The organism is Microbispora oryzae, assembly GCF_017896165.1.
Classification (GTDB): Bacteria; Actinomycetota; Actinomycetes; order Streptosporangiales; family Streptosporangiaceae; genus Microbispora; species Microbispora oryzae.
The window spans coordinates 1-112658 of the sequence record NZ_JAFCNB010000008.1 but is presented as its reverse complement, the minus strand read 5'-3'; the positions used below and the strand labels follow the sequence as shown (position 1 = coordinate 112658).

Annotated in this window: 106 protein-coding genes, 3 tRNA genes and 4 pseudogenes; 49 read left to right on the top strand and 64 right to left on the bottom strand. The window is 68.8% G+C overall.

Annotated elements, in window-relative coordinates; all coding sequences use genetic code 11:
- Positions 1–326: 326 nt before the first annotated feature.
- The 4 genes from JOL79_RS16715 to JOL79_RS16700 form a co-directional block, all read right to left on the bottom strand.
- Positions 327–3992: a P-loop domain-containing protein gene (locus JOL79_RS16715; protein WP_210156740.1), complete on the bottom strand. Its 3666-nt coding sequence runs from the start codon at positions 3990–3992 to the stop codon at positions 327–329.
- A complete protein-coding gene (locus JOL79_RS16710; RefSeq protein WP_210156739.1) occupies positions 3989–4540 on the bottom strand; it encodes a hypothetical protein in 552 nt (183 codons plus the stop codon). Before JOL79_RS16710 ends, JOL79_RS16715 begins: the two co-directional genes overlap by 4 nt.
- A gap of 79 nt (positions 4541–4619) precedes the next feature.
- The gene (locus JOL79_RS16705; protein ID WP_210156738.1) at positions 4620–5138 is read right to left on the bottom strand and encodes a hypothetical protein; all 519 of its coding nucleotides are present in this window, start codon (positions 5136–5138) and stop codon (positions 4620–4622) included.
- A gap of 93 nt (positions 5139–5231) precedes the next feature.
- Positions 5232–6347 (bottom strand): winged helix DNA-binding domain-containing protein, encoded by a 1116-nt coding sequence (locus JOL79_RS16700; RefSeq protein WP_210156737.1) that lies wholly within the window; start codon positions 6345–6347, stop codon positions 5232–5234.
- 685 nt (positions 6348–7032) lie between these two features.
- Here JOL79_RS16700 and JOL79_RS16695 point away from each other — a divergent pair.
- Positions 7033–8454, top strand: a complete 1422-nt coding sequence (locus tag JOL79_RS16695; protein WP_210156736.1) for a non-reducing end alpha-L-arabinofuranosidase family hydrolase — start codon at positions 7033–7035, stop codon at positions 8452–8454.
- Between the two features lie 243 nt (positions 8455–8697).
- Here the strand turns inward: JOL79_RS16695 and JOL79_RS16690 are convergent, their stop codons facing one another.
- On the bottom strand, positions 8698–8997 hold the full coding sequence (locus tag JOL79_RS16690) for a YrdB family protein (protein ID WP_210156735.1): 300 nt from the start codon (positions 8995–8997) through the stop codon (positions 8698–8700).
- A 2-nt stretch (positions 8998–8999) separates the two neighbouring features.
- On the bottom strand, positions 9000–9350 hold the full coding sequence (locus JOL79_RS16685; protein WP_210156734.1) for a hypothetical protein: 351 nt from the start codon (positions 9348–9350) through the stop codon (positions 9000–9002).
- 61 nt (positions 9351–9411) lie between these two features.
- Between JOL79_RS16685 and JOL79_RS16680 the strand changes: the two genes are divergently transcribed.
- Positions 9412–9846 carry a MarR family winged helix-turn-helix transcriptional regulator gene (locus tag JOL79_RS16680; protein ID WP_210156733.1) on the top strand — a complete coding sequence of 145 codons (435 nt, stop codon included), beginning with the start codon at positions 9412–9414 and terminating at the stop codon, positions 9844–9846.
- A 144-nt stretch (positions 9847–9990) separates the two neighbouring features.
- On the opposite strand, the gene JOL79_RS16675 is transcribed toward JOL79_RS16680, so the two are convergent.
- Genes JOL79_RS16675 through JOL79_RS16655 form a run of 5 tightly spaced genes read right to left on the bottom strand, consistent with a single transcriptional unit; the run spans position 9991 to position 14172 of the window.
- A complete protein-coding gene (locus JOL79_RS16675) occupies positions 9991–10596 on the bottom strand; it encodes a response regulator transcription factor (protein ID WP_210156732.1) in 606 nt (201 codons plus the stop codon).
- The gene (locus JOL79_RS16670) at positions 10593–11729 is read right to left on the bottom strand and encodes a sensor histidine kinase (RefSeq protein WP_210156731.1); all 1137 of its coding nucleotides are present in this window, start codon (positions 11727–11729) and stop codon (positions 10593–10595) included. The genes JOL79_RS16675 and JOL79_RS16670 overlap by 4 nt, the downstream gene beginning before the upstream one ends.
- A 10-nt stretch (positions 11730–11739) precedes the next feature.
- Positions 11740–12498 (bottom strand): ABC transporter permease, encoded by a 759-nt coding sequence (locus JOL79_RS16665; RefSeq protein ID WP_210156730.1) that lies wholly within the window; start codon positions 12496–12498, stop codon positions 11740–11742.
- Entirely contained in the window at positions 12495–13247 is a 753-nt protein-coding gene (locus JOL79_RS16660; protein WP_210156729.1) for an ABC transporter permease, read from the bottom strand. Before JOL79_RS16660 ends, JOL79_RS16665 begins: the two co-directional genes overlap by 4 nt.
- Positions 13240–14172: an ABC transporter ATP-binding protein gene (locus JOL79_RS16655; RefSeq protein ID WP_307848560.1), complete on the bottom strand. Its 933-nt coding sequence runs from the start codon at positions 14170–14172 to the stop codon at positions 13240–13242. Before JOL79_RS16655 ends, JOL79_RS16660 begins: the two co-directional genes overlap by 8 nt.
- A gap of 1122 nt (positions 14173–15294) precedes the next feature.
- Between JOL79_RS16655 and JOL79_RS35435 the strand changes: the two genes are divergently transcribed.
- The gene (locus JOL79_RS35435; RefSeq protein ID WP_307848559.1) at positions 15295–17991 is read left to right on the top strand and encodes an RICIN domain-containing protein; all 2697 of its coding nucleotides are present in this window, start codon (positions 15295–15297) and stop codon (positions 17989–17991) included.
- A gap of 64 nt (positions 17992–18055) precedes the next feature.
- Here the strand turns inward: JOL79_RS35435 and JOL79_RS16645 are convergent, their stop codons facing one another.
- Complete coding sequence (locus tag JOL79_RS16645; RefSeq protein WP_210156727.1) at positions 18056–19051, bottom strand: helix-turn-helix transcriptional regulator; 996 nt, start codon at positions 19049–19051, stop codon at positions 18056–18058.
- 86 nt (positions 19052–19137) lie between these two features.
- On the opposite strand from JOL79_RS16645, the gene JOL79_RS16640 reads away from it, so the two are divergent.
- Positions 19138–20256: an epoxide hydrolase family protein gene (locus JOL79_RS16640; RefSeq protein WP_210156726.1), complete on the top strand. Its 1119-nt coding sequence runs from the start codon at positions 19138–19140 to the stop codon at positions 20254–20256.
- A 145-nt stretch (positions 20257–20401) separates the two neighbouring features.
- Here JOL79_RS16640 and JOL79_RS16635 read toward each other — a convergent pair whose 3' ends face one another.
- Together JOL79_RS16635 and JOL79_RS16630 are read right to left on the bottom strand one after the other, a co-directional pair.
- A complete protein-coding gene (locus JOL79_RS16635) occupies positions 20402–21544 on the bottom strand; it encodes a CU044_5270 family protein (RefSeq protein WP_210156725.1) in 1143 nt (380 codons plus the stop codon).
- A gap of 38 nt (positions 21545–21582) precedes the next feature.
- Entirely contained in the window at positions 21583–22128 is a 546-nt protein-coding gene (locus JOL79_RS16630; RefSeq protein ID WP_210156724.1) for an RNA polymerase sigma factor, read from the bottom strand.
- A gap of 436 nt (positions 22129–22564) precedes the next feature.
- Here JOL79_RS16630 and JOL79_RS16625 point away from each other — a divergent pair, with 436 nt between their 5' ends.
- Positions 22565–23794, top strand: a complete 1230-nt coding sequence (locus JOL79_RS16625) for a serine hydrolase domain-containing protein (RefSeq protein ID WP_210156723.1) — start codon at positions 22565–22567, stop codon at positions 23792–23794.
- Positions 23795–24005: 211 nt separating this feature from the next.
- Here the strand turns inward: JOL79_RS16625 and JOL79_RS16620 are convergent, their stop codons facing one another.
- The 3 genes from JOL79_RS16620 to JOL79_RS34050 form a co-directional block, all read right to left on the bottom strand.
- Positions 24006–24521 (bottom strand): PKD domain-containing protein, encoded by a 516-nt coding sequence (locus JOL79_RS16620; protein ID WP_230984912.1) that lies wholly within the window; start codon positions 24519–24521, stop codon positions 24006–24008.
- A gap of 132 nt (positions 24522–24653) precedes the next feature.
- The gene (locus JOL79_RS34055) at positions 24654–26723 is read right to left on the bottom strand and encodes a cellulose binding domain-containing protein (RefSeq protein ID WP_307848558.1); all 2070 of its coding nucleotides are present in this window, start codon (positions 26721–26723) and stop codon (positions 24654–24656) included.
- A gap of 163 nt (positions 26724–26886) precedes the next feature.
- Positions 26887–27414, bottom strand: coding sequence for a substrate-binding domain-containing protein (locus tag JOL79_RS34050; protein ID WP_230984911.1), 528 nt, complete (start codon positions 27412–27414; stop codon positions 26887–26889).
- A 676-nt stretch (positions 27415–28090) separates the two neighbouring features.
- Here JOL79_RS34050 and JOL79_RS16605 point away from each other — a divergent pair.
- Positions 28091–28291 carry a hypothetical protein gene (locus tag JOL79_RS16605; RefSeq protein ID WP_210156722.1) on the top strand — a complete coding sequence of 67 codons (201 nt, stop codon included), beginning with the start codon at positions 28091–28093 and terminating at the stop codon, positions 28289–28291.
- Between the two features lie 150 nt (positions 28292–28441).
- On the opposite strand, the gene JOL79_RS16600 is transcribed toward JOL79_RS16605, so the two are convergent.
- Entirely contained in the window at positions 28442–28687 is a 246-nt protein-coding gene (locus JOL79_RS16600; RefSeq protein ID WP_210156721.1) for a hypothetical protein, read from the bottom strand.
- A 31-nt stretch (positions 28688–28718) separates the two neighbouring features.
- Here JOL79_RS16600 and JOL79_RS35780 point away from each other — a divergent pair.
- Positions 28719–28796, top strand: a pseudogene (locus tag JOL79_RS35780) (hypothetical protein); the annotation flags it as partial.
- Positions 28797–28913: 117 nt separating this feature from the next.
- On the opposite strand, the gene JOL79_RS16590 reads toward JOL79_RS35780, so the two are convergent.
- The 5 genes and pseudogenes from JOL79_RS16590 to JOL79_RS16570 form a co-directional block, all read right to left on the bottom strand.
- On the bottom strand, positions 28914–29393 hold the full coding sequence (locus JOL79_RS16590) for a MarR family winged helix-turn-helix transcriptional regulator (protein WP_210156720.1): 480 nt from the start codon (positions 29391–29393) through the stop codon (positions 28914–28916).
- Positions 29394–29657: 264 nt separating this feature from the next.
- The gene (locus tag JOL79_RS16585) at positions 29658–29975 is read right to left on the bottom strand and encodes a hypothetical protein (protein ID WP_210156922.1); all 318 of its coding nucleotides are present in this window, start codon (positions 29973–29975) and stop codon (positions 29658–29660) included.
- A gap of 221 nt (positions 29976–30196) precedes the next feature.
- A complete protein-coding gene (locus JOL79_RS16580; RefSeq protein ID WP_210156719.1) occupies positions 30197–30766 on the bottom strand; it encodes a TIGR03086 family metal-binding protein in 570 nt (189 codons plus the stop codon).
- Between the two features lie 59 nt (positions 30767–30825).
- Positions 30826–31371, bottom strand: a complete 546-nt coding sequence (locus JOL79_RS16575; protein WP_210156718.1) for a YceI family protein — start codon at positions 31369–31371, stop codon at positions 30826–30828.
- 176 nt (positions 31372–31547) lie between these two features.
- Positions 31548–31832 (bottom strand): annotated as a pseudogene (locus tag JOL79_RS16570) (bifunctional 3-(3-hydroxy-phenyl)propionate/3-hydroxycinnamic acid hydroxylase MhpA); the annotation flags it as partial.
- 154 nt (positions 31833–31986) lie between these two features.
- Here JOL79_RS16570 and JOL79_RS16565 point away from each other — a divergent pair.
- Genes JOL79_RS16565 through JOL79_RS34035 form a run of 4 tightly spaced genes read left to right on the top strand, consistent with a single transcriptional unit; the run spans position 31987 to position 33558 of the window.
- On the top strand, positions 31987–32202 hold the full coding sequence (locus tag JOL79_RS16565) for a helix-turn-helix transcriptional regulator (RefSeq protein ID WP_307848581.1): 216 nt from the start codon (positions 31987–31989) through the stop codon (positions 32200–32202).
- The gene (locus JOL79_RS34045; protein WP_230984910.1) at positions 32199–32510 is read left to right on the top strand and encodes a hypothetical protein; all 312 of its coding nucleotides are present in this window, start codon (positions 32199–32201) and stop codon (positions 32508–32510) included. Before JOL79_RS16565 ends, JOL79_RS34045 begins: the two co-directional genes overlap by 4 nt.
- Complete coding sequence (locus JOL79_RS34040; protein WP_230984909.1) at positions 32507–32698, top strand: hypothetical protein; 192 nt, start codon at positions 32507–32509, stop codon at positions 32696–32698. Before JOL79_RS34045 ends, JOL79_RS34040 begins: the two co-directional genes overlap by 4 nt.
- Before the next feature lie 11 nt (positions 32699–32709).
- Entirely contained in the window at positions 32710–33558 is an 849-nt protein-coding gene (locus JOL79_RS34035; protein ID WP_307848557.1) for a tyrosine-type recombinase/integrase, read from the top strand.
- Positions 33559–33579: 21 nt separating this feature from the next.
- Here the strand turns inward: JOL79_RS34035 and JOL79_RS16555 are convergent, their stop codons facing one another.
- The gene (locus JOL79_RS16555; RefSeq protein ID WP_210156715.1) at positions 33580–34449 is read right to left on the bottom strand and encodes a hypothetical protein; all 870 of its coding nucleotides are present in this window, start codon (positions 34447–34449) and stop codon (positions 33580–33582) included.
- Positions 34450–34735: 286 nt separating this feature from the next.
- Positions 34736–34808: transfer RNA gene (locus JOL79_RS16550), tRNA-Arg, on the bottom strand.
- Positions 34809–34968: 160 nt separating this feature from the next.
- Between JOL79_RS16550 and JOL79_RS16545 the strand changes: the two genes are divergently transcribed.
- Together JOL79_RS16545 and JOL79_RS16540 are read left to right on the top strand one after the other, a co-directional pair.
- A complete protein-coding gene (locus tag JOL79_RS16545) occupies positions 34969–35859 on the top strand; it encodes a hypothetical protein (RefSeq protein WP_210156714.1) in 891 nt (296 codons plus the stop codon).
- A gap of 197 nt (positions 35860–36056) precedes the next feature.
- Positions 36057–37172 (top strand): D-alanyl-D-alanine carboxypeptidase family protein, encoded by a 1116-nt coding sequence (locus JOL79_RS16540; RefSeq protein ID WP_230984908.1) that lies wholly within the window; start codon positions 36057–36059, stop codon positions 37170–37172.
- Between the two features lie 27 nt (positions 37173–37199).
- Here the strand turns inward: JOL79_RS16540 and JOL79_RS16535 are convergent, their stop codons facing one another.
- Both JOL79_RS16535 and JOL79_RS16530 read right to left on the bottom strand, forming a co-directional pair.
- On the bottom strand, positions 37200–37805 hold the full coding sequence (locus JOL79_RS16535) for an SAF domain-containing protein (protein ID WP_210156713.1): 606 nt from the start codon (positions 37803–37805) through the stop codon (positions 37200–37202).
- A gap of 6 nt (positions 37806–37811) precedes the next feature.
- Positions 37812–38618: an S-methyl-5'-thioadenosine phosphorylase gene (locus tag JOL79_RS16530; RefSeq protein WP_210156712.1), complete on the bottom strand. Its 807-nt coding sequence runs from the start codon at positions 38616–38618 to the stop codon at positions 37812–37814.
- Positions 38619–38680: 62 nt separating this feature from the next.
- Between JOL79_RS16530 and JOL79_RS35775 the strand changes: the two genes are divergently transcribed.
- Complete coding sequence (locus JOL79_RS35775; protein WP_372446788.1) at positions 38681–38884, top strand: hypothetical protein; 204 nt, start codon at positions 38681–38683, stop codon at positions 38882–38884.
- 14 nt (positions 38885–38898) lie between these two features.
- Here JOL79_RS35775 and JOL79_RS35770 read toward each other — a convergent pair.
- The 3 genes and pseudogenes from JOL79_RS35770 to JOL79_RS16515 form a co-directional block, all read right to left on the bottom strand.
- Positions 38899–39039: pseudogene (locus JOL79_RS35770) on the bottom strand (FmdB family zinc ribbon protein); the annotation flags it as partial.
- Positions 39040–39179: 140 nt separating this feature from the next.
- Positions 39180–40685, bottom strand: coding sequence for a potassium/proton antiporter (locus JOL79_RS16520; protein WP_210156710.1), 1506 nt, complete (start codon positions 40683–40685; stop codon positions 39180–39182).
- Positions 40686–40717: 32 nt separating this feature from the next.
- A complete protein-coding gene (locus tag JOL79_RS16515; RefSeq protein ID WP_210156709.1) occupies positions 40718–41293 on the bottom strand; it encodes a 5-formyltetrahydrofolate cyclo-ligase in 576 nt (191 codons plus the stop codon).
- A gap of 24 nt (positions 41294–41317) precedes the next feature.
- On the opposite strand from JOL79_RS16515, the gene galU reads away from it, so the two are divergent.
- The 7 genes from galU (at position 41318) to JOL79_RS16480 (ending at position 46168) form a co-directional block, all read left to right on the top strand.
- Positions 41318–42223, top strand: a complete 906-nt coding sequence (gene galU / locus JOL79_RS16510; protein WP_210156708.1) for a UTP--glucose-1-phosphate uridylyltransferase GalU — start codon at positions 41318–41320, stop codon at positions 42221–42223.
- Positions 42224–42227: 4 nt separating this feature from the next.
- Entirely contained in the window at positions 42228–43412 is a 1185-nt protein-coding gene (glp, locus tag JOL79_RS16505; RefSeq protein ID WP_210156707.1) for a molybdotransferase-like divisome protein Glp, read from the top strand.
- Entirely contained in the window at positions 43409–43885 is a 477-nt protein-coding gene (gene moaC / locus JOL79_RS16500; protein WP_210156706.1) for a cyclic pyranopterin monophosphate synthase MoaC, read from the top strand. Before glp ends, moaC begins: the two co-directional genes overlap by 4 nt.
- Before the next feature lie 75 nt (positions 43886–43960).
- Positions 43961–44425: a MogA/MoaB family molybdenum cofactor biosynthesis protein gene (locus tag JOL79_RS16495; protein ID WP_307848556.1), complete on the top strand. Its 465-nt coding sequence runs from the start codon at positions 43961–43963 to the stop codon at positions 44423–44425.
- Between the two features lie 75 nt (positions 44426–44500).
- On the top strand, positions 44501–45145 hold the full coding sequence (locus JOL79_RS16490) for a GNAT family N-acetyltransferase (protein WP_210156704.1): 645 nt from the start codon (positions 44501–44503) through the stop codon (positions 45143–45145).
- 192 nt (positions 45146–45337) lie between these two features.
- Positions 45338–46042 carry a divisome protein SepX/GlpR gene (gene sepX / locus JOL79_RS16485; protein ID WP_210156703.1) on the top strand — a complete coding sequence of 235 codons (705 nt, stop codon included), beginning with the start codon at positions 45338–45340 and terminating at the stop codon, positions 46040–46042.
- A gap of 49 nt (positions 46043–46091) precedes the next feature.
- Positions 46092–46168, top strand: a tRNA-Ala gene (locus JOL79_RS16480).
- Between the two features lie 89 nt (positions 46169–46257).
- Here JOL79_RS16480 and JOL79_RS34030 read toward each other — a convergent pair.
- The 12 genes from JOL79_RS34030 to JOL79_RS16420 all read right to left on the bottom strand — a co-directional run bounded on the left by JOL79_RS34030 (position 46258) and on the right by JOL79_RS16420 (position 52830).
- On the bottom strand, positions 46258–47523 hold the full coding sequence (locus JOL79_RS34030) for a site-specific integrase (protein ID WP_230984907.1): 1266 nt from the start codon (positions 47521–47523) through the stop codon (positions 46258–46260).
- Positions 47495–47677, bottom strand: a complete 183-nt coding sequence (locus JOL79_RS16470) for a CopG family ribbon-helix-helix protein (protein WP_210156702.1) — start codon at positions 47675–47677, stop codon at positions 47495–47497. The genes JOL79_RS34030 and JOL79_RS16470 overlap by 29 nt, the downstream gene beginning before the upstream one ends.
- A 139-nt stretch (positions 47678–47816) precedes the next feature.
- Complete coding sequence (locus tag JOL79_RS16465; protein ID WP_210156701.1) at positions 47817–48005, bottom strand: helix-turn-helix domain-containing protein; 189 nt, start codon at positions 48003–48005, stop codon at positions 47817–47819.
- A gap of 172 nt (positions 48006–48177) precedes the next feature.
- Positions 48178–49971 (bottom strand): helix-turn-helix domain-containing protein, encoded by a 1794-nt coding sequence (locus JOL79_RS16460; RefSeq protein WP_230984906.1) that lies wholly within the window; start codon positions 49969–49971, stop codon positions 48178–48180.
- A gap of 29 nt (positions 49972–50000) precedes the next feature.
- Positions 50001–50363, bottom strand: coding sequence for a hypothetical protein (locus JOL79_RS16455; protein WP_210156700.1), 363 nt, complete (start codon positions 50361–50363; stop codon positions 50001–50003).
- Positions 50364–50547: 184 nt separating this feature from the next.
- On the bottom strand, positions 50548–50727 hold the full coding sequence (locus JOL79_RS16450; protein ID WP_210156699.1) for a hypothetical protein: 180 nt from the start codon (positions 50725–50727) through the stop codon (positions 50548–50550).
- 5 nt (positions 50728–50732) lie between these two features.
- Positions 50733–51023 (bottom strand): hypothetical protein, encoded by a 291-nt coding sequence (locus JOL79_RS16445; protein WP_210156698.1) that lies wholly within the window; start codon positions 51021–51023, stop codon positions 50733–50735.
- A complete protein-coding gene (locus tag JOL79_RS16440) occupies positions 51014–51184 on the bottom strand; it encodes a hypothetical protein (RefSeq protein WP_210156697.1) in 171 nt (56 codons plus the stop codon). The genes JOL79_RS16445 and JOL79_RS16440 overlap by 10 nt, the downstream gene beginning before the upstream one ends.
- Positions 51181–51534, bottom strand: a complete 354-nt coding sequence (locus JOL79_RS16435) for a hypothetical protein (RefSeq protein WP_210156696.1) — start codon at positions 51532–51534, stop codon at positions 51181–51183. Before JOL79_RS16435 ends, JOL79_RS16440 begins: the two co-directional genes overlap by 4 nt.
- Positions 51535–51767: 233 nt before the next feature.
- Positions 51768–52166 carry a hypothetical protein gene (locus JOL79_RS16430; protein WP_210156695.1) on the bottom strand — a complete coding sequence of 133 codons (399 nt, stop codon included), beginning with the start codon at positions 52164–52166 and terminating at the stop codon, positions 51768–51770.
- Entirely contained in the window at positions 52166–52549 is a 384-nt protein-coding gene (locus JOL79_RS16425; protein WP_210156694.1) for a hypothetical protein, read from the bottom strand. Before JOL79_RS16425 ends, JOL79_RS16430 begins: the two co-directional genes overlap by 1 nt.
- Entirely contained in the window at positions 52546–52830 is a 285-nt protein-coding gene (locus tag JOL79_RS16420) for a hypothetical protein (protein ID WP_210156693.1), read from the bottom strand. The genes JOL79_RS16425 and JOL79_RS16420 overlap by 4 nt, the downstream gene beginning before the upstream one ends.
- Positions 52831–53043: 213 nt before the next feature.
- Here JOL79_RS16420 and JOL79_RS16415 point away from each other — a divergent pair, with 213 nt between their 5' ends.
- Positions 53044–54453, top strand: a complete 1410-nt coding sequence (locus JOL79_RS16415) for a helix-turn-helix domain-containing protein (protein ID WP_210156692.1) — start codon at positions 53044–53046, stop codon at positions 54451–54453.
- On the opposite strand, the gene cutA is transcribed toward JOL79_RS16415, so the two are convergent.
- The 5 genes from cutA to JOL79_RS16390 form a co-directional block, all read right to left on the bottom strand.
- Positions 54428–54763: a divalent-cation tolerance protein CutA gene (gene cutA / locus JOL79_RS16410; protein ID WP_230984905.1), complete on the bottom strand. Its 336-nt coding sequence runs from the start codon at positions 54761–54763 to the stop codon at positions 54428–54430. The two genes, JOL79_RS16415 and cutA, sit on opposite strands and share 26 nt — an antisense overlap.
- A gap of 43 nt (positions 54764–54806) precedes the next feature.
- Positions 54807–57206 (bottom strand): P-loop NTPase fold protein, encoded by a 2400-nt coding sequence (locus tag JOL79_RS16405; protein WP_210156691.1) that lies wholly within the window; start codon positions 57204–57206, stop codon positions 54807–54809.
- A gap of 229 nt (positions 57207–57435) precedes the next feature.
- On the bottom strand, positions 57436–59079 hold the full coding sequence (locus JOL79_RS16400; RefSeq protein ID WP_210156690.1) for a HEPN domain-containing protein: 1644 nt from the start codon (positions 59077–59079) through the stop codon (positions 57436–57438).
- A 779-nt stretch (positions 59080–59858) separates the two neighbouring features.
- Positions 59859–60428 carry a ferritin-like domain-containing protein gene (locus JOL79_RS16395; RefSeq protein ID WP_210156689.1) on the bottom strand — a complete coding sequence of 190 codons (570 nt, stop codon included), beginning with the start codon at positions 60426–60428 and terminating at the stop codon, positions 59859–59861.
- A gap of 15 nt (positions 60429–60443) precedes the next feature.
- Entirely contained in the window at positions 60444–61097 is a 654-nt protein-coding gene (locus JOL79_RS16390; protein ID WP_210156688.1) for an MIP/aquaporin family protein, read from the bottom strand.
- Positions 61098–61640: 543 nt separating this feature from the next.
- Here JOL79_RS16390 and JOL79_RS16385 point away from each other — a divergent pair.
- On the top strand, positions 61641–62102 hold the full coding sequence (locus tag JOL79_RS16385) for a DinB family protein (protein ID WP_372446784.1): 462 nt from the start codon (positions 61641–61643) through the stop codon (positions 62100–62102).
- A gap of 124 nt (positions 62103–62226) precedes the next feature.
- Here JOL79_RS16385 and JOL79_RS16380 read toward each other — a convergent pair whose 3' ends face one another.
- Positions 62227–62847 (bottom strand): TetR/AcrR family transcriptional regulator, encoded by a 621-nt coding sequence (locus JOL79_RS16380; protein WP_230984904.1) that lies wholly within the window; start codon positions 62845–62847, stop codon positions 62227–62229.
- 107 nt (positions 62848–62954) lie between these two features.
- Between JOL79_RS16380 and JOL79_RS16375 the strand changes: the two genes are divergently transcribed.
- Positions 62955–64007: a glycoside hydrolase family 113 protein gene (locus JOL79_RS16375; protein WP_230984903.1), complete on the top strand. Its 1053-nt coding sequence runs from the start codon at positions 62955–62957 to the stop codon at positions 64005–64007.
- A gap of 102 nt (positions 64008–64109) precedes the next feature.
- On the top strand, positions 64110–66362 hold the full coding sequence (locus JOL79_RS16370; protein WP_210156686.1) for a hypothetical protein: 2253 nt from the start codon (positions 64110–64112) through the stop codon (positions 66360–66362).
- 32 nt (positions 66363–66394) lie between these two features.
- On the opposite strand, the gene JOL79_RS16365 is transcribed toward JOL79_RS16370, so the two are convergent.
- The 3 genes from JOL79_RS16365 to JOL79_RS16355 form a co-directional block, all read right to left on the bottom strand.
- Entirely contained in the window at positions 66395–66934 is a 540-nt protein-coding gene (locus JOL79_RS16365) for a hypothetical protein (RefSeq protein ID WP_210156685.1), read from the bottom strand.
- A 96-nt stretch (positions 66935–67030) separates the two neighbouring features.
- Positions 67031–67768: a hypothetical protein gene (locus JOL79_RS16360; protein ID WP_210156684.1), complete on the bottom strand. Its 738-nt coding sequence runs from the start codon at positions 67766–67768 to the stop codon at positions 67031–67033.
- A 71-nt stretch (positions 67769–67839) separates the two neighbouring features.
- A complete protein-coding gene (locus tag JOL79_RS16355) occupies positions 67840–68295 on the bottom strand; it encodes a DUF4188 domain-containing protein (RefSeq protein ID WP_210156683.1) in 456 nt (151 codons plus the stop codon).
- An 86-nt stretch (positions 68296–68381) separates the two neighbouring features.
- Between JOL79_RS16355 and JOL79_RS16350 the strand changes: the two genes are divergently transcribed.
- Complete coding sequence (locus JOL79_RS16350) at positions 68382–69050, top strand: MerR family transcriptional regulator (protein ID WP_210156682.1); 669 nt, start codon at positions 68382–68384, stop codon at positions 69048–69050.
- Between the two features lie 15 nt (positions 69051–69065).
- On the opposite strand, the gene JOL79_RS16345 is transcribed toward JOL79_RS16350, so the two are convergent.
- Positions 69066–70277: an RNA polymerase sigma factor gene (locus JOL79_RS16345; RefSeq protein WP_210156681.1), complete on the bottom strand. Its 1212-nt coding sequence runs from the start codon at positions 70275–70277 to the stop codon at positions 69066–69068.
- 23 nt (positions 70278–70300) lie between these two features.
- Positions 70301–70657 (bottom strand): YciI family protein, encoded by a 357-nt coding sequence (locus tag JOL79_RS16340; protein WP_210156680.1) that lies wholly within the window; start codon positions 70655–70657, stop codon positions 70301–70303.
- A 208-nt stretch (positions 70658–70865) separates the two neighbouring features.
- Between JOL79_RS16340 and JOL79_RS16335 the strand changes: the two genes are divergently transcribed.
- The 3 genes from JOL79_RS16335 to JOL79_RS16325 are packed head-to-tail and all read left to right on the top strand — an operon-like array spanning position 70866 to position 74370.
- Positions 70866–71390, top strand: a complete 525-nt coding sequence (locus JOL79_RS16335) for a PadR family transcriptional regulator (protein WP_210156679.1) — start codon at positions 70866–70868, stop codon at positions 71388–71390.
- Entirely contained in the window at positions 71387–72070 is a 684-nt protein-coding gene (locus JOL79_RS16330; protein WP_210156678.1) for an ABC transporter ATP-binding protein, read from the top strand. Before JOL79_RS16335 ends, JOL79_RS16330 begins: the two co-directional genes overlap by 4 nt.
- A complete protein-coding gene (locus JOL79_RS16325) occupies positions 72067–74370 on the top strand; it encodes an ABC transporter permease (RefSeq protein WP_210156677.1) in 2304 nt (767 codons plus the stop codon). Before JOL79_RS16330 ends, JOL79_RS16325 begins: the two co-directional genes overlap by 4 nt.
- A gap of 6 nt (positions 74371–74376) precedes the next feature.
- Here JOL79_RS16325 and JOL79_RS16320 read toward each other — a convergent pair whose 3' ends face one another.
- Positions 74377–75684: a hypothetical protein gene (locus JOL79_RS16320; protein ID WP_210156676.1), complete on the bottom strand. Its 1308-nt coding sequence runs from the start codon at positions 75682–75684 to the stop codon at positions 74377–74379.
- 88 nt (positions 75685–75772) lie between these two features.
- Positions 75773–77380 (bottom strand): dolichyl-phosphate-mannose--protein mannosyltransferase, encoded by a 1608-nt coding sequence (locus tag JOL79_RS16315; RefSeq protein WP_307848555.1) that lies wholly within the window; start codon positions 77378–77380, stop codon positions 75773–75775.
- Positions 77381–77486: 106 nt separating this feature from the next.
- On the opposite strand from JOL79_RS16315, the gene rsmI reads away from it, so the two are divergent.
- Positions 77487–78308 carry a 16S rRNA (cytidine(1402)-2'-O)-methyltransferase gene (gene rsmI, locus JOL79_RS16310; RefSeq protein WP_210156674.1) on the top strand — a complete coding sequence of 274 codons (822 nt, stop codon included), beginning with the start codon at positions 77487–77489 and terminating at the stop codon, positions 78306–78308.
- 40 nt (positions 78309–78348) lie between these two features.
- On the opposite strand, the gene JOL79_RS16305 is transcribed toward rsmI, so the two are convergent.
- Positions 78349–79824 carry a hypothetical protein gene (locus tag JOL79_RS16305; protein WP_307848554.1) on the bottom strand — a complete coding sequence of 492 codons (1476 nt, stop codon included), beginning with the start codon at positions 79822–79824 and terminating at the stop codon, positions 78349–78351.
- 123 nt (positions 79825–79947) lie between these two features.
- On the opposite strand from JOL79_RS16305, the gene JOL79_RS16300 reads away from it, so the two are divergent.
- The 4 genes from JOL79_RS16300 to rsmA all read left to right on the top strand — a co-directional run bounded on the left by JOL79_RS16300 (position 79948) and on the right by rsmA (position 84682).
- The gene (locus JOL79_RS16300) at positions 79948–81171 is read left to right on the top strand and encodes a glycosyltransferase family 2 protein (RefSeq protein ID WP_210156672.1); all 1224 of its coding nucleotides are present in this window, start codon (positions 79948–79950) and stop codon (positions 81169–81171) included.
- 99 nt (positions 81172–81270) lie between these two features.
- Positions 81271–82863: a methionine--tRNA ligase gene (gene metG / locus JOL79_RS16295; RefSeq protein ID WP_210156671.1), complete on the top strand. Its 1593-nt coding sequence runs from the start codon at positions 81271–81273 to the stop codon at positions 82861–82863.
- Between the two features lie 4 nt (positions 82864–82867).
- A complete protein-coding gene (locus JOL79_RS16290) occupies positions 82868–83737 on the top strand; it encodes a TatD family hydrolase (RefSeq protein ID WP_210156670.1) in 870 nt (289 codons plus the stop codon).
- Between the two features lie 81 nt (positions 83738–83818).
- On the top strand, positions 83819–84682 hold the full coding sequence (gene rsmA, locus JOL79_RS16285; RefSeq protein WP_230984902.1) for a 16S rRNA (adenine(1518)-N(6)/adenine(1519)-N(6))-dimethyltransferase RsmA: 864 nt from the start codon (positions 83819–83821) through the stop codon (positions 84680–84682).
- A gap of 43 nt (positions 84683–84725) precedes the next feature.
- Here rsmA and JOL79_RS16280 read toward each other — a convergent pair whose 3' ends face one another.
- A complete protein-coding gene (locus JOL79_RS16280; protein WP_210156668.1) occupies positions 84726–85331 on the bottom strand; it encodes a TIGR03086 family metal-binding protein in 606 nt (201 codons plus the stop codon).
- Positions 85332–85446: 115 nt separating this feature from the next.
- Here JOL79_RS16280 and JOL79_RS16275 point away from each other — a divergent pair, with 115 nt between their 5' ends.
- From JOL79_RS16275 to JOL79_RS34025, 5 genes are all read left to right on the top strand, one after another.
- On the top strand, positions 85447–86106 hold the full coding sequence (locus tag JOL79_RS16275; protein ID WP_210156667.1) for a TetR/AcrR family transcriptional regulator: 660 nt from the start codon (positions 85447–85449) through the stop codon (positions 86104–86106).
- Positions 86107–86166: 60 nt separating this feature from the next.
- On the top strand, positions 86167–87144 hold the full coding sequence (locus JOL79_RS16270; protein ID WP_230984901.1) for a 4-(cytidine 5'-diphospho)-2-C-methyl-D-erythritol kinase: 978 nt from the start codon (positions 86167–86169) through the stop codon (positions 87142–87144).
- Between the two features lie 12 nt (positions 87145–87156).
- On the top strand, positions 87157–88995 hold the full coding sequence (locus JOL79_RS16265; protein WP_210156666.1) for an ABC-F family ATP-binding cassette domain-containing protein: 1839 nt from the start codon (positions 87157–87159) through the stop codon (positions 88993–88995).
- Positions 88996–90320: 1325 nt separating this feature from the next.
- Positions 90321–91688 carry an HNH endonuclease signature motif containing protein gene (locus JOL79_RS16260; protein ID WP_210156665.1) on the top strand — a complete coding sequence of 456 codons (1368 nt, stop codon included), beginning with the start codon at positions 90321–90323 and terminating at the stop codon, positions 91686–91688.
- A gap of 803 nt (positions 91689–92491) precedes the next feature.
- Complete coding sequence (locus JOL79_RS34025; protein ID WP_230984900.1) at positions 92492–93961, top strand: trypsin-like serine peptidase; 1470 nt, start codon at positions 92492–92494, stop codon at positions 93959–93961.
- Between the two features lie 677 nt (positions 93962–94638).
- On the opposite strand, the gene JOL79_RS16250 is transcribed toward JOL79_RS34025, so the two are convergent.
- Together JOL79_RS16250 and JOL79_RS16245 are read right to left on the bottom strand one after the other, a co-directional pair.
- Positions 94639–96228, bottom strand: coding sequence for a trypsin-like serine peptidase (locus JOL79_RS16250; RefSeq protein WP_210156664.1), 1590 nt, complete (start codon positions 96226–96228; stop codon positions 94639–94641).
- A gap of 347 nt (positions 96229–96575) precedes the next feature.
- Positions 96576–97100 carry a MarR family winged helix-turn-helix transcriptional regulator gene (locus JOL79_RS16245; RefSeq protein ID WP_210156663.1) on the bottom strand — a complete coding sequence of 175 codons (525 nt, stop codon included), beginning with the start codon at positions 97098–97100 and terminating at the stop codon, positions 96576–96578.
- A gap of 80 nt (positions 97101–97180) precedes the next feature.
- On the opposite strand from JOL79_RS16245, the gene JOL79_RS16240 reads away from it, so the two are divergent.
- Positions 97181–97945 carry a trans-aconitate 2-methyltransferase gene (locus tag JOL79_RS16240; protein ID WP_210156662.1) on the top strand — a complete coding sequence of 255 codons (765 nt, stop codon included), beginning with the start codon at positions 97181–97183 and terminating at the stop codon, positions 97943–97945.
- A gap of 146 nt (positions 97946–98091) precedes the next feature.
- Positions 98092–99540, top strand: coding sequence for a CYTH and CHAD domain-containing protein (locus JOL79_RS35430; RefSeq protein ID WP_210156661.1), 1449 nt, complete (start codon positions 98092–98094; stop codon positions 99538–99540).
- Here JOL79_RS35430 and JOL79_RS16230 read toward each other — a convergent pair.
- The 4 genes from JOL79_RS16230 to JOL79_RS16215 all read right to left on the bottom strand — a co-directional run bounded on the left by JOL79_RS16230 (position 99533) and on the right by JOL79_RS16215 (position 104845).
- Entirely contained in the window at positions 99533–100453 is a 921-nt protein-coding gene (locus tag JOL79_RS16230; RefSeq protein WP_307848553.1) for an NUDIX hydrolase, read from the bottom strand. The genes JOL79_RS35430 and JOL79_RS16230 overlap by 8 nt on opposite strands.
- A 3-nt stretch (positions 100454–100456) precedes the next feature.
- Positions 100457–102544 carry an RNA degradosome polyphosphate kinase gene (locus JOL79_RS16225; RefSeq protein WP_210156660.1) on the bottom strand — a complete coding sequence of 696 codons (2088 nt, stop codon included), beginning with the start codon at positions 102542–102544 and terminating at the stop codon, positions 100457–100459.
- A 68-nt stretch (positions 102545–102612) separates the two neighbouring features.
- Positions 102613–103743 (bottom strand): TetR/AcrR family transcriptional regulator, encoded by a 1131-nt coding sequence (locus JOL79_RS34020; protein ID WP_307848552.1) that lies wholly within the window; start codon positions 103741–103743, stop codon positions 102613–102615.
- A 163-nt stretch (positions 103744–103906) separates the two neighbouring features.
- Complete coding sequence (locus JOL79_RS16215) at positions 103907–104845, bottom strand: acyl-CoA desaturase (RefSeq protein ID WP_210156659.1); 939 nt, start codon at positions 104843–104845, stop codon at positions 103907–103909.
- Between the two features lie 341 nt (positions 104846–105186).
- On the opposite strand from JOL79_RS16215, the gene JOL79_RS16210 reads away from it, so the two are divergent.
- The 5 genes from JOL79_RS16210 (at position 105187) to pth (ending at position 109526) form a co-directional block, all read left to right on the top strand.
- A tRNA-Gln gene (locus JOL79_RS16210) sits at positions 105187–105258 on the top strand.
- Between the two features lie 174 nt (positions 105259–105432).
- Positions 105433–106935, top strand: coding sequence for a bifunctional UDP-N-acetylglucosamine diphosphorylase/glucosamine-1-phosphate N-acetyltransferase GlmU (glmU, locus tag JOL79_RS16205; RefSeq protein WP_210156658.1), 1503 nt, complete (start codon positions 105433–105435; stop codon positions 106933–106935).
- 174 nt (positions 106936–107109) lie between these two features.
- Positions 107110–108087, top strand: a complete 978-nt coding sequence (locus JOL79_RS16200; RefSeq protein ID WP_210156657.1) for a ribose-phosphate diphosphokinase — start codon at positions 107110–107112, stop codon at positions 108085–108087.
- 146 nt (positions 108088–108233) lie between these two features.
- Complete coding sequence (locus tag JOL79_RS16195; protein ID WP_210156656.1) at positions 108234–108827, top strand: 50S ribosomal protein L25/general stress protein Ctc; 594 nt, start codon at positions 108234–108236, stop codon at positions 108825–108827.
- An 81-nt stretch (positions 108828–108908) separates the two neighbouring features.
- On the top strand, positions 108909–109526 hold the full coding sequence (pth, locus tag JOL79_RS16190; protein WP_210156655.1) for an aminoacyl-tRNA hydrolase: 618 nt from the start codon (positions 108909–108911) through the stop codon (positions 109524–109526).
- On the opposite strand, the gene JOL79_RS16185 is transcribed toward pth, so the two are convergent.
- Positions 109501–110139: a 3'-5' exonuclease gene (locus tag JOL79_RS16185; RefSeq protein WP_210156654.1), complete on the bottom strand. Its 639-nt coding sequence runs from the start codon at positions 110137–110139 to the stop codon at positions 109501–109503. The two genes, pth and JOL79_RS16185, sit on opposite strands and share 26 nt — an antisense overlap.
- 130 nt (positions 110140–110269) lie before the next feature.
- Between JOL79_RS16185 and JOL79_RS16180 the strand changes: the two genes are divergently transcribed.
- The 3 genes and pseudogenes from JOL79_RS16180 to JOL79_RS16170 form a co-directional block, all read left to right on the top strand.
- Positions 110270–111715, top strand: coding sequence for a sugar transferase (locus tag JOL79_RS16180; protein ID WP_210156896.1), 1446 nt, complete (start codon positions 110270–110272; stop codon positions 111713–111715).
- A 2-nt stretch (positions 111716–111717) separates the two neighbouring features.
- Positions 111718–112518: a 3'(2'),5'-bisphosphate nucleotidase CysQ gene (locus JOL79_RS16175; RefSeq protein ID WP_210156653.1), complete on the top strand. Its 801-nt coding sequence runs from the start codon at positions 111718–111720 to the stop codon at positions 112516–112518.
- Positions 112505–112658, top strand: a pseudogene (locus tag JOL79_RS16170) (sulfate adenylyltransferase subunit CysD); the annotation flags it as partial. The gene JOL79_RS16175 and the pseudogene JOL79_RS16170, both read left to right, overlap by 14 nt.

Sequence of the window (112658 nt, the reverse complement as noted above, 5' to 3'; positions counted from 1 at the left end):
ATGTGTCAAGACGTTTAAGAAAAGTTTCGGATCGCCCTCGTGGGGCGTCGGCTCGCACGTGCTCCGACAGCTCGAAATATTGCGATGCGCGGCCGGTGGGGCATACGCGCATAGGCGATGTAACTTTCATCACGGCGCGGTATGCGCCTCGGTGAGGCGACCTCGACGGTCCAGATGGACGGCGGTTCGCCTGACACGCGCCCGTGGTGCTGGGTTTCTGACGCGTTGACAGTGCGTCCCGCCTCGTGTTTGCTCCGGCCCAACCACCACCTCCGTCCGTCCGATGGAGAGGAGAAGGCGATTCACATGCTCGTTGCGGTGTCGCGTCAGGCGTTGAGCCGGAGGGCCTGGATCCCCAGGTCGGTGCGCACGATCAGGCTGCCGGGGGCGGGTACGGCGATCTGACGGATCGGTGAGCCGAGCTGAACGACATGGTCGGGGTGGCCGGGGTGGTCCGGCCCGCACCACACCAGCAACCGGCCGTCGCCGGTGCCCGCGGCCAGAAGTGAGCCGTCCTCCAGCGCTCCGACCGCCAGGACCTCGCTGTCGGGAGGGGCGTCGAGATCCGTCGAGGCATCGGAGTCGTCCAGGTTCTCCACCCGCGCCGAGGACCCGCCTCCGAAGAACAGTGCTCGCCCGCCCTCGTGAGGGATCGAGACCGCGTTCGTCTGGGGAAGGAGCAGGTGTGCGCGGATCCGATGCCCCTGGGAGGTGAGGTGGTGCACGATCGCCTGACCACCGATGAAGACCTCGCGGCCCTGCGAACCGGCCACCGGCGTCATCCACCGCACGACATTGCTCATACCGGCCGCGAGGGGATGCACGTCGGGAACCGGCAACGGGCCGGCCTCCCACCGGTCGTCGTCCGCGGCCAGCGTCCAGAGAACGGGCTCCTCCCAGTCGCCCGCGGCGAGCAACCGGCCGCCGTCCCCCACCACCGTGACCTCGTGGACGGTGCCGGGACGGCCGAGGCGGACGTCGGTCACGACCGTCTCGCCGGAGGAGCCGGGGGTCCACAACCGCAGGGCCGCCTCCGATCCGTGCCGCCCGAAGGCGGCCACACAGACCGACCGCCCCCAGCGCCACAGGCGGACGCCCACCGGCTCCAGTCCGCCCGCTTCCAGGGGCCGCCTGCCGTCCTCCTCACGCAGCTCGACGGAGCCGTCGGCGAGCGCGACCGCGACGACCTGCCGGCCCGACTCGTCGACCATTCCGTCGAAGCCGATCACCGGGGCCGCCAGCTCGCCGACCGGAGGCGGCAGCGGATCCGCCCCCGATCGCAGCGGCCACTGACGGATGGTGCCGCCCACCGCGGACTCCCCGGACAACAACACGAGCCGTCCGTCCAGCTCGGTGAACCTGACCGTGGAGACCGGTTCCCCCCACGGCACCAACGACTCCGCCACGGACCCGTCCTCGTCGGGGTGGTGGATCAGCGTGACCTTGCCGTCCTGCCCGCCCGTGACCATGTGAAGGCGACCTTCCACCTCCGCGAGGTCGACGGAGGTCACTCCGCCGGACATCAGAATGATCTCGCGTGACTCGGGCGGACCGTCTCCGGGGTCCAAGTCGCCGAGGTGCGAATCGCGCACCTCCCGCAGGACATCCCCATAACCGTTCACGCCCTGCTCGTGCATCCTCGTATGCCAGACCAGACCCGAGGAGGCGAAGTCGGCCTCGAGCCGCCAGGCCGCCGGCTCGTGGCCGCCGAAGCCGATCGTCCTGTCCGGCGCGTCGTGTCCGCCGACTATCACGTCCGTCACGCCGTCGCTGTAACCGGCCGCGATCACGAAGCGTTCGTCGTCGATCAGTAACCGGCTCGCCGCGCACCAGGTGGGTGGATCCGGCGGACGGATCACGGGCTGGCAGGTGGCCTCTCCGTCCAGGCCCCAGAGGGCCACCGCGCCGTCGGCCCCGCAGGACAGCACGCCGTCGTCGAAGCCTCCCGTCAACGACAGCACCGGGCCCTCGTGGGCGGGCACCGCCTCCGTGAGCGGCTCGCCGGCACCCGGATCGACCGCCTGGAGGACACCGTCGGCGTACCCGAGCACGATGGCGTCCCGATCCCGCAGCACGATCGGGGTCATCGAGGTCACCGGCGACTCGGCCCGCGCGGGCACAGAACCGGTCACCTCCATCCGTACCGGGTCGATCAGCCACACCAGATCAAGCGCCGTAACCAGCAGGACGGTCTCGTCTACGGCGCCGAGGAGCGCGAGCCGGGCGGCCGGAGTGGCCGACGGCAGTGAAACGACGCCGTTCACCGTGCCGGTGCGCAGGTCTCTGAACCGCACCGTGCCGTCCCCGCTCACGGTCACGACCGTCGTACCGTCCGGACGCGTGAGCGGCAGCAGGTCGAGCACACCGCCCGGGTGCGTGCCGAGGACACGTCCCGGACGGTGGCGGAGCATCGAGGCCCACAACGGCTGCCACCGGCGTTCCAGCGGCAGCCCGGCGAACGCCGTCGCGGCCTCCGCCTCACCCAGCTCGTAGGCCGCCGTCTGCAGGTAGGACGCCCGTTCGCTCCGGTCGCGGTCCGCGAGCAGCCAGCCGGCCCGCCGGTAAGTCTCGGCGTACCCGCCGACGATCCGCTGCTGGGAGAGTCCGCGCAGCACGCCGACGGGCTCCGCGACGACGAGGAACTCCGGACGGTTCACCAGGCCCGCGAGCTCGCCGATCGCGGCGGCGTGGGTGGCGAGGTGGTCGCACGCGTACGCGGGTGCGTCGAGCCAGCCGTCGCCCTGACGGCGGGCGAAGTACTCGACCACGGCGCGGTGCGCCTCCTCGACCTGCACCTCCTCCTGCGCGAGGTAGTCGCGGAAGGAGTCGTGGTACAGCCGGACGGGCCCCGACCGCGGCGCGCCGAGCAGAAACTGCGCGCACTCCTCCAGCACGCGGCGCACGCGGGAGCGCGGCAAGCCGGTGATGCCGCACAACTGATCGTGGGTGAGTCCGGCGCCGCGAGCCACGGTGAGGGCGGCCAGCACCGGCTCATAGAGCTTCCACCACAGATCGCGCGAACGCGCGATGTCCGTCCTGAACCAGGTCCGGTAGAGATCGATCAGCCCTTCGGGCAGGTCGGCCGGCGCCTCCGGCAGGACCTCGTCCCGGGCCAGCAGGAGCTCGACCACATGCCGGGCGTAGAGGAAGTTGCCGTCGGCCGCCGCCGCGATGCGATCGGCCCACAGCCGCCATGCGGCTCCGGCGGCAGGCAACCGGCGTCGTACGTATCGGAGGATGTCCTCCTCCTCGGCAGGCCGGTCCGACCGCAGGTCCAGAGCCGGCGGCGGCAGGTCGCGCAGCACCCACGGATCCGGCCTGCTGGTCACGACGAAGCGCAGCACCTCGGGCAGCTCCGCCGGATTGTCGGTCGCCACCCCTATCAGGTGGGCGATCGTGTCCTCGGCGTCGTAGCGGTACCCGGCGGACAGGTCGTCCACGACCACCAGCAGTCGCTGGTCCCACCCGTCCGCCACGGCGGCCTCAAGCGGGCGCCGAACCAGGTGCGCGAAGGCCTGCCGGGTGGGAACGTCCCTCGGCAGGCGGATCTGCACATTGGCGACCCGCGCCCCGGCCTCCACCGTGCCGATGGTCTGCGTGCTGTTGATCGTGATGACCGCGGACGCGCTCGCGGCCGAGGCCGCCAGCGCGTCCGCGAACCGAGGTATGCGGCGGGCGAGCGCTCCCGACAGCGCCCGGACGAAGTCCAGCGCGTCCAGCGTGCGCTCGTCGCTCGCGTCGCAGAAGTGGGCCAGCACCACCTCCGGCCGGCCCTCGTGGCCGCCCTGCGCCTCGCGCTCGTCCTCGGGCGGTACGAGCTGCGCGGCGAACCAGGTCTTCCCCGTCCCGGGCGGCCCCGTCATCAGGAAGATCCGGCCGTCCTCTTCCCGCAGCCACCGATCCAGCCGGGCCAGGATCCACGGCCGGGGCACGAGCTCGGCGATATCCGGAACGACGGAGCGTCCGGGCACCGCGGCCGGCACGGCGCTCAACCGCTCCGGCCGTCCAGGTCGACCCCGACCGCCTCGCCTCCCGCGGACACCCGCCCGACCCTCATCCGGGAGTGGACCTCCGTGCCGGGGCCGAGCCCGCCGCGCGCCCGGAGACCGGCCAGATACCCCTCGACCACGTCGGCCTCGACGGTCACGTCGATCCCCGTGCCCGTCGGTTCCCGCTGCTCACCCCTGAACGTGATCCGCTGGCCGTAGGCGACTTCAAGCACCCGCCGTAAAGCGTCGACCGTCTCCAGCAGGCCGCGGTCGCCCGGGTCGGGCACGCGCCCCTCCTCGGCGTACTCGATCAGCTCGCGGCGGAGCGACGTCAACGACTCGGAGTTCTCCGCGACAACGGAGTCCGCGACCTCCGCCGCGGCCAGCGGGGCGTCCAGCACCTCGGCAGCGGAGCCCGGCACCTCGACCACGTCGCGGTCCCGTCTCTCCCGCCACCGTTTCAGCAGTTCCCGCGCCTCGTCGTAGAGGAACTTGATCCCCTCGCTGAGCGCCACCGCCCCCAGCGCTCCGAGAGTCAACGAATCCGGCATCCCATCGCCCTCCCGTCCCTTGTCTGTCGGCGCCCGGAAAGAGCGCGTTACGCTCCGGCCGCGATGCCTGGGTCCTTGCCTACGACGCGAGCAGGTCGAAATGGAATCCGGCGATCAGGAGGAGAAGACTCAGCCCGCGCCACCATTCGAGAGATCTCGGATGCTCCAGGATCCAGGCGATTCCGTTCAACGCGCTCTCGAAAAGCTTCGCTCGGGCGGCGGCCAGCGCTATCCAGACGACGGCAAGGATCACCAGGAGCACAAGACCCACCAGGGCGACCCGTCCGCCGAAAGGACCGGTGGCGATGTCGGCCGCCATCCCCACAAGGCTGGTGAGGAGCGCGACGCCCGCGGTCGCCGCCGCGGCGAGCACTCCCTTCGCCGGAGAACGGGGCAGCCGCCGGATACGGCCGCCGTACTCCCGGATCCGTTCAGGGCCGAGAATGTCGAGGACCACCGTCATTCCGCCGAGGAAGGCTCCGATCTTGCCAAGGCGGCCCCACCACTCCATGCTCAGGCCGATGAGGTGGGCGTCCCGCAGCGCGGGATCTCTCGACAGCCACATCGCCCAGGCGTCGAGATAGCCGATGTCCGCCATGCCGGCGAGCGTACGGCTGCGTTTGGCCGGCGACTACCCGTTTCGCGACTCGGCTGGGTGGCGGGTTCACCGGCTTGGCGGGGCGTCGACGGCTTACGGCAGGCGCACCTCCGGCGTAAGGCCCACAAAACGCCCGTACTCGTCAAACGCCTGCTCGATCCTGAGCCGCTCCGCCCTGCCCAGCGGCACGAGCGGATCGACGACGATCCGCACCGTGGTCTTGGCGAGTGACCGCTTCCAGGTCCCGACGACGCGTCCGTCACACACCACGGTCGCCTGGAATATGCCGTTGTTGCCGGGGATGATGGCCGCCTTGTGCTCATCGGCGAGCATGAGCGAACGGTCCTTGTAGCCCAGCAGATACTCGTCGAACCCCGGCAGCACGAGGACCTCGCAGCCGTCCATCGCGGCCGGCGCGGTGTCGAGCAGCGCCGGATCCAGGTACATCTCGACGCCGTCGACGGTCACGCCGGCCAGCCGGTCGCCGGCCGCGGCGATGCCACGCTTGACGTCTGCCATGGTCAGCCCGGTCCAGCCGGCGAAATCCTGTCTCGTGGTCGGCCCGTGGCCGCGGAAATACCGCACCGCGATGGTGGCCAGCGCCTCGTCGCGGTCGGGCCGGTGCGGCTCGGGAACCCACTCGTCGAGCAGCACGAAGCTCTGCTCGTTGCCGATGTTCGGGGCGATGCACAGCACACCGCGCTGGCTGGCGTACCACAGCAGGTGGTAACCGAACTGACCGGCGGATTCGATGCCCTTGCCGGCGAGCACGGCCATGCACTGCGACCGGGTCAGGCGGCCGCCGCCGGCCAGCGCCGCGCCCAGCACCTCCACCGCCCGGTCGGCGACCTCGTCACTCAAGCCGAGGAACTGGCGACGCCTCGCCGCGCCGGCCAGGGCCCGCGAACCCATCAGGTCGAGCATCCAGTGGGCGTCCCGCGCCGGGACGAAGTGGACGGTGCCGCGCATGGGCCAGGTGCGCAGCGCCTCACGCCGCTCCAGCGCGGAGGTCACGTCGCCGACGGTGTGGCCAGGCAGACGCACGCCGAACGACCACAGGCCGCTGGCCAGGTCCTGCGCCTGCATCGCGCCGAGCCAGGTCACCACGTCGGCCACGTCAGCCGGCCGGTCCGTGCCGTCATGCCGGTCCCGCAACAGCAGGCCGGCCATCCGCAGGGTGAGCGCCCGCGCCGGGGTGATCTGATCCATTACCGCCTCCTCGCGGGCAGCGTAACGACGGCCTACGACAACTTCGGGCCGTGTGCGGGCCACGATGGGCCGACGGCACGCGCTCGTTGAAAGTTTCATAACGGGCCGTCTCCCGCACGGTGAGGGCCAGGCCGGTAAACGCAGATGGGCGCGCTCCAGAAGGTCGGGGCGTCGCCGGAGCCCCCGATCCTCCTCTTGACGCACCCTGCCGGGTCCTAGTTTGCTCCGCCATTACCACCGGCATCGGCACCCGCGGACGCGAACTTCGTGCTGCGGACATGTGTTAGCGATAACACGCCCCGGCCCCGTGAAGGAGGGTCTCCGTGATTGGAGGCGGTCCGCGGTTGCGCACCACCGCAAACGCGTCCCGGGCGTGGCCGACACCGGGAGGGGGCGCCCTGAACGCCCCGGGCCCGGGACCGTTGCCGGCAGTAGGACACCGGAGCCTCCGGACCGGCGTGTCATCGGTCACCCAGACCGACGATCTCCAGGTGACGACAGGTGGTTCGCCCGCTGCCTCGACCACCGCCGAAGGTTAGGGAGCGACTCAGCGAAACGTACCAGCTCCTGCCGCCTCCTGCCGGATGAACACAGAACCACTCCGCCTCGTACCCACCCCCCAGGAGTAACCATGGATTCACCCCCCCTTCGTTCCGCTACCGGCCGATGGCGTTCGCCGGTCGCCATGTCGGTGCGTTTGACCGCCGTGCTGGCGACCCTCCTCGCTACCGCTCTCACGTGGTCGGCACCGGCCTCGGCGGCGACCACGCCGCTGGTGGGGGTGGGATCGGGGCGGTGCCTGGACGTCACCGGTGTCTCGCAGAGCAACGGCGCGCAGGCGCAGATCTGGGACTGCAACGGCCAGGCCAACCAGCAGTGGACCACCACCAGTGCCAGTGAGCTGCGGGTCTACGGCAGCAAGTGCCTCGACGTCAACGGCGGCAGCACCGCGGACGGCGCCAGCGTGATCATCTGGGACTGCAACGGGCAGAACAACCAGAAGTGGCGCCTCAACTCCGACGGCACCATCACCGCGGTGGGCGCGAACAAGTGCCTCGACGTCGCCGCCGCCGGCACCGCCAACGGCACCAAGGTGCAGATCTGGACCTGCCACGGCGGCACCAACCAGAAGTGGAACACCGGAACCCCGGTCAGCCCCTCGGCGTCCCCGTCCTCGTCGCCGCCGCCGACCGGCACGTGTGATCTTCCGTCGACGTACCGCTGGACCTCGACGGGCGCGCTGGCGACTCCGAAGTCGGGCTGGGTTTCGCTCAAGGACTTCACCAACGTCGTCTACAACGGCAAGCACCTCGTCTACGCGACGACGCACGACAACGGGTCGAGCTGGGGCTCGATGGCCTTCAGCACGTTCACGAACTGGTCCGACATGGCCTCGGCCACCCAGACCGGGATGAACTCCGGCACCGTCGCGCCGACCCTGTTCTACTTCGCCCCCAAGAACATCTGGGTGCTCGCCTACCAGTGGGGCGGGACGGCCTTCTCCTACCGGACGTCGAGCGACCCCACCAACCCCAACGGCTGGTCGTCGGCGCAGACCCTGTCCACCGCGAGCATCTCCGGCTCGGGCACCGGCCCCATCGACCAGACGCTCATCGGCGACGACCAGAACATGTACCTGTTCTTCGCCGGCGACAACGGCAAGATCTACCGGCAGAGCATGCCCATCGGGAACTTCCCCGGCAGCTTCGGCTCCAACTACACCCAGATCATGAGCGACTCGACGAACAACCTGTTCGAAGCGGTCGAGGTCTACAAGCTCCAGGGCCAGACCAAGTACCTCATGATCGTCGAGGCGATCGGCTCGCAGGGCCGCTACTTCCGCTCGTTCACGGCCACCAGCCTGAGCGGCTCGTGGACCCCGCAGGCCACGTCCGAGAGCAACCCGTTCGCCGGCAAGGCCAACAGCGGCGCCACCTGGACCAACGACATCAGCCACGGCGACCTGGTCCGCAACAACCCCGACCAGACCAAGACGGTTGACCCCTGCAACCTGCAGCTGCTCTACCAGGGCCGTGCCACCAACTCCAACGGCGTCGACTACGGCCTCCTGCCGTACCGGCCGGGTCTGCTGACCCTGCAGCGCTAATGGCCTGACCCGGACCGGACCCCGATCGGGCGTTCCTGATCAGGACCCGGTGAGGTCGAAGCGGCGGGCTCGGTGTGAACACCGAGCCCGCCGTTGTCACGTAAAAGGCCCGGTCGCCGAACGCTCGGTCGACGTGGACGCGAGACGGTGGAAAACGACTTCGAACCGGACTCCCCGCGTGACATTTTCCGGACAGAGCTGTTCACGCTGCGCTTCTGGCGGTTCCACGGCCGCTGAGGGTGCTTACCGCCCTGGTGCGCCAGGCGGCCGGACCGTCGGCCGCCGCCCTCGCGTTCGGGTGCGGCGGGCGGCGACGAGGGCCGCCGCTCCGGCGGCGAACCAGGCGGCCTCGACCGCGACCTTGGCGGCTCCGTCCAGCGGAAAGGTGGCCAGGGGCGCGCAGTAGAGGCCCCAGACTGTGGCGAACAGGACGATGCCGCCGATCGCCATGCCCAGGCGGCGTGGCCAGGTGGTGCGGGCGAAGCCCCAGTAGCCGACGGAGACGTAGACGGCCATCTCCGCGACGAACCAGATCAGATCCACGGTCAGCTCCACAGGATGGCGGCGAGCAGGTGGATGACGGCGAAGGCTCCCGCGCCGAGAGCCATGCCGGGGTCACGGCGCATGATGCCGAGCACGGAGTCGCCCACCTGGGCGAGCCCGGAGACGACGAGCAGGGGGACCACCGCGGCCGAGGGCCCCCAGACGAGGACGAACGCGGTGACCAGTCCCAGCGGGAGGGCCCGCGCGGCGTACGCCCGGGTGTAGAAGTGCACACCGGCGGTGGTCTCCTCGTCAGACCTGAGCCCGAGGGCCGGCTTGATGACGCCCGCCACGCTGGACCCCGCTGCTCCGAGGGAGGCGAGGACGTTGAGTACGACGAGCACGATATCCATTAATTCTCCTCAAGAATCGTTCATGCCCTGAATCAATTGGCCTGACTGTATCATTCAGGCCATGAACGATGTCAAGCAGACGATCGCCTTCCGGCTGGGCACGCTCGGCGCGGTCATGCAGGAGCGCTTCGCTTCCAAGATCGAGGCCTACGACCTGAAGCCGAAACACGTGGGCCTCATGGCCGCGCTGAAGAGCGGCACGGTCGCCGCCTCCCAGCAGGACCTGGCCGCCCGCCTCGGCGTCGCGCCCAGCCTGGTGGTCGCCCTCGCGGATCACCTGGAGCGCCTGGGCGCCGTCGAGCGCGTGCGCGACCCCGGCGACCGCCGCCGCCAGACGCTGACCCTGACCGAGCACGGTGCCGCACTCCTGACCAGGTGCGCCGCTGCCGCCGGCGAGCTCGACGACGAGATCACCGCGTCGCTGGCGGCATCCGAGCGGGCGGCCCTGCACGACACCCTCGGCCGCCTCGCCGCCGGTGTTGGGCTCCCCTCCTGAGTGATGTCGTGTGACATCGCACAGGTGACCCGGCGGGATTCCAGAGTGCGCCTGCGGCCTGCACTGGAGTTTTGTGTGGAGGGGGGTGCGGTTGCGGGGGCGCGGTCGGTGTGGCTGGTCTTTGTGTGGTGTCGTGACCGAGGATCACAGCCAGCCCGCGTCCTCGGCGACGCGGATGGCGTCGATCTTGTTGCGGGCGCCGGTCTTGGTGATCGCGCCGGTGAGGTAGTTGCGTACGGTGCCCGCCGACAGGTGCAGCCGGGCGGCGATCTCCTCGGCGGAGGCCCCTCGGGCGGCTTCGCGGAGGACTGTGGTTTCGCGCGGAGTGAGAGGGCTCTCTCCGTGCTCCATCGCCGAGGCCACCAGTTCCGCGTCAAGCACCCGCAGCCCGGCTGCCGTGCGCCTGATCGCGTCGGCCAGGCGGTCGCCGGGGGCGTCCTTGACCAGGAACGCCTCGATGCCCGCCGACAATGCCCGCCGTACCTGACCCGGCTGGCCCATCGCGGTCAGCACCAGGATGCGGCAGGAGGGGAGCACCTCCCGCAGTTGCGCGGCGGCGCTGATGCCGTCCAGCACGGGCAGGTCGATGTCGACGATCGCCACGTCCGGCCGCACCCGCAGCGCGGCGGGCACGATCTCGTCCCCGCGCGTCACCTCGGCCACCACCTCCAGGTCGGACTCCAGGCGCAGCAGGGCGGTGAGCGCGGCCCGGATCATGAGCATGTCCTCGGCCAGGAGGACGCGGATCACGTCGGCACCTCCATCGTCAACCGGAATCCGCCTTCGGACGTGCGCCCGGCCTCAACCGTGCCCCCCACATGCGCAGCCCGCTCCACCAGCCCGACCAGCCCACCACCATGAGGCTGGGCACCGACAGGCCCATCACCGACCGGGTCCGTAGCGGTTTGCGCGTCATCAGGTGGGAGGCCGTTGTTGACGATCTCCAGGTGGGTGCGTCCCGCAAGGTTCGAGGTGGTGATCGAACAGGTGGTGGCGCGGCTGTGCCGCAGGATGTTCGTGACACCCTCGCGCACGGCCCAGGCGAGAGCCTCGTCCGGCTCGCGGGAAGGGGTGGTCTCGGCGAGATCGATCTGGCAGCCGATTCCGGCCGATTCCAGCATCGCCGCGGCCCGGTGCACCTCACCGGCGAGCGACAACCGCCGGTAGCCGCGAGCCACCTGACGCACCTCCTGCGCGGCCTCCCTCGCTACCTGGACCAGCATGCCGACCTCGGTCTTCGCGGAGGGGAGATCGCGGTCCATGAGCCGGGAGGCCAGGTCGCCCTTCAACGCGATCGCGGTGAGGCTGTGGCCCAGCCCGTCGTGCAGGTCGCGGGAGATCCGCAACCGCTCCTTAAGCACCGCCGCCTCCGCCAGGTCGGCCCGCGCTTGCTCCAATTCGGCGGTGACCCGGACCAGTCGCACGACGACGTAGATCATGGCGCCGGTGATAAGGATGGTGAGGGCGTAGAAGAACGAGCCGGTCACGTTGTGGAAGATGCCCTGAAGCCACCAGAACTCCACCGCCGCCATCATCATCACCAGGACGCCGCCCCAGCGCAGCGGGAGCAGCAGGAGCACCGGCCCGGCCAGGAGCGGCGCGGTTCCGGCGGACCAACTGGTGAACCCGAGGGCCTCCGGCAGGTAGGTGGCGACCACCTGCACTGCCAGTGTCGCGAGGAGCCGGCGGGATCGGGTACCCGCGAACGCCTGCCGTACATGAAGAAAGTGCGGCCAGTAGAAAGCGGTCAGCACTATGAGCAGTCGGGCGTTGAGCGACGCGGAGGTGGTCGCGAGGGAGACCACGAGGGGGATGATCGTGTAGCCGACGGAGATCAGAACGATCAGCGCGATTCCGAGCCGCCGCGCGGACGTGGAGTTCATGATCGGCCCATTATGACTTCCTGGGCTCCCAGCGGAACCACCTCCTGATCGATAACAGCGCGACCCCAGCCCACACCGCCAGAACCAGAGTCGGTACGGCTGCCGCCGCCAGGTCGGAGCCGAGTGTTCCCGGCCCGTAGGAGGCGCGGACCGCGTCCACCACCGCGCTGGTGGGCAGGGCGGCGAGGAGTGGGTGCAGCCAGGAGGGCAGCAGGTTCATGATCGGGCCCATTGCCCCGGACGCGAGACCGGCCAGGAAGAAGAACGGCATCGTCATGGCCGCCGCGAGCTCCCCGCGCGGGATCGCGGCCGTCCAGGCCACCCCCAGCGTCGCCAGCACCGCCGAACCCGCGACCGCGAACGCCGCGAACAGCACCGGATTCCTCGGCAGCGGCACATCGGCAAGGAGGCGTACGGCCACGGCTGACACGATCATGAGGGCGACCGTCTGCGTGACGGTGTTAGCGATCTCGCCGAGGAGAATCTGCCGGTCGGTGAGCCGGGTGGTGCGCAGCCGTTTGAGCAGGAGTTGGTCGCGGCGCATGGCCAGGGCGACGGTGATGTTCAGAAACGCGGTCCCCGACAGGATGAGCGCGAGCGCCCCCACGAACGTCTGCGCCGCGGCCGTGACGCCGTCGGCCTGAACGTTGCGCATCAGCGCCGGCATCCCGATCGCCAGCCCCAGCGGGGTGATCACGGAGACGAGCAGCATGCCCTTGTCGCCCCAGAACAGCCGGGCGCTCAGCTTGTAAGTGGCCGTGAGGCTCATCGGCGTGGGTCCCACCGGAAGAGAAAGCGGACGGTGACCAGGCCGAGGAGGGCCCAGACGGTCAGGTTCAGGACGGGTCCGGTCAGTGTCGTGAGCTCGCCGCCCCGGTAGGCGAGTCTGGCGATCTCGACCATTGCTCCGGTCGGCAGCAGGTCGAGTGTCCACTGGAGCCAGCCGGGGAGGAGGTCGGTGACGAACGGCCCAAATGCTCCGGCCCCGACCGCGCCGGCCAGCATGAACGGGATCGTGATGGGGGCGTTCAGGTCGGGGCGGCGGGTCACGATCGAGAAGACGACGCCGATCAGCGCCAGCACCCCGGCCACCGCGACGACGCACGCCGCGAACAGCAGCGGCAGTGCCGGTGGCGGTAGGTAGGTGAAGGTGTAGAGAATCACCGAGACGAGGGCCGACAGGAGAGCGGCCTGCGTCACGATGTTGACCAGCTCGCCGCCGATGATGGCCCGCCCGCGCAGGCCCGAGGCGCGTAGCCGCTTGAGAACCAGCAGCTCCCGCCTGCTCGACAGCGTCACGGCCGTCTGGGTGGTCGCGACGATGGTCAGGACCACGGCGAGCGTGCCGAGATGCATGCCGAGCACCACCTCCACGTCGCGGCTCCTGAGGGAGGCGGCGATCAGCGACGGTAGGCCCGCGCCCAGGCAGACGCTGAGCACCGCGATGCCACCGACGGCCCGCCCGTCGCCCCAGAACAGCCGCCCGCCCAGCCGCGCCACGGCCAGCACCTCACGCACGGGTGCCACCACCCTGGGCAGGGCGGTCGCTTTCGGGTGTTTTGTCGTTTTGGGCCAGTTCCAGGAACAGGTCTTCCAGTGAGGCCGTCCGGACCTCCAGGCCGCGCAGGCGCAGGCCGCGTTCGCTCGCCCAGCCCAGCAGTGTCTGGGCGACCAGGTCGGGATCGGCGGCCTGGACCATGGCGAGCCTGCCCCGCACGGTCGCGGGCAGCGGAAGTTCCCCGGGATAGATCATGGACGGCAGCTCGAACGAGACCCGCCCCACCCGCGCGGCGAGCGTTTCCGCCATCTCGCCGCCGACGACGATCTCACCCCTGTCCATGATGGCCAGGTTCGTCGCCAGTTGCTGGGCCTCCTCCAGGTAGTGGGTGGTCAGCAGCACGGTCGTGCCCCGGGCGGCGAGGTCGCGGACGACCTCCCAGGTGTTGTGGCGGGCCTCGGGGTCCATGCCGGTTGTCGGCTCGTCCAGGAACAGCACGTCGGGCCGGCCCAGCAGGGCCAGCGCCAGGTCCAGACGGCGTTTCTCACCGCCGGACAACTGCCGCACCTTCGTCTTCGTCTTCGCGGTCAGGCCCGCCAACTCCAGCGCCTCGCTCGCGGGGCGCGCGGCGGGGGTGAAGTCACGCCAGATCTCCACCGTCTGGCCGGCCGTCAGGTCGGGGAAGAACCCGGCCTCCTGCAGCATGATGCCGACGTTGCCGCGCACCTGGGCGCGGTCCCTGATCGGGTCGAGGCCCAGCACACTGACCGAACCGGTGTCCGGCTTCTGGAACCCGGTGAGCAACTCGATCGTCGTGGTCTTGCCCGCGCCGTTGCGGCCGAGCAAGGCGAAGACCGTTCCCGCCTCGACCTCGAACGATATGTCGTTGACCGCCTGGAATCTGCCGTAGCTCTTGCTGATGTGGTGCACCTGAATCGCTGTCACGCCTTGATCCTTCGCCAGAGGCGGCGGCGGAAACAGTGAGCAATTCACAACTTCCCGAGCAGGCTGAGTAGGCGGTCGGTCACAGGCTCTTGGATGGCCCTGAGCCCTCCCGGACTCGCCCCTCATCGGCCCAAGAGCGTTCCTGAGATCGTCGGGAAGCCGTTCGCGTGATCATCCCGCGCGTGTCCCGCATCATCCATCATCCGCCGAGACGGCTATGCGAAGGCTGGGTGGCGACCTCACTATCCAGATGGAGATGCCGCGCGCCTCGCCGCCTCCTGCTCGTGCCGATGAAAGTTTCATCGGCACATGTGTTTCACCGCTGCTGACGCAGGCGGTTTCCTCCCTCAACCCACCGGAAGACGGGCTGGTCCGGCGGGCCGCGGGCACCGCATGGAGGATGGCGCCAGGCTGCCGGGCGCCGGCGGGGCGACGGTGACACCGGCCCTGAGCTGGCACATCGGACCCACGAGTGGCCAGGTTGCTCGTCCGTATGGACGGCGGGGTCCCACCGCGACCCACGGGTAGTCCGCCATGTCGCGGAAGATCGCCCGGCGTCGCGGCGCTGGGGCGGGCGAAGGTGCGCCTCTCCCGCTTCATCGACTCTTGCACGACACCCCTGTTAATGCGACATTACCCCCAGGCATCATTCGGCATACGTTATACGTTACGAGGTCGCAAAATGGTAGCCACGTCTGCCACGGATTCTTGGGGCGTGCGGTGAGGAGACCTCTCGCCCCCGGGCGGCGGTGACCCTCGTCAGCGTGGCGCCGGGGCAGACCACCAGGGCTACTCCAGCACCGGCGAGCTCGTCCTTCGCGTACTGGAGGGCCCATGACCCGCCTTTGGCGAATGCTCGGTGCGCACGACCGGCCGGCATCGCTCATCCCGCGGCACGGACATTCGGCATCGCCGACGATAAGCCTGCCAAAGCCCACGCTCTACCGGCGATCGCCGCGCATGGCGTGAGGGTGGCCGGTCCCTCGGCCTCGGAAAAAGGCGCACGGCCCTCCGCTCGATGTCCTCTACTGCAAGACAGGCGCCACACCCCGATGAGTTCTGCTGCGGCGGGGTGATCGCGTGGTGAACACATTTGCTCGGAACCAGCGAAAGGAACAGAGCGTGAAGTCAGCCCTGTCCACTACTGGGAAGGCGTTAGCAGCGCTCGCGGTGTTCGTCGCCGCTGTGTTGCTGCCGGCCTTCGCAGGTAGTACCGCGGCCTCGGCGGCGGTACAGGCGACCTACTACGTCGCCCCCGACGGCAACGACGCCAACCCTGGCACGATCGCGTCACCGTTCAGAACCCTGGAGCACGCCAGGGACGTCGTTCGCACGGTGAACGGCAACATGTCAGGCGACATCTATGTGTATCTCCGCGGGGGCGACTATTCGGTCAGCAGCACCATCGACTTCACGCCGGCCGACTCCGGCACGAATGGTTACCGGGTCATCTACGCCGCGTACCAGAACGAGACGCCGATCCTCAACGGTGGCGTCCAGGTAACCGGATGGACCCAGCACAGCGGCAACATCTGGAAGGCCCCGCTGAATCGCAGCAACAAGCTCCGTGCGCTCTACGTCAACGACAAGCGAGCGTACATGGCTTCGAAGACAATAAACTCGGGCGGGTGCTACGGAACCTACACCATCACGGCGGGGCAGGCGCCCTGGGCGTGGGAATCGGGTTCGCAGTGCGCGGGAGCGAAGTACAGCCAGAGCGATTTTCCCGCTATCGCCGCCAATCAGGACGACATCGAAATAGAGACGGCGACGACCTGGACCACGGCCATCGTGGGAGTCCGGCAGGTCACCACTGACGGCTCGAACCGTGTCGCCCTGTTCCAGCAGCCGGGAGCGGCTATCGCGCAAGGCGCCTTCAACGGGAACGCCCAGGTCGGCGGCACCCACAAGGTCATGAACGCCTACGAGTTCCTCGACACGCCGGGCGAATTCTACTTCGACAAGACGAGCCACACGCTGTACTACTACAAAGCGGCCTCCGAGAACATGTCGACCGCGACGGTCTTCGCACCGAACAACGTGTCCACCCTTCTCAGGGTCGCCGGAACCTCCACGAGCAGTCGCGTCCGGAACATCACCTTCTCCGGCCTCACGGTCGAGCACTCCGACTGGAACCTGTTCAACGTGGCCGGGTCGTCGTTCAAACAGGCCCAGCAGGGCAACCTCGGCGCGCTCGTATACGCCAAGCAGAACTTCCACGCCTACTACTACCGTAATGTCGACGTGGCGCCCGGCATCATCCAGATCGAGAACGCCGACGGGCTCGTCCTGCAGAACAACCGGATACAGCACACCGGCGTCGACGGAATCAACATGGTCAACGACGTGGTGAACACGCAGTTGATCGGAAACTTCACGAACGACATCGCCGGATCCGCCATCACCGTGGGCCATCCCCAGAATGTCTACATCGGGGACTACACCTCGACCAACCACGAGAAGTATCCCGCCCAGGTCGAAGGCGCGCCCAAGAACATCGAGATCAAGAACAACTACATTTACGACAGCGCCGTGCTGTTCAACGGGCACAGCCCCATCTCGGCGTACTTCGCCGACGGCCTGACCATCCAGCACAACCGCATCGAGAAAACCCCGTGGTCCGGCATAACGCTCGGCTGGGGGTGGTGGAACTTCGACGGATCGTCAGGCTCGATCGCGCCCAACCGGCCGACCACCACGGCGAAGAACAACAACATCAGCTACAACCAGATCATTGACACCGTGCAACGCCTGGGCGACACGGCTCCCATCTACACACTGGGCAGCCAGCCGGGAACCACAATCACCAACAATTATCTGCAGGGCGTCCCGTCCGGTCACAAGTACGGACTCCACCCGGACGAAGGCTCGGCGTACATCACCTTCCGCGACAACATCCTGAGCGTGGACAAGAATCTCACCGCGCTCATCAACTCCGATGACTTCGGGCGTAAGCATGACCTGAGCATCACTCAGACGTACGGTCCTATCAACAAGGTCTCCAACAAGAACCTGCCGAACAGCACGATCCAGGATATTCTCGTGTATTCCGACTATGTCTGGCCGTCGCAGGCCTATGGCATCGCCGTGAACTCCGGACTCGAGGATGCGTACAGGAACATCATCCCCCAGAGCAATCTTTCTCTGCCGGATTACGTCCTGCCTGCCAGCACGTTCGTCGCCGCCGGTGTGACATCGATTCCCATCCGGAGCGCCGGCGATGCGAACAAGACGGTCTGGCTCGCTCCCTCGGGTACGACTTCCTTCGCCGTCGGCAACACGATGACCAAGGCAGGCGGAACCGCGACCTCCATCGCCGTTCCGACGTCGGCCGGTGATTATCGGCTCTACGTCGTGGACGCACAGGGCAACCGTTCGGCTGAGTCGAAATCGCTCGTGAGGCAAGGAAACGGCGGCGGGAACAGCCAGCAGAACGTCACGATCGTGGGCGGCCAGTCGGGTCGATGCATGGACGTCACCGGCGGCACGGCGACCAACGGCGCTCAGGCGCAGCTGTGGGACTGCGGCGGCGGCACCAGCCAGCGGTGGACGTACACGTCGGGCAAGCAGTTGCAGGTGTTCGGCAACAAGTGCCTGGACGCGAACAACCAGGGAACCTCGAACGGCACCCAGGTGATCATCTGGGACTGCAACGGACAGACCAACCAGCAGTGGAACCTCAACTCCAACGGCACCATCACCGGTGTGCAGTCAGGGTTGTGCGTGGACGCCAACGGCGCCGGCACGGCCAACGGCACGAAGCTCATTCTGTGGTCGTGCAACGGCGGCACGAACCAGCAGTGGAGCCTGCGCAGCTGACGTGAGGTCCTACCGGGCCGCAGGCGGTCATACGCGTACCGCCTGCGGCCCGCCCCGGCAAGACTCATGACGCGCTACGTGCGACCTGCACGGTGGCATCGGTGAGTTCGGCTGCACGGGATGCGCGGGCGGCCAGGTCGCGCAGGTGGGCGCGGAGTTCGGGCGGGTCGTGGACCTCGAACTCGCATCCCAGCATGAGCAGCCTCGCCGCCAGCCATTCCAGAGTGTCGGCGTGGCCGCGGAGCGAGCAGGTGCGGTCGTCGATCGGGCTGACGTCGGCGGGGTCGGCGCCGAGGCGGGCGACCACCTGGTCGGCCGGCAGGTGGAGGATGGCGCGCACTTCGTAAGTGGGGACGCCGGAGTACAGCACCCGGGTGACGAAGGCGGCGGGGCCCTCGCCGGGTGGTTCGCGGCCAGTCACCCGTGCGCCGGTCGGCAGGGGGTCGCCGATCCGGTCGACGCGGAAGACCCGCCAGTCGTCTCGGTCGAGGTCCCAGGCCATGAGGTACCACCGCCGGCCGGAGGCCACCAGCCGGTACGGCTCGGCCAGCCGCCTGGTCTCGGCGCCGTCCGCCGCACGGTAGCGGAACCGCAGCCGTTCTCCGGCGGAGACCGCCCCGGCGAGCGTCACGAGCGACTGCGCGTCCACGGTCGGACCGGTCACGCCGAGCATGGTGATCGCGGCTGAGCCGAGCGCGCTCACCCGGTGCCGCAGCCGCGCCGGGAGCACCTGGATCACCTTGGCCAGCGCCCGCACGGACGCCTCCTCGATGCCCTCGACCGGGTTGCCCGCCGCGATGCGCAGACCGACCGCGATGGCCACCGCCTCCTCGTCGTCGAGCAGCAGCGGCGGCATGGCCCTGCCTGCGGCGAGCCGGTAGCCGCCCGCCGCGCCCATGCCCGCCTCCACGGGATAGCCCATCTGGCGCAGCCGCTCGATGTCGCGCCGGATCGTACGAGCGCTGACCGCCAGGCGCTCGGCGAGTTCGCTGCCCGGCCACTCACGTGGGGTCTGCAGGAGGGACAGCAGGGTGAGCAGTCGCGCCGCAGTGTCGGTCATGCCGTCCAGGATGCCGGGCATCTAGGACAAGAACCGGCCTACATGATGCCTAGCGTGTGCGGCGCACCACCGACACGAGGAGAGTCATGAACCCGTTCCGTATCGAGATCTCCCAGGCCGGCCTGGACGACCTGCGCGACCGGCTCGACCGCGCCCGCTGGCCCCGTCAGCTCCCCGGCGAGGGCTGGAGCCGCGGCGTGCCCGCCGACGTGCTCAGGGAACTGGCCGACTACTGGCGCACCGGCTACGACTGGCGGCTGCACGAGGCCAGGCTGAACGAGTTCCCGCAGTTCGTCACCGAGATCGACGGCCACGACGTGCACTTCCTGCATGTGCGCTCGGCCGAGCCGGACGCGCTGCCGCTGGTCCTGACCCACGGCTGGCCGAACTCGTTCGTGGAGTTCGCCGGCCTCATCGGTCCGCTCACCGATCCGGCGGCGCACGGCGGTGACCCGCGGCAGGCGTTCCACGTGGTCGTGCCGTCGGTACCCGGCTTCGGGTTCTCCGCCGCGCCGAGCGGCCCCGGCTGGGACACCGTGCGCGTGGCCCGCATGTGGGCCGAGCTGATGCGCCGCCTCGGCTACGACAGGTACGGCACGCAGGGCGGCGACCTCGGCGCCTACGTCGCGCCGGAGATCGCCAGGCTCGCCCCCGAGCACGTGGCCGGCGTCTACGTGATCAGCGGGCTCGGCTTCCCGACGGAGGCCGACGTGCCGGAGATGGACGAGGACGAGCGGGCGGCCTTCGCCGCGCTGATGTCCGCCGACTGGATGCACGGCGTGGACCATCACGCGCTGCTGCGGTCCGTGCCGCAGACCTTCACGTACGGCTGGCACGACTCCCCGCTGGCCGCGCTGGCCTGGATGACGCAGAAGTTCCACGACTTCTCGGCGGCGGGGCCGCTGGAGAAGGCGATCGACCGTGACCTGCTGCTCACCAACGTGACCCTGTACTGGCTGACCGGCACGTTCGGCTCGTCGTCCTGGCCGTACTACGACAGTTCGGCGTCGGCCTGGCCGGCGGGCCAGAAAGCGGTGCCGACCGGCGTGTACAGCGGCCCGCCCGGCATCAGGCGGCTGGCCGAGCGGCGCAACACCATCGTGCACTGGCCGGTGGACAACCCCTCGGGGCACCACTTCATCGCGATGGACCGGCCCGATGCCCTCGCAGCCGACATGCGCGCGTTCTTCGCGAAGGTCAGCTGATCAGCGAGGTCTGGACCATCGCGCTGCCGGCACACGCCAATGGTGTCCGTCAAAGCGGGACAAGCTCAGTAAGTGAAGGGACGAGACCCGCCGCGGATACATCGATCCTTTCCGGCCAGCCGAGGGGCGGGTCTCGTGCCCGGAATCAGCCCCGCGGCCGCTCACCCAAGCGGTCCGTCCAGCCGGCCTGCTCGATGACCACGCGCAGCGTTGGCGCCGTCTTGCCTGCCAGGACGACGTCGTACTGCAGCAACTCGGCCGTCCTGGGGTCGATGATCAGGTCGTAACGGACGTCGTCCGCGCCGGTCGTGGACAGGGCGGTCCCTGTGCGTCCTGTCACGTCAGCGGCTTCGCCCTTCTCGTCGATGCCCGGCTGGTCGGCGAGCATCTGATAGAGGGCGGCACGCGTGCCGGGCGTGGTGGGAGCGGTCAGGAGGTCGACGGCGCTCTGCCAAAGATGGGTGGCCAGGCCGCCCCCGCCCGCGGGCGCACTGTCGTAGGAGGCGGTCAAGCGGCGCTTGAGAGCCTCCTTGTCCGTGGGCAGGTCCGCGATGTTCTCGAGGGTGATCCCGGGATTGCCGATCGACAGGACGGGCTCGATGTCGTCTTTGCGCATGCCGGGCCTGTCCCTGCTCAGAATCGGCGACCCCGAGGCCTTCCAGGCCGCCTCATCGGCGGGCGAACCAAAGGTGATCTTCGCTGCCCGCCGCACCGACCCACCGGTGTCCCCCTTGCGCACCGCGCGCCAGGTGTCGGTGGTACTCGTCGTGTAGGCGTCGTAGGGCAGTTCGAGCTCCTTCAGGAGCGCCTCCTTGTCGAGGGTGGTGGAATCCGCCTTCTGGGAACGCCGATCCAGCTCCATCTTCAGCGACGTAATTCTCTTTATGTACTCGTCCGGCGCCACGTTCACCCGCTGGGCGGTGGTCTGCCGGGTGTACCAGTACCGTCCGGAGCCGGCCGGCTCGCCCGCCGCGGTCTCCGCCGCGGCCAGCAGGAACGACCGGGCGTCCAGGGCCGGGGACGTCGAGGGCTGCGCGACGGCGACCCCGGGCTTGGGCGCGGCGGGCTGGACGCCGCCGGACACAACCAGCGCGGCGGCGATGCCGAGCCCCGCCGCGACCGTGCCCGTGATCAGGAACAGCGGCATGCGGGGGACCCGCCAGGCGACCCGCGATACCGGCGTCGCGAAGGCTTGAGCGAGGTCCCCGTCGCGCCGGCGCTGGTACGCCTCGGCAGTCATCTCGTCCAGGGCTTTGGGCTTGAGCTGGGAGAAGAGCTGGTCGGACATGTCATCCTCCAGGTGAGGGGTAGAGGGGCGGTACGACATCACGCCTTCTCCAGACGGCCGAACAGGCCTTTCTCCGGAGAACGGGCGGCGGTTTCCTGGCGCAGCGCCGCCTCCAGGCGCTGGCGGGCACGGTGCAGCCTGACGTTGTACGTCCGGGTCGAGCAGCCCATGACAACGGCCGCCTGCTCGGGCGGCATGCCGTACCAGGTGGCCAGAACCATCGCCTCGGCGTCCATGTCGGACAGGGAGGCCAGCGCGGCGAGCGCGTTCTCCCTGTTCACTACCTGCTCGGCGATGTCCCGGCCGACGTGGTCCAAGGTCCCGCCGAGCGCCAGGATGCGATCGACGAGCGCCTGCCGCCTGTCGCGTGAGGTGCGCTGCTTGGCCAGCAGGTTGCGCGCCACGCCCAGCAGCCAGGGCAACGGCGGATCCGGCACCTTGTCCAGACGCCGCCATGCGACCAGGAACGTCTCGCTGGTCACGTCCTCAGCAGTGCCACCGTCGGCACGGAGTAGGGCGTAGCCCAGCACGTTCCGGTAATGCCGGTCGTACAGACCGGTGAATCGTTGTCGGGGATCGTCCACACCCAGTAGTCCCTCCGCGGGCTCCCGGATTACCCCGTGACACGAAATATCTGGATGTCACCGGCGCAGGAGCACCCCAGCGCCGTTCATCGTACGACCGGCCTCCACATGACACCGGCGACGGTCGCACGGCCTCGCACACGTGTCGCGGTGTCGAGCATGGTGATCTTCTTGCCCGGCCGGTGACCCCCGAGCTCGTGAGGAGAGCCCGTTTCGGCTGCGGTCCCTCAGAAGCGACCCTCACTGACGTCGTCGACGTCAGCGGCCGTGTCAGGACGGCGACGGCCCGGTATCAGAGCAGTCGGCGATGGTGGATCCCATGAACGGTCCAGCGATCGCGGCCTCGGGTCGCGAACCGGGCCACGCCGAGATAACCCCGGCCCTCGTGCGGGACGGGGTTTCGCAAGATCGAACAGTGTGGGTAGGGAGATTTCCGATGGGAACTGGCAACGGTGGCTTCTCCACAGCGGGGCTGCGCAGAGTGCGCGAGGTGCTGGCGCGGCATGTCGAGTCCGGGAAGATCCCCGGAGCCGTGGCCCTGGTCAGCCGGGGCGGTCAGACGCATGTCGAGGCGCTCGGCACGATGCGGCATGACGGTGGCGCGCCGATGCGGCGGGACACGATCTTCCGGATGGCCTCCACGTCCAAGCCGGTCTCGATCGCGGCGGCGATGGTGTTGCTGGATGAGTGTCGGCTGCGGCTGGATGACGTGGTGGATGCGTGGCTGCCGGAGCTTGCCGACCGGCAGGTGCTGACGCGGCCCGACGGCCCGCTGGACGACACTGTGCCGGCGCGGCGGCCGATCACCGTACGGGACGTGCTGACCTCCACCTTCGGGCTCGGCATGGACTTCACGGCGCTGGGCCGGCCGATCATGAACGCGGTCTTCGAGCAGGGGCTCACGCCCAACCTGCCGGTGGAGGTGCCCGAGCCGGATGAGTGGATGCGCCGCCTGGGCGAGCTGCCGCTGATGTACCAGCCCGGCGAGCAGTGGCAGTACCACATCAGCAGCGACCTGGTCGGTGTGCTGGTGGCCCGGGTCAGTGGCCAGTCGTTCGAGGAATTCCTGCGCGAGCGCATCTTCGAGCCGCTGGGCATGAAGGACACCGGCTTCCACGTGCCCGCCGACAAGATCGACCGGCTGCCCACCCTGTACGCCCCCGACCCGGCCACCGGCGAGTTCCTCGCCTGGGACGAGCCCAAGGGTGGACGGTGGAGCCGGCCGCCGGCGTTCCAGGGCGGCGGCGGCGGGCTGGTCTCCACCGCCGACGACTACCACGCCTACTTCCAGATGCTGCTCAACGGTGGCACCCACCAGGGCAGGCGGATCCTGTCCCGGGCCGCGGTCGAACTGATGACCACCAACCGGCTCACGCCCGAGCAGAACGCCGCCCGCACCGCCCTGGCCACCCGCAACGTGCACATCTCGTTCGGTCAGGGACAGCAGGGCGGCTGGGGCATGGGAATGGCGGTGCGCACCTACCGCGGCGACTACGCGCCGATCGGCCAGTTCGGCTGGGACGGCGGCAGCGGCACCTCGGCCTACGCCGACCCGGCCAACCAGCTCACCGGCATCCTGCTCTGCCAGCTCGGCTACACCGTGCCGAGCCCGGCGCACCTGATGAACGACTTCTGGACCACGCTCTACCAGGCGCTCGACGACTGACACCAAGCCCACGCCGGTGGCCCCCAGCCGGCCGTCCGAGGGCGAAATTCCCTCGGCGGACGCCAGCCACCGACGGGCTGGTTGGGCACGTGCTCGCCACGTACCCCAAGGACATGAAGCTGGACGGCAAGGCGGTAGCCGCGATCGCCGACCAGGTGCTGCCGGCCCTGATGGCGGTGACGCGGCTGCAGCGTCCGGACGACGGTGGTGGTCAGGCCGCCCTTGTCGGTGTAGGTCGCCTGCAGCACCCCGTAGATGTTGGCCGCAGAGTCGTGCTCACCGTCGACCGGCGCCGCGATCGACCCAGAACACCCGGACTTCGAGGTGATCTGGTGGCGTGGCCATCGTGCCCGAGGAAGTAGGTGACCGTCACCCCCGAGCAGCCGATCGTCCCGTCCTCGGGGTCGGACACGGTGACCTGGAAGGGCACCGTCTCGCCGAAGGAGAACAACCGCCCCGCCACCGGCGAGTTGAGCGTGACCGACGGCGCGGTGTTGCCCACGTTCACGGTCACGCTCGCCGTGCCGGTCAGCCCCTGCGGGTCACGGACGGTCAGCGTCGCGGTGTAGGTGCCGTTGGTGGTGTAGGTCTTGCTCGGGTTGGCCGACGTGGAGATGGTCCCGTCTCCGAACGCCCAGGAGTAGCTCAGCGAGCCGCCCTCGGGGTCGGAGCTGCCCGCGGAGGAGAAGTTGACCGTCAGCGGCGCCGGGCCGAAGGCCGTGTCCATCACCTGCGTCCCCGGCCAGACGTGCTCGGACTCCCCCGGGAGAGTTCTCCCGCACGTTTATCGGCATTCTGCCGGGGGACCTCGGCCTGCCTCAGGGCAGGCCGAGGTCCCGCCGGTTACCCGACGTTCTCGTTAGGAAATGGCGCAGCTGACGCCGTTGAGGGCGAACTGGTCAGGCTTGCCGGTATTGCCGGTATGGGTGGCCTGGAAGCCGATGTCGGTGGATCCGCCTGCTGCCAGCGTCCCGTTGTACGAGACGTTGCTCGCGGAGATCTGACCGCTGGAGCCGGAGTAGGTGGCGTTCCAGCCGTTGGTGATGGTCTGCCCGCCAGGAAGGGTAAACGCCAAAGTCCAACCGTTGATCGTTGATGTGCCACGGTTGGTGATGTGGATGCTGGCGGTGAACCCGTCGTTCCAGGAGTTCATCGTGTAGCCCACCTCGCAGGCGCCGGCCTGGCTCGGAGACGGTGTGGGGCTCGGAGACGGCGTGGAGGTCGGTGACGGTGACGGCGTGGGGCTCGGTGAGGGCGTGGGGGTCGGTGACGGTGACGGCGTGGGGGTCGGCGACGGCGTGGGGCTCGGGGCCGTGGAGAAGGTGATGTTGGAGACGTAGGAGTTGATGTTCCAGCTCGCGTCCGCGTCGGTCGAACTGGTAACGGGTTTGCCCTGGACGGTGAAGTTGGTGAAATGTACGCCGTTGATGTTCACGGTCGACGAACGACCGTGCAGGTTGACGACCTTCTTCACGTCGGAGGAGACGTTGGTGAAGTAGGCGTCGCGGATCGTCGCGGTGTTCTGCACGGTTCGCCAGGACGGCGGCCGGTCCTCCTCCAGGTCGATCAGGCTGTCGGTGTTCTCCACCCTGATGTTCTCCCACCGGGTGTTCGAGACAACGGCCGTGTCGACCGCGTCGATCACCATTGAGCGTCCCGCCTTCACCACGTCGATGTCACGGAACGTGACCCCGTCCATCGACCGCCCTTCCGTCTTGGTGCCGATCTTCGCGCAGCCGGAATTGCTGTAGCAGACGATATGCTCGTGGACGACGTTCTTGGTGTCGATCGCACCGGCGGTGGTGTCCTCGTTCTTGGTCGCCATGTTGTCGTCACCGGTGTAGAGGAAGGCGTTGGACAACAGGCCGTTGGTCGACTCGTCGAAATCCACACCGTCGGTGTTGTTGTAACCCGACGTGGGCCGACAGTTGATCAGCTTGTAGTTCTTGATGGTGACCTTGTCGCTGCGGTAGATGAGCGTGTTCCAGTAGCTGGAGTCACGGACGATCGGGCCGTCGATCTGGATGTTCGAGCTCTGCTCGATCTTCAGCAACGCCAGATTCATGCCCTGCGCCCGCAGCGACTTTCCGTTACCGTCGATGACACCGCGGCCCAGCACCTTCGCGTTGCTGACCTGGTACACCCGCAGGGAGGCGTGCTGCATGCCCTCGATGTTCACCCCGCCGCTGCCGGTGTTGAAGTCCGCCTTGTTGTTCGAGCCGTAGAGGACCGCACCGGCAGCCAGATACAACGTCATGTTGCTTTTCAGCCAGAGCTCGCCGACCAGGTACTTGCCCGCCGGCACATACAGGATATTGCGGGTCGCTCCCGACGCGGCGTTGATGGCACTTTGGATCTTGGCCGTGACGAGAGTCCCCCCAGTGTTGTCGACCCCGTAGTCAGCCAGGCTCTTGACGTTGGCGTCCCCCAGGTGCGGCGTATCGGTCTCGGGTGCGTCAATGAGGATGAACAGCAGCTCTGCGGAGTCGAACTGGACGACCAAGTAGTTCGGGCCGCTGTCGAAGGTGATGGTGTTGCCGCTTCTGGTGACCGCCAGCTTCCGGCTCTTGGGGCTGACGGTGTAGGAGTTGAAGCTTTGGGCGACGGTGACGGAGAACCTGGCGGTGCCCGCTGCCGCCATCGAGCAGTGCGCGTAGTGCACCTGCATCTCGGGAGCGAACTTAGTCATCTTCTCGACGAACAGCGGGGAGCCGTCCGCCGTGACGGTGTAGAGGGAACTCTTCGTGGCACCTGGCAGTGTGGGATCGGCGACGCAGCCGCCGGCTGCCAGGGCGGCCGCGTCGTTGCCGGCAGGGCTGGTCGCCGCAATCGCGCCGTACTCCGGCGTCACCAGGGCGGTCGTCCCGACGCCAACGCCAACGGCAAGCAGTGTGCTGATTAATAGCTTCGCCAGAGGTTTGATCTTCACGGGGATTCCTTGTTGTGGGGGGGCATGAAGTGCTGAGCGACTGGCATCACGACCGGTAGTCGATCACTTCCTCTCGAAAGGGGCTGATCCCAGCGGATCAGCGGTGTGAATACGTGCGTTTCCTGCCCATCAGGCCGGACCGGACCGGGAGCGGTTGGTTTCCTCACGACGAGTTGCATGGGCACGATCCGGCGCGAGTTGCCGGGCCGTTCGCTTCGTTGAGCAGGTCGACCAGAAGATCGACGGCCGTTCGGCCACATTGCTGTTTCGGCTGGCAGACGGTGGTCAGTGGAGGAGTCACGAGGTCGGCCGTGGGAATGTTGTCGAACCCCACCACGCTGACGTCTTGCGGCACGCGGACGCCGCGCGCGGTCATGTGGCTGATCATGCCGAGCTGGCCAGACATGACGGACGAGTGGCCGCGCTCCGCCTGCTGCGCGGCCCGGAACGACCCACGGCGATCTTCGAAGCCGGTGCCGTGTCGCCCACGTTCGTGGGTGGCGTCGCCGTCGCCGATGTCCTCCTCGCTGCCTCCGTCACCGCGGTGATCGCCTACAACGACATGATGGCCCTCGGCCGGTGTGTCGCCGATCGGATGTCCGACCGGATCGTGCCGCGGCCCGAACTCCGTCAGCATGACTCCGACGCGTTGCTCACGGGCCACCCGTTCGACACCGTGGATGATCTCCATGCCCCACATGTCCTCTAACTCGCTGAAGACGAGCTCATCCCCGTCGGCACAAGCGGGGTCAGCGTGGCGAGGACCGCGCCGATCCGCAGGCGGATTTTCGTAAGCTGGGCGGTTTCACGATCGATCTCCCTCGATGTCGACCTTGACGGCGCCGATCAGTACTTCCTTGCTGAACCGGCATCGGACGACCAGGTATGTGGACAGGTATATGGAGACGATCGGCGCGTACTGGGCCTCGTGCGCACCATGGACTCTCCGTTGATGAGGAGCGGTCCGCCCGACCCGTCGAACCATCTCAGAACAGAAACTTTCCACCTGAGCAGCACGAAACATAACCTAGAGATGAGGCGTGTCTCGGTCCACTCGCCCTCGGCACCGTCACCGCTACGCGGGCAGCCTCGCACTCTCACCGACTGGTCCGCCGCCCCTATGGCCAGCGCCTTTGTCATCGACGCCGATCTGAAACGCCCGTAAGCAGAGAAACTTTCTAGGCGGGCTTTCCTGAATATTTCAGAGCGGATTCGGCGTGCGGCGACAGCCACGCGTCCCAGCACATCCCAGGCCGGTCCGGCCGCTGACGGATCCTTGATGAGGAGGTACAAATGCCGTCGCGGGCGGACGGTTATCCTTGCGCCGTGAACGGACCTCCGCGCGGTCCGGCCGGGCGGAGTAAGTGATGAAGGGGGCCAGGTCGCCCTACGCCGAGTCAGGGGCGCCTGTCGCCGACCCGGAGCACCCGAAAGGCGACCCGACCCGGCCGGTGAATATCGCCGACTCCGGCCTCGGTTACGCAAACCTGCTCTTCATCGCCACCGTGCTCGCCGAGTTGCGTGCCGCCCGCGACCAGGACCTGACCGTTTTTCGGCTCTGGTACTAATTCTGTGATCTTCCAGCGCTCGGCTGCGGGTGTCGCTGATCATGCTGGGTGACCGATCCTGGCGAACATCTACCTGCACAGGCTGGGCGACTTCGTCAAAGTTCTGATTCCGGACTACGCCCGAGGGCGGATCCACAGGCAGGACACCGCCTATGCCAGGGTGCGCGCCGCCAGAGACCGGGCGACAAGCGCGGAGACCACGCCGCGGCGCGGGAGTTGCGCAGGCAGTTGCGGAGCATGCCCAGCGGGGATCACCGAGATCCCGGCTTCCGGCGGGCTGCGCACGTCCGGTACTGCGACGACACCCTGCTCGGGTTCACCGGACCCAAGGCTGAAGCCGAGGAGATCAAACAGCGCCTGACAGCGTTCCTGCGCGACGAACTCGCGCTGGACCACCGTCAACACCTACGGGGCCGAGTGGCGGGGCATCGTCCAGTACTACCTGCTGGCCGGGAACGTCCATCGTCTCCACCGACTTGGCTGGGTCATGGAGACCTCGCTGCTGAAGACTCTGGCCAACAAGCACCGCTCGTCGGTGGCGAAGATGGCCCGCAGATATGGCTTTGTAGGCATTCACCGGACAGGGCGGGTATATGCGAGTGGTACTCGGCGGGGGAAAGGGTCACGAAGGACCGGGCGTCCGCCCGGCCTTATCCAGGCCCTCGAAGATGGCCTGGCTGATCTCGCGCAGGGCTTCGAGCTGTCCAGGCGAGAGCACGTCGAACAGATGCTCCCGGACGGCGGTCACGTGACCGGGGGCGGCGTTCTCCAGGGCGGCGAAGCCGGCGTCGGTGAGCTGGGCGACCCAGCCGCGCCGGTCGGTCTCGGACAGGCAGCGGCTCACCCAGCCGGCCTTCTCCAGCGCCGCGACCGCGTGCGACAGCCGGCTCGGCGACGACCGGCACAGCTCGGCCAGCCGGCTCATTCTCATCGACCGGCCGGGCGCCTCGGAGAGGCAGACGAGGATCTCGTAGTAGGCGACGGGCATGCCCGAGTCGCGCCGGAGCTGCCGGTCGAGGTGGGCGGACAGCTCATTGCAGGCCGTCATGTAGATGCGCCATATTTCCTGCTCTTCGGCGTTCAACCAACGGACCTCGCTCATGACCTCAGCATACTGATTGTTTGAGCTCTCAACAGCTTGCCCTTCGGCGGCTTCGCGCATCGCTCACCCGCGCCGCCAGGAGTTCGCCGGCCGGTACAGGACGCGGTGGTCCCGTCCTCACCCGGCCCGCGCGACCGGGGCGGGAGACCCGCCGGAGGTGGCCCGCGGCGCGTCTTCCACCGCCGAGCAGCGCGGCGACGAGCACCGCCGGTTCCTCGCCGGTCGGGTTGCCGCGCACGATCCGCAACCGGCCCTCCCCCGCCGTCATGCCGGGGGATTCCCGTGCTTGCGGGAAGGCAGGTCGGCGTGCTTGGTGCGCAGCATCGCCGGCGAGCGGATCAGCGCCGACCGGGTGCGCCGGGGGCGTGGCCGGTGCCGGTAGGTCTCGATGGCACGGTAGTCGTTGCGGATGACCGGCAGGGAGATGCGCCGGGTCTCCTCGTCGGCGAGCACCTCGAACAGGCGGTCGGCGAGCTCGCCGATGAGGGGTTCGTCGCGCCGATCCTGCCTGCCGGGGCACTGGACCGAGCATCTCGACGTGTCCGGGCAGCACTTTGGACAGCGGGAAGTAGAAGGACGCATAGCCGCAGGCGTGCGGGAGGCACACCAGCCGGACGGCGGGGTCCGGCGAGGGCCGGAACCTGCGTATCCAGGGGTCGGCGATGGTGTCGTTTCCGTTCAACTGTTGCGCGGTCCTTTCGCTGTGGGCGGCCGCGACCGGGACGGAGAAAGCGCGAAAGAGCAGCCACGCCCTCCGGGGGGAGGTCGTGCCTGCTCGTTCGCGGTCACGACGCGGGAGCCGGTCATGCCTTCCAGTGGGGGTCGCGTCCGGTGAACCCGAGCAGGCGGTCCAGCGCGGAGGCGTCCGGCAGGACCGGGATCTCCGGCCCGAAGGACCCGTGCTGACGCCCTCCCATGCCGTCGACCTGCTTGGCGGTGTCGAGCACGTGCGCGACGAGCTCGTCGTCGACGGCGAACTCGGTCCCGACGGCGCGGGCGAGGTCCCAGCCGTGGATCACGATCTCCATCAGCATCACGTCGCCCGCGAACTGCGCGGGGTGGGTGCCCCGGAAGATCTGGGTGGTGCCGGTCCACACCTGCGGGTCGGCCCAGACCTTGGTGAAGCCGGGCGCGAGCGCGGAGATCCGCTCCCAGGGTTCCCGGCCGGCGTCGCCGGCCTTGTCCGGGCTCCACGGCTCCCGGCAGGCGGCGGACTCGCCCATGGACATCATGAGGAGCACGTGCTCGCAGAGGCCGTGGACGTCGTAGGCGTCGCAGGGTGTGGGTAGCTTGCCCTTGCCGGCGAGCGTCTCGTCGTTCGCCAGGCCGAGCAGGGTGTCGACGGCGCGGGACAGCAGTGGTCCGGTTGCCATGGTCGCTCCTTCTGTCGTGCCGCCGGGGCGGTGCGCCCGCCCCCGGGCGGCCGGATCGGTCAGTCCTGCTTGTTGGCCTCGACCTCGAGGGTGATCTTGACCTTCTCGCCGACGATCGCCCCGGCCGGGCCGGCGGTGATCTCGAAGTCGCTGCGGTTGACCTCGGTGGTGGCGGAGAAGCCGACGACGGGCTTGCCGTCGAAGCCCGTGCCGAACCCGTTGATCTCGAGGTTCAGCGTGACGGGCTTGGTGATGCCGCGGATGGTGAGCTCGCCGTCCAGCAGATAGGCCTCGCCGTCGCTGCGGACGCCGGTGGACACGAACGTGAGGGTGGGGTGGTTCTCGACGTCCAGGAAGTCCGCGGTGCGGATGTGGTCGTCACGCTGGCCGCTGCCGGTGCTGATGGACGAGGACTGGATCGTGGCCTGGACCGAGGACTCCAGCGGGTTCTCGGCGGTGACGATCTGCCCCTCGAACGCATCGAACCGGCCCCGCACCTTCGCGACACCCAGGTGACGGACGGTGAACGCCACATCCGAGTGCACGTGGTCGATCGACCAGGTGCCCGTGACGTAGTCGGGGATCAGGGCGACCGGTGTGTTCATGGGGGGACTCCTTCAGTGGGTCCAAGTTGTTGAGCGCTCATATATTGAGCACTCATGAACTTAGCGCAAAGCTATTGAGGTCTCAATAACTCTCCGGGGCTCGTTGCGATCCCGTCTTGACGCGGCGGTGCAGAGGCGCGGTGGTGCGGGGGCCGGCGTGGCGTTCCCCGGCCGGGTCAGCGCGGCCGGGTCAGCGCGGCCGGGTCAGCCGGTGGCCGCCGGGGCGCGAGCCGGCGGCGCAGGTCGTGCACGAGGGCGTTCGCCTCGGCGGCGTCACGGAAGCCGCCGAACACGTAGAAATCCGGACGTACCAGGATGCCGAGCACGTCCGCCTCGGCCAGGTACGGCAGATAGACGTCCTCGGCGTCCACCACCGCGCCGCCGTGCGCCGGTCGCGTCCCTGCCGGGACCACGTGCAGCACGTGCGTGCCGAGGCTGCCGAGGAACGCGAGCGCGTCGGCGTCGAGGAAGGGAGCATGCCCGCGACGAGCAGATCACGTCCGGATGGCTACACCTGTTCGATGAGGGCGCCGTCCTCGTGATCAGCGAATGGGAGTACGCCGGAAAGGGCTACTCCCCGGGTGACGCCCTCGTGGCCTCCCTCACCGCCTCGTCATCCATCGTCGGAGGTGGCAGCTGATGGCGCGCAACGATCAGCTCCTCACGGTTCCCGAGGTGCTCGCCGAGCTGGGTGGCGTGTCCCGCCGTACCTTCTACCGCTGGCGTGAACTCGGCCACGCGCCCAAGTGCGTCAAGCTGCCCAATGGAGAGATCCGCGTCTGGCGGAGCGACCTCGCGGTCTGGCTGGACTCCCTCAGGGAGGCCGCGTGAACACCAGCTATGACGTGAAGTTCTGGGACATCCGCCGTAACCCCTCCAGCAAGACGCCTTCCTACGTGACGCGATGGAAGGTCGGCCCCAAGGAGAGATCCAAGACCTTCCGCACGAAGGCACTCGCCGAGAACTTCGTGTCCGACCTACGGCAGGCGGCCAAGCGAGGTGAGACTTTCGACCTGGTCACGGGGCTTCCCGAGTCGATGATCAAGCCAGCCGATACCGGGCCGACATTCTTCGCTTCGCCCGGTCGTACATGGCAGCCCGCTGGGTCCACTCGGCGGCCCGCACTCGCGAGACGATGACGTACGCCCTACTGTCTCTCGTCCCGGCCCTCGTCAAGGATCTGCCGGGCAGGCCGGAGGACGAGGACCTCCGCACGGTGCTGCGAGAGTACGCCTTCCTGCCGGACAAGCGGCGTGGAGAGCTGCGGCCGGAGCACAAGGCGGCGCTCGCCTGGCTGAAGCGGCGTCCTTGCCCCTCGTCGACCTGATGGAACCGGCCGTGATCCGCTCGGCCCTCGACGCCATCGCCCTCCGCTTCAACGGCGAGCCGGCGGCCAATACCGTACGGCGCAAGCGGGCCGCGCTCCATCACATGATGGAATCCGCGGTGGAACTCAAGAAGCTGTCCGCAAACCCGCTGCACGCGGTGAAGTGGAAGCCTCCGAAAGCCGCCGGAGCCGTCGACCCGCGAACGGTGGTCAACCCGGCTCAGGCGCGGGCGTTGCTCGACGCGGTGACCCAGGTGGGCCGTACGCGCGGCCCTCGGATGATGGCCATGTTCGCCTGCGTGTACTACGCGGCTCTCCGCCCCGAAGAGGCTTCGGGGCTGTGCCGACAGAGCTGCGACCTCCCCGCCGAGGGGTGGGGCATGATCACACTCGAGAAGGCGTGGCCACAGGCGAACAAGCGGTGGACGAACTCGGGGGAGACCCACGACGAACGCGGCCTCAAGCACTGGGCCGTGGACGACACGCGGGAGATCCCGATCCCTCCGGTTCTCGTCGCGATCCTTCGTGAGCACATCGAGACGCACGGCACGGCGCAAGACGGTCGGCTCTTCCGGACGAGCAAGGGCCGGCCTTTCTCCTCCTCCGCGTACTCCGCCGTCTGGCAGGAGGCCCGGCGGCTGGCCTTCACCGTTGAGCAGATCGCATCCCCGCTGGCGGCCCGGCCTTACGACCTGCGGCACGCGGCGGTCTCCCTGTGGCTCAACGCGGGCGTCCCGCCGACCGAGGTAGCCCAGCGCGCCGGTCATGGCGTCGACGTGCTCCTACGCGTATACGCGAAGTGCATCGAAGGGCAACGCGCTCGCGCCAACGGGCAGATCGCGAAGGCGCTGAAGGCGTGACGGGGAACTTTCAGAGGGCCGCTACTCGTCGCGGTCTTCTTCTCTGGCGGCTGACCTCGTAGGTACCTGCCGGTCGGACGGAGCCCCAGTGATATAGACCCCACCTGTTATCTCGCTGCTGTACATGATTAATCCGCTCTCAAGCTCCACGCGGGGTTCCGGTCGGAAGAGCAGGTTGACGAGTGTGCGGACCAGGCTTGGTGCGACAGGTATGAGGGCGGCAATAAGCCCGATCCGTACTACGGATGCGGCGAGGTCGCCGAAGCTGCCTAGAGCGTAGAAGGCCTGAGGAGCAATCAGTAATGCAAGAAGAAGCATAAGGGCGATTCGGGTACGACCCCGAATATCGGCCTGAGCGGTAACCGCGCGTGGAAGTACTGTGACGACTTCCGTGGGGTTGTGGTCTCTAAGCAACGCTTTCGGTTCCTGCGAAGCCGCGCAGATGATCTTAAAAGTTACTTTCCGGCCTGGGGCCAGATGACCGAATCGATAGCCCGGCCTGGTGGTCTCCTCCGTGTCGGGGAGTGCGTCGACGGCCCACTCAGGCTGAGGCTTCGGGTCCAGATACCTGTCTAGAATAGAGGGGGCAGGAGACAGTTGAATGCGGATCTCCTGGTCTCTGACCAAGGTGTTTCCTGTGTTCTCGACCGTGCAACTTATGGCGTAGAGGGCTGGAACAAGCTGGCCCTTGTAGCTGACGGCCACCGAGGGTGTCAACTCCTTGCTGACCTCTGGTAGGGCGCGCTGGACTTCTAACGTGTAGGAGAGTTCCGATTTCGACTTTCCTCTCGATGAGACTTGAGCTGCTAGAAGGGTGCCGGCGACGCCGAGAAGACCTCCGGCCAGGCCAACTGTGAGTTGCTGCCAGAAACTATCGTTGATCCAGGACATGAGTCGCATTGTGCGGCACGAGGGACTCTCAGGGCAGTGATTCTGGGAGTATCACGTCTCCTACGGCAGTGCCTGGTCTTACCGAAGCTGCGAGCCGAGGCGCGTGATCGGCTGCAGTGGCTGGTGGCGGCCATATGGACTGTCAACCAAGCACTCAAGATCATCCCGTGGATATTCCGTGAGCGGCGATTCAGGGCTGCTCTCGGTGGCCTACGGCTGCACATGGGCGGAAGCCGTAGTGAGGGATAGCCCCCAGGTCGGGCGGCGGATGACAAGGTCAACTAGGTGCCCCCGGCAGGATTCGAACCTGCGGCACCCGCTTTAGGAGAGCGGTGCTCTATCCCCTGAGCTACGGAGGCTGCACACGTGCCTTGTAAGCCTAGCGAAAGGTTGGCCCGGTTCGCGCCTCTGGACGGGGTGTCGGGCCGAGGTTGCCGGGGTCATCGACGGGGTGGCATGCGGTAAAGGCCTGGCAAGTCGGCGCGCCTCCGCTTGTGCCGCCTGGTTATCTCACTGCCCGTGACCACAACGCGACGCAGGTATCTGCGCGGGCTACGTCCCATGGTGCTTGTCGCGGCGATGATCGCACCCGCGATCCTGGCCTCGGGCTTGCTGGCGGCCCAGTTCAGCGGCTACGAGGAGATGGCCCGGGGGAGTGCGGTGAAGCCGGCTCCGGGGGCGCGGGAGGCTCCGGAGGTCGAAGTTCCGGAACCGGCCCTGCCTGAGCCTCCCCTCGTCCAGCCGCCGGCGGTCGTGGGGCCGGTCGTCCCTTATGAGGTTGCGCCGGATGTGCCCACTGGCCGGGCGGCTACGACGAATCATCCCCAGCGGAAGGCCTCCGGCCATCGCGACGACGACCGCCCGGTTGGACATGACGTGCCCGCCCCGGAGCGCGCCTCGGAGCCGGGGACGGAGACGGAGAGCGGCCCCGGGCTGCACGCCGGCATCGCGGAGACGGTGACACTCGCCGGTCAGGTGGCCACGGGCGGTCCAGCCGCGGCCCCGAAACCAGCCGCGGCCGCGCAACCGGGTGCGGCTCCGCAACCAGCCGCGGCCGCGCAACCGGGTGCGGCTCCGCAACCAGCCGCACAACCGGGTACGGGAACGGGCCACTCGGGCGGTGCGGCCGTGGCGCCGCGCCGGGTGGCCGCGGTCGCGGAACCGGGCGCCGGGTCGGGGGTGCTGGAGCCTACTGCGGTGCCTGAGCCGTTCGGGCCCGCCCGGATGTACGGCGGGTTGATCAGGCTCTCCCAGCCGGAGGCACCCGCGCCGATGGCGGCACCACGGCGCGCGGCGGCGAAGCCGCCCGTGGCGCGGCCGGGGGCGCAGGAGCCGGCGCTCGTGTGTTCCTTCGACTTAAAGGACGCCGGGCTCTGGGATCTGTGCCGGGACCAGGGCACTCAGTCGTAGGGACGTGACAGGCCGAAATCGTGGCTGGGAAACACCCGAAAGGGACGTGATCGGGAGATAGCGCTTGGGCGAACTGGGTCCGGACGGTCTTGACTGTGTAGTAACGTGCGTCCCTGTCCCAGGTCACGAGTTCGCAAACGGAGGCCTCGATCGTGCCCACTCCCCGATCAGCGGGTCTGATCGCGGTTGTCACGGCGATGACTTCGCTGACCGGCGCCATGCCGTACGGGATGACTCCGGCCGCCGCTCAGGTCACCGGCCCCGCGGCCCGCGCGCCGCGCTCGGTGACCGGTACGGAGCGGGTGCCGGAGACACGGGCGACGACGGCCCCCAAACCGGGCAACGTGGGCAAGCCCGGCACGCTGACCCAGCTGCGCCGCCAGGCCCAGCAGGCGTACAAGAGCATCGAGGACGCGACGAAGGTCCTCCAGGCGCGGCAGAAGCAGTTCGACGCCTCACAGCGCGAGCTGGCGGGCAAGCTGACCCAGCTCGAGTCCGCCACCAGGCAGCTCAACCGGATCCGCAAGCCCCTGTCCGATCTCGTTTCGTCCGTGTACCAGGATCCGTCCCTGGCCGGAGTCAGCCCCTTCCTCGCCGGCGGCGACGGTACGACGGCTCTGCGGGCGATGAGCGACATGGACTACCTGGTCGACGGCCGCAACAGCGTCCTGGAGGACGCGACCAAGGCGCTGCGACAGCAGCAGCAGCTGGCGAACCAGGCGCAGGAGCTCCGCGCGGCGAACCTCCTGCAGGAGGCCCAGCTTGACGCGCAGATAACGGAACTGCGTCAGCGCTCCTCGACACTCGTCAAGTCGCTCACCCGGGCGCTGACGAAGCTCGGCGTCAAGGTCAACCAGGGCAACCGGGGTGCCGGAGCCTGTGACCCGACGCGGGTCAACGTGGCGGGGGAGTATCCGAACGGTCTGCTGCCCAAGAGCATTCTGTGCCCGCTGCCGCAGTCTGGCGAGGAACTGCGCGCGGACGCGGCGATCGCCTTCGCCGACCTCAACATCGCCTACCAGAAGCGGTTCGGCAAGCCGATCTGCGTCTCCGACAGCTACCGCAGCCTCGCCGACCAGCAGGCCGTGTATTACCAACGGCCGGGGTTCGCCGCCACTCCCGGCAAGAGCAATCACGGGCTCGGGCTGGCCGCCGACCTGTGCGGCGGGGTGCAGGCATTCCGCTCGATCCAGTTCAACTGGTTGGAGGCGAACGGCAAGAGGTTCGGCTGGATGCACCCCGACTGGGCCTATCACAGCCCCTTCGAGCCGTGGCACTGGGAGTACGACCCCAAGCTTGGTTCGCTGCTCTGACAGGCGCCCACGGCCGGTGGGACGGGGTCAGCGTGGGTGGATCGCCACGGAGAGCCGGCCCTGCGACTGCGCCTGGGCGAGCTGGGCGGCCTGGTCGGAGGTGGTCGCCAGCACGAGCAGCGCCCCCGCGTCCTCCGCTCCGGTCGACGGCCGCGTCGCCACTCGCGTCATCACCCGCACCTCCCGCGCGACCGGGTACGCCGGGCGCGGCTCGCTCTCGAAGGAGGCCAGCACGTCGATGACGTCGCCGGCGGAAAGGAGCCGGGCGGCGTCCGGGTCGGCGATGCGAACGGGCGTGGCGACGAGCCCGGGACCCTGCGCGGTGAGGCTCTCCCCGCCGAGCAGACGGACATCGGTGATCGGCTCGCCTCGCCGCATCGGACCGGCGGCCACCCGCCCCGCCACCGGGTAGCCGGGATGCAGCGCCCCGTCGGGAACGGAGTCGGGCGGGAGCCGTACGACCGTGACGTCACGGGCCGACAGCCGGCCTCCGGCCAGGTCGCGGGCGGCGGCGAGGACCGCGACCCCGGCCGGCGGGCGGACGGACAGCAGCGCGCACGCCACCCCGAGGCCGGCGAGGATCGCGGCGATCGGGCGGCGGTGCCGGGCGAGGATGCGGTTCGCGGCTCGCACGGCGGGCTACGGGAGGTCGAAGGGCAGCTTGAGGCCGTCGAGGGCGTTGCCGCAGGGGCAGGGGCGCTCGTCGGGCAGTGCTTCGACGATCACCTGAATGAGCGTGCGCATGCGCTCGACGTTGGCGCCGAAGAAGGCGAGGACCTCCTCGTGGGTCACGCCGTCTCCGGCCTCCACGCCGGCGTCGAGATCGGTGACCAGGGCGAGCGTGGTGTAGCAGAGGGCCAGCTCACGGGCGAGCACCGCTTCGGGATGACCGGTCATGCCGATGATCGACCAACCCGCTGCCTGATACCACTGCGATTCGGCCCGGGTCGAGAACCGGGGGCCCTCGACGACGACCAGGGTGCCGCTGTCGGCGGTCTCCCAGCCGTTCTCAAGGGCGGCGACCACGCTGACACTCCGCCCCGTGGGGCAGTAGGGATCGGCGAAGGAGACGTGGATGGCGCCGCCCGCGTCGTAGTAGGTCTGCGCCCGTCCGGTGGTGCGGTCGACCAGCTGGTCGGGGATGACGAGGGTGCCGGGACCGAGCTCGGGCCGCAGCGATCCGACGGCGCTGGGAGCGAGCACCTGCCGCACTCCGAGTGACCGCAGCGCCCACAGGTTCGCCCGGTAGGGGATGCGATGGGGCGGGTACGCGTGGTCGCGGCCGTGCCGTGGGACGAACGCCACGGAACGGTCCCCGACGCGGCCCACGGTGATCGTGTCGCTGGGCGGCCCGTAGGGCGTGGCGACTTCGATCTCCTCGGCGTCGTCGAGAAGGGAGTAGAAGCCCGAGCCCCCGATGACGCCGATCTCTGCGCGATTGACCATGCGCCTGACCTTAGCGGCTCGTCTCGGGCCCCCGTTGGCGGCCTGTGGATAACCCTCGGGGCGTGAACCCGAGTCAGGCCGCGGCGGTGGAGCCGGACGAGCCAGACGAGGACGACGTGGTCGTGGAGCTCGTGGAGGTGCTGGGGGAGGACGACGAGCTCGACGCCGCGGCCGGCTCCTTCTTCGCGGAGTCACCCGACGGCTTGGCCGACGACGAGCTGGTGGACGACGTCGACGAGCTCGAGGAACGGCTGTCGGTGCGGTAGAAACCGGAGCCCTTGAACACGATGCCGACCGCCGAGAAGACCTTGCGCAGCTTGCCCTGGCAGGCCGGGCACTCCGTGAGCGGGTCGTCAGAGAACTTCTGGACGGCCTCCAGCTGCTCACCGCAAGCGGTACAGGCGTACTGGTAGGTGGGCACTCGCTCCTCCTGAGACTGGCACTCGACCTGTTCGATTGCTAATGGTAGGCAATCTAGGAGCCCAAACGCCACTCCAGCCCGGTTTATTGCACGGGGCGCGCGAAGCGGACAGCGGTCCCGCCCCAGGTGGGGCCGGGAGATCAGCCGCCGCGCTCGCCGTACCAACCGGCCAGCTTGCCGCGCCGGCTCACCGCGCGCAGCCGGCGTTCCACCGTCTCCCGCTGCGCGGCCGTGGTGACCACGAGCAGCTGGTCGTCGGCCATGAGCTGCGTCGTCTGCGACGGCACGAACGACCGGCCCTCCCGTACGACGAGGGTGACCATGGTGTCGGCAGGCAGCCGAAGCTCGAAGATCTCGACGCCCTGCATCCGCGAGCCGGGCGGGATGCGCACCTGCAGCAGGTCGGCCTTGAGCTCCTCCAGGGGCGCCGCCTCCACGTCGAGGTCGCGGGCCTCGCCCTCGGCGGAGACCCCCAGCACCCGGGCCAGGTACGGCAGGGTGGGGCCCTGCAGGAGGGTGAACACGATGACGATGACGAAGACGTCGTTGAACAGTCCCTTGGCGCCCTCGACCCCGCCGCCCCAGGGGATGGTGGCCAGGACGATGGGCACGGCGCCGCGCAGCCCGGCCCACGACAGGAACACCTGATCGCGCCAGGAGAGCGCGCCGAGCCGCAGGATCCGGGACAGGAAGGCCGAGACCGCGACCGACGCCGGCCGGGCGAGCAACACCAGGGCCACGCCCGCGACCAGGCCCGGAATGATCGCGCCGGGCAGTTCGGCCGGGCTCGCGAGCATGCCGAGCATGACGAACAGGCCGATCTGGGCGAGCCAGGCGGCACCCTCCGCGAAGCCGCGGGTGGCCGCCCGGTGGGGAAGCCGGGCGTTGCCCAGGATCAACGTCGCGACGTACACCGCGAGGAAGCCGCTGCCATGCAGCAGGGCCGCCCCGCTGTACGCCACCAGCGCGAGCGCGAGGACGGCGATCGGGTAGAGACCGGAGGCGGGCAGGGCGACCCGGCGCAGCGCGTACGCGCCGGCCGGTCCCACGGCGGCTCCGACGACGGCCCCGACGATCAGTTCGAGCACGGTCTCCAGCAGGGTGCTCGGCACGGAGGGCGTGACCGTGGACACCTGGCTCAGCACCATCACGACGATGACGGTCGGGGCGTCGTTGAATCCCGACTCGGCCTCCAGGATTCCGGCGATCCGGGGCGGCAGGGGGAGACGCCGCAACACGGAGAAGACGGCCGCCGCGTCCGTCGACGCGAGCACCGCACCGAGCAGCAGCGCCGTACGCCAGTCGAAGCCCATCAGGCCGTGGACGGCCGCGCCCATGACCAGGATGCTGACGGCCACGCCCGCCGTGGCCAGGACCAGCGCGGACGGCACGGCGTCGCGGACGTGGCTCCAGTTGGTGGTCAGGCCGCCCTCGGCCAGGATGACGGCGAGCGCGACGAGACCGAGCTGCTGGGCCAGCTGGGCGTTCTCGAACTGGACGCCGCCCACCCCCGACTCGCCGAGCAGCAGACCGAGACCGAGGTAGATGAGCAGGCTGGGAAGGCCGGTGCGGTGCGCGATCCGAACGGACGCGATGGCCGCGATGACAACGGCGGCGGACAGGAGCAGCCAGACGTTCAGACCCACCCGCTCCTTTCGCCGCTAGTGTCGTAATCCTGTCACATTTGCACTAACCGGGTGATGCCGCTCGGCTGCACGGCGAGGCGTACCGGCTGGTCATGCGGCTCGGCGGGGACGCCCTCGATCAGTTCGCCCTCGTGCAGCAGCGCCACCGTGGGTACGTTCGGTCCGACCCGGGCCAGCGCGCGGTCGTAGTGTCCGCGGCCCCGGCCGAGCCGCACTCCGGTCGTCCGGTCGACGGCGAGGGCCGGCACCAGGACGAGCGCGGCCGTCCTGATCGCGTCCGGGCCCCGGCGGACGTCCACGGGCTCCAGATATCCCCCCGGCCCGGGGGCGAGCGAGTCCGGGCCGTCGTACACCGCCCAGTCGAGATCGGCGTCGGCCCGCTGCACCGGGAGGATCACGGTCGCGCCGTGCTTCCAGAGGGCGAGGATCAGTCCGTGCGTCGACGGCTCGGCGCCGAACGACCAGTAGCAGGCGACCAGGCCCGCCATCTGGACCCACGGCTGGTCGAGCAGCAGTTCGCGGACGGCCGCCGACGACTCCCTCAGCGTGGTCTCGTCGAGCTCGGCACGGCTCCGCAGGATCCGACGCCGGAGGTTCACTTTGTCCACAGCCTGCTCCGTTAGTGTTCAACCATGGCTGACTTCGATCCTGTAACCAAAGCCGTCGTCCCCGCGGCTGGTCTCGGCACTCGATTCCTGCCGGCGACGAAGGCCACCCCCAAGGAGATGTTGCCGATCGTCGACAAGCCGGCCATCCAGTACGTGGTCGAGGAGGCGGTCTCCGCCGGCCTGCTCGACGTGCTCATGGTGACCGGACGCAACAAGCGGTCCATCGAGGATCACTTCGACGTAGCGTACGAGCTTGAGGACGCGCTCCGCGCCAAGGGCGACGAGGAACGGCTGTCGCAGGTGAAGGAGCCGGTCGATCTCGCGACCATGCACTACGTCCGGCAGGGCGAGCCGAAGGGGCTCGGCCACGCCGTGCTGTGCGCCAAGCAGCACGTCGGCCACGAGCCGTTCGCCTGTCTCCTCGGTGACGACATCATCGACGCACGCGACCCGCTGCTCAAGCGCATGATCGAAGTACGGGCCACCTACGGCGGCAGCGTGATCGCGTTGATGGAGGTGCCGCGCGAGCACGTCTCCCTGTACGGCGCGGCGGCGATCCAGCCGACCGAGGAGGACGACGTCGTCCGGGTGACCGACCTGGTGGAGAAGCCGCCCGCCGACGAGGCGCCCTCCAACTGGGCGATCATCGGCCGTTATGTGATCGACCCCGCCGTCTTCTCCGTGCTGGAGGAGACGCCGCCGGGACGCGGCGGCGAGATCCAGCTCACCGACGCCCTGCGGACTCTGGCCGGGATGAGCACCGAGGAGGGGGGCCCGGTGCACGGCGTCCTCTTCCGCGGCCGCCGCTACGACACCGGCAACAAGCTCGAATATCTCCAGACCGTGGTGCAGTTCGCCGCCAACCGGGAGGATCTCGCCCCCGACTTCCTGCCCTGGTTGCGCGACTTCCTCGACCAGGCCGGGTCGTAAGGACATGAAGCCCGTCGACCGCCACCTCGCCGACATCCTCGCGACGGTACGGCCGCTCGACCCGCTCGAGGTCGAGATCGAGGCCGCCCTCGGCACCGTGCTCGCCGAGGACGTCGCCTCGCCCGTCGCGCTCCCGCCGTTCGACAACTCGGCCATGGACGGATACGCCGTACGGGCCGAGGACGTCGCCGCGGCGCCCGTCACGCTGGCGGTCGTCGGCGACGTGGCCGCCGGTGACGGCGGAGTACACGCCGTCGGTCCGGGGCTGGTCACCCGCATCATGACCGGGGCGCCGGTCCCCGCGGGCGCGGACGCGGTCGTCCCGGTCGAGTGGACGGACGGCGGGACCGCCCGCGTGCGCGTCGGCCGCCCGGCCGGCCCCGGCAACGCGATCAGGCGGGCGGGCGAGGACGTGCGGGCCGGGGAGATCGTGCTCCGCGAGGGCACCATGATCGGCCCGGCCCAGCTCGGCATCCTCGCCGGAGTCGGGCGCCGCCGGGTCACGGTACGGCCGAAGCCCCGGGTGGTGGTGCTGTCGACCGGCGCCGAGCTGGCCGAGCCGGGCAGCCCGCTCGGCCGCGGTCAGATCTGGGAGTCCAACAGCTTCATGCTGGCCGCCGCCGTACGGGAGGCCGGGGGAGAGGGGTTCCGCGCCGGGGCGGTGACCGACGACCCCAAGGAGTTCATGGAACGGCTCGACGCCCAGCTCATCCGGGCGGACGCCGTGATCACCAGTGGCGGCGTGTCCATGGGCGCGTACGAGCCAGTGAAGGAGGCCCTCATGCCGCTGGGCACGGTCGCGTTCGAGAAGGTCGCCATGCAGCCGGGCATGCCGCAGGGCTTCGGCGTGGTCGGGCCGGACCAGGTGCCGATCTTCGCGTTGCCTGGCAACCCGGTGTCATCGTTCGTGTCGTTCGTTCTGTTCGTCCGGCCGGCTCTGCGGAAGATGCAGGGCCTGCCGGACGGGCCGTCCGCGACCGTCCGTGCGACGATCACCGCGCCGGTGCGGTCGCCGGCGGGCCGGCGCTCGTACCTTCGGGCGGTGCTGACCGGCGACGCCGTCACGCCCGTGCGCGGGCAGGGCTCCCACCAGCTCGCGGCGCTGGCCGGGGCCAACGCGCTCGCCGTGGTGCCCGAGGACGCGACGGAACTGCCCGTGGGGACGGAAGTGGAGGTGATCCCGCTGTGAAGCTGACGCACATCGACGAGTCGGGCGCGGCCCGGATGGTCGACGTATCGGAGAAGGAGATCAGCGCCCGTACGGCGGTCGCGACCGGCCGCGTGCTGCTGTCGCCGGAGGCGGTGGCCGTGCTGCGCTCCGGCGAGGTGCCGAAGGGCGACGCTCTGGGGGTGGCGCGGATCGCCGGGATCATGGGCGCCAAGCGCACCCCCGACCTGGTGCCGCTGTGCCACCCGATCGCCCTGCACGGGGTGAAGGTCGAGTTGTCCGTGGCGGACGACGGTGTGGACATCAGCGCCAGGGTCCGTACGGCCGACCGCACCGGGGTGGAGATGGAGGCGCTCACGGCCGTGACCGTGGCCGCGCTCGCCCTGGTCGACATGATCAAGGCGGTCGACCCGGCGGCGGTGATCACCGGGGTCCGGGTGGAGGAGAAGACCGGCGGGAAGACCGGGCGCTGGGCCCGCCCCGGCGGCGAGTGACCCGTAATCGGTTGGTTCCGGCCGGACGGTTCCGGTCGTGGCGGTGAGGGAGAGGACGCGACGTTGCGGGCACTGGTGGTAACCGTCTCAAACCGGGCGTCGGCCGGTGTCTACGCGGACCGCTCCGGGCCGCTGCTGGCCGGCCTGCTCCAGGAGGCGGGCTGCGATCAGGTGGACGGGCCGCGGGTGGTCCCGGACGGAGAGCCCGTCGAGGAGGCCCTGCGCGCGGGGGTGGCCGAGGGCTACGACGTGATCGTCACGACGGGGGGCACCGGAGTGACGCCGCTCGACCTCACCCCCGAGATGACCCGAAGGGTGATCGACCGCGAGATCCCGGGCATCGCCGAGGCCGTACGGCAGGTCAACCGTGACAAGGTGCCGACCTCGATCCTGTCCCGCGGCCTCGCCGGTCAGGCCGGGCGTACGCTGATCGTCAACCTGCCGGGCTCGACCGGCGGCGTGCGCGACGGCATGGGGGTGCTCGCCCCGATCCTGGCCCACGTGGTGGACCAGATGGGCGGCGGCGACCACGTCGCCTGACCCCCGGCCGCCGAAATCCCGGTCGCGTCGTCACCCACGTGGCGCGTTGCCCCTCTTCCGGTGGATGATTGTCGAATGGATCGACTACGCGGCTGGCCGGCGACCCTGGTGGAGGGACCCGTGTCGCTCCGGCCGCTGCGCCTGCGAGACGTCAGGGACTGGCGTGACTGCCGCCTGCGCAACGCCGAGTGGTTGCGCCCCTGGGAGCCGAGCAACCCGGAGACCCCGCTCTTCAGGACCGGGCTGGGGCCGTACGTCTCGATGGTGGGCACGCTCCGCCGCGAGGCCCGGCAGGGGCTGGCCATGCCCTGGGTCGTCACGTACGAGGGCCGGTTCGCGGGCCAGTTGACGGTCGGCGCCATCGTGTGGGGCTCGGCCAGGTCCGCCCAGGTGGGTTACTGGATCGACGGCGCCCTCGCGGGCCGCGGGATCATCCCCACCGCTCTGGCGATGGCCGTCGACCACTGCTTCTTCACCACCGGTTTACACCGTCTGGAGGCCAACATCCGGCCGGAGAACCAGGCCAGCCGCAGGGTCGTGGAGAAACTCGGCTTCCGCGAGGAGGGCGTGCGCAGGCGTCAGCTTCACATCGACGGCGCCTGGCGCGACCACATCTGCTACGCGCTGACGGTCGAGGACGCCCCGCGCGGTCTGCTCGTCCAATGGCGCAGGACGCTGGCCGAGCAGGCGGCCCGGAGAAACGAGCCGAGTCCGGGCTGAGCCGAGGTCGCACATGGGATCGAATTACATGAACAGCTTTGACGATCTCGCGACACACCGGACCGAATGCTCGTCAATCAGTGACACACAGTCCTACGGTGCGTGACGTGAACACCTCTCCGCCGACACCCGTCACCGGATGTGTTCGCCATGCCCACCTGACCGCCCATCCGCATGCCCGCAGGTGGCGCCATGGGTAGCGCCTTCCTCTATCTGGCCATCGTCGTCATGTGGCTCAGCGTCCTGCTGCCCATGTGGCTGCGCCGCGACAAGGACATCGAGGACGAGCTTCTCTCCGATCCCGCGTTCCCGGCGGAGGACGCGGAGGAGGCCGCCGACGAGGTGGCCGAGGCGGACACGGTCGTCGAGGCGCCCGCGAAGGACCGCTCCAATGGCGGGGCGGAGCCCGAGGCGCCGCGTACGGACGCCACCGCCGCGGACTCTCACGACTCTCACGGCGTGGCTGGGGACGCCGCGGTCGGCGACGCCGAGGCCGGCCAGCGGACGGGGCCCCAGAAGGTCGCGCCGTGGAAGGTGGCCGCCCGTCGCCGTGCCCGGATCCTGGCTCGCAGGCGCCGCAGGCTCGTGTGGAGCATCCTGCTGGTGCTGGCCTCCGTCGTCACGGCGGCCGTACGGGTCGTGCCCTGGTGGGGCGTGGCCCCCTCCGGCGTGCTGCTCACCGGCTACTTCCTGATCCTCCGTGTCGCCGTACGAGCCGACCGGGAGCAGCGGGAGAAGGCGGCCCGGGCGCGGGCCGAGCACCTGCGCCGGCAGCGGGAGCGCCGCCGGGCCCTCGCCGCGATGGCGCGGGAGGCGGAGATCATCCAGTTCGAGGCGCGCAGGCGGGTCCAGGTGTTCGACCAGTACGCCGACGACCGGCGCGCGGTCGGAGACTGAGCGGTTGGCGCGAGGAGCCCCAAGAGTTTGCTAATCTAGTCGAGTCGTTGGGGCTATAGCGCAGTCCGGTAGCGCACTTCGTTCGCATCGAAGGGGTCTGGGGTTCAAATCCCCATAGCTCCACCACGATTTTGCAGGTGAGAAGGGGTCTCGGAGGTTCCTCCGGGGCCCCTTTTCTGATCTTGGGGTCCTGGGGAGCCAAACGGGGAGCCACCTCAGGCGGACTTACCCGGTCCCTGGATCCGCCTACGGCTGCGGGCGCTCATCTGGGAGTCCCGTCCGACCGTGAACTTCTTCCTCTGTTTCTTCTTGCTGTCGCCGAAGATCGTGTCGATGGTTCCGGCACCCTCGGTGATCACCGGCTTGAGCTGGTGCCGGTAGACCTGCTCGGTGACCCTGGTGCCCGCGTGCCCGACGAGATCGGCGATGGTTTCGAGAGGTACGCCGTTGTCGCTCATGATCGATACGAACGAGTGGCGCAACTCACGAGGAGTCCACTCCTTCCCGAGTCCGGCCTTCTTGGTGATCGCCCGGAAGGATCGCCGAACGTTGTGGGCGTCCAGGGGAGTGCCGACCGTGGTGCAGAAGGTCAGGCCGTGATCCTGCCATGCCTCACCCGCTTTGAGCCGCTGAGCGGCCTGCCGTGCGTGGTGCTGACGTAGCTCGTCGATGGCTTGCTGGGGGAGTTCCAGCGTGCGCCGGGACTTCCGCGTCTTCGTGTCGCCACCGACGCGGTCCGCACGCCACACGTAGATGGCGAACCTCTCGTGATCGAACCCGGCCTCGGTGACCGGCCGCCATGCGCCGGCCTTCTCGACCCAGGCGACGACGTGATCCCAGCGGAGGGCGCGAGCCTCCTCGGTGCGGATGCCCGTCATGAGACTGAGCAGCACGTAGGCGTGCAGAGAGGATGACTCGGCGGCACTCAGCAGGGACTTGGCCTGGGCGAGGGTGAGGGCTTTGCTAGGCCGTCCAGTCTTGCCCTTGGGCGTGGTGACCAGCTCGGCGACGTTCCTCAGCACCATGTCGCGTGCTTGAGCCTGCCGGATGGCTCGCTTGAGGATCGAGTGAACCGTTTGCAGGCTGCGTGTGGACAGCTTGTCCGTCAGGCCGTCGAGCCACGCGTCCACATCGTCGGCGCGCAGTTCCTTGATCTTGGCCTTGCCGATCAGAGGAATGACGTGCTTGGTGGCGAGGATGCGCAGGGTCGTGATCGTGCTCTCGTCTCGCCCCTTGAGGCCCTTCGATAACCAGTCTTCGACAGCGTCGCGAACTGTGTAGTTGTCCGTGCTCTTGATCCCCGTCTCCAGGTCCTTCACCGCCTGGACGAGCTTGTCCTTGACCTCTGCTTTCGTCTTGCCCTTGCGCTTGAGCCGACGGCGTCGGCCGTCGGGACCGAACCCGAGGGAGATGGCTCCCGTGAAGCCGTCCCCCTCGGGGTAAATGGTCCCTTCATGCTTGCCGATCAGGATCTTTGCCAACTGATCCCTCCTCGTGACGGTTGAGATACTCCTCGATCGCCTTCCTGATCACCCAGGACACGTCGCGCTCCTGCGATTCGGCGTAGCGGGCGAGGCGTTCCTTGAATGCCGCATCGACCCGTACGGGGGGCAGGGTGGTTCGATCGCTCGTCATGGAGCGAATCCTTTCCTTTCGTGATCTCGACACTGAAGACCGAGAGCGCGTGCGCGTCGATGGAGTCTTCAAGAGGCGTGAGCCGAAGTCCCGTCTTCCTGGGGCTTCCTCGCTCTGTAGAACAACGTAGCACGCTGTTCTACGCTTTAGCTTGGTTCTCTTCGAGTGAGGCGACGAAGTCCGCAAGATGCCGATCGGTGATACGGCGAAGCTTTCCGATCTTGATGCTGTTGAGCTGGCCCGTACGGAGCAAGAAGTAGACCTTGTCACGTCCGACATTGAGGATCTCCGCGACCTGCTCGACGGTGTACGCCTGCACGGTAGACATCACCTCCTTCCCCCGGGGCTGCCTCAGGGAGTGGTCGGTCTGTTCGGTGAGCACCTGCTCCCTTGGTTACAGTCCGTGCTCGTCTCAACGTCTCGTCTCAGAGAGGGATGCGCGCTATACGTGCAGGCGCGCGTGAGACTGAGACGTTGAGACGATTACGCACGGTTGACGGTCACGCTGGGTCGTCGCCGCGTGCTCGCCAGCGTCCCCGGCTGACCTGATGGATCCGGCCGTCTGCTTCGAGTTGCCCGAGTCGCCGGTAGACGGTGGGCCGGCTCATGCCGGTCGCGGCGATTAGGTCGCTCAGGGTGGCTCCCTCATCGGGTGCGGCCGTCAGCACATCCCACAGCGCCTCATCCGCCTTCTGCGGGGCGTCCTTGCGGACGTGCCTGCCTGTGGGCTCCACCGAAGCTGGCACGACCGTATGCGTACGGGTGGTGGCGTCGTTCAGGGCCGACAAGGACACGGGGTCGAGCGCCGGGCGACGCTCGGCGTGCCGTGTGGTCGTGTCCTGCACAATCTGATCGGTGAGCAGGTAGGCGCGGGCGCGGCGTGGAATGTCGTGCTCTGGGGCGCTCAGTAGGAATTTGCCGGGTGCGTCCAACCGGTCGGCGTGCCATCCGGCCTTGTGCATGCCCTGTCCGAGGATGAGATCGGTGTCTCGCCGTTCCCGGACTCGGAAGCCGATCCGTACGTCCATCTGGGAGCGGACCGCGCCGTGTCCCATGGCCTTCTGGGAAGGGCGCTGGGTGGCGACCAGGAGCGTGGTGGCCGGTGCGCGTCCGCGCCGCGCGATGGAGTCGGCCGCGCCGATGGCGGCGGGGGCGTCGTCGACGAGTTCGGCGTACTCGTCAACGAGGATGACCAGCGCGGGCGCATCCGGGGTGGGCTCCCACACGCGAAGGCCGCGCATGGCCAGCATTTCGGCGCGGCCGTCGAGGATCGTCACCGCGTCGCGCAGCAGGGCGGCGGCTTCCTTCGGCGTGGTGGCCAGCCGATCGAGGCAGGACGCCCAAGGCAGAAGTTCCATGCCGCGCTTGAGATCGATGCCCCACACGATGACATCCGGGCAGGCCGACAGGTTGCCCATGATGACGTTCATGCCGCCGCTCTTGCCCGCGCCGGCGACTCCGCCCACGAGGGCGTGACGGCGCAGTAGCGATACCCGTACGGGAGAGCCGTCTTCGAAGACGCCCAGCTCGACCGGTTCGGCGATCGAGGTGATGGACGGGCCAGGCCAGGTGATCGCATCCGCGTGCGGGTCGGTTTCGATCACGCGGAGTTCGAGCCGGTTCGCCTTCTCGGGAATGGGCTGGATGCGGGCGGCGCCGCGACGTGTCCCGAGCGCGGATTCCAACGCGGGCAGCTTGGTCATCGCGTCTTCGACGGTCTGTCCGCGCGCCAGGGCCACGCGGGCGCGGTAGCCCCACAGGTCCACCACGGCGGATTGGATGCGGGACCCGGCAAGACCGACCGCGTGCGCGATCTCCGGCCACGCGGCAAGCGTGCGCTCGACTCGGACGCGGGCACGGCGGCGGCGATGAGCCCACCACGGCACCGCGCAGATCGCGCCACCGATGATCATCAGCGCGGGAAGCGGCGGTGTGCCGGGGCCAAGCGCCGTGCCCGCCGCGACCCACCCCCCAACCAACAGCACGAGGGCGGCGGCGTAGGCGCGTTCGGGTGCCCAGGTGAGCCCGACCATGTGCCCGAACAGGGCGACCAGCCACGCGGCGACGGCTGCGGCGGCGAGAATGCCCGCCCACCATGTGGGATGGGCGATGTGCAGCACCACGGCCGCGATCTCGGCGCACGAGGCCAGGGCGACAGGGGCGAGTTCGGAGCGGTAGCGCCACAGCCACGTGCCGATGACCACGATCGCGATCGGGCCGAACTGCACCCCATCGGTCATCACCATGACCGGCTCGACTCCCGATCGGCGCATACGGCGGGCGTCGCGGCGCATCCGGTGACGGGAGATGTGGCGGCGGCCCATCATCGGGCCTCACCCCCGTAGGGGTGGCGGTAGCGGTCCCGAGTCCGACGCGGGAGGCCGGCGTCGGGTGCGGCCAGCTCGTCACGCAGGTAGGACAGAGGGTCGGCTTCGCCGTCGTTGTGGGCGGCGAGGGTAGCGTGGGCGGCGGCGATCAGGTTCGCTCGCTCCATCCGGATGCGGGCGAGCTGGGCACGCAGCCGCGCGGACTCGGCGCAGAGCGCCGGAATGTGGTCCAGCGCGGCAAGGATCTCAGCGAGGGCGGGCGTGTCGTAAGCGAGAAGGTGCCGGGCGCGGCGGTAGTGGGTGTGTGCCTCCTGAAGGTCGATCAAGGGGGTGTGGGGTGTGGTCTGCGTGATGACCACCTCCTTTCGCCCGGGGGTGGGTAGTGCCCACCCCCGGGAGTGAGTGAATGACGGTTCCGGATGCCGCGATCATGAACGAGGGGTGTGGTTCGCTCCTGCGTCACGATCGTCTTCCTCTCCGCGGACCGCTCTGGGTCGCTGTGTGACGTGCTCGAATGTGCTGCATCGGTGGTTGCTGCCGAGGTCAGGACGCGTTGGAGATGGCGGCGACGATCAGGGAGACCATGCGGCCTACCTCCGGGGCCGCCGCCGTCTGATTGAGGTAGAAGCCGAACAACACGCACAGGGCGGCCTGCCACAGCCGGAGTCCCATGTAACGCAGGGCCAGGATGACGGCCACGCCCAGGACGACAACCAGGGACACGGAGATCACCAACGCCTCTCACCTCCTTTGACGGGTGCCTCACCGCGCCGGGGCGCGGGAACCAGGGACCGAAGATCGTAGGTAGTCGGTGTGGCCTGCGGGCGGTTCGTGCGGCGGCTGTCGACGGCGTGCGCGCCGAACAACCGCCGAGTCAGCCGCACGTGCAGGCTGCGTGGCCTGCTGTGCAAAAGGCCTGGAGAGCGGTCCTCACGTTTCATGACGACGGTTGCGGCGGTCAGTGCGACCAGGGCAACGAGGCTGAGGGTGATTCCGGCGATGATGACGATCACGAACACGGCTCGTCTCCTTCGATGTGATGGGGAGCCTTGCGGCGCAGCCAGCGGAACCGGGCGGCGCATTTGCCGCAGATGGACATGTCCTCATCGGTCAGCGCGCCGCAGCCGCAGGTACGGCCGCGCGTGCCGGGGATGTGAAGTCGGCGCATTGTGATGATCACCTCCCGTCCTTGTGGCGGGCGGACGGGTCGGGAGTGATCGCGCCGTCGTAGGACATCAGGGCGTCCCACCGCTCGCGTGCGCCGTCGCTGACGGCCACGGCACGGTAGGAGACACGCCCGAAGGCCCTACTCGTGCGGTAGTGGCCGGCGTCGCATTCGGTCGTGGTGCCGAGGACGGTGGCGATGCGGTCGATCTCCGCGCGCCGCACCTCGTCGCCGCCGTTCATAGGGAAGACCGTGACGTCGAGATGCGCAGGGACGGGCACGTACGGCGTTGCCGTCAGGAAGTCCGCGAACGTCCGCACGTCGGCGATGAACGCGGACCGGTGATCGGGGGTGATGTGTGTCATCAGGACATCCCTCCTTCGGTCGAACCGGGAACCTTACGAATGGGAAGGTAGGTTCGGCCGATGGGGGCGACCCATCACACATTGAAATCACATCATGAGATGATCACGCTTCTACCTGCGATTTCATCGCAGAAAAAAGCCCCGACAGGGTCCGTGGGAACGAGCGCTCTTACGGGCGCTACCGAACCCTGCCGGGGGTCATTAGGCCCCGAGGGGATGCGGGGCAAGGGGCGTCAGCACACCTGGCCGGCGAGCAGCCGACGCCACCACAGGCGCGCTTCCGCCACGCGCCACCCTCCGGCGTAGCTGTGTTTGGGCCGGTCGACCCCTATCACTCGGTGAAACATGTAGATGCCGCCGCACGAGATCAACTCGTAATGGACGGGCTGGCAGAGGCAGGTGTGTTCGCGGACGCGGTAGGGACCGCGCGGGCGCGTACACCAGGTCAATTCCTCATGTTTCGGCAAGGGGGCAGCCGGATGCACGCTGATCCCCGGACAGTCCTCATCGACAAGCGCGGCCTTGCCGCCGCGTTGAAAGTCCGCCTGAATACGGGCACGGATCTCGTCAGCGGAGATAACCAAGGGGCGGCTACGCCGCATGTCAGCGTCGCGAACCGAAGAGCGAGGCATCAGTGCTCCCTACTGGCCGTGCTGTGCGGAGAGGGGAGAGATGCCAGGCGTTCGGCCACCACGGGCGAGAGCGGATGCGTGCGCCGCGCCTCGGCGTAGCGGTCAGCGACTCGACGCGCGGCCGTCTCGACGGCATCCGCACGGCATCCGGTGTAGACGTAGCGGCCAGTGCCCGGGGAGATTCGGCCGGTCCACCAGCGGTAACGCCAGCCATCCGGCCCGAATTCGCACCAGACGACCACGTCGACCCACACCGACACCAGCGCAACGCCGTCGCCCGCGTGCACGTCGGCGGCGACACCGCGCCCTTCGAGGGCGGCACGTAGCCGCTCAGCCGCGACCGTCGCGGGCGAGGGCCGACGCGCGACCTGCGGCCCCTTCATGGCGCAACATCCGTAGTCGCTTGCGGATTGGCCTGCCGATCACGTGTGACGCCATCATCGGCAGGCCGGCTCTGGTAGACCCACACACGCACCCGGTTGGCGACGGCGCGTCGCAGCAGCACGCGAGGATCGACGTCGTGAAGCTGTTGCAGGCAGCCGAAGGCGCGGGCGTGCTCGTCAAGCACCTGGCAATACCGGGCGTGATAACCGTCCGCTTCGTGCCGAACCTCGTACCCGAGGATCGATGGTGGGCCGATGGTGTCATCGACGATTCCCGGCATGCCTCGCTGACCTCCACACACTCGCAATGAGGTGAGTCCGCGCGGCGGCCGTTCCCCTGGCCCCGCTTGTGACTTTTGCTGCCACTAGCTCGCGAGTGAGATTGGCAGTCAGGAAGCCTGTGGAAAATCTCACCGTGATATCGCACGATGTGATGGACTGATCAGGTCACCACCCTTTTACCGGCGCGCAACCAGGGGAACGGAACGCGCTCCATGGCGATGGACCAGCGGCACGTGCAGAAGATCATTGACCAGGTCTTCGCAGGTCAAGAGATGGACGAGGCATGCCGACGGCGCGATATCGGCGCGATCATTCGGGTCCTCGGCAGACATGGCATCACCCAAGGCCAAATCGCCACCCTGACCGGAATCGCCCAGGGGCGATTGAGCGAGTACAAGACGGGCAAGCGTGTTCCGACCGCAACGTCTACATTCGAGGCGTTCGCTGACGGTTTGGGCATGACTGAGAAGGCCCGGCGCGCGCTGGGCCTGGCTCCAATGGGTGATGCGGACACCGCCCAGAGAGCTGACCTCGGCGTCCCGACCGACACGTTCGACCTGCAACTACTCGCCGAAGCAATCGGGAAAAGGGGCGAGGACGTGAAACGTCGCGAGATGCTGAGTATGACGGCGAAGATCGGTGCCACGACCGTCGCAGTGCAGAGCGAAGTATGGGAACAGCTTGCCTACGCTCTCGTCAGGCCATCTTCGCTAAGCGAGGCGGTCGTCCGGGAGATGGAAGCCCGGTCGGCGGGATTCCACAAGCTCGAAGAGATGATGCCAGCTCAGGCCATCTTCAAAGGTCTTGCGGCGCACATCAAGGAGATAAGCACCCTTCTCAATGGCGCGGCGAGCGACCCCAAGGACGAACTCCGCAGACGCCTCATCGTCGCAGCCGGCGAAAGCTGCGTACTCGCCGGCTGGATAGCCAGCGACATGGGAAGCTCGGCAACCGCACGGAACTTCTACGACACGGCGGAACGAGCGGCCAAGGAAGCCAACGACCTGAGCATCGTCGCGTGCGCCTACGGGTACCGGAGCTACATCCCAAGCGGGAAAGGCAACCACGGCCGCGCTCGTGCGCTCCTGGGGAGCGCCCTTGAACTCCTTCCCCCTTCTGAGTCGCCGGGTACGACCGCATGGCTTGCGGCCCGCCACGCGGAAGAGAGCGGAGCCCTGGGCGACAAGGCGCGCGCTCTCCAGTCGTGGGAACAGGCATCCGAAGCGTTCAGCATTGCCGACCCGGAGGAAGACCGGGTTTGGACCAGGTTCCTCGATAGCGACCGGTTCGACTCCTTCCGCATCTCTACCTACTCAAAGATCGGAAAGCTTGAAGAAGCCGAAGAAGTAGCGAGATCAGTCATCGCCCGGCTTCCCGAGCTGGACAAGAAGCGCGCCGCAATCATCCTAGGAGACATCGCAACTGCGCATCTCATCCACGGCTCTATCAACGAAGCCGCGCGATTGGCGCGAGAAGGACTGTCGGCAGCACGAGACACAGGGTCCGCCATTTGGACCCCTCGCTTCGAAGTGCTAGCCCAAGGCCTGCGACGATGGCAACACAGGCCAGCAGTACGCGCCTTTCTTGAGGATCTCGCTACTGCGAAACGTCAGGTCGGCTAGTTTCCTGGCTAATCCACCGCAGGTAGTCACTGCTGCCCTCAACAATCGGTGTCGCAATAATCTCAGGCGTGACGTAGTGATGGTTCGCCTTTATATGGGCCTCAAGCGCTGCGTAGTGTTCGACAGTCGTCTTTATCAGAATCTGCCACTCCTGAGAATCTTGTAAATCCCCCTGCCACCAATATAGGGAGCGTATGGGGCCGATGATTTGAACCCCCGCCCCTAGCCGACTTTCCACGATGCCTTGCGCAAGTCTCACAGCTTGCTCTTGACTCTCCACGGTTGTCATGGCTTGCACAAACAGACTCATGTGTGATGCTCCTTCTGTAAGCAAGAATCAACTCTGCATCCTATTATAGTAGACTCCACTTCTTTCGAAACCTGTCCATGGCGACTCGAGAGCTTTCAGGCGATACGCTAAGTTCTCGCCTAATTGCAGCGAGCTCCTCGAATGAGGTCAAGGTGTTCCCATTTCGCGCCTGTGCTACTGCCGCGTCGTAATGACTATCGGAGAAAATTTCTATGATAGTTAAATTGTAGAGCGCGAAGACTGCGAGTCTGTCGATGATATCGGTTATCTCTCGTAGTTCCTTATTGGACTCTCCCTCCTTTTGTGGGGGTTCGATAGCATGCATGTCGTTGAGATTAGCGAGGTCTTCTAGGATATTTTTGGATTCTGTCAATGATGGTAAGATCTCGCCTTGCATGCGATGCATCGAAATTCGCATCAGATCGAAGACATATGCGAAGGAACTTCTATATAGGGTCCGGGACAGGTGGTCTCGAGCGCCCTTCATCGCTTCTACCATCTCATCCCTTACCAGGGTGATAACCAAGGTCTCCAGTCGCGGTGCACGCTTATGGAGAACCCTAAGCTCTTCGTTCATCTCTACAAGTCGGCTAGTTGTTCTAAGCAGCTCACGAGGAAGTCCGCCGGAGAGGGAGTGCACTAGGTGGACAAATGGGTCCTGGCATCCGGGTACGCGCTGCTGTAATAGAATCCGCGACTCCTTTAGGTCCAGAGGTTCTACCATGAAGATATCGTCGAAAGCATTTTCAAAAACCGACTTACCAGTAAGGGCTCTTTGTCCAAAGATGGAGCCCACATCTTCCGCTACTGATACAAGGAAGAAGCAATTATCAACGTCGAACACTGCCTTGATTTCACTTATGAAACGTTCGGCCTTTTCCGTTGAACCGATGCGATCGATCTCGTCTATAGCGACGATCACTCGACCGCCAGCGCTTTTCTGCTCTCGGCCTACGTCCTCCATGAAGTGCCGCAAAGCCCCGACGAGTTCGGGCAGGCTCCATGGGAGGTGTTTGAGGGAAGTTCCTCTGTTCAGCGTTCCGCTACCGCCGAATAGGCCTGAGACTCCCGCATTGAAACCCCATGAGACAGTTCTATCAACTTGCAGCCTAAACAAGTGCTCCCGCGCCTGCACGACCAGGCGGGGTTCGGGATGCCACCGCAACGAGCGCCATTTGTGCCGTCGTGGCCGTACCCATAACGCTATTAGAAGCACCAAGGCTCGAGTTGGCAGTGGGTAGTCACGCCAGTACTTCTGCGCCACCTCGAAAAGTGACCGGTACCATTCACTCGAAGTGGCTAGCGTGCTTGTAACTACTGATCCCCAATCTTGCACAAGCGACCAGATCACGAAGACCACAAGGGCCGGGGCAAGGATGGACCTTATTGTTGCTGAAGTAGTGTCTCGGATGATCCTAAAAGCCCGTTTTTTAGTGGCTAGGTTAGGGATAAGTGAAGGTCCAGGCGAGTAATCTTGCTGCTCCAAATAAGCTAGGCAAAAGCGCTGGAATAGTTCCGCGAGAAACTCTCTCGGCAAGTACTCTGCTGGCGCACTCATTTGTACTGCTAAGTCGTCCTTTGACGACTCGCACATAAGCCGCAGTAGGGTGGACTTGCCGGCTCCTCTCGGTCCAGCGATGGCGATGCTACCGCTGTCTACCCTTGAGAGGGTGCGCTTGATTCTTTGTAGTGATTTTGTCGATACAGTGAGAGTGGGATCTCGAAGTTTTCTGAGCCCTTCGGAATCCTCCTCAACGAGATATTTTTGATAATCCAAGCCTATGAGGCTATGGATAATGTGCTCGATATGCCGGATTATTATGCTTTCTGCAACCTCATCGAGCCATCTGTCTCGCGCCTTATGCTCGTTGCCCGATAGTTTGAGCTGATCTAGCCAGACTGATGGTATCGTGATAGCCCGAAGAAATTCTTCCATGGTGGCTGGCGTCTGTAGAAGAAAACCAGCAGAAACTGCTAGTAGGGCCACGAAGGCTATGCGATAGGGGCGCCAATCCACATCGTAGATGAGGTAGGGGGCCAGGATTACGAGCCCGCCAGCGAGCAGGACAAACAGCGAGAAGAAGTAATCGCCCAACTGATGACTCTGCCGGGCTGAATAAGCGCGCTTGCCTGCCATGAAGAGGATTCCTCCGCCTGCGGCCAAGCTTAGGAAAGCGGCCAAGCCGGCGGGGCGGAAGATCTCAGTAATCAGCAGAACCGGTGTTGCTATTAGCGCCATCAGCGCTGGCAATGTCCTTCGGTTTACAACACCATCCTGCATCAACTTATCTGCTGTCGCATCCACTTCAGCATGAGCATTGCGTATCGCGGCGTAATTAGCATAAGTGCTGGTGGCGGTAGCACGCGAGAGTGCTCTGCTGCGCATCAAACGACGAACTACTTCGTCATGCTGAACGAAGCCAAGCTCGAAGTACCTGACCACGCGCCGATCCTCCAAGCACTGTCGAGCGCGTGCCTCGAATACTCGTTGATCGTTCTCTGGGGTCTCGGTAGTGCTCACTACAGCTAGCCACTCTCCGCGATAGGTGACACTTCTGGCGGCGCTGTCTATTAGTCGCGGTCCGAGGTGCCATCGTTACAAACCTAACGCAGCAGTGAGATTTAAGTTCCTCAGGATGGGGCGAGAGCAAGGAACAATGCTCTCGCTCGCCTCACGTAACCCCCAACAGGAGCGCTGTGCTCCGCCTTCCTCCATCGGGAAGCCGAAGAATATCGGGCCGCTGCATAATGAGCGCTCGTACCGACCGTATGGCGATATCGAGAGCTTCTTGGCATCGAGGATAGTCATCTGCCTTGAGTTCGTCGCTGCCGTGCACGACGTTGCTTCGTAGGCGGTATATGGAGCTAAGTGAGCTTCTCAGTTTCTCTCGTGCGGCTGGCTCGGTCTCTAGGAGCGTCGCAAGGCTCATCGTTATGCGGAACGTAGGTTCACCCTCTCTGGTGCCGAATAGGTTCTCCCACGCGATTACGGAGTCGATGAGTACATCACCGGGGTCCCGACGCTCAGCAACAGCCCGCAGTATGCGGGACAGTGCAAGGTCGATCCTTTCTACCTCAGGCGCATTCAGCCGTCTATAGAGTTCGCTCCATGCTCTTACTTCCTCTTCACTGAGCTGAGTCGGTACGAAGCCGGCACCTTGGCGAGGGTCGTTCCAGCTGAGATTAATGCCAGTGCTCAGCGGATCATCAAAGTATGTCCACGTTGGAATGAGTTGAACACGGAATTCGCGCTCTACGGCCAGCATTAGGCTGAAGCGCAGACGTGTGAGCATTTTTCCCAAGGCAATGGGTGGGCGCATATCCTCAGGGAAGGAATTAGCTTCGGTTGCGTCGTGCCGCTCGATCCGTACTCTGTAGGGAATCTTATACTCGACTACAACATCTCCCGCATAGTTGGCTACAGTGGTATTGCCTGAACTATCCGTTGAGCTTACCTGGCCATCCAATGAAGGAGGCGCAAGCCGCTTCTCGGCTTCAGTGAATGGCCGTACTTGTCCGCCGTCGATATCGAACTGAGACCCCGGCGGTAAGATGATGCCAGTGAATGCGAACTTGGCGCTTATGGAGCGGGGGCGTCCGGAGAGGGCTGCACGTATCAACTGAAGCTCTCTTACTGCTTGCACAGCAAATGCTTCAGGGGAAGAGGCGTTATCCTCTATATGCCGCCAAGTCAAGTTGAGTATTATGTGTGGAATCATTAATAGTTGGAGCGTGCCTCCCTGGCCAGTGCTTCGGTAGACCATCGCAACATGCCCCGAACCTTCCACTCTTTGAAAGGCGGTCTCAAGAGCGGGTTCGTGGAGGAAGAGTTCACAGAATGCCTCAGCCTCTGGGTGTCTGTATATCGCTTGAGTCACTCGGAAGCTGGTCTCGTCCATCAGGGGAATGGGAGAGGGTTCTGCAGGCAGGAGGAAGGCCGGGTAGGCGTCCAAGGCAAGAGAAATAAGGGACCTTTGTAGGTCATCTCGTGCTGGAACGTCCGCTTGTCCTCCGCTTGTGTGTTCATGCATATTTCTGGCTACAGAGCGATCGTTTTGCCTATCCAAAGTAAGCCAGCCGGTGACTACTTCCCGGCTGCGAGCTAGGTCGAAATCGTTAGGTATCATTCGTCTTAAATTGGCGAATGCGGCGACGACATCACTCTGCTCTTGGCTGAACGGCGCGTCGCCCGATAGAAATTGGTGGACACGGTCCTGCTCGCAGCTGAGCAAATAGGCGACCAGCTTCTCGCCTACAGCAGCGTGTACCCACGCTAGGACTGAAAGATCAACACCTTCGACGTCTGAGTTTGCCATGCTCTACATCTTCCCCGAGCCGTCTTGCGAGAGCCAAGCATTTACGGATTCAAGAGCAGCGGTCAGGTGGCGAGGACGGCCCAGCTCAAAGGTGCGACGAGGATGGTTGCAGCTCAGTACGTTGTACAGCGGCTCTCGCTCGGGACCGTCGGTTCACTTCGGCTTATGCACGAGAAGAGCTTCCTCCTGAAGGGGAGCCAAATCAGGGAGCCAGCGCGTTCCGATGCTTCCGGACTCACCGTGATCTCCTCAGGGCATTGATGCAGGTGAGGGCCTCCCCGATCGACTCACCCCGACCTAGATCGACTCACCTGACTTGCTTCGCATCGAAGGGGTCTGGGGTTCAAATCCCCATAGCTCCACAACGATTTTGCAGGTGAGAAGGGGTCTCGGAGGTTCCTCCGGGGCCCCTTTTCCGATCTTGGGGTCGTCGCCATGATCCTGTGGCGAACCTCTCCTGATCGGGCCCGGCCCTTCTTCGGTGCGGTGCCCGTCGTGAGACTGAGCGGCACGTACGCGTGCGGGGAGGATGACTTGGCGGCCCTCTATAAGCAGGGCCGTGGTCTGGGCGAGGGTGAGGGCTTCGCTGGGCCGTCAGGTCGCGCACACGCCTCTGAACGGCGCTGGCGATCGAACAGAAGCTCTGGGGTCTCCTCAAGGTGGCTCCGGCTCAGAGGCCCCCTCCCGTGATCAGGAGGGGGCCTCTGCCGTCCGTACAGGAGTACGGGCCCGACGTGCGAAGCGACCCCTGCCACGGGCGCGGTGTCGGCGTGATGAGGTCACGCTGTTGGTTCGGTCCCCTCGGAGGCGACAGCCAGACGGGCGAGGAAGGGGGAACGGCCGCGGAAGCCGGGGCGGAAGCGCGCAGGCGGTCCTGCGCTGAGGAACTCTTCCAGCCAGGCCACGTGTTCGATCTTCTCGTTGCGGATCGCCTGGGCCAGCACGAAGGTGCGTTGATCTCTGCCTTCGGTGAGGTCGCACAGGCCGCCGTAGGGGTGGACGGCGCGTCGTACGTCTTCGATGAGTGTCGTGACCGGATCCCGCGCGTCGCCGGGGAATCCCCACGGCGACGCATGCCCGCCTCCCAGGAACTGCCGGATGTCCTCGGGAAGCGTGCCGTCCAGTTCGTAGATGCGGTTGACGAGTGCGTCGAAGTGGTGGCGATCCTCATCGCGGACGTCTTTGAGGATCTGGCGTAGTTCCTCATCGGCGAAACCGAGCGGATAAGCGGTCAGGATTGTGTAGCGGTAGACGGCGCTCAGCTCCGCTGTTGCGGCGGAGGTGAGCCGGTCGATCAGTTCATTCACATCGACGCCTGCTTGCTCGACGACATCGCGAGCGCTGATCATGTCGGCTCCAGGCGGTCAGGCGGCGGAGAGTTCCAGCGGGGCGCGTTCCTTCGGGTTGAGCGCGAGGAAGGCGACTCCGGCCAGGGCGCCGCCGGCCAGGTCGGCCAGGAGCCAGATCCAGATCTTGGACCAGGCGAGAAGCCCCATGGAGGCGGCGCCGACGGCGACAGCCGGGTTGAAGGCGCCACCGGAAATGCCGCCGACCGCGAATGCGCCGGCCATAACGGTGAATCCGATGGCCAGGCCGTAGAAGCTGTTACCAGGGTGGTCCTTGCTGGTGGCCGCGTTCAGCACCACGTACGCGAGCGCGAACGTGAACAGCGCCTCGGCCAGCAGCGCGACCCCCAGCTCACGCCCGGAGGGCGACAGCGTCGGCACACTGCGGGGGTTGACGATGTAGGTAGCGGTAAGCGCGGCGAGAACACCGCCGGCCAGCTGGGCGATCCAGTAGGGAACGGCGTCCGCCAGATTGATCCGGCCGCGGAGGAGCACGGCCAAGGTCACGGCGGGGTTGTAGTGGGCACCGGAGACATGTCCTCCGGCGTACACCATGACCATCAGGATCGCGCCGATGGCCACGGGCGCCAAGGGTGTCTTCGTCAGGACCGTGGCACCGACCGTGAGAACCAGGAAGTACGTTCCGATGAATTCCGTAATGTAGCTGCGCATGGACTGTCCTTTCTACGTGTGAACCGTGACCGGTCACGCACTGCGGCAGCGCATGCAGATCGTGCCATGATCCGCAGCCCGAGAGATTGTGGGCTCCTTACGGCTCCTTACGGCTTCTTACGGTTCGCCGAACCATAAATAAGGACTCTTGTCAGATGCTCGGCATCCGCACAGTAGGGAACTCCACCGGCGTACGCCGCGAAGTGAAATCGGCCCACCAGCAAGAGGGTCTCTTGTAAACAGAGGGCCTGGGGTTCGATTTACCCAAAGCGGCTCGCACGTCAAAGGCCCCAGATCAACTGCACAACCAGAGGCTTCACGTGTCCACCGGTGTCACGTATTCGGCGACCCTCGATGTCCGCCGGGAGGTTGGGGCCGGGCGTGTGAAGCAGCCAAGTTTCGACGGCCGCGCCGGCGGCGTTCGGTGTGCAGCAGGGCGGACAGACACGGGAATTCGGATGGCGACGAGTAGGGGCGGTGGGGCAGCATACGGAGATGGCTGATAACCGTACAGATCCACCAGTGGTAGCGGGCGAGCGAGAGATGCTCCGCTCCTGGCTCGACTGGCACCGGGAGACGCTCGCGGTCAAGTGCGCGGGGCTTACCGAGGATCAGCTTCGCACGCGTTCCGTGCCACCCTCGACCCTGTCCCTCCTCGGCCTTGTCCGCCATATGGCCGACGTCGAGCGGACGTGGTTCCGGCGGCGACTGAACGGCGAGGGCCTCGGCAGGATCTATTTCAGCGACGATGACCCGGATGGCGAGTTCGACAACGCAGGCACCGCCTCCGCTGAGGAGGCCTTCGCCACCTGGCGGGAGGAGATCGAGCACGCGCGAGCGGCCGAGGCCGCCTGTGCCGACCTGGACGCGACTACGAAGACGGGCCGGGAGGGCGTCCACTACTCGCTGCGCTGGATTCTCATCCACATGATCGAGGAGTACGCCCGGCACAACGGGCACGCCGACCTGCTGCGCGAGCGCATCGACGGGGCCACCGGCGAGTGAACAACGGGTCCGGCTGCCCGCGTTCCCATCGAAGTGATCTGGGGTCCCCATAGCTTCACCACGGCAGAGGCCGGTTCCGTCTGGCGGGACCGGTCTCTTCTTTGCGGGGCGCGCCCGCGAAGGATCAGCCGGGGGTCGTGGCGCGTTTCCGCACCAGTGGTAGGTACACCTCGTCGGCGATCTCGACGAGGACGTCGTCGGGTGCGGTGGGGGCCCCGCGCATGACGAATTCGTTGCGCAGCAGGACGACGGCCACGGTGGCGACCCGTGGATGGAGCGCTTCGGGGGAGGCCTCACCGCGGGCGACGGCGCGCCCGAGGACGGTCAGCCAGGGGGCCGCCGCGGCGTCGCCGGACTGTTCCGGCAACTGTGCGAGAAGTTCCGACGCGCCGCCGGCCGCGGCGACGAGGTCGCGCAGGATCGCGCCAAGGGGGGAGCTCCAGTGGCGGTTCGCTCCGCGTAGCAGTTCCAGGACGTCGCCGCGCAGCTCGCCGGTGTCGGGGATCGGGACTGTCGTGGACAGCTGCCGATAGGCGGCGATGCCGAGCGCGAGGCGGTTCGGCCAGCGGCGGTAGATGGCGTTCTTGTTGGTCCCGGCGCGGGCGGCGACCTTGTCGATGGTCATCCCGCCGTACCCGGATTCGGTGAGTTCGTCCGCCGCGGCGCGCAGGATCGCCTCCTCCAGGGCGGCTCCGCGTCGCCGCGTCTGCCCGGCGCCCGGCCGCCTCATGGGGTCACCCGCCATGGCCCTTCCCTCGATCCGTACCGATCGGACCCTCCCATTCTGGGTTGCCGCGCGCCCGTCTCGGCACTTAGGGTACGGTCCGTACCGTAAATGAGAGAGAGTGTGACATGCGAGCCAGAGGCATCACCTACGACACCGGTTTCGTCTACAACGGACGGATAGGACGCGAGGACTTCGGCCCGGAGGTGGTCGAGCGCGAGCTGCGCATCATCCGTGACGACCTGCACTGCACCGCGGTCCGCGTGATCGGCGGCGATCCGGAACGGATGGAGCTCACGGCGTCGCACGCCGCCGACCTCGGCCTCGAGGTCTGGTTCTCCCCCTACCCGCTGGAACTGACCGCCGATGAGACGCTGGCGCTGTTCGCCGACTGCGCCGTACGCGCGGAGCGGGTGAGGCGGCGGGGAGCCGAGGTCGTGTTCGTGGCGGGCGCCGAGCTCAGCCTGATGAACAAGGGATTCCTGCCCGGCGACCACACCGGCGAGCGGGTCGAGTCGCTGTTGAGTTCACCTCGCCTGCGCGAGCTGCTCGGCGAGGTCAGCGCTCGCGTCAACGACTTCCTCGGCAGGGCCGTGGCGGTGATCCGGGAGCGTTTCGGCGGCAAGGTGACCTACGCCTCGATACCGCCTGAGCGCGTCGACTGGGCGCTCTTCGACATCATGTCCGTGGATCTGTACCGGTCGGCCGAGGTCGCCGACCAGCTCGCCGAAGGCGTCCGCACTCTCGTCTCGCAGGGAAAGCCGGTCGCGATCACCGAGTTCGGTGCGGCCAGTTTCCAGGGTGCCGGCGACATGGGCGCTCGCGGGCTGGACATCGTCGAGTACGACGAGAACCGTGCGCCTGTTCGGCTGAAGGGTGAGTACGCCCGCGACGAGGCCGGCCAGGCCGCGTATCTGCGTGAGCTGCTGGAGGTCTTCGACGCCGGAGGGATCGACAGCGTCTTCGTGTTCACCTTCGCGCTCCGCGACCATGTGCACCGTCCGGACGGCGACCCCCGCGACGATCTCGACCTGGCCAGCTACGGCATCGTCAAGGTCTTCGAAGACCGCCATGGAGACACCTACCCCGACATGACATGGGAGCCCAAGGCCGCGTTCGCCGCCCTCGCCGACTACTACCGAGGTGCTGAGACGGCGGACGCGATTTCGGTTACGTCCTAGGGGGTCCGGCGACGCCTCGATACCCAACCGAGGCTTGATCGTCTTCGCGGAGGCTCGCTAGCGTTGGGTGCTTCGCCCCCCCCGCCCTCCGGGAGTATCCCCATGCGCCGCCACCGCTTCGGCCGCGTCGCGGCCGCTCTCGCGGCGGTCTACCTGGCCGCCGTGATCGCCCTCGCCGTCCGCGCAGAGTTCACCGGCGATGTCACCCTCCTCTGGGCCGTCGTCGTGGATCAGTCCGGCTTCATGACCGACGCAATTCGGCCGTGGTGGTGGCTCAGCCCCTTGCTGGTCGTGGTCGCCGCCGGGCAGTCCTGGGCGTACTGGCTGGTGCTGCGCGGCCGCGAGAGCGGCGAACCGGCGCGGAACGGCCGGGCGGTCCGCCTGCTGCGGGTCACGCTCTACGTCGACATCGGGATCGGCCTGCTCTGGCTCGTCCCGATCCCGTACGCCTGGTGGCTGTCGCTGGTCTCCGTCCCGGTCCAACTGGCCCTGGCCTGGCTGTACTTCCTCGTACTGCGCGGCACCACCCCCCGGTGGCTGCGGGTCCTCATCCTCGTGGCGGGATCGCTCGTCGCAGCGCACGCTGCGGTCAGTTCCGTCATGTGGGGCCTGGATATGGACCTGTACGCCTGGTTGTCCGCCGCGTACTGGGGGCGGATCCTGATCTGGCTGGTGTGGATGGTGTCACTGCTGGCGGCCCAGGCGCGGGATCCACGCTGGAGCCCGGCGACCGTGCGGTTCGGCGTGGCCTCGATGATCCTGTCGTTTTTCCAGCCCTCCGGATATGTGACGGTCGGCTTCACGAACGAAGTGCCCTGGCCACTGCTCTTCGGCGAGCTTCTCGGCGCGGTGTGCGCCTGCGCCGGGATGGTGTGGTCGGCGCGGTCCGCGCACGACCTGGGCAGCCTCCGGCATCCGGCGCCCCGCTCGCGGCCCGCGCCGGCGCCCGCCAGGCGGTGGCCGCTCCCCGTGGTGGCGATCGTGCTGCCGCTGCTTCCGGCGGCGGTCAACCTCCTCGCGCACGGAACGCCGTTCTCGCTCGGGCCGGACAACGTGCTGTGGGACGCCGTGCGCGAGGTCGGCGACGGCGAACTCATCGCCTGCTGGTTCGCTCTCGACCTTCTCGCTGGCGTCGGTGTCCCCGCGCTGCTGATCGTCGCGGTCGTCCTGCGCCGTACCCGCCGTCTCGTGCGTGCGACGGTCGCGACACTGTTCTCGCTGGCCGCCGCCTGCGTCGTGAGCGCGTTCACCGATGCCGACCCCTTCCTCCCAGGGGAACTGCCGTTCTATCCGGACAGCCTGTTCGTCAAGGGCGGCAGACTGGTCTCCGCCGGCATCTCCCCGCTCTGGTACGCCTTCGCGTTCACCGCCTCCGCCCTGCTCCTGCTGTTCCTGTACACCGCTCCGCCCGAGCGGCGCAGCCGCGGGCGCGCGCTCGTGGCAGTTGTCGCCTTGGCGGTGACGCTCTGCCTGGTTCCGGCGGCGGACCGGAATCGGGGCCCGATCACCACGGCTCAACAGTGTTCCCCGCCCGAAGCGTGGGAACAGCCGGAACAGGAGCAACCCGCCGAGCTCACCGCCGAGCAGAGATTCGTCTGCTCCTCTCGCCGGCGGGACAACGGACTCCGGCAGTTCTCCGCCGACACGCCCGACCAGGAGGTGCTCGGCTACGGACGCTGGATCTGCGACCTCTACACCCGCGACGACCGCCCGGAACTGGCCCGGCTGAAGCTGAGCAGGGACGCCCTGACCGGCCCTCTCGCCGACATCTGCCCAAGCGCGGCCGCCGTCGTCCGGGCCGGGCAGGCCAAGCAGGAGCGGGAAGTCGCGGAGATGCAGGCGCAGGCGCAGGCGATGTGCGACGCGACACCGCGTCACCGCCCGCGCATCCAACCCGCCAAGGCGATCCGGATCAGGGAACCCCAGTGGACCGACTACGGCGTCCTGCAGACCTACGAGGGCGAGGAGTGGGACGACGCGGGCCTGGACCCCCGCAACGGGCTGGTCTCCTCGCAATCCGGCACCCTCACCGTGGTGACGCACTCCGACTTCGACCTGTGCGTCACCCTCGAGACGTACACGCGCCGCCCACCCGTCGAGATCAAGGGCTGGGACACGGTCGTGGAGGTCGGATACCAGAGCCCCACGGGCGAAATCGTGCTCCGGGACGACCTCAGCGGCACCGTGCTGCCCGATCTGTCCCTCAACGGACGGAAGGGGCACTACCGCATCCGCGTCCACTACGCCTGGTTCCCCAACGAGCGGACGGACAAGGAGTGGCCCGTCCAGCGTCTGCTGATCATGGCGTACCCGGCGCGCGGCGACAAGGAGATCGTCTACCGCAAGAAGAAGTGAGCACCGCCCGAACCGGATTGTCGCGTTGCCGGCTATTCGGCGGCGGTGCCGGGTGGGGCGAATTCGAGGGACATGCTGTCGGTGTGACCCGACCAGCGCAGCGTCAGCCGCCAGCAGCCCGCCTTCGGCAGGTTGACGGACGAGGGGCCCGGGCCGCCGGCGATCTCGCGGGTCACCGACGTCGTCGTACCGTCGAGCACGCCGGTGATCGTCAGAGGTCGCATCGGCTCCTGCGGCAGCCGCGAGACCCAGAGGATCTTGTTCGTGTCATCGGGGTCGGCCGAGGCCGTGGGCGGATAGTTGAACAGCACGGCGAGGATGTCGCCGTTATCGCCCAACACGTGGCGAATGCCGGATCCGTCGTCACTGAATCCGGTTCGCGCCCAGGTGGGCAGGGCGTCCCGCCTGACGGTTGAGCACTCCGAGCCGCCCGCCTTCCCGCCCGCTGCGCCACCGGTCGTGCCACCAGCCGTGCCGCCCGCTGTGTTACCAGCCGTGCATCCGGCGGCCGATACCGTCGTGAACAGGACGAGCGCGCCCAGGGCGCGGACGCCGCGTCTGATTGTGATCACGCCCGACCTCCACAGTCCGTCTCGTGAATTGTCCGTCGCGGCCCCGTGGAAAGGCCAGCGGCGGATCCCCGTCGCATGAAAGAAGCCCGGTCGTTCTCAGGAGAAGCGCTCGACGGTCACGGGGATAAGGCCCTCGCGCCGCATCGCCGCCGTCAGCTCCCCCAGCACGGGCCCGACGCTCTCGCCGGACGGGGTGGCGAGGCAGGCCGTGAGGTCGACGCACCAGGAGATCCCGGGGCCGATCCGGCGCAGGTCCCAGGTGAAGGAGTCTCCCGCCACCCGCCGGCGGGCGTTGCCGGCCACCCTGCCCCGTGGATCGGCGGGATCGGCGCCTGGGGTTGTCATCCGCCAGAGGTCCCGCAGGCGGTCGACGGCGCCCTCCCGCGGCGCGCGGGCGAACAGCAGGCGGTAGACCCGCCGGTCGTGGAATCCCTCGGGCACCTCGGGCGGGGCGAACCGAAGAGGCTCGGCCCAGGGGAGGGCCAGGTGCTCGGTGAAGTGGCCGCGCAGCGTGGTCTCGCCGGGGAGTTCGCCGCCGCCGAGCCGCCGGTAGATGGCCGCGGCCTCGGGCCGGTCGACCGCGAGGACGGGCGGCTCCACGTCCCGGCGCAGCCGGCGGCTGAAGCCGGCCGAGCTCCGCCATTGGCCGTCCGCCGCGGTCCACCCGGCGCCGTCCAGGCCTGTCGTGGTGCCGTCGGCGGCGCATGCGAACTCCTCGACGAGGATGCCGAGGGGCCTTTCGGAGGAGTCGTGGAGGACCACGTAATAGTCCAGGTAGTCCGGTTCGTCGCGAACGGTGGCTACCCCGGTGAACCCGGGCACGTCAGGAGTCACGCCGGACATTCCATCACGCCGTGGCGGGCCGTAGGCGGCCGTTTCCCCGCCTGGGCGCGGGCCCCGGGCGTTCAGTGCGAGGCCTTGAGGCGCCGGGCGGAGTCGTCGCCCAGCTCTCTGGTGGGCACGAGCTCTCCCGCCCGGCCCAGCCCGAACGGCGGCATGTTGACGTAGACGGTCTCGTACTCGCTGACGCTGTAGGTCTCGTGCCAGACGCCCACGGCCTCGCTCCGGAACGCCTCCCGGTAGAAGCGCTTCCAGGCCGGCCAGTGACTCGCCTCGCGGTCGTGGGCGTACGCGAGGAGGTGTTCGGTGCTGCGCCAGTACTGGACCATCAGTGTGGTCCGGCCGTTGAAGAAGTTCTCGACCCCGAGCAGGCCGTGGGCGGGGTCGGTGCGGAGCTCCTTGATCATGGGGACCATCGCCCTGATCACGCCGACCCACGTGCGTACGGCGCGCAGCCTGTTGATCCGCATGCCGATCAGGAAGACCACGAAGTCACCCTCGACGCGGGCGCTGTTCCGCATGATCCATCTCCTTGGATAGTGGGGCTATCTGATGCATTGGAGAGTAGCACTCTCCAATGAAATTGGAAAGTGGTAGTATCCAACTCATGCTCATGTCCCAGCTCCGCGCGGAATCCGGGGTGCCGATCGCGACGATCAAGTACTACCTACGGGAGGGGCTGCTCCCGCCGGGCGAGCAGACGTCCGCCACGCGGGCCGAGTACAACGCGTCGCACGTGCGCAGGCTCCGGCTCATCCGGGCCCTCGTCGACGTCGGCAGGCTGCCGCTCGCGACGATCCGCAAGATCATCGAGGCGGTCGAGGACGAGCAGACGAGCGTCCACCAGATGCTCGGCGCCGCCCATTACGCGCTGAGCCTGCCGGTGGAGCCGGCGCCCGACGACCCGGATTGGCAGGAGGCGGGAGCGCTGGTGGACGAGATGATCACGGAGATGGGCTGGGTCATCTACCCGGACGCGCCGACGCGGGCCGAGCTCGCCCAGACCCTTGTCTCGCTCAAACGCCTGGGCATGCCCGCCACGCGGGACGACCTGCTCCCATACGCCCGGGTGGCGGACGAACTGGCCAGAGAGCATGATCTCAGGAAGGTCCGGCTCGACGGCCCGCGCGACACCGCGGTGGAGACCCTGGTGATCATGCAGGTGCTGTACGGGCGGGCGTTGGACGCGCTGCGCCGTCTCGCCCAGGAGGCCGAGTCGGCCCGGATCGCGGGCAAGGTCCAGGCGGCCACCGGACCGCCACCCGAGGGAGACTGAGTCCCGGCGGCGGCCTCACTCCGCCGGGCGGAGCCCGGCGCGGGCGCTTAGCAGGAAGTCGCGCTCGGCCGCGTTCCCGGCGTGGGTGACGGCCGCGTCGTACGCCTCGATCGCCTCGTCCGTGCGGCCGAGCCGCCGCAGCAGGTCGGCGCGTACGGCGTGGAACAGGTGGAACCCCTCCAGGTCGAGGCCGTCGACGACGTCGAGGGCGGCGGCCGGCCCGGCCACCTCGGCGACCGCAACCGCCCGGTTGAGCGCCACGACCGGGGTCGGGGTCAGCGCGAGAAGCTGGTCGTACAGCCGCAGGATCGCCGGCCAGTCGGTGGCGGACGCCGTGGGCGCGTCGCCGTGCACCGCGTTGATCGCCGCCTGGATCTGGTACGGCCCCGGCATGCCGCGCCGCAGGCACCGCCTGACGATGGCCTGCCCCTCGGCGATGAGCGCCCCGTCCCATCGGCTCCGGTCCTGGTCGGGCAGCCGCACCAGCTCCCCGTCCGGGGTGGTGCGGGCGGCGCGGCGGGCGTCGACGAGCAACATGAGCGCGAGCAGCCCCATGACCTCGGGCTCGTCGGGCATGAGTTCGGCCAGCAGCCGGCCCAGCCGGACGGCCTCGTCGCACAGCTCTCCCCGGACGAGCCGGTCGCCCGAGCTGGCCGTGTAACCCTCGTTGAAGACGAGGTAGACGACGGCGAGCACCGCGCGGAGCCGGTCGGGCAGATCGGCCTCACGCGGCACGCGATAGGGAATGCGGGCGTCGCGGATCTTGGCTTTGGCCCGGACGATCCGCTGCGCCATCGTCGGCTCGGGGACGAGGAACGCGCGGGCGATCTCCGCGGTCGACAGGCCGCCGAGTAGCCGCAGCGTCAGCGCCACCCGTGATGCCGGGGCCAGCGCCGGATGGCAGCAGGTGAAGATCAGTCGGAGCCGGTCGTCGCGCACGGGGCCCTCCTCGGCCGGTTCGGCGCCGGCGTGGACCAGGGCGGCCTGGGCGTGCCGGTCGTCCCTGGACGCCTCCCGCCGCAGGCGGTCGACCGCCCGGTTGCGGGCGGTCGTGATGATCCAGCCGGCCGGGCTTGGCGGCGTCCCGTCGGACGGCCACCGCCGCACCGCCTCGGCGAAGGCGTCCTGGACCGCCTCCTCGGCGAGGCCGATGTCGCCGAGGACGCGGACCAGGACGGCGACCGCGCGGCCGTACTCGGCGCGGAACACCCGTTCCAGCTCCGGCATGCGGCTGCCCGGCCCCCGCTCGTTCAGCCGCCGGCCCCGCCCTGGACCGGCCGCACCTCGATCGGCAGGAACCGGATGGCCAGCGCGAGCCTGCGCGCCCAGTCGAGCGCGGCGTCGAGGTCGGGGACGTCGATGACGGTGAACCCGCCCAGATACTCCTTGCCCTCGGCGTACGGGCCGTCGGTCATCAGGGCCTCGCCGTCCTTCGCCCGCACCACGGTGGCCGTCTCATCGGAATGGAGGCGGGCCGTGAAGACCCAGACACCGGCGTCCCGCATCGCCTGGTCGACGGCGCCGACGTCCCGGATGATCGGGTCGAGGACGTCCGGGGGCGGCGGCTCTCCGCCGGGCTGGTGGACGAGCAGTGCGTACTGCGTCATGCCGGTCTCCCTTCCTGGGCCGGTCGGGACGCCGCGGCCGGCGTCTCACCGACTACACGAACGGGATACGGCCGGATCGACATCGCGCCGCGCATTTTTTCCCGGCGGCCCGCCCTGGACGGAGCGCCGGTCGCCTTCCGGCCCCGGTCAGGTTACCTCCCCGTCCGCTATACAACCCATGTATACATGCTGTGTATAGTCTGTGAGCATGTCAATCGGACAAGTCTTCCTGGGGCTTCTCGAGTCGGGCCCCCGCCACGGATACGACCTCAAGCGCGCGTACGACGACCGCTTCGGACACGTCCGCCCGCTGCACTACGGGCAGGTGTACGCCACGCTGTCACGCCTGCTCAAGGACGGGTTCGTGGAGCTCGACGGGGTCGAGCAGGTGGACGGGCCCGAGCGCAAGCGGTACGCCGTCACCTCCGCCGGCGTCACCGACGTCGACCGGTGGCTGTCGACGGCCGAGAAGCCCGAGCTCTACCTGCAGAACACGCTCTACACCAAGGTGGTGCTCGCGCTGCTGTCCGGCCGGTCGGCGGCCGACCTGCTCGACGTGCAGCGGGCCGAGCACCTGCGGCACATGCGCGAGCTCACCCGGCGCAAGGCGTCCGGCGATCTGGCCGACCAGCTCGTCTGCGACCACGCCCTGTTCCATCTGGAGGCCGACCTGCGCTGGCTGGAGCTGACCGCGGCCCGGCTCGACGAGCTGACGAAGAGAGTGCTGACATGACGGCCGCGCCGCTCCTGGAGGCCGACGACCTCCACAGGTCGTTCGGGGCGACCCCCGCGCTCGACGGCGCCACGATGCGGGTGTGGCCCGGCGAGGTGGTCGCCGTGATGGGATCCTCGGGGTCGGGCAAGTCCACCCTGCTCCACTGCCTGGCCGGGATCTTGCTGCCGGACTCCGGCGTGGTGACCTACGGCGGGCGGGACCTCTCGGCGATGTCGGAGACCGAGCGCAGCGCCCTGCGCCGGACCGACTTCGGGTTCGTCTTCCAGTTCGGCCAGCTCGTGCCGGAGCTCACCTGCCTGGAGAATGTGGCGCTTCCACTGCGGCTGGAGCGGATCCGGCGCGGGGAGGCGGAGCGCCGGGCGGCCGAATGGCTGGAACGGCTCGAGGTGGCCGACCTGGCGAGGAAGCGGCCGGGGGAGACGTCCGGCGGCCAGGCCCAGCGGGTGGCCGTCGCCCGGGCCCTGGTCACCCGCCCCCGCGTCGTCTTCGCCGACGAGCCGACCGGCGCGCTCGACTCGCTGAACGGCGAGAAGGTGATGCGCCTGCTCACACAGGCGGCGCGCGAGACGGCGGCCGCCGTCGTCCTGGTGACCCACGAGGCCCGGGTGGCCGGATACTCCGACCGGGAGGTCGTCGTACGCGACGGCCGCACGCGTGACCTGACGAGGGCGTCGTGAGCGCGGCACTGAAAGATCTGCTGCTCGGCGCGCGTTTCGCCGTCGCGGGCGGCCGGGACGGCTGGACCCGCGCCGTGCTCACCGCGGTCGGCGTCGGCGTCGGGGTGGCGCTGCTCCTGCTCGCCGCCTCGGTGCCTCAGGCGTTCGCCGCCCGCCAGGCCCGGGACGACGCCCGCAGTGATCTCGTGTCCAGCGGGCAGCTCTCACCCGGCGCGAACACGGTGCTCCTCGGTTACACCGACACCGAGTTCAGGGGCGACGCCGTACGCGGCCGGCTCCTGCGCGCGGAGGGGACGCGACCGCCGGTGCCTCCCGGTGTCGCGCGGTTCCCCGGGCCCGGCGAGGTCGTCGTGTCGCCCGCCCTGAAGGCGCTGCTCGACTCGCCGGACGGACGCCTGTTCGCCCCCCGCCTCCGCGGCGCCCGCGTCATCGGGACGATCGCGGACGCGGGTCTGAGCGGTCCCGGAGAACTGGCGTTCTACCTGGGCGACGGCGCTCTGACCGAGCGCGCGACCGCGCGGATCGACCGGTTCGGTCAGGCCGGCCTGGAGCACGAGGGGCTGAGCCCGCTGCTCGTGCTGCTCGTGGTGATCATCTTCGTCGTGCTGCTCCTGCCCATCGCGGTCTTCCTCGCCTCGGCGGTCCGCTTCGGCGGGGAGCGCCGCGACCAGCGGCTGGCCGCGCTCCGGCTGATCGGAGCCGATCCGCGCATGACCCGCCGCATCGCGGCGGGCGAGGCGACGGCCGGGGCGCTGCTCGGCCTCGGCGTCGGGGCCCTGCTGTTCCTCGCCGGACGCCAGGTGGCGCCGTTCTTCACCGTCTGGGACGTCAGCGTGTTCGCCGCCGACGTGCGGCCGGGTCTTCCGCTGACGGCGCTGATCGTCGTCGCGGTGCCGGTGGTGTCGGTCGCGGCCGGCCTGGCCGCCCTGCGTGGAGTGGCCATCGAGCCGCTCGGCGTGACCCGCCGCGCGACCGTGACCCGCCGCCGGCTCTGGTGGCGGCTGATCCCGCCCGCGGCCGGCCTGCTCGTGCTCGCGCCCATGCTCGGCGACGGAGGCGTCCAGGGCTCCGCCGGTCAGTATCAGGCCGCGGCGGGGGCCGTTCTGCTGCTGCTCGGCGCGGTGGCGTTGCTGCCCTGGCTGATCGACCTGGTAGTACGGCGGCTGGGCGGCGGTCCGGTCGGCTGGCAGCTGGCCGTACGCCGGCTGCGGTTCGACAGCGGCACCCCGGTCCGGCTGGTCAACGGCATCACGGTCGCGGTGGCGGGCACGATCGGGCTGCAGATGCTGTTCGCGGGCGCGCAGAGCCAGTCGATCACGGAGACGGGCCACGACGCCGCGGGCCCCCAGGTGATCGTGCAGACGCACACGTTCACGGACCGGGCCGGCCTGCTGTCCCGGCTGCGCTCCACGCCGGGGGTCACCGCCGCCGACGCGAGCGTCCGGCTCACCACCCAGCCGGCCCGGCCTCCGCGTGCCGGCGAGGCCCTCGTGGAGCTGCGCGAGGCCGACTGCGCCTCGCTGGCCCACTACGCGCGGCTCGGCCGATGCTCCCCCGGGGACGTGTTCCTCGTGCGCACATCCGAGAGCGATTCTGCTGTCACCGCCGCCTACCGGCCGGGCGCCCGGCTGACCCTGGGGGACGACGGAGGGGGCGGGAGCTGGACGCTGCCCGCGCGGACCAGAGTCGTCACGGGGACCCAGACCTACGACGCGGTGCGGCAGGACGCCGTCCTGGTGACACCCGGCGTTCTCCGCCCGTCCCAGCTGGCGGCCGGCACGATCCAAGCCTACGTGTGGCTCTCACCCGGAGATCCGGACGCGCTGGAGCGCCTGCGCAACACCGCGGTGGGAGCCGACCCGCTCAGCATGGTCGGCGTGCAGTCCGCCGTGCGGATGGACCGGAAGTTCGACGGCATCCGGCGCGGCCTCTACATCGGGGCCGTGATCACTCTGCTGTTGATCGCCGCGAGCATGCTGATCGGCGTCCTGGAGCAGCTGCGGGAACGGCGCAGGCTGCTGGCCATGCTGGTGGCGGTCGGCACCCGCCGCGGCACGCTCTCCTGGTCGGTCCTGTGGCAGACCGCCGTCCCGGTGCTGATCGGCATGGTGCTCGCGGTGGTCTTCGGGCTGGCGCTGGGCGCGGTGCTGATGAGCATGGTCCAGCTGCCGCTGTCGGTGAGCTGGCCTGTTGTCGGCGGGTCGGCCGGGCTGGGCGCGGCGGTGGTCCTGCTCGTCACCGCCCTGAGCCTGCCGGCCCTGTGGCGGCTGACCCGTCCGGAGGGCCTGCGCACCGAGTGAGGAAGGTCACCCCAGGCCGGCGTACTGACGCGGGCGCAGGGCCTGGGCCCGCAGCGCGGCCAAGGCGGCGGAGCGCCCGGCGGCCGTGAGCAGCCAGGGCGCGCCCGACGGGGAGGCGAGGCCGTCCGTCCGCCGCAGGTGGAGGGCGTCAAGCCGCCGCCGCAACTCGGCCATCGGCCGGGCCAGGTCGTCCGGGGTGACCCGGCCGCCGCCGGCCGATCGCCAGCCCTCGCCGTTGACCACCTCGGCCACCCGGTCGCGGAGCTCCGCCTCGGCCACCTCACCCCCGTCGACCAGCATCATCATCGCGATCTCACGGATGGAGACGTCAAGGTCGCGTTCGCCCTGGGCGGGGGCCAGCAGCGCGGACGTCGCCGCCTCCCACAGCCGCCGGGGGTCGTCCAGCATCGCGCGGCCGGTGGGGGTGAGCACCAGCCGGCGACCGCTGCGGCGGACCGCGCGCAGTTCGACCGCCAGCTCGCGGAGGGCGGTCAGCGGGGGAAGGTCGGCCTCAACCCGCACGACACGGCCCCGCGGCGGGGGCCAGGCGAACCGGCCCGCGCCCTCCTGCACGACGGCCGTGGCCAGGTTGAGCCGCTCGGTCAGGCGGATGCCGGTGCGGGCCAGGTCCAGCAGCCAGCGCAGCGGCTCCAGGCAGGGCCCGTCCGGGGCCGGGATGGGCGCGTGCAGCCGTACCTCGAAGGGCTGGGCCAGCTCGCGGCGGGCACTGCCCCGCCCGAGCACCCAGCGGTTCAGCCGCTCGCCCTGCACCCGGTGGAGCCAGCAGTCGCCGCCGAGCTCGGGCCTTTCTGCGGTGAGCCAGCGCCGGGTCAGCTCCTCGCGGTCGACCGGGTCGCCGGCCACGATGGCCAGTTCGAGCGCCGCCGCGCAGGCGACGTGGGCCCCCATCTCCTCCGGCCCCATGATGGAGCTCCAGGACAACTCGGGGATGTCGGGCGGCAGCACGCCCGTCGCCTCCAGCGCCTGGTGATAGGCGGCGCTCCCGGCCTCCTCGCCCTCCCGGGCGTAGACCCGCAGGATGCGTTCGGTTGCGGCGGAGTCGCACAGGGCGGCGTAGCGGTTCATCCCGCCCAGCCGCAGCAGCTCGCCCAGGGCGCGCGCGATCGCGTGCCGGTCGCCCCGCACCTTGACCGGCAGCGTGTGCCAGAGGAACTCGCAGACGTCGAGCTGGCTGATCGTTTCCAGCGCCTCGCCGCCGGCCAGCCACTCGACGGCCAGCCGGGCGGACTCGGCGACATCCGGTTCGGAGCGCTCCAGCTCTGCGAGTAGCGCGGCGACGTCAGGTGCGGGCATGACCCGCAGTCTGCCGTATCGACCCCATCGTTGACGACGACCGCCGGTCACCGCCGGAAGCCTCCCTCGCGCGCCGCATGCGGGCCGGTCAGACCCATGACCGGAAGAGCATACGCTGCCACCAGGCGTCGTAGGGAATGACCTCGGCCGCGATCACGGGATAGAGCCAGCCGAAGTTCACCAGCGCGAACAGAACGAACGCGCCCGTGACCACGGTGCCGACGATACGGCGGCGGGGATTGACCGTGTCGGCCTGCCCCATCAGGAGCCCCAGCGCCAGCACGATCGCCAAGATCATGAACGGCACCATCGGGATCGCGTAGAAGAGGAACATCGTGCGGTTGTCGGAGAGGGCGTAGTAGAACCAGGGCAGCCAGCCGACGACGTACCCGAGCAGGACGGCCCCGGCCCGCCAGTCGCGCACCGCCACATACCAGGAGACCATCGCGATCAGGGCGATCAGCCCGCCGTACCAGATGACCGGGGTGCCGGTGCCGAGCACCGCCCACGAGCAGGACGGCGCGCCGCACGTCTTGGGCGACTGGTAGAAGAAGGCCACCGGCCGGGTGAGCAGCGGCCACGACCACGGCCACGACTGGTAGGGGTGGGTCTGCTCCAGGCCGGTGTGGAAGCCGAGGACCTGCTTCTGGTACGAGATCCAGGAGGCCAGCGAGTCGGTCACGAAGTGGATGGGGCCCGCCGAGGTGGCCGACACCCAGTTGCGTCCCCAGCCCTTGTCGGAGACGAACCAGCCGGTGAACGAGACGACGTACACGAGGCCGGGGACCACCGAGCTCCAGGCCGCGGCCAGCGGCAGGTCACGCCGGAGGACCGCCGTGAACGGCCGGTGCGCGCCCGACGTCCGCCGCGCGCCGAGGTCCCAGGCGAGGGACATGATCAGGAAGGCGGGGATGTAGAAGGCGGCGGTCCACTTGGTGGCCAGCGCCGCCCCCAGGCACAGACCGGCCGCGAGCCGCCAGGGACGCGAGCCCAGCCGCGCCCCCCAGCCGTCCGAGTGGTCGTTCTCGTACCAGGTGGCCGTCCGGGAACGGGCCCAGTCGCGGTCGGCGACCAGGCAGGCGAACCCGGCGAGGAGCCAGAACATCAGGAAGATGTCGAGCAGGGCCGTGCGGGACAGCACGAAGTGGAGGCCGTCGAGCGCAAGCAGGAACCCGGCGACGCACCCCAGCAGCGTCGACCGCGTCATCCGGCGGGCGACCCTGGCCAGGATCAGGATGGACAGCGAGCCGACCACGGCCGCCGCGAAACGCCACCCGAAGGGGTTGGGGCCGAAGATCAGTTCGCCGAGGCCGATGAGCCACTTGCCGAGCGGCGGGTGGACCACGTAGGCCGAGCACTGGTCGACCTGCGGGCACTGCTTGAAGATGTTCGAGTTGCCCGCGAGCAGGAGCTTGTCCGCGCCGTCGACGAACTGCCGCTCCACGCCGTACTTGATGGTGGCGAACGCGTCCTTGGCGTAGTAGGTCTCGTCGAAGACCACGTCGTGGGGCCTGCCCAGGTGCATGAAGCGCAGGACGGCACCGAACACGGCGACGAATATCGGGCCGAGCCAGCCCCACTGGGCGTCGCTGGGCATGGACGGCACCAGCCGTTCGCGCAGTGACGGCGGAGGAGTCTCCTCCGGGCCTGTCTCTGGCTGCTCGAACGCCTGATGTGAGAAGTCGGTCACGGCCACGCGGACAGAGTACTGTCGCGACCGCGGGCCGAACATGGCCTACGCGCTGATTGGGAACATCTGGCCCTTCGCGGGTGAACGTTTCATGGAGCCATAGGGTGGACCGGTGCTGATTCTCGCCGGAGCGCCGATCGGACAGGCCGGGGACGCGTCGCCGCGACTGCGTGAGGCGATCGCCGCGGCCGATGTGATCGCGGCCGAGGACACCCGGCGGCTGCGCCGGCTCGCCGCCGATCTCGGGGTGACCCTCGGCGGCCGTGTCGTGTCCTATTACGACGCCAACGAGACGGCGCGGGCCGAGGAGTTGCTGGAGGCGCTGCTGCAGGGTCAGACGGTGGTGGTGATCACCGACGCCGGGATGCCCGGTGTGTCCGACCCGGGCTACCGGCTGACCCGGCTCGCGGTCGACGCGGGCGTCACCGTGACCGCCGTGCCCGGCCCGTCGGCCGTCACCACCGCGCTCGCCCTCTCCGGGCTGCCGAGCGACCGGTTCTGCTTCGAGGGCTTCCCGCCGCGCAAGGCGGGGGAGCGGGCCAGGCGCCTCGCCGCCCTGGCCGGCGAGGAACGCACGATGGTGTTCTTCGAGGCGCCGCACCGCCTGCACGCGTCGCTTGAGGCGATGGCCGAGGCGTTCGGCGCCGCCCGCCCTGCGGCGGTGTGCCGCGAGCTGACCAAGACCTACGAGGAGGTACGGCGGGGCGGCCTGGCCGAGCTGGCCGCCTGGGCCGAGGGCGAGGTGCGGGGGGAGATCACCGTCGTGGTGTCGGGGGCCGAACCCGATCTCGCGACCCCCGCCATCGAGGACCTGGTGGCGGAGGTGGCCCGGCGCGAGGCGACCGGACTGCCCCGCAAGGAGGCCATCGCCGAGGTGGCCAAGTCGGCGGGCGTCTCCCGGCGCGACCTCTACAACGCCGTCCACGCCCGCTGACGGCTCCCGCCGGTCTTCCCGCGGCTCGCTCAGGCCCGGCTCACTCCGCGGCCGGGGCGGCCTCCACGGCGGGCACTCGTTCCTCGGGGGCGTGGCCGCCGCGCCGGATCCGGCCGAGCGCGATGGCCGCCGCCAGGCAGGCCAGCGGCGCGGCGGGCAGCAGGTAGCGGTAGTCGAACTCGGCCGTGGCCGCCGGGGCGAGGATCAGCCCGGCCGCCGCCAGCCAGGGCAGCAGCACGGGCCCGCCGAGGGTGCGCCATCGCACCACGACGCCGTACAGGCCGACGAGCAGCAGCAGTCCGAGCACGATGCCCGGCAGCCGCACCACCTTCTGGTAGCCGATCATGATGTCGGACCACGGAGAGACGACGTGGGTGGCGGCCGGGCCGTTCTCGTACGCCTCGGCGTCCCTGTCGGTGCTGCTGTGGTAGGAGCTCCACTTCGGGATCTTGCGGGTGTACTCGTTGCCGAACTCGTACTGCAGGTAGGTCTTGGGGTCGGGGAACTGCGGACGGCCCCAATGGAACGCGCGGAAGAAGTCCTTCGTCACGGCCGCGAGGTAGTCGCCGGGCTGGGAGAGGATCGCCCGCTTGGCGAAGGCGCTCGCGTTCGCGTTGATCTCCGGGGTGAACTTCATGCCCGACCCGAAGACGTGCAGCTGGTTCTGGTCGTCCCACCACAGGTACGCCTGCGCGTAGTGGGCCCGCTGGCTCGGCGGGGTGTTGATGCACATCAGCGCGAGCTCCAGCTCCCTGCGCTGGTCGAGGTGCATCTTGTGGCAGTCGGCGAACAGCGACGTGCGCATGTAGAGGATGACGCCGTCGCTGTTCGTCATCGCGAACTGGCCGTTCACCGCCTTGAACCAGCCCATGTACGCGACGACGGGCAGGGCGCACGCCGCCACCATGGCCACGATGGGACGCCAGCCGGCCCGCTTGATGAGCAGATAGACGACGACGAGGGCCAGAATCGGCAGGCCGATGCTGCGGGTCAGCGCGGTCACCGCGAGCAGCAGCCCGACGGCCGCGCCGGCCTTCCACGACATGGCCCGGTGCCACAGGACCAGTGTGACGACGCCCACCACCAGCAGGATGAACATCGTGTCCGACATGATCAGCTGTTCGAGCTGGATCTCGTACGCGTCGAACAGGACGGGGACCGTCGCGAGGGTGGCCCCCCAGGCAGGGACCCCAAATTTCCTGGTCAGCAGCGCATAGATCAGCACTGCCGTGGCAAGCCCCATGAGGTGCTGGGTGAAGACGACCAGCGCGAAACTGTGGAACGGCTTGAGAATGAGCAGCCAGAAACTGTAGCCGTCCGGGCGAATGGGATGCGGGCGCAGTCTGAGCGCGACCGACACGTAGTCGTACGAGTCGTTGAACCACATCGCCGGGCCGAACCCCAGCATGGTGACGACGCGCAGCACGGCCCCGGCCGCCAGGGCGACCGCGAACACCCGATGACGGCGCAGGAGCGCGATGGCGCGCCTCCAGCGGCCGACCGGGGACGAGTCCACTGACGGAGGATCCGCGACCGCGACCATGGTTACAGAATGCCAGCCGTTTTGTGGACTTGACTCGGGGCCTACGGGGAAGCGGGCATCATTAGTGTCCTGCCGCCATATGCAAGGAGTTGCGACGTGGAACTGACCGTTGTCATGCCATGCCTCAATGAGGCCGAGACCGTCGAGATCTGTGTGCGCAAAGCCCTTGACTGCATGCGCGAGCACGGGATCGACGGCGAGGTGGTGATCGCCGACAACGGCAGCACCGACGGCTCCCAGCAGCTCGCCAGAGACGCGGGTGCCCGTGTCGTCCACATTGATGAGAAGGGGTACGGCAACGCGCTGATCGGCGGCATCCGGGCGGCTCGCGGCAAGTACGTCATCATGGGCGACGCCGACGACTCGTATGACTTCACGAGCCTGATGCCGTTCGTCGAGCAGCTCCGAGACGGCGGCGACCTCGTGATGGGCAACCGTTTCAAGGGCGGAATCGCGCCGGGCGCCATGCCGCCGCTCCACCGCTACCTGGGCAACCCGGTCCTGTCGTTCATCGGCCGGCTGTTCTTCCCCAGCGCGATCGGCGACTTCCACTGCGGCCTGCGCGGCTTCCGCCGTGACGCGATCCTCCGGCTCGGCCTGCAGACCGGCGGCATGGAGTTCGCCTCCGAGATGGTCGTCAAGGCGACCCTGCAGGGGCTCGACGTCCGCGAGGTGCCGACGACCCTGTCGCCCGACGGCCGCTCCCGCCCGCCTCACCTGCGCTCCTGGCGGGACGGCTGGCGCCACCTGCGCTTCCTGCTCCTCTACAGCCCCCGCTGGCTGTTCTTCATCCCCGGCCTGGTGCTCATGACCCTCGGCCTGGTCGCGGGCGCCGCGCTGACGTTCGGGCCGGTCTACATCGGCGAGCTCGCCTTCGACGTCGACACCCTCGTCGGGGCGTCGGCCATGGTGGTGAGCGGCTTCCAGGCCGTGCTGTTCGCGCTCTTCACGAAGGTGTACGCGGCGGAGGAGGGCTTCCTCCCGGAGGACCGCAGGATCAGGAAGCTGGTCGACATCGTCACGCTGGAGAAGGGCCTGCTCGCGGGCGGCCTGCTCGCGGTCGCCGGCATCGGCGGCCTGGTGGCCTCGCTCGCCCACTGGGGCGGCCGCGGCTTCGGCGAGCTGATCCCGGCCGAGTCGCTCCGCCTGGTCGTGCCGTCGGCCACCGCCTTCGTCATGAGCTTCCAGACGATCTTCGCTTCGCTGTTCATCAGCATCCTCGGCATCCGCCGCACCCGGGAGAACCCGGTCGACATCGCCGCCAGCGCGGCGGAGGAGGCGGCCGCGGCCGTCACACGGGAGCCCAGCGCGACGGCCTGAGCGGGCGTCGCTCCCTGCTGGTCGGTGTCGCCCCTGGTCATCGCGGCGACCCCGGGTTATTGGAAGGAGTCATCGGCCACAGGCCGATAGGATTTCGGCATGGCGGCTACCGGATCGACTGCATCGGGCGAGTCGGCGTTCTACGTCTCGACGCCGATCTACTACGTGAACGACGCTCCGCACCTGGGCCACGCCTACACGACGGTCGCGGGTGACGTCCTCACCCGCTGGCACCGTCAGCGTGGCGAGAAGGTGTGGTACCTCACGGGCACCGACGAGCACGGGCAGAAGGTCATGCGCACCGCCGAGTCGCACGGCGTGACGCCGCAGGAGTGGGCCGACAAACTGGTCGAGGAGGCGTGGAAGCCGCTCTGGGAGCACCTCCAGATCGCCAACGACGACTTCATCCGCACGACCGAGGAGCGCCACACCCGGCGCGTCCAGGAATTCGTGCAGGATCTCTACGACAAGGGCGAGATCTACCGGGGCGGCTACGAAGGGCCCTACTGCGTCCACTGTGAGGAGTTCAAGTCGCCGGGCGAGCTGCTCGAAGGCGACCTGTGCCCCATCCACAAGAAGCCGATCGAGTGGCTCCAGGAGGAGAACTACTTCTTCAAGCTCTCCGAGTACGGCCCCCGGCTGCTCGAGTTCTACGAGGCCAACCCCGACTTCGTCCAGCCCGCGTCGGCCCGCAACGAGGTCGTCCAGTTCGTCCGGCAGGGCCTGCAGGACCTGTCGATCTCCCGGTCGACCTTCGACTGGGGCATCCCGATCCCGTGGGACCCCAAGCACGTCATCTACGTCTGGATCGACGCGCTGCTCAACTACGCCACCGCCGTCGGATACGGCTCCGACCAGGCGAAGTTCGACACCACCTGGCCGGCCGACGTGCACCTTGTCGGCAAGGACATCCTGCGGTTCCACGCGGTGATCTGGCCCGCCATGCTCATGGCGAACGGTCTGTCCCTGCCCGGGAGGGTCTTCGCCAACGGCTGGCTGATGGTCGGCGGCGAGAAGATGAGCAAGTCCAACCTCACCGGCATCTCGCCGCGGGAGCTGACCGAGCACTTCGGGGTCGACGCCTACCGCTACTACTTCCTGCGGGCGATCCCCTTCGGCCAGGACGGCTCGTTCTCCTGGGAGGACTTCTCCGCCCGCTACACCTCGGAGCTGGCGAACGACTTCGGAAACCTGGCGTCCCGGGTCGCGGCGATGATCGGGAAGTACTTCGACGGGACGCTGCCGGAGCCCGGCGACGCCGGAGCGGCGGAGCAGGCGATCGCCGAGGGCCTCGCCACGGCGACGGCCCAGGCCGATCGCCTGATCGGCGACAACCTCGACTTCTCCACCGGCCTCGGGGCGATCTTCGACTTCGTCAAGCAGGTCAACGGCTACCTGAGTGACCAGGCTCCCTGGAAGGTGGCCAAGGACGAGTCGCCGGAGGGTCAGGCCCGTCTCGCGACGATCCTCTACACGGCCGCCGAGTCGCTGCGCGCCGTCGCCGTCCTGCTCAACCCGGTCATGCCCGGCACCTGCGAGAAACTGTGGGCGTCGCTCGGCGCGGAGCCGCACCTCGGCCCGCTGGCCGACCAGCGCATCGCCGACGTCGCCAAGTGGGGCCGGCTGCCCGCGGGCGCGTCCGTGGTGAAGGGCGAGATCCTGTTCCCGCGGCTCGACGACGCCAAGAGCTGACGGCGTGCCCGCGAAGGTGCCAGGGAGCACGCCCGCCGCGCCGGAGGCGCTGCCCGGGGAGGTGTTCGACAGCCACTGCCACCTGGACATCATGGTGGGCCATCGGCAGGCCTCCTCGGGCGATCCCGTGGCGCTGGCGGCGCAGGCCGCCGCCGTGACCGTCGAGTCGATCCTGCGCGACGCGAAGTCGGTGGGCGTGACGCGGCTGGTCACGGTCGGCTACGACCTCCCCTCGTCCCGGTGGAACGCGCGCGCCGCCGGGGAGCACGACGACGTCTACGCCGCCGTGGCCATCCACCCCAACGAGGCGCACGCCGCCACGCCCGAGGTGCTCGCCGAGATCGAGGAGCTGGCGCGGCTCCCGCACGTGCGCGCCGTGGGTGAGACGGGCCTCGACTACTTCCGCGACTGGGCGTCCAAGGACGACCAGCACGCGAGTTTCCGGGCGCACATCGAGATCGCCAAGCGCACCGGGAAGGCACTGGTCATCCACGACCGTGACGCGCACGACGACGTTCTCGCCGTACTCGCCGACCAGGGCGCCCCCGAGGTCGTGATTTTTCACAGTTTCTCGGGCGACGTGGAGCTGGCCAAGCGGTGCGCGGCGGCCGGTTACTACATGTCGTTCTCCGGCCCGGTGACGTACAAGAACGCCGGATACCTGCGTGAGGCGGCGCGGATCGCCCCGGTCGAGCTGATGTTGGTCGAGACCGACGCGCCCTACCTGCCGCCCGTGCCCCACCGGGGCAAGCCGAACGCCCCCTACCTGATCCCGCTGACGCTCCGCTGCCTGGCCGAGGTCAAGGACATGGACGTCGCCGCCCTTGCCGCCGCGATCGGCGCGAACGGAGAGGCCGCCTTCGGCGCCTGGTGACGCCGGAGCACAGGTTGTCCGTTGTCCACAGGGCGAGGCCGCTGCGCACGCCGACCCGCTCGGATGCCCGACACTGGATGCATGAGTCTGCTCGGGCCTGTCGAAGTGCGCGCGCTCGCGGAGAAGCTGAACCTCAGGCCGACGAAGAAGCTGGGGCAGAACTTCGTGATCGACGGCGGCACCGTCCGCCGGATCGTCCGCCTCTCTGAGGTCACCCCTGACGACGTGGCCCTCGAAGTCGGGCCGGGGCTCGGCTCGCTGACGCTCGCGTTGCTCCCCGAGGTGGCGCGCGTCGTGGCCGTGGAGATCGACCCGGTGCTGGCCGCCCAGCTGCCGCTGACCGTGGCCGAGCGCGCCCCCGATTTGGCGGACCGGCTGACGGTGCTGCGCGCGGACGCCCTGCGAACCGGGCCGGACGATCTCGGGGCCGCCCCCACCGTGCTCGTGGCCAACCTGCCGTACAACGTGTCGGTGCCGGTCGTGCTCCACCTGCTGGAGGTGCTGCCGTCGCTGCGCCGGGGGCTGGTGATGGTGCAGGCCGAGGTGGCCGACCGGCTGGCCGCCGCCCCCGGTTCCAGGGTGTACGGCGTGCCGTCGGTGAAGGCCGCCTGGTATGCCGACGTCCGCCGGGCCGGTCCGGTCGGGCGCAACGTCTTCTGGCCCGCGCCGAACGTCGACTCGGGGCTGGTCTCCTTCGTCCGCCGTGATCCGCCCGCGACGACCGCGAGCCGCGAGGAGGTGTTCGCCGCGATCGACGCGGCCTTCGCCCAGCGTCGCAAGACGCTCCGCGCCGCGCTCGCGTCCTGGGCCGGTACGCCCGCGGCGGCGGAGGAGGCGCTGGTCCGGGCGGGCATCGACCCGTCGGCCCGGGGGGAGCGGCTCGGCATCGAAGACTTCGCCCGCATCGCCGAGCACCGCCGGGCCGCCGCGCCGTCCTCCCGCTGAGCCGACGATCCACGCGCGGGGGCCAGCCGCGCGCGCCCGGGAACTACTCCGCGGCGGTCCAGTCCGCGCGGCGCCCCAGGAAGCCGAGCAGGGTCTCCACTTCGCCGGCCTGGGGTGCGGGGTCCAGGGCCGGGGCGTACGCGCCGTACGCCCGCAGCGGCTCCACGATGGCGATCGCGACCGTCCTGAGGGATCGGGCGGCATCCTCCGACAGCGGCGAGGGCTGCCCGGTGGCCACCGCGATGTCCCAGGCGTGGACGGCCGCGTCCATCGCGCACGCCCCGGAGGCGAGCCACGCCGGCAGCACGCCCTGGGGAAGCGGCGTGGGCACCTGCTCGTCCTCGTCGCCCACCTCTGCCCAGGCCGCGGCGGAGGTCTCCAGGATCCGCGCAAGGTAGGCGAGCGGGTCGCCGTCGATGTGGCCCGACGGGGAGAACGGGTCCTCAGACGGCCACGCACCCCCGGTGACCGCAGCGGTGAACGCCGCCTGGTCGCCGGCGGCGTGCTGCAGCACCTGGGTGACCGACCACTTCTCACACGGGGTGGGCAGGTCCCATCCGTCCACACCGATCCCTGCCACGACGCGGCGCAGCCCCTCGTGGGCTCCGTCCAGCAACGCCCGCCAGTTCGCCACGGTGTTCTCGCTCATGGTCCGGCCCCTCTCGTCGGTCTCTGGTGGCATCAGATTGCGGAACGGAATGTTCCGTTCTCTACGTTCACTCTAGCAGAACGGAACAATCCGTTCCACTGTTAATCTGGACGACATGACGCAGACCGAGACCACGGATGCGGGCGGCCCTCCGGCCCGCCGGGGACGCGCCGCGCGTAACGACTCACTCATCCTCGACGCCGCGCGGGAAGTGTTCCTGCGGGATCCGACGGCTCCCGTCGCGGCCGTGGCGGAACGGGCGGGGGTCGGCATGAGCGCTCTCTACCGCCGGTACGCGAGCAAGGAGGACCTGCTCCGCCGCCTGTGCCACGACGGACTGCGCCGCTTCGTCGCCGAAGCGGAGGCGGCGGACGCGGAGCCGGACGGATGGACCGCGTTCACCCGGTTTCTGGGGCGAATCGTCGAGGCCGACGTGCACTCGCTGACTGTCCACCTCGCCGGCACGTTCACCTCGACCCCCGAGATGAGGCAGGACGCCGAGAGGGCCGGTGCTCTCAGCGCGTCGCTGGTCGAGCGCGCGGCCGCGACCGGACGCCTCCGGCGGGACATCGTCGCCGACGACGTGGGCCTGCTCCTCGAAGCGTGCGCGGCGATCCGTGTCCCCGACCCAGGCCGCACCAGGGAACTGCGCAGGCGCCACCTCGCGATGCTGCTCGACGGCATGGCCGCCCCCGGCGCGGGATCCCTTCCTGGCCCGCCTCCGGCTCCCGGGGAGCTCAACTGGCGTTGGCGCCGTTCCGAGGGGAACGCCTGACGCGCACCGGCCGGCGCGAAGGTGCGGGCGGGGTCCCGGGCCCCGTTAGGCTCGGGTCCCATGGCTGGAGTTGAGCGACGAGCCGCCGGAGCGCCCGCGGGGGGGCCGGTGATGGGTGGCGTCACCGTACGGGTCCCCGCGAAGGTCAACCTCCAGCTCGCGGTGGGGCCCCTCCGCGACGACGGCTACCACGACCTGGTGAACGTCTTTCACGCCGTCTCGCTGTTCGACGAGGTCACCGCCGCCGAGCCCGATCGCGCGGGAGCGGCGGACCGGCCGGTCCGGGTGCGGGTCGAGGGGGAGTGGGCCGCCGATGTGCCGGCGAGTGACGACAACCTCGCCGTCCGCGCGGCGGCGGCGCTGGCCGCACGGGCCGGCCGTTCCTACCGGGCAGACCTGCTGATCCGCAAGACGATCCCGGTGGCCGGAGGCATGGCCGGCGGCAGCGCCGACGCCGCGGCCGCGCTCGTCGCCTGCAACGAGCTGTGGGGGCTCGGCCTGCCGCTGCCCGATCTGATGGAGATCGGCGCCGACATCGGCAGCGACGTGCCGTTCGCGCTGCTCGGCGGCACGGCGGTCGGCACCGGCCGGGGAGAGCGGCTCACCGCGCTGGAGACGTCCGGGGTCTTCCACTGGGTGTTCGCGCTGGCGGACGGCGGTCTGTCCACCCCCCGGGTGTACGGCGAGTGCGACCGCCTCCGGGCGGAGGCCGGGGCTGCCGTGCCGTGGCCGCGGGTGAGTGAGCCCCTGCTGGCGGCGCTCCGGGAGGGAGACGCCCCGGCCCTCGGCCGTACGCTCTCGAACGATCTGCAACCTGCGGCGCTCGCGCTGCGTCCCTCGCTGGCCGCGACGCTGCGCGTGGGGCGCGACGCCGGGGCGCTTGGCGCCATCGTCTCCGGCTCGGGGCCGACCTGCGCGTTCCTCGCCGAGTCGGCCGAGCACGCCGGCGCGCTGGCCGCCGGGCTGAAGGACGCGGAGGGGTGCCGGGGGGCCGTCACCGCGTTCGGGCCCGTCCCGGGGGCGGCACCGGCCGGATAGGCTTTACGCGCGATGAACCTGGTCAATCTGGAGTCGGTCTCCCACGCCTTCGGGCCCAAGCCGCTGCTCACGAACGTCTCCCTCGGTCTGGAGCAGGGGGACAGGATCGGGGTGGTCGGCCGCAACGGCGGTGGGAAGACCACCCTCGTCTCGATCATCGCGGGCGAGCTGAAACCCGACGGCGGGCGCGTCACCCACAACCGGGGGCTGCGGGTGGGTGTGCTGTCCCAGCGGGACGACTTCGCCCCCGAGGCCGCCGTACGCGACCTGGTGCTGGACGGCAGGGCCGAGCACGAGTGGGCCGGAGACGCCGGGATCCGGGAGATCCTGGCCAATCTCCTCGGCGACATCGACCTGTCGTCTCCCGCCGGTGCGCTGTCCGGAGGCGAGCGCCGCCGCACCGCGCTGGCGAAGCTGCTGATCGGCGAGCACGACCTGATCATCCTGGACGAGCCGACGAACCACCTCGACATCGAGGCCATCGCCTGGCTCGCCGGGCACCTGGCCCAGCGCAGGTCGGCCCTGCTCGTCGTCACCCACGACCGCTGGTTCCTCGACGCCGTCTCCACCCGCACCTGGGAGGTCGTCGACGGCGCGGTCGAGCGTTACGAGGGCGGGTACGCCGCTTATGTCCTCGCCAAGGCCGAGAGGGCCAGGATCGCGCAGGCCGCGGAGGAACGCCGGCAGAACCTGATGCGCAAGGAGATCGCCTGGCTGCGGCGTGGCCCGCCGGCCCGCACTTCCAAGCCGAAGTTCCGGATCAACGCCGCCGAGGCGCTGATCGCCAACGAGCCGCCGGCGCGGGAGACGGTCGAGTTGCTCGGGTTCGCCTCGGCCCGGCTCGGCAAGACGGTCTTCGACCTGGAGGACGTGACCGTTCACGCGGGCGGGCCGGGCGCCGGGCCGCTCGTGCTCGACCACTGCACCTTCCAGTTCGGGCCCGGTGACCGTATCGGCCTGATCGGGGTCAACGGTTCCGGCAAGTCGTCGGTGCTGCGCCTGCTGTCCGGCACGGTCGGCGCCGACTCCGGCAAGCTCGTGCGCGGCAGGACGGTGCGGCTCGCCCATCTCTCCCAGGAGCTCGGCGAGCTCGACCCCACCCGCCGGGTGCTGGAGACGGTGGAGGAGATCCGCAAGTACGTCCAGGTGGGGAAGAAGGAGTGGTCGGCGTCCCAGCTGCTCGAACGCCTCGGCTTCCGGGGTGAGGCGCAGTGGAAGGTCGTCGGCGACCTGTCCGGTGGAGAGCGCCGGCGACTGCAGTTCCTCAGGCTGATCATGGACGAGCCGAACGTGCTGCTGCTCGACGAGCCGACCAACGACCTCGACATCGAGACCCTGACCGAGCTGGAGGACCTGCTCGACGGGTGGCCGGGCACGCTCGTGGTCGTCAGCCACGACCGCTACTTCCTGGAACGGGTCGCCGACCGTTGTGTCGCGCTGCTCGGCGACGGCAAGCTCTCCATGTTGCCGGGCGGGGTCGACGAGTATCTGGACCGCCGGGCCGCCGGCGCCGCCCTGTCGGCCCGAGCCGCCGCTGCCTCTTCGTCTTCCTCGTCGTCTTCGTCCGCTGCGGTTCCGGCATCGTCTGGTTCTGAGGGTGGCGCGGGTGCGTCCGGTGGGAATGGCCCGTCCGCCAAGGAACTGCGGGAGCTGCAGAAGGAGCTCAACCGCCTGGAGCGGCAGATCGAGCGGTTCGGCGAGCGCGAGGCCAAGCTGCACGCCCAGATGGCCGAGGCCGCGAGCGACTTCGAACGCCTGGCCACGCTGGACGGGGAGCTGCGGGAGATCGCGTCCCAGAAGGAGTCGGCCGAGCTCGAATGGATGACTCTGGCCGAACGCCTGGAGTCCTAGAAGCTGTGATTCCCGGGGCGCCGTCTTCCTGATAGCGTCCCTGGGCCGGTGTTTCTGGGCCCCGGTGTTCCTGGGCTGGCGTGTTCCTGGGCCCTGTGTTCCTGGTTCCCTCACTGGAACTTCACGCCCGACCCCGGCATTTCACGCACCTGTCCGGGACGGCTCCGATCCTGTACGGCTGCGATCCTGTACGGCCGCGATCCTGTACGGCCAGAAGGCGCGGCCCGCGCTCTTCCGCCGCCTCCGCCGAAGACACGGCTCCAGGGTTTTCCACAGCCAGGACGGCCCCCCGGAAAATGTCGGTGACGGTCGGTAGTGTGTCGAACACGCGATCGGACTGGCGGTGGGGAGGGGGTGTTCCAGTGTCGGCGGTTCGTGACTCTGGAGCCGGCAGCGCTGATGGCGCTGGTGCCGTCAGAGTCAGCGGCTCCGGTGACGTTGACGGCGTCGCGGTGTCCGCGGGCCTCGGTGCGGGGCGAGATGACGCCTCTTCTGGACCGGCTGGCCGTGTTCCGGTGGATGGAGTGCCAGTGGGCGTGCCAGTGGGCGTGCCAGTGGGCGTGCCGGTGGGCGGGGTCCCGCCGCTGCTTGCGGGGACGTGTCTGGATCCTCGCTTTTCCTCTCGTGGGCGGCCGGCGGGCCAGTTGGGCGACGGGGCGGAGCGGGCGGTGAGCACGTCGGTGCCGGAGCTTGACCCTTCGGGCGGCGCTTTGAGCGGTGCTTCGGGTGGCGGTGCCGATGCCCCTGCGGGCTGCGCGGGCGGTGGCGCGGACGGTGGCGTGGGCGGCTTTGTCGGCGACGCTGCCGGTGAGTCGGCCAGCGCTGCGGCCGGTGGCACGGGTGGTGACATGGCCGGTGACATGGCCGGTGATGTGGACGGTGATGTGGCCGGTGATGTGGACGTCGTGCTGGAGTTGGCCGCTCGGATGGCGTGTAGGCAACGGCAAGACGGTGCGGCGGTGTGTTTGCCGTCGGTTGAGAAGCTGATTCAAGCGATAGATCTGTTGAGTTCGGTGTTCGTGGCGCAGTTGCATCAGGTGCATGTCACCGGTGAGGCCAAGGCGTATGGGCATGCCTCCACCGCTTCATGGCTGCGCTCTGGCAGATCGAGCATCCCTGATCTGAGCATTCCTGGTCCGAGCATGCCCGCACCGGCTGCGTCTCCGCTGGACGCTCCCGCGCCGGGCACGCCTGCACGGGGTGCCGCTGCGGCTGAGGCGGCGGAGGTCGGCGCTGGGGTGCCGGGCGTTCCCGGGCCGCCGACAGGTGCGGCGGAGGTGGGCGCCGAGACGCCCGGAACGCCGGGGACGCCGGGAGTGCCTGGCGTGCAGGGGGTGCCTGGCGTGCAGGGGGTGCCGGTGGTGGTGCGGCGTGGTCCGGGGATGACGGGTGCGCAGGCGGCGCGGTGGTTGCGGATTTCCGGTGAGGTAGCGCGTCTTCCTCTGGTGAAGGGCCGCTACGCGGATGGTTCCCTGTCCGGCGGAGCGGTGGACGCCATCACGACGGTGACGGCGAAGCTGACCGACGCGCAGGCGGCGGAGGCCGAGCCGATCCTGGTGCAGTTGTCCGACAGCGCGTCGTGTGCGGAGGTGGCCAAGGCAGGCCGGTACATCCGGGAGATCCTGGACCCCGGCGCGCTGGTCGAGGAGTGTGAGGACGATTACGCGTCCCGGTTCCTGCTGGTCCGCCCGTCCAGCACCGGCGGGATGGAGGGGGAGTTCCGCCTACCGCGGGAGGCGGCGGCCCGGTTGCGGGCGTTCTTGACCTCTTACGCCCGCCCGAAGGACAAGGACGACGACCGGCCGCTACGGGTCCGGCAGGCAGACGCCTTCTCGGCCCTGCTGAGCGAGAAGGTCTCCACCGAACTCGTCGTCATGGTCCGCGCCGAGTCCATCCCCGACGACATCCTCGCACCCACCGGCACGCAGAGCCCCGGTCCGGACACGTCACCGGGTGCAAGCGGCATGCCCGGCATGGCAGGTGGGCGCGCTGGCGAGGCAAGTGGCGTGGTCGGCGCGGGCCGAGACGGTCCAAGCGACGAGGCCGCTCCCCCCGAGGCCGCTCCCCCCGAGGGCGCTCCCCCCGAGGGCGCTCCCCCCGAGGACGCCCGCGAGCAGGCGGGTCGTGGCGACGCGCGTCCCAACCGTGCCGCAGAGCCCGACCATGGTGCGGGTTCTGACGATGCCGAGAGGCGGGCTGACGCGTGTCGCACCTGCGGTCACGCTCCGGACCGGCTTGCTCCCGGGCTGCTCGTCGCCACCGGGCAGTTGCTGCCGGTCAGCGACGTCCACCGCCTGGCGCGGACGTCACGGTTGACCCGGCTGGTGATGGACGCCAAGGGTCAGGTTCTGGACATGGGGCGTTCGGTGCGGCTGGCCACCCCGGCTCAGCGCAAAGCCCTGCTCGCGCAGTACGCCACCTGCTACTGCCAGGGCTGCCCCATCCCGGCCGACATGGCGGAGGTCGACCACGTCCACGGCTGGATCGACGACGGCGTCACCAACCTCGACCTGCTCGCCCCCGCCTGCACCTTCCACAACCGCGACAAATTCTCCCACCCTGACCGCTACACCATTCGCCGCAACCCCAACGGCACCTGGACCCTCCTCCACCACCCCAATCGCCGCAGGTATGAACCCGGATTCCGGGGCCGTGGCCCTTCGCACTCCAAGGGCGTGTCACCTCCGACATAGCCTCTCCACGGGCCCTCGACGGCCGCTTCGCGTCACGGCCAGAGCTACCGTGCCCCCGTCGGCGCGGTAGCTGGGCTGCTCGCGTCTGAGCGCGGGTATCGGCGGCGCCGGGGCCGACCACGAGCCGGGGCAGGCCATGAGTTGCGACTGGCCACGAGTTGCGACTGGCCATGAGCTGTGGCATCGGCCCGGCCGAGTGGTGCGCCGGCGTGTCCGTTGGCGCGGTTCCCTGGTGGTCTGCGGGGCGCTCGGCTGCCAGGGCTCGGTTTCGACCTCCAGCTGCTGGGCCCCCGTGCCTCCCACTTGCCGGGCCTCCCAGCTACGGGGCCCAGCTGCCGGGGCCCTCAACCCCTGACCCACGGATGGCGCGCCAGGGATAGTTGGCCCGCGGTCGGGCGGGCTCTCATTCGGTGGGGCTGGGGGGCTTTGGGGGTCGCCGGCTCCATGGGCAGAGCCCCTCAAGCGGTACGGCGGGGTGCCCCAGACCCGCATTGGAGGGCATCTCAGACGTCGCCGGGTGCCCTTACGGTTTCGTCCGTGGAGTGTGACCTTCGTCACATTGAAATCGAATGCGGATCGTCACACTCCGTGAAGATCGTTGCACCGTTCCCTTTGGGATCAGGGGAAACACAGCGGACGTTCAGGAACGGTTCGGCGGCGGCGGCGAGGTGCGGTGAGGGGCCTGGCAGAACTAAACCGGGGATAAGCAGCAATCCCCCTGATTTCTCGTATAACTTTCTGGCTGTTCCTTTACTGACGGATGGGGCGCAAGTGACGCCTCACGACAGACCAGGGAGAAAACCTTGAAGCGCATCCTCGCCCTCGGCGGGATCTCGGCGGGCCTGCTCGCCGCCGCCGTCGTCGCCACGCCCGCTCACGCTGACTCCGACACCAAGGCCGTGCCCCTGGCCAGCACCAACATGGCTGCCCGTGAGGTCGCGTCGTTCTGGTACGGACAGGCCAAGGCGAACCTGATCAACGCGACGCCGTACAACGTGGAGACCCAGGTCGCCGCGAAGCACGTGTCGACGGGTGGCGCGGCTCCGGACAGCAAGCCCGGCATCGTGCCCGCGATCGGCGACGAGAAGAAGAGCACCTCGACGTCGAAGAACGTGAACCTGCCCAAGACCACGGGCAAGGTGTTCTTCGTCGGCGCGGACCACAAGCCGCACTGGTGCACCGCCACCTCCGTGCAGTCCACGTACCACAACCTGGTTGCCACCGCTGGCCACTGTGTGTACGACACCGAGTCGAACAAGGCCACGCTGGACCGCTGGGTCTTCGTCCCGGGCTACTACCAGGGCAAGACCCCGTGGGGCATCTACGTTGGTAAGACCGCCTACACGCACTACGACTACGACGTCTACGAGGACGGCGACCGCGACTACGCGTTCGTGACGGTCTACAACGGCGTCCTGCCGACCAGCGCGTCGGGCGGTTACTCCCAGGTCTTCGAGACCGAGGCTGAGGCCAAGGCCGAGCAGGCGAAGATCGAGAGCAGCCCGTCCACGGTCGGGTCGCACCTCTCGATCATGCCCATCGAGACCAACGACCTCGTGCCGTTCGGTACCCCGGGCTCGAAGAAGGTCGCCACGACCTTCAAGGACCTGGGTGGCGCCCTCAACGGCGGCAACCTTGCGATGCACAAGGTCGGCTTCGACCAGACCGAGATCTCGAAGTACGCTCCGGAGATCGCCAACAAGCCGCTGCCCTACGTCACGCAGGACGGCAAGACCCGCTACGACAAGAAGTTCGGCGACGACCGCCACGTCTGGAAGCAGACCAACGCGTGGAAGAACGTCGACCTCGACTACAAGCTGAGCGGGCCGGCCTTCCAGATCGGTCTGAAGGACGTGGGTCGCCTCGGTGACAACGTCGGTGGTCAGGGTCTGGCCTACAACCAGAAGATCGGCAGCTCGGTCTTCGTGTTCGGCTACCCGAGCGGGTCGCACCCGGACGGCAACCACGCCTACACCGGCAAGACCCTCAAGTGGTCGTACGGCAAGACCTTCAAGGCCTCGTCCTCCGCGATGAAGGCCGAGGAGCTCGTGGGCGTGAAGTCCTCCTTCACCGGTGAGGGCTCCATCGGTTCCTCGTGGCTGCTGCAGTACAAGTCCTCGCGTCGTCTCGGCTACCTGAACGGCGTGACCATCGGTGTCTCCGACACCGACAAGAACGGCCGCATCGACACCAGCGTCTCCCCGTACTTCGACGGTGAGACCTACGGCGTCTACAGCGCGGCGAAGGCCAACTGGTCCGGCAAGATCGTCTGATCTTTCTTGACCTGACGGAAGGGCTCGGCCTCTTGGCCGGGCCCTTTTCGTTGTTTGTGGGACAGCTCGTTTGTGGGACAGACCGCCGATCGTGACCCGTGTGGAGCCTCCAGGCCGGCGATCTCGTCGACGCGCGACCCGGGCGGCGGGTGGGCTGTCCGGGCCCGGGCGCAGGCGGGGAGCCATCTGCCGACGTGCGATGTGTGAATCGAGCAGCACGGGAGGCCGTCGACCGCTCTGGCCGCCGCTACGTGAGCGGCATGCACGTCGAGACCGATGAGTACCAGAGCCCACAGGGATCACTGCGACTACCACTGCGACCGCCACTAGGACTATTACGACCACTGCGGCAGCCGTAGCGGTAGCGGGGAGCGGTGGCTGGGACGTGCGGGGCCGGGAAGGTGGTCACTCACCAGCAGTCCCAAGCACACGGAAGACGCAGGAAGCACCGAAGGCACTGACGACAGCCCGCGACCGACAGCCCGCGACACGCCGGGATCCAAGATCCCGCACGTCCGGGACGCCGAGACACCCGGACACTCACGATGCCAAAGATTTCGCACGCCCGGGACACCCAAGACGCCGGGACGCCCGGGACGGGGGAGAGCGCCCGAGACGCGAAAGGGCCCGGCTGGATGCCGGGCCCTTCCGTGAATCAGGTGCTACGAGCGGTCAGATCAGACGATCTTCCCGGACCAGAGCGACGCGGCCGACTTGTAGACGCCGTAGGTCTCGCCGTCGAAGTACGGGGAGACGCTGGTGTCGATGCGGCCGTTCTTGTCGGTGTCGGAGACACCGATGGTCACGCCGTTCAGGTAGCCGAGACGACGCGAGGTCTTGTACTGCAGCAGCCACGAGGAACCGATGGAGCCCTCACCGGTGAAGGAGGACTTCACGCCCACGAGTTCCTCGGCCTTGATCGCGGAGGACGAGGCCTTGAAGGTCTTGCCGTACGACCACTTGAGGGTCTTGCCGGTGTAGGCGTGGTTGCCGTCCGGGTGCGACCCGCTCGGGTAGCCGAACACGAAGACCGAGCTGCCGATCTTCTGGTTGTAGGCCAGACCCTGACCACCGACGTTGTCACCGAGGCGACCCACGTCCTTCAGACCGATACCGAAGACCTTGCCGCTGACCTTGTAGTCGACGTCGTAGTTGCCCCAGAAGGTCCGCTTGAAGTACTTGTACGCGGGCCCCTGGTTGGGGATGCTCTCGACGGTCGGCGTCGCGGTGGGCGAGGCGCTGGCGGTGGGCGAGGCGCTCGCACTCGGGCTCGGGCTCGCGACCGGGGCAGGCTGGTTCTCGACCTTCGTCCGGAAGTAGAGCGTCTGGGTCTTGGCGTCGTAGTACGAGTCGCGGTTCGAGCGGTACACGAACGCCGGGATCTCGCGGGTGTCGACGCCGGTCCGCGCGTCGAACGGGCCGTCGCCCTTCGGGTCCTTGCCGAAGTTGGCCTTGCTGAAGTCCCAGAGCGAGATCTGGAACTTCTTCGACTCGGGGGTGCCCACCGGGACGAGACGCCTGCCGGGGACGGGGGTGATCTCGACCTTCGACCAGACCGTCGTCTTGTCGTGCTCGAGGCGGAACTTGTCACGCCACGCCTGCGACTTGGTCTGCCACACCTTCTCGTAGGTGTCGACGCCCGCGCTGGTCGGCAGGACGCCGTTGTAGACGGTCACGAACGCGTAGTCGCGGTCGCCGTCCTCGTAGACGTCGTAGTCGTAGTGCGTGAACGCCGTCTTACCGACGTAGATGCCCCACGGGGTCTTGCCCTGGTAGTAGCCGGGGACGAAGACCCACTTGTCGAGGGTCTCGCGGTTGCTCTCCGTGTCGTACACGCAGTGTCCCGCGGTCGCCACGAGGTTGTGGTACTGCGACTGCACAGAGGTGGCGGTGCACCAGTGCGGACGGCCGTCGCCGCCGATGAAGAACACCTTGCCCGAGGTCTTGGGCAGGTTGACGTTCTTCGACGTCGAGGTGCTCTTCTTCTCGTCGCCGATCGCCGGCACGGTACCCGGCTTGGTGCTGGCCGCCGGGCCGCCTCCGGACACGTGCTTGGCGTTCACCTTGGTCTCGACGTCGTACGGCGTCGCGTTGACCAGGTTGGCCATGTGCTCGGAGAACCAGAAGCTGGCCACCTGCTTCGCCGCGAAGGGCGTGTTGGCCAGGGCCACGGAGTGGATGGAGTCAGAGGCGTGAGCGGGGGTGGCGACCACCGCGGAGGCCAGGAGGCCGGCCGCGATACCGCCCAGAGCGAGCGAGCGCTTCAACAGGATCTCCCTGGTCTGTCGTGAGGCGTCACTTGCGCCTCAAGCGTCAGTAAAGGAACGTGAAGCAAGTTATCTGAGAAAAACCTTGGAAAGTAGGAGAATCCTGAGCGTTCTGGGGCAGACGGCTGTGAACCTGTGAGTGTGCCTCTGGCCTGGTCCCGGTGTTCTCCCTGATCAACACCACTCGCCGGCGGGGCGCCGTGACAGCGGGTAAGGGACCGTTTTCTCTCCTGTGTGAGCCGAATCACAACGGGAGACCGAAACCGGAAGCGGCCGTCACCTCGTCAGATCCGGCCGGGTGATCGGGGCGGCGGATCGGGTGTGGACGCGATCGCGCGGGGCAGAGGCTACTGCACTCCACTGTCGGAGGCGTCAAAAGGGACAAGCAGCGTGCGCAGCAGGTCGGCGAGGACCTGCTGCTCATGCTGTCCCAGACCGGCGAGCAGTTCCCGCTCGCGCCGCAACAGGTCGGCGAACGCGGCGTCCACTCGCTCCAGGCCCGTGGGGGTGAGCCGGACGAGCACGCCGCGCCGGTCCTCGGGATCGGGGCGCCGGACCACCAGCCCGGCGGCGGTCAGGCGGTCGATCCGGTTCGTCATCGTGCCCGAGGTGACCAGCGTCGCGCGCAGCAGGGCGCCGGGGCTCAGTTCGTACGGCTCGCCCGACCGGCGCAGGGCCGTCAGGACGTCGAACTCCCACGACTCGACGCCGTGGTCGGCGAACGCGGCGCGCCGCTCGCGCTCCAGGTGCCTGCTGAGCCGGGACACCCGGCTCAGTACCTCCAGTGGGGTCACGTCCAGATCGGGACGCTCCTGCCGCCAGGCCGCGACCAGCCGGTCCACCTCGTCCTCGACGGGTCGTGATTGGGTCATGCCCCGAGTCTAGCTGTCTTGACATCGAGATATCTGTGGCGATATGCCTTATCTTGACGTCAAGATAGTTGGAGGGATGGATGGCCGCCGACTTCTGGGAACCGGCCGTATACAACCACTTCGCGGCGGAGCGGTCGCGCCCGTTCTTCGAGCTGGTGAGCCGGGTGCGCGCCGAGTCTCCCGGCTACGTCGCCGACCTCGGCTGCGGCACGGGCGAACTGACCGCCACCCTGTGCGAGCGCTGGCCCACGGCGGCGGTGCACGGTGTCGACTCCTCCCCGGCCATGCTCGCCGCCCCGCCGGCCGGCCCCTCCTTCGAGGTGGCGGACGTCCGCGACTGGCGCCCGCCCCGGCCGGTCGACGTCATCGTCTCGAACGCCCTTCTCCAGTGGCTGCCGGAGCACCGCGAGCTGCTGTCCCGGTGGGCCGGTCACCTGACGGAGGGCGGCTGGCTCGCCTTCCAGGTGCCCGGCAACTTCGCGGCGCCGAGTCACGCCGCGATCCGGGAGCTGTGCCGCACCACCTGGCGGGACGAGCTCGGCGACCTGCCGCGAGGGACGCCGGTCGGGGACCCCGCCGAGTACGTCGGACTGCTCGCCGGGCTCGGCTGCGCGGTCGACGCGTGGGAGACCACCTACGTCCACGTGCTGGCCGGAGGCGACGCGGTGCTCGGATGGATCAAGGGCACCGCCCTGCGGCCGATGCTCGACCGCCTGGCCCCCGGCCGCCGTGAGGCGTTCCTCGGGGACTGCGCCCGGGTCCTGCGCGAGGCGTATCCGCAGCGCCCGTACGGCACGCCGTTCCCGTTTCGGCGGATCTTCGTGGTCGCCAGGCGTACGGAATGACCGTGCGAATGACGTGCGAATGACCATGCAGAACGACGTCGGGCAACCGAGGGCTTTCGCCGCTGATCATTGACTCCGGATCTGTTTACCTTCGCGTGGCACTATGGCCATAAATAGGTAGAAATCCGTTCAGATAGGGAGTACTCGTGCCGATCGAAATCGAGGACAAGTTCGACGTGCCGGCCGAGTTCGCGGTGCCCGACCTGGCCGGCGTGAAGGGCTGCGCCGACGTCTACCACGCGCTCAGCAGCCAGCTCGTGGCCATCTACTTCGACACTCCCGACCTCCGGCTGGCCGCCCGCGGCGTCACGCTGCGCCGGCGCCGCGGCGGGGAGGACGCGGGCTGGCACCTCAAGCTGCCCAGGGCCAAGGGCGGCAGAAAGGAGATCCAGTTCCCGCTGACCAGGAGCGCCAAGATCGTTCCCGCCGAGCTTGCGCAGCTCGTCCTCGCGTACACCCGTGGTGCTCCGCTGGCGCCGGTGGCTCAGCTGGAGACGCGCCGCGGAGTCACCAAGCTGCTCGGCTCGGACGAGACGGTGCTGGTCGAGGTGGCCGACGACCGGGTCAAGGGGACCGTCTTCGGCGACGAGCCCGTCGTACGGCGCTGGCGTGAGGTGGAGGCAGAGCTCAAGGACGGCGGCGAGGACGTGCTGCGGCGCGTGTCCAAGCGCCTGCGCAAGGCCGGGGCCACCCCCTCGCCGGCGGCCAGCAAGCTGGCGCGCCTGCTCGGTGAGATTCCGATCCGGCCGCAGGTGCGGCCGGAGCCCGGCTCCGCGGGCGAGGCCGTCGTCGGCTACCTGCGGTCCCAGGTGAACGCCCTGGCGGCGCAGGACCCGCAGGTGCGGCTGGCCGAGGAGGACGCGGTCCACCAGGCCAGGGTGGCCTCCCGGCGGCTGCGCAGCGCGCTCAAGGCGTTCAGGCGCGTGGTGCCGGACACCGAGGAGCTCCAGGGTGAGCTCAAGTGGCTGGGCGAGGTGCTCGGCGAGGCGCGCGACCTGGAGGTCATCCGCGCCCGCCTCGCGAAGCGGCTCGACGGCCTCGAACCCGCACTGGTCGCCGGGCCGGTCCGCCGGCGGCTCGGGGAGGACCTGCTGGCCCGCGAGCAGGAGGCGTACGGGCGCATCAGGGAGACGCTCAGCGGCGACCGCTACTTCGCGCTGCTCGACGCCCTCGACGCGCTGGTGGCCGATCCGCCGCTGACCGCCCTCGCCGTCAAGGACGCCGCCAAGGTGCTGCCGAAGATCGTGGACAAGGGCTGGTCGCGGGTCGTCCGCGCGTACGACACCGCCCAGGCGCTGGAGGGGGAGGAGCGCGAGACCGCGATGCACGAGGTGCGCAAGGCGGCGAAGCGGGCCCGCTACACGGCCGAGGCCGTCGGCATGGACGCGAAGGCGCGACGGGCGGAGACCGTGCAGGAGGTCCTGGGACGTCACCAGGACGGCGTCGTCGCCCAGGAGGTGCTGCTGCGCGAGGCCGAGACCGCGCGGCAGGCGGGGGAGGACACCTTCACCTACGGCGTGCTCGCCGGGATCGAGCGGATGGAGGCGATCCGCGCCCACACCGAGTTCCCCGCGGTCTGGGCCTCGGTCACGTGAGGTAGCGCTCCACGGTGACGACCCGGCCGCCTGCCCGGTTCGGCACCCGGTTGAAGACTGCCAGGCCGCCCTTGGCGAGGTTGGCGTCGGCCGGCGGCCGGCCGTACGCGAGGGCGAGCAGATGCGGCAGGACCTTGCCGTGGCTGCACACGACGGCCGCCTCTCCGGAGGCGGCCAGATCGCGTACGACGCGGTCGGCCTCGGCCGGGTCGAAGCCGCTCTCCGACAGGGCCGCCTCCCGGCGCGGCTCCCGGCCGGTCAGGTCCGCGTACGGCTCCACGGTCTGGACGCAGCGCAGGCTGGGCGAGGTCACCAGGACGCCGGGCCGGTAAGCGCGGAGGACGTCCGCGAGCGTCCGGGCCTGGGCCCGTCCCCGGCGATCGAGCGGCCGGAGGTCGTCGTCGCCCCGCCACTCCTGCCGTGACCCGGCCAGCGCGTGCCGTACGAAGATCAGCGGGGTGGTGACGAGCGGCGCCGCGGTGAGCGTGCCCAGCAGGTCGGCGTCCCACCGGTACGTCACCCGCCGCCGCGCCTCCTCCACGGGGAACCAGGCCACCTCGTCGACCTCGTCCGGCGCATGGGAGGCGGCGTCCCTGGATGGGCCGTCGCGGGACGGGTCGTCCGCCACGCGGGCGGTCCAGTAGTCGACCCGCTTCAGCCGCCCGTCCCGCATGTAGTGGACGGGCGGCAGCGCGCGGCCCAGCACCACGTCGAGGCCGGTCTCCTCGGCCACCTCGCGCAGCGCGGCCGCGACGACGTGCTCCCCCGGCTGGAGCTTGCCCTTCGGCAGGCTCCAGTCGTCATATCTGGGCCGGTGGACGAGGGCGACCTCCGGGGCCGCCTCGTCCCCCCGCCAGACCACGGCACCAGCGGCCCGGATCATGTTCGTCGGCATCCCGTCCGCCTCGCTCACGCGCTAGTCGTCCACGGTGCGCCACCGCCTGCTCCCGATCAGGTGGTGCTGCAGGTCGATCTCCCCGCGGTGGCGCAGCCACTTGCCCTCGGAGTCGAGCGTCCACGCCGTGGTGTCGTCTCTCATGGCGAGGTCGAGCAGGTCGGAGAGGTACTTGCGGTGCTGCGGGCTGGAGACCTTCACCAGCGCCTCGACCCGCCGGTCGAGGTTGCGCCGCATGAGGTCGGCGCTGCCGATCCAGATCTCCGGACGGCGCCCGGCGCCGAACTCGTAGATCCGCGAGTGCTCCAGGAACCGGCCGAGGACGCTGCGGACCCGGATGTTCTCCGACAGGCCGGGGACGCCCGGCCGCAGCGTGCAGATCCCGCGCACCCACGCGTCGACCGGCACGCCCGCCTGGGAGGCCCGGTAGAGCGCGTCGATGATCGGCTCGTCGACCAGCGAGTTGGTCTTGATGCGGATCCGCGCGGGACGGCCCGCCCGCCGGTGTGCGATCTCCTGCTCGATCCTGGTCAGCAGTCCCTGCCTGAGGGAGTCGGGCGCGACCAGCAGCCGGCGGTACTCCGACTGGCGGGAGTATCCGGTCAGGTGGATGAACAGGTCGGTGACGTCCTCGCCGACCTGCCGGTCAGCCGTGAGGAGCCCGAAGTCCTCGTAGTGCCGCGCGGTCTTGGGGTTGTAGTTGCCGGTGCCGATGTGGCAGTAGCGCCGCAGTTCGCCGCCCGCCTCCTGCCGCACGACCATCGCGAGCTTGCAGTGGGTCTTCAGGCCGACCACGCCGTAGACGACGTGGCAGCCGGCCGTCTCCAGCTTGCGCGCCCAGGAGATGTTGGCGTGCTCGTCGAACCTGGCCTTGATCTCCACCACGACCACGACCTGCTTGCCGGCCTCGGCCGCGTCGATCAGCGCGTCGACGATGGGGGAGTCGCCGCTGGTCCGGTAGAGCGTCTGCTTGATCGCCAGGACGTCGGGGTCGGCCGCCGCCTCCTCGACGAACCGCTGCACGCTCGTGGCGAACGAGTCGTACGGGTGATGCACCAGGACGTCCCGCTCGCGCAGCACGGAGAACAGGTCGTCCTCGGCGCTCACCGCCTCGCCCGGCACGAACGGGCGGAAGCTCAGCTCGGGACGGTCGAGGTCGGCGATGGCGTGCAGCCCGGTCAGGTCGAGCGGGCCGGGCACCCGGTAGATCTCGTGGCCGGAGACGCCCAGCTCCTCCACGAGCAGGTCGAGAACCTCGGGGGTGATCGTGTCCTCGACCTCCAGCCGCACCGGCGGGCCGAAGCGGCGCCGCAGCAGCTCCCGCTCCAGGGCCTTCATGAGGTTCTCTGTGACGTCCTCGTCGATCTCCAGGTCCTCGTTCCTGGTGACGCGGAAGACGTGATGCTGGAGGACCTCCATCCCCTTGAACAGCTCGCCCAGGTGCGCGGAGATCACATCTTCCATGGGGACGAACCGGTCCTTCGACGCGGTCACGAACCGGGGGAGCTGCGACGGGACCTTGACCCGGGCGAAGACGGTGTTCTTGGTGGCGGGGTTGCGCACGGTCACCGCGAGGTTCAGCGAGAGACCCGAGATGTAGGGGAACGGGTGAGCGGGGTCGACCGCCAGCGGTGTCAGCACCGGCCTGATCCGCTCACGGAACAGCTTGCGCAGCGCGGTCCGCTCCTCGCGCGCCAGGTCGTCCCATCGGACGATCTCGATGCCCGCCTCGGCGAGCTGGGGGCACAGCTGTTCGTGGAACACGGTCGCGTGCCTGCGGGCCAGCTCGTCGGCGACGGTCGCTATCTTGCTCAGCGCCTCGCTCGGCTTGAGCCCGCTCGTGGTCCGCAGTAACAGTCCCGTCGCCATGCGGCGTTTGAGCCCCGCGACACGGACCCGGAAGAACTCGTCCAGATTGCTCGCGAAGATGGCCAGGAACCGGACGCGTTCGAGGAGGGGGACCGAGGGGTCCTCCGCCAGTTCGAGTACGCGCTCGTTGAACTGGAGCCAGCTTTCCTCGCGATTGAGGAATCGGTCGAAGGGCAGGGGGGCCTGCTCGGGGAGCGTGACCACCTCCGGGTCAGCGGCAGGGGAGCTTTGGGCGGACATATAAGGAAATATGCCCTAGTTTCTTGAAGATAACGTTAACGTCGCAGCAACGAAACCGTCAGACGGCGTCAGACCGCTCCTAACCGGCCTGGTCGGGACGGGTCGCCGGGGGCCGCGTCGGCTGGGTGGCCTGGGTGGCCTGGGTGGCTGCTCGTCTGGGCGGCGTGGGCCGTGCGGGCCGCGAGCCCGGGCTCCTCCAGCGGAAGCCGTTCGTGCTCCTGGGCGGCGAGCATCTCCCGCTCGCGCTCCTCGCGTTCGCGCTGCCGGGCGCGTTCCCGCTCGCGCTGCCTGGCCTTCTCCCGCTCCTCGCGCTCCTCGCGTTCTCTGGCCTTCTCCCGCTCGCGCTCCTCGCGTTCGCGGGCCTTCTCCTGCTCGCGCCGGAGCTTCTCCTGCTCCTTGAGCTCGCGTTCCCTGGCCTTCTCCCGCTCGCGCTGCTCCCGTTCGCGGGCCTTCTCCTGCTCGCGCCGGAGCTTCTCCTGCTCCTTGAGCTCGCGTTCGCGGGCCTTCTCCAGCTCCTTGAGCTCCCGCTCGCTCGGCCGTGCCGGCCGGGTTTCGGGGGCCAGGATCAGCCCGCGGCTGGCCGCCGTGAGGGTGGGACTCGGGTCGAGGCCGGTCAGCCCGTTCCAGGAGAGATTGACCAGATGGGCCGCGACCTCCTCGCGGCGGGGTTTGCGCTCCTCCAGCCACCACTGGCCGGTCAGGGCGGTCATCCCCACGAGCATCTGCGCGTACATGGGCGCGAGTTTGGGATCGTAGCCGCGCTCCCTGAACTCGTCGGCCAGGACGTCCTCGACCTGGTTGGCGATGTCGGAGATGAGGCTGGCGAACGTCCCGGTGCCCGACGCGGCGTGGGAGTCGCGGACCAGGATGCGGAACCCCTCGCTGCTCTCCTCGATGTACTGCAGCAGCGCCAGCGCGGCGCGCTCCAGCTTCACCAGGGCGTGTGAGGCCGACAACGCCTGCGTGACCAGGCTGAGCAGCCGATGCATCTCCCGGTCGATCACGACCGCGTAGATGCCCTCCTTGCCCCCGAAGTGCTCGTACACGACGGGCTTGGACACCTTGGCGGTGGCCGCGATCTCTTCGACGGAGGTGCCGTCGAAGCCCTTCTCGGCGAAGAGGGCCCGGCCGATCTGGATCAGCTGCTCACGCCGCTCCGCGCCGGTCATGCGTCTTCGGGCTCGGGAGGACTCGCTCACAGGTTCCATCATGACGCGCCGGGCACCGCCGGTTCGGCTCGGTGTGGAACGGGGGCTCGGTGTGGAACCAGGGCCCGGTGTGGATCCGGCCGGTGAGGACACGGACGGTAAGGCCGCCGCGGGCGCCTCGGCGGGCGCCCCGGCGGCCGTACGAGGGTTGGGGTCAGCCAAGTCGCTTCGCCGCCAGACGCTCGGGAGTCGGCCAGCGCACGTCGTAGGCCCAGCCGGCCTTCTCGAACCAGCGGATGACGCCGGCGCTGAGGTCGATCTGCCCCTTCAGGGCGCCGTGCCGGGCGCAGGTGGGGTCGGAGTGGTGCAGGTTGTGCCACGACTCGCCGAAGGACGGGATGGCCAGCCACCACACGTTGCGCGACTTGTCGCGGACCTCGAACGCCTCCTCGCCGAAGACGTGGCAGATCGAGTTGATCGACCAGGTCACGTGGTGGAGCAGCCCGATGCGGATGATGGTGCCCCAGAAGAGCGCGGTGAGAATGCCCTGCCACGACCAGGTGAGCAGGCCGCCGAGGACGCCGGGAAGCAGCAGCGAGGTGATGGCGAGGGCCGGGAACCACTTGTGGAGCTTCATGATGTCCGGGTCCTTGACCAGGTCGGGCGCGTACTTGGCCCGGTTGGTCCGCTCGGCCTCGAACAGCCAGCCCATGTGCGCGTACAGCAGGCCCTTGGACAGCGCCTTGAACCCGGTGCCGAAGCGCCACGGGGAGTGGGGGTCGCCCTCCTTGTCGGAGAACTTGTGGTGCTTGCGGTGCGTGGCCACCCAGTCGAGCACCGACATCTCCAGCGAGAGGCTGCCCGCGATGCCCAGCACGATCTTCAGTGCGCGGTTGGTCTTGAACGACCCGTGGGTGAAGTACCGGTGGAAACCAACCGTGACTCCGAGCCCCGACACAACATAGAAAACGGCGGCGATGGCGATGTCCGTCCAGCCGAGACCCCATCCCCACACGAGCGGAATGGCGGCGATCAGAGCGACAATGGGCGCTCCGACCACGACGCCGAACGTGATCAGCTCGGCTCTGGTCTTGTTCTCGGGCTCGAACTCCGGCTTCGGTTGAGGCGAGGGGCGCTCGGTCAGGATGGTCATGGGCTACCTCACGTACGAGATTGGTTGGCTACGCAACCGTAACCTACGCCATCGTAAGTTACGAGACTCCACCCCTGAATGTGTGGAAGGTGACGCTCCCGTACAGATCTGGTGGCGGGTCCACGCCTTGCATCCGGCGGGTGATTTCTGCTATCAGCGCATCACTCCTGGGGCCCTGCCCGGTTTCCCGAGGGCCTAACAGCGCCTAACCGTGCCTCACAGTGCCTGACGGGGGCCCGCTCCGCGGGCGTTCTTGATTGCGTTGACTACGGGCCATCCGGCCCCGGCACCGGTAAGGTGGAGGAGCCGGGCATCCGCCTGATGGGCGGGTGTCGGGTTTTTCCGGCGTTGGGTAATTGGCAGCCCGCGGTCCTTTGGAGTCCGTTGTCCAGGTTCGAGCCCTGGCGCCGGAGCTGTGCGTTCACCGGCCCCTTTGCGGTGGCAAGGGTGGGTAGGGGGGCCGGTTCGGCGACTGCCAGGTAAGCTCACCTTGTCGGGCGGATGTCCGTGCGGTTCACGGGTAGTGACCGGACGGAAGCCGCGAAACCGATCAAAGATCAGCCGCGACGCCGAGGGAGCCTCAGTCCGTGAGTGTGCCGCGCCCGGCAGCCGTGATCGTCCTCGCCGCGGGCGAGGGCACCCGGATGAAGTCGAAAACCCCCAAGGTCCTCCACGAGATCTGTGGCCGAGCCCTGGTGGAGCACGTGCTCGCCGCCGCCCGTGAGCTGGACCCCGAGTCGCTGCTCGTGGTGGTGGGGCATGAGCGCGAGCGGGTGACCGCCCGCCTGGCGGCCACGGTCCCCGAGGTCCGCACCGTCGTCCAGGAGAAGCGGAACGGCACCGGGCATGCCGTACGCACGGCGATCGAGGCCGAGGGCCCGGTCGACGGCACCGTCCTGGTGACGTACGGTGACACGCCGCTGCTGCGGGCCGAGACGATGGCGGCCCTGCTGGAACGGCACGCCGCCGACGGCAACGCGGTCACTGTCCTCACCGCGAGAGTCCCCGACCCGACCGGGTACGGCCGGATCGTCCGCGACGCGGGCGGAGCGGTCCTGGAGATCGTCGAGGAACGCGACGCCACCCCCGAGCAGCGGGCGATCGACGAGATGAACTCGGGCGTCTACGCCTTCGACGGCGCCCTACTGGCGAGCGCCCTGCGCCGGATCGGCGCGGCCAACGCCCAGGGCGAGGAGTACCTCACCGACGTGCTCGCCATCCTCCGTGAGGACGGGCACCGCGTGGGCGCCCACGTCGCCGGCGACCATGTGGAGGTCGAGGGCGTCAACGACCGCGTCCAGCTCGCCTTTGCGCGCCGGGTGCTCAACGAACGCATCCTCACCGGGCACATGCTGGCCGGGGTCACGATCGTCGATCCCGCCGGCACCTGGATCGACGCCGGCGTGACGCTGGAGCCGGACGCCGTGATCCACCCCGGCACCCACCTGCGGGGAGCCACCAGCATCGGGCCGGGCGCCGAGATCGGCCCGGACACCACGCTCACCGACACGACTGTGGGCGAGGACGCCGTGGTCCGCAACACCGTCGCCGACGGCGCGGTGGTCGGTCCCGGCGCGTCCGTCGGCCCCTTCGCCTACCTGCGTCCGGGTACGGTCCTGGCGGCGAAGGGCAAGATCGGCACCTTCGTGGAGACGAAGAACGCGCGGATCGGCGAGGGCTCCAAGGTGCCGCACCTGACCTACGTCGGGGACGCGACGATCGGGACCGGCTCGAACATCGGGGCGTCGTGCGTCTTCGTGAACTACGACGGCGTGGCCAAGCACCAGACGATCGTGGGCGACCACGTCCGGGTGGGCAGCGACAACATGCTCGTGGCGCCGGTGACGATCGGCGACGGCGCCTACACCGCCGCCGGCTCCGTCATCACCTCCAACGTGCCGCCTGGGGCGATGGCGGTGGCGCGCGGCAAGCAGCGCAACATCGAGGGCTGGGTCTCCCGCCGCAGGCCGGGAACCGCGTCGGCCGCCGCGGCGGAACGCGCGGCCGCGGAGGCCGCGAACAGCCCCTCTGAGGACGCCGGACGGCCGGGTGACGCGGGGCGGAGCGACGGCGCCGCCCCGGCCCCGTGACCGGACGGGCACGCCGTGCGGCGCCGCCGTGCGGCATCGGTAGTTGTAACAGGCAGTTGTAACAGGCAGTTGTAACAGGCAGTTGTAAGAGGCGCGGGCTCACCGCGTAACGCCCGTTGGGCCAGGTCAGGAGGACACCGTGAGCGACCACAAGGACCGGGCGAGGAGCGCGGCATGAGCGGGAAGAAGACGGCGGGCGAGCGGAACCTGATGTTCTTCGCCGGCCGCGCCCACCCGGAGCTGGCCGACGAGGTCGCCGCCGAACTCGGCGTGGAGATCACGCCGACGGCGCTGCGCGACTTCGCCAGCGGCGAGATCTATGTGCGCTACCTGGAGTCGGTGCGCGGCTGCGACGCCTTCGTGATCCAGAGCCACACGGCGCCGATCAATCAGTGGATCATGGAGCAGCTCATCATGGTGGACGCCCTGAAGCGGGCCTCCGCCAAGCGCATCACCGTGATCATGCCGTTCTTCGGGTACGCCCGGCAGGACAAGAAGGGCCGCGGCCGCGAGCCGATCACGGCGCGGCTCATGGCGGACCTGTTCAAGCAGGCGGGCGCCGACCGGCTGATGTCGATCGACCTGCACACCTCGCAGATCCAGGGTTTCTTCGACGGCCCGGTCGACCACCTGTTCGCGATGCCCGTGCTGATCAACTACCTTCGCGAGAAGCTCGATCCGGCCACCACCACGATCGTCTCGCCCGACACCGGCCGCGTGCGGCTGGCGGAGCGCTGGTCCGACTCGCTGGGCACCCCCGTGGCGTTCATCCACAAGCGGCGCGACCTGGACGTCGCCAACCAGGTGAAGGTCCACGAGGTGGTCGGCAAGGTCCGGGGCCGGACCTGCGTGCTGATCGACGACATGATCGACACCGGCGGCTCGATCTGCAAGGCGGCCGACGCGCTCTACGAGCACGGGGCGACCGACGTCATCGTGGCGGCGACCCACGCGGTCTTCTCCGACCCCGCGGTCGACCGGCTGAAGAACTCCCGGATCTCCGAGGTCGTGGTCACCAACACCCTCCCCATCCCCGAGGAGAAGAAGTTCGACAGCCTCACGGTCATGTCGATCGCGCCGCTGATCGCGCGGGCCATCACGGAGGTCTTCACGGACGGCTCCGTGACCAGCCTTTTCGAGGGCGACAGCTGACGCCCGGCCTCGCCGGTCCGTCCGGGCGAGGCGCGAAAGCACGATAGAGTGCTCAGGTTGCGCTCGTAACGCCTTCCGCTAGGGCGGGTGAGGGGGAGCGCGCCAACCCGTGGAATTCATCCGAGTTCATCCCTAGGAGATGTGCCGTGTCCGAAGTACGCATCGCCGTCGAGCCCCGCAACGAGTTCGGCAAGGGCGCCGCGCGCAAGATCCGCCGCGCCAACAAGGTTCCCGCCGTTCTGTACGGTCACGGCACCGAGCCCAAGCACCTGACCCTGCCGGGCCACGAGCTGCTGCTCGCGCTCCGCACGGCGAACGTGCTGATCCGCCTGGAGGGTGAGGGTATCAACGAGATCGCCCTGCCGAAGGGCGTCCAGCGCGACCCGATCAAGGGCTTCCTTGAGCACGTCGACCTGCTGCTGGTCAAGCGGGGCGAGAAGGTCACCGTCGAGATCCCGATCACGGTCGTCGGCGACCCGATCGGCAGCGCCATCGTCGAGCAGCAGCTCGTGACGATCGCGGTCGAGGCTGAGGCGACCCACATCCCGACCGGTGTCGAGGTCGAGGTCGGGGGTCAGGACGCGGGCTTCGCCGTTCACGCGAGCGACCTGCGGCTGCCCTCGGGCGCGACGCTCGCGACCGACCCCGAGGCCCTGGTCCTCCAGGTGATCGCGGCTCCGTCGGCAGCGCTGCCGGAGGAGGCCGGCGAGGCCGCGGAGGGCGCCGAGTCCGCCGAGTAGGCCCCGTTCATGAGAGAGTCCTCCACGGCATGGCCTGTGGAGGACTTCTCTGTGTGAGGAGTCCGTGGTGAGGAGACGGTGATGCTTTCCAACGCCGAGCCGGCGCAGCGGTGGCTGGTCGTCGGCCTGGGCAATCCCGGCCCCGAGTACGAGGGAAACCGGCACAACGCCGGTTTCATGGTGCTCGACGAGCTGGCCGCGCGGGCCGGCGGACGCTTCAAGGCGCATCGGTCGCGGGCGGAGGTCGTGGAGGGGCGCCTGGCCGGGCTCCCCGCCGTCCTCGCCAAGCCGCTGTCGTTCATGAACCTTTCCGGCGGCCCGGTGAAGGCGCTCGCCGACTTCTTCAAGGTGACGCCCGACCGGGTCGTCGTCGTCCACGACGAGCTCGACGTTCCGTACGGCGCGCTGCGCGCGAAGGTGGGCGGCGGCGACAACGGCCACAACGGGCTGAAGTCGATCACCAAGTCGCTGGGCACGCGCGACTACCCCAGGATCAGGTTCGGCATCGGGCGTCCTCCCGGGCGGATGGACCCGGCGGCGTTCGTGCTCCGCGACTTCGCCACGGCCGAGCGCAAGGACCTGCCGTTCCTGGTCGACCGGGCGGCCGACATGGTCGAGTCGCTGATGACGGCCGGGCTCGAAGCCACCCAGAACCGGTTCCACGCGGGCGACCTCAACCCGGCGAAGCCGCCCCGCTGAGCGGCCCGTCGTACACGGCGGGCTCCGGCGTGTCCCGGCGGGGGCCGGGCCACAGCATGAGGTTCTGGAGCAGCTCGGCCTGCTCAAGGGCGTCGTCGAGGGCGTGGTGGGTGTGGTTCCGGCCGGACCGGATCTCCCGCGGCATCTGCCGTTTGGTCGCCCACATGACCGGGACGGCCGCCTTGGCGGCGTACAGCGTCTTGATGTCGACGCACCGGGAGTGCCCGAAGGGCGACTCACCGGCGAAGCGCAGGAAGTACCAGTACATCCACATCCAGTCGTAGGCGAGCGGGAACGCGGCCAGCACGGGCACCGTGCCGCCGCAGACCTCCGCCACCCAGGACGCGGCGGCCGGCATCGCCTCGGCGGGGTCGCGGCCCTCCCGCAGCAGCCGGTCGCGGTCGAGCCCGCTCACCGCCAGGGACTCCGGCGCGTACGCGTCGCTGATCGGCCGCAGCTCCGCGTAGAAGGTGGCCGTTTCCGGATCGATCCGCTCGAACCGCCGCCCGGTCATGCGCCCGGCGACACACATGCCGAAGCTGATCATCGAGTACGGCCCGGGTATCGGCCCGTCCGCCTCGATGTCGACCGATATGTACGTTTCGGCTTTCATGAATCTCCCTGCTGCCCCCGCCGTAGGACCGCTACCATCCCATGACTGTCTGTGACCGTGCGTGACCGCACGTCACGGGTCCGGGGGATCGGGATGGGCGAGCGAGGGGGTCCGCGTGCTCGACGGCGAGATGTTCGCGATCGTCGCCGGCGGGCCGGGCGGCCGGGCGGCGGCTCCCGCGCGGGTGACTCCGGTCTGGACGGCCAGGTACCGGTTCCGCGCCGCCGTCTGCGACATGCTGTGCGCCCTCCTCGCCGGGGCCGTCGCCGTAGTGGTCCGGTTTGGTGAGGTTACCCCGTACACGACCCCGTACGTCGCGGCGAGCGCGGTCCTGCCGGTGGTCTGGGTCGCGGCGCTCGGCCTGAACCGCGCCTACGAGGCCCGCCTGATCGGGGTCGGGCAGGAGGAGTTCCGCCGGATCGCGCAGTGCGCCTTCACACTGCTGGCCGGAGTCGCCATCGCGGCGTACGTCACCAGGACCGACCTCGCCCGGGGTTACGTCGTGATCACGCTCCCGCTGACCGGGGCGCTCACGCTGGGCGTCCGGTACGGCCTGCGCAGGCGGCTGCACCGGCGGCGGGCGAGCCGGGGCGAGTGCATGCGCCGCGTGGTGGCCGTCGGGCACCGGCGCGCGGTCGCCGATCTCGTCACCCGGTTCCGCCGGGAGCGCTACCACGGCATGGAGGTGGTCGCGGCCTGCCTGCCCGGCCACGGCGAGGGGGCGATCGCGGACGTTCCGGTGCTCGGCGACTTCACCGACGTCGCCCTCGTGGTCGAACAGGTGCGCGCGGACACCGTCGCCGTGCTCGCCTGCCCCGAGCTGGACGGGCCGGCGCTGCGCAGGCTGGCCTGGCGGCTGGAGCGCAGCCGCACCGACCTGGTGGTGGCCCCGGCCCTGATGGAGGTCGCGGGCCCGCGTACGGCGATCCGCCCGGTGGCCGGGCTGCCGCTGCTGCACGTGGAGCACCCGGAGCTGACGGGGGTGCGCCGGCTCATGAAGAACGCCTTCGACCGGATCGTGGCCGCCGTCGTGCTGGTCGCCCTGGCGCCGCTGCTGGCCGTGCTCGCGGCCGCCGTACGGGCCGGCGGGCCGGGGCCCGTGCTGTTCCGGCAGACCCGGGTGGGCCGGGACGGCGCGGAGTTCACCATCCTCAAGTTCCGGACGATGGGACAGGACGCGGAGCGGCGCAAGATCGAGCTGGCGAGCGACGCGGACGGGATGCTCTTCAAGATCCGGTGCGATCCCCGGGTCACACCGCTGGGCGCCCGGCTGCGGCGCTACTCCCTCGACGAGCTGCCCCAGCTCATCAACGTGCTGCGGGGCGACATGTCGCTGGTCGGCCCGCGCCCGCCGCTGCCGGAGGAGGTCGCCAGGTATGGGGACGACGTGCGGCGCAGGCTCGTTGTACGACCCGGAATGACGGGTCTGTGGCAGGTGAACGGCCGGTCTGATCTTTCCTGGGAGGAATCGGTACGGTTAGACCTGCGTTATGTCGAAAACTGGTCGCTCATGCTGGATCTTCAGATCCTGTGGAAGACATGGTCCGCGGTCATGAGCGGGGCGGGAGCCTACTGAGGATGACGATGAGGGACGACCACGCTCTCGCCGGCGAACTGGCGACCGAGGCGGGGGCGCGGCTGTTGGAGTTGCGCGCCCGGCACGGCTTCGCCGACCAGCGGGCGCTGAAGGACGCGGGCGACCGCTCCTCACACCTCTATCTCATGGACGCCCTCCGGCGGCTCCGGCCCGAGGACGCCGTCCTGTCCGAGGAGGCCACCCGCGAGGAGCGCCTCGATCCGGCACGGCTGTCGGCGTCCCGCGTGTGGATCGTCGACCCGCTCGACGGCACCCGTGAGTTCTCCGAGGCCGGCCGGTCCGACTGGGCCGTCCACGTCGCCCTGTGGGAGCGCGGCGCGCTCACCGCCGGGGCGGTGGCCCTGCCGGCCCAGGGCCGTACGCTCACGACCGTGGAGCCCCCCGAGCTGCCGAAGGCGCCGGCGCGGGGCGAGCCCTTCCGCGTCGCGGTCAGCCGCACCCGCCCCCCGGAGTTCGTCCGGGATCTGGCGGAACGGCTGGGCGCGGAGCCGGTCCCGATCGGCTCCGCGGGCGCGAAGATCGCCGCCGTGCTCACCGGAGAGGTCGAGGCCTATGTGCACGCGGGCGGCCAGTACGAATGGGATTCGGCCGCACCGGTCGCCGTGGCGCTCGCCTCAGGAGCCCACGCGAGCAGGATCGACGGCTCGCCGCTGACCTACAACCAGTCGGACCCGTCGCTGCCGGATATCCTTGTCTCCCTACCGGATCTGGCGCCAACGCTGCTCGCCTGTATCCGTGACCTGCACCAGTCTCCCCAGAGGAAGCCCAATGCTTCAACGTGACTACACCACGTCGCAGCTCGACGTGCTCGAAGCCGAGGCGATCCACATCATGCGTGAGGTCGCGGCCGAGTTCGAGCGTCCCTGTCTGCTGTTTTCCGGCGGCAAGGACTCCATTGTGATGGTGCGGGTGGCGGAGAAGG

What these genes read in the sequence shown, in the direction of transcription:
- JOL79_RS16710 (WP_210156739.1), bottom strand. Translation starts at nt 4,540, where the DNA reads ATGCCGGATTCGTTGACTCTCGGAGCGCTGGGGGCGGTGGCGCTCAGC.
- JOL79_RS16705 (WP_210156738.1), bottom strand. Translation starts at nt 5,138, where the DNA reads ATGGCGGACATCGGCTATCTCGACGCCTGGGCGATGTGGCTGTCGAGA.
- JOL79_RS16700 (WP_210156737.1), bottom strand. Translation starts at nt 6,347, where the DNA reads ATGGATCAGATCACCCCGGCGCGGGCGCTCACCCTGCGGATGGCCGGC.
- JOL79_RS16695 (WP_210156736.1), top strand. Translation starts at nt 7,033, where the DNA reads ATGTCGGTGCGTTTGACCGCCGTGCTGGCGACCCTCCTCGCTACCGCT.
- JOL79_RS16685 (WP_210156734.1), bottom strand. Translation starts at nt 9,350, where the DNA reads ATGGATATCGTGCTCGTCGTACTCAACGTCCTCGCCTCCCTCGGAGCA.
- JOL79_RS16680 (WP_210156733.1), top strand. Translation starts at nt 9,412, where the DNA reads ATGAACGATGTCAAGCAGACGATCGCCTTCCGGCTGGGCACGCTCGGC.
- JOL79_RS16670 (WP_210156731.1), bottom strand. Translation starts at nt 11,729, where the DNA reads ATGAACTCCACGTCCGCGCGGCGGCTCGGAATCGCGCTGATCGTTCTG.
- JOL79_RS16665 (WP_210156730.1), bottom strand. Translation starts at nt 12,498, where the DNA reads ATGAGCCTCACGGCCACTTACAAGCTGAGCGCCCGGCTGTTCTGGGGC.
- JOL79_RS16645 (WP_210156727.1), bottom strand. Translation starts at nt 19,051, where the DNA reads ATGACCGACACTGCGGCGCGACTGCTCACCCTGCTGTCCCTCCTGCAG.
- JOL79_RS16640 (WP_210156726.1), top strand. Translation starts at nt 19,138, where the DNA reads ATGAACCCGTTCCGTATCGAGATCTCCCAGGCCGGCCTGGACGACCTG.
- JOL79_RS16635 (WP_210156725.1), bottom strand. Translation starts at nt 21,544, where the DNA reads ATGTCCGACCAGCTCTTCTCCCAGCTCAAGCCCAAAGCCCTGGACGAG.
- JOL79_RS16625 (WP_210156723.1), top strand. Translation starts at nt 22,565, where the DNA reads ATGGGAACTGGCAACGGTGGCTTCTCCACAGCGGGGCTGCGCAGAGTG.
- JOL79_RS16620 (WP_230984912.1), bottom strand. Translation starts at nt 24,521, where the DNA reads ATGGACACGGCCTTCGGCCCGGCGCCGCTGACGGTCAACTTCTCCTCC.
- JOL79_RS34050 (WP_230984911.1), bottom strand. Translation starts at nt 27,414, where the DNA reads ATGGAGATCATCCACGGTGTCGAACGGGTGGCCCGTGAGCAACGCGTC.
- JOL79_RS16605 (WP_210156722.1), top strand. Translation starts at nt 28,091, where the DNA reads ATGAAGGGGGCCAGGTCGCCCTACGCCGAGTCAGGGGCGCCTGTCGCC.
- JOL79_RS16590 (WP_210156720.1), bottom strand. Translation starts at nt 29,393, where the DNA reads ATGAGCGAGGTCCGTTGGTTGAACGCCGAAGAGCAGGAAATATGGCGC.
- JOL79_RS16585 (WP_210156922.1), bottom strand. Translation starts at nt 29,975, where the DNA reads ATGCGTCCTTCTACTTCCCGCTGTCCAAAGTGCTGCCCGGACACGTCG.
- JOL79_RS16580 (WP_210156719.1), bottom strand. Translation starts at nt 30,766, where the DNA reads ATGGCAACCGGACCACTGCTGTCCCGCGCCGTCGACACCCTGCTCGGC.
- JOL79_RS16575 (WP_210156718.1), bottom strand. Translation starts at nt 31,371, where the DNA reads ATGAACACACCGGTCGCCCTGATCCCCGACTACGTCACGGGCACCTGG.
- JOL79_RS34040 (WP_230984909.1), top strand. Translation starts at nt 32,507, where the DNA reads ATGACGTACGCCCTACTGTCTCTCGTCCCGGCCCTCGTCAAGGATCTG.
- JOL79_RS16555 (WP_210156715.1), bottom strand. Translation starts at nt 34,449, where the DNA reads ATGTCCTGGATCAACGATAGTTTCTGGCAGCAACTCACAGTTGGCCTG.
- JOL79_RS16540 (WP_230984908.1), top strand. Translation starts at nt 36,057, where the DNA reads ATGACTTCGCTGACCGGCGCCATGCCGTACGGGATGACTCCGGCCGCC.
- JOL79_RS16530 (WP_210156712.1), bottom strand. Translation starts at nt 38,618, where the DNA reads ATGGTCAATCGCGCAGAGATCGGCGTCATCGGGGGCTCGGGCTTCTAC.
- galU (WP_210156708.1), top strand. Translation starts at nt 41,318, where the DNA reads ATGGCTGACTTCGATCCTGTAACCAAAGCCGTCGTCCCCGCGGCTGGT.
- glp (WP_210156707.1), top strand. Translation starts at nt 42,228, where the DNA reads ATGAAGCCCGTCGACCGCCACCTCGCCGACATCCTCGCGACGGTACGG.
- JOL79_RS16490 (WP_210156704.1), top strand. Translation starts at nt 44,501, where the DNA reads ATGGATCGACTACGCGGCTGGCCGGCGACCCTGGTGGAGGGACCCGTG.
- sepX (WP_210156703.1), top strand. Translation starts at nt 45,338, where the DNA reads ATGGGTAGCGCCTTCCTCTATCTGGCCATCGTCGTCATGTGGCTCAGC.
- JOL79_RS16470 (WP_210156702.1), bottom strand. Translation starts at nt 47,677, where the DNA reads ATGACGAGCGATCGAACCACCCTGCCCCCCGTACGGGTCGATGCGGCA.
- JOL79_RS16465 (WP_210156701.1), bottom strand. Translation starts at nt 48,005, where the DNA reads ATGTCTACCGTGCAGGCGTACACCGTCGAGCAGGTCGCGGAGATCCTC.
- JOL79_RS16460 (WP_230984906.1), bottom strand. Translation starts at nt 49,971, where the DNA reads ATGCGCCGCGACGCCCGCCGTATGCGCCGATCGGGAGTCGAGCCGGTC.
- JOL79_RS16435 (WP_210156696.1), bottom strand. Translation starts at nt 51,534, where the DNA reads ATGACACACATCACCCCCGATCACCGGTCCGCGTTCATCGCCGACGTG.
- JOL79_RS16430 (WP_210156695.1), bottom strand. Translation starts at nt 52,166, where the DNA reads ATGCCTCGCTCTTCGGTTCGCGACGCTGACATGCGGCGTAGCCGCCCC.
- JOL79_RS16425 (WP_210156694.1), bottom strand. Translation starts at nt 52,549, where the DNA reads ATGAAGGGGCCGCAGGTCGCGCGTCGGCCCTCGCCCGCGACGGTCGCG.
- JOL79_RS16420 (WP_210156693.1), bottom strand. Translation starts at nt 52,830, where the DNA reads ATGCCGGGAATCGTCGATGACACCATCGGCCCACCATCGATCCTCGGG.
- JOL79_RS16415 (WP_210156692.1), top strand. Translation starts at nt 53,044, where the DNA reads ATGGCGATGGACCAGCGGCACGTGCAGAAGATCATTGACCAGGTCTTC.
- cutA (WP_230984905.1), bottom strand. Translation starts at nt 54,763, where the DNA reads ATGAGTCTGTTTGTGCAAGCCATGACAACCGTGGAGAGTCAAGAGCAA.
- JOL79_RS16400 (WP_210156690.1), bottom strand. Translation starts at nt 59,079, where the DNA reads ATGGCAAACTCAGACGTCGAAGGTGTTGATCTTTCAGTCCTAGCGTGG.
- JOL79_RS16395 (WP_210156689.1), bottom strand. Translation starts at nt 60,428, where the DNA reads ATGATCAGCGCTCGCGATGTCGTCGAGCAAGCAGGCGTCGATGTGAAT.
- JOL79_RS16390 (WP_210156688.1), bottom strand. Translation starts at nt 61,097, where the DNA reads ATGCGCAGCTACATTACGGAATTCATCGGAACGTACTTCCTGGTTCTC.
- JOL79_RS16385 (WP_372446784.1), top strand. Translation starts at nt 61,641, where the DNA reads ATGCTCCGCTCCTGGCTCGACTGGCACCGGGAGACGCTCGCGGTCAAG.
- JOL79_RS16380 (WP_230984904.1), bottom strand. Translation starts at nt 62,847, where the DNA reads ATGGCGGGTGACCCCATGAGGCGGCCGGGCGCCGGGCAGACGCGGCGA.
- JOL79_RS16375 (WP_230984903.1), top strand. Translation starts at nt 62,955, where the DNA reads ATGCGAGCCAGAGGCATCACCTACGACACCGGTTTCGTCTACAACGGA.
- JOL79_RS16370 (WP_210156686.1), top strand. Translation starts at nt 64,110, where the DNA reads ATGCGCCGCCACCGCTTCGGCCGCGTCGCGGCCGCTCTCGCGGCGGTC.
- JOL79_RS16355 (WP_210156683.1), bottom strand. Translation starts at nt 68,295, where the DNA reads ATGCGGAACAGCGCCCGCGTCGAGGGTGACTTCGTGGTCTTCCTGATC.
- JOL79_RS16350 (WP_210156682.1), top strand. Translation starts at nt 68,382, where the DNA reads ATGCTCATGTCCCAGCTCCGCGCGGAATCCGGGGTGCCGATCGCGACG.
- JOL79_RS16345 (WP_210156681.1), bottom strand. Translation starts at nt 70,277, where the DNA reads ATGCCGGAGCTGGAACGGGTGTTCCGCGCCGAGTACGGCCGCGCGGTC.
- JOL79_RS16340 (WP_210156680.1), bottom strand. Translation starts at nt 70,657, where the DNA reads ATGACGCAGTACGCACTGCTCGTCCACCAGCCCGGCGGAGAGCCGCCG.
- JOL79_RS16335 (WP_210156679.1), top strand. Translation starts at nt 70,866, where the DNA reads ATGTCAATCGGACAAGTCTTCCTGGGGCTTCTCGAGTCGGGCCCCCGC.
- JOL79_RS16330 (WP_210156678.1), top strand. Translation starts at nt 71,387, where the DNA reads ATGACGGCCGCGCCGCTCCTGGAGGCCGACGACCTCCACAGGTCGTTC.
- JOL79_RS16320 (WP_210156676.1), bottom strand. Translation starts at nt 75,684, where the DNA reads ATGCCCGCACCTGACGTCGCCGCGCTACTCGCAGAGCTGGAGCGCTCC.
- metG (WP_210156671.1), top strand. Translation starts at nt 81,271, where the DNA reads ATGGCGGCTACCGGATCGACTGCATCGGGCGAGTCGGCGTTCTACGTC.
- rsmA (WP_230984902.1), top strand. Translation starts at nt 83,819, where the DNA reads ATGAGTCTGCTCGGGCCTGTCGAAGTGCGCGCGCTCGCGGAGAAGCTG.
- JOL79_RS16280 (WP_210156668.1), bottom strand. Translation starts at nt 85,331, where the DNA reads ATGAGCGAGAACACCGTGGCGAACTGGCGGGCGTTGCTGGACGGAGCC.
- JOL79_RS16275 (WP_210156667.1), top strand. Translation starts at nt 85,447, where the DNA reads ATGACGCAGACCGAGACCACGGATGCGGGCGGCCCTCCGGCCCGCCGG.
- JOL79_RS16270 (WP_230984901.1), top strand. Translation starts at nt 86,167, where the DNA reads ATGGCTGGAGTTGAGCGACGAGCCGCCGGAGCGCCCGCGGGGGGGCCG.
- JOL79_RS16265 (WP_210156666.1), top strand. Translation starts at nt 87,157, where the DNA reads ATGAACCTGGTCAATCTGGAGTCGGTCTCCCACGCCTTCGGGCCCAAG.
- JOL79_RS16245 (WP_210156663.1), bottom strand. Translation starts at nt 97,100, where the DNA reads ATGACCCAATCACGACCCGTCGAGGACGAGGTGGACCGGCTGGTCGCG.
- JOL79_RS16240 (WP_210156662.1), top strand. Translation starts at nt 97,181, where the DNA reads ATGGCCGCCGACTTCTGGGAACCGGCCGTATACAACCACTTCGCGGCG.
- JOL79_RS16225 (WP_210156660.1), bottom strand. Translation starts at nt 102,544, where the DNA reads ATGTCCGCCCAAAGCTCCCCTGCCGCTGACCCGGAGGTGGTCACGCTC.
- JOL79_RS16215 (WP_210156659.1), bottom strand. Translation starts at nt 104,845, where the DNA reads ATGACCATCCTGACCGAGCGCCCCTCGCCTCAACCGAAGCCGGAGTTC.
- JOL79_RS16200 (WP_210156657.1), top strand. Translation starts at nt 107,110, where the DNA reads ATGAGCGGGAAGAAGACGGCGGGCGAGCGGAACCTGATGTTCTTCGCC.
- pth (WP_210156655.1), top strand. Translation starts at nt 108,909, where the DNA reads ATGCTTTCCAACGCCGAGCCGGCGCAGCGGTGGCTGGTCGTCGGCCTG.
- JOL79_RS16185 (WP_210156654.1), bottom strand. Translation starts at nt 110,139, where the DNA reads ATGAAAGCCGAAACGTACATATCGGTCGACATCGAGGCGGACGGGCCG.
- JOL79_RS16180 (WP_210156896.1), top strand. Translation starts at nt 110,270, where the DNA reads ATGTTCGCGATCGTCGCCGGCGGGCCGGGCGGCCGGGCGGCGGCTCCC.
- JOL79_RS16175 (WP_210156653.1), top strand. Translation starts at nt 111,718, where the DNA reads ATGACGATGAGGGACGACCACGCTCTCGCCGGCGAACTGGCGACCGAG.